We start from the raw sequence: 111484 nt of genomic DNA, 5'->3' as shown, positions 1-111484 counted from the left end.
CTCATCGAACTCCTGAAAGGCTTTGGCGACGGAGGACTGATTGGGAATCGTCACCATGCGCATCCAGCGTCCGAGGATGCGCATCTGGTTGACAGCATTGAAGCTCTGTGAACCGCCGGACACCTGCATAACTGCTAGCGTGCGGCCTTGAGTCGGCCGCACCGCGCCGACGGAGAGCGGGATCCAGTCGATCTGCGCCTTCATCACCCCGCTCATCGCGCCGTGCCGCTCCGGGCTGGTCCAAACCTGGCCTTCCGACCAGAGCGAGAGCTCGCGCAATTCTTTGACCTTCGGGTGGCTGACCTCGGCGCCGTCCGGCAGCGGCAGACCATGCGGATCGAAAACGCGGGTTTCCGCCCCGAAATGTCTCAGCAGGCGCTCGGCCTCCAGTGTGAGGAACCGGGAGTAGGAGCGTTCACGCAGCGAACCGTAGAGCAAGAGGATACGGGGCGGATGGGTTGAGGGCGTTGCCTGGAGCCGGTCGATCGTCGGCACGTCCAGGCATGCGTCATCGACGTTAGGAAGATCACGCGGCATCAGCGCTTCGCCTCGGCCACGGCCCCGGGCCTTTCTCCGCGCTCGTACCAGCCTTTGGAGCGGTTGACGATCCAGACGACGGAGAGCATCACCGGCACCTCGATCAGCACGCCGACCACGGTGGCTAGCGCCGCGCCCGACTGGAAGCCGAACAGGCTGATGGCGGCGGCAACCGCCAGCTCGAAGAAGTTCGATGCACCTATCAGCGCCGAGGGACCGGCGACACAATGCTGTTCGCCGGTCAGGCGGTTGAGCAGATAGGCCAGACCGGAGTTGAAATAGACCTGGATCAGGATCGGCACGGCGAGCAGCGCGATCACCAGTGGCTGGGCGAGGATCTGTTCGCCCTGGAAGCCGAAGAGCAGGACCAGCGTGGCAAGCAGCGCCACCAACGACAGCGGCTGAAGGCGGTCGAGGAAGCGCTTCAGTGCCGGCTCGCCGCCAGTGGCGAGTATCCGGCGGCGCAGCACCTGCGCCGCGATCACCGGCACGACGATATAGAGCGCGACGGACAGGACCAGCGTGTTCCACGGCACGGTGATGGCCGAAAGACCGAGTAGCAACCCGACGACGGGCGCAAAGGCGAACACCATGATGGTGTCGTTGAGCGCGACCTGCGAGAGCGTGAAATGCGGCTCGCCCTTGGTCAGGTTCGACCAGACGAAGACCATGGCCGTACAAGGCGCAGCAGCGAGGATGATGAGCCCGGCGATATAGGAGTCGATCTGGTCCGCCGGCAGATAGGGCCGGAACAGATAGCCGATGAACAGCCAGCCGAGCGCCGCCATCGAGAAGGGTTTTACGGCCCAGTTGACGAAGAGCGTGACGCCGATGCCGCGCCAGTGTTCCTTGACCTGGCCGAGAGCAGCGAAATCGATCTTGACCAGCATCGGCACGATCATGAGCCAGATCAGCGCCGCGACCGGCAGATTGACCTTGGCGATCTCGGCCGCGCCGATGGCATGGAAGACGCCTGGCATGAGGTGGCCGAGGGTAATGCCCGCGACAATGCACAGGGCGACCCAGAGGGTGAGATAGCGTTCAAAGGTGGACATGGATTTTCCTCAGGCCGCCCCGACGCGGCGGCCGTGTTCGTCGACCACCCGCTCGCCGTCTTCCTTGGCGAAGGCCCCGCGCTGCGGCGGCAGCAGGTCCAGCACTTCCTCGGACGGCCGGCACAGCCTCACCCCTTCCGGGGTGACGACGATCGGACGATTGATGAGGACGGGATGCGCCATCACGGCGTCGAGAAGCTGATCGTCGGTCAGAGCCGCGTTGCCAAGGTCAAGCTCGGCATAAGGCGTGCCCTTCTCGCGCAGCAGCGCGCGAACGGAGATTCCCATGCGCGCGACGAGCTGCTCAAGCATCGTGCGGCTTGGCGGCGTCTTGAGATATTCGATGACATGCGGCTCGACGCCGGCGTTGCGGATCAGACCCAGCGTGTTGCGCGACGTGCCGCAATCGGGGTTGTGATAGATGATGACGTCCATGACCAGCCTCACGCCACGTCAGGGCGCGGCGATGTAGCGCCTTGGCTGCGGCCGATCTCGCGCAGTTTGGTGCCAAGCGCAGCCTTGTCGAGGCTGGCCAACGGCAGAGCCGTAAAGACGGAAATCCGGGTTCGGAGATAGCGGAAGGCGATGACGAACGCCTTTTCCTTTTCGATGTCCGGCCCTTCGACGGCATTGGGGCATAGAAGACCCCGCTGCGCGGTCATCGGCTGGCCCGGCCAGACCGGACAGGCTTCGCCGGCGGCGTTGTCGCAGACGGTGAACACGAAATCCATGACGGGTGCGCCGGGCTGGGCGAACTCCTCCCAGCTTTTCGAGCGGAAGCCATCGGTCGGATACTCGAAGCTTCCGAGCACCTTCAGGGCGAAGGGGTTGACCGCGCCCTTTGGTTGGCTCCCGGCCGAGAAGGCGCGGAAGCGGCCGGCGCCGTCCTTGGTCAGGATGCTCTCGGCGAGGATCGAGCGGGCCGAATTGCCGGTGCAGAGGAACAGAACATTATAGATGCGGTCAGTCATGGGCGGCCTCCTTGGCGGCGAGGATTTGCGGCGGACAGCAGGGGGAAAGTTCGGCGATCAACGGGGCGCAGATTTCCGGACGGCCGCCGCAGCAATCCTTGATGAGGAAGCTGGTGAGCGCATGCACCGCCTCGAGCCTCGCCCGGTAGATGATCGAGCGGCTGTGCCGCTCGGCCTCGATCAAGCCGGCGCGAGTCAGGGTCGCCAGATGCGTTGACATGGTGTTGTGCGGAACGTCCAACTGGCGGGCGATTTCGCCTGCGGCCAATCCATCGGGCTCATGCTCCATGAGAAGACGGAACACGTCGAGGCGCGTCGATTGCGCGAGGGCCGCAAATGCAAGGATGGCGCTATCTGATTCCATATGTCGAGACTAATCGACATGCTGGACCGAGTCCAGAGGCGCGTTGTCGTTGCTGGAAATTGGCAGGTCGTCGCGGGCCGATGCCTAGCCGCGATAGAAAGCGGGAAGCGAGCCAGACCGAGAGTCCAGCTCGCTTCCCCACCAAACCGCCTAGGCGGCCAGGGGCAAGTCTTGTCCGCCCCCGCTCGGGTCTTCCACCGCCTTCTTGAGGAAGTGAGAAAGTGCGGCCTTTCGGGAACTCCGATCTAGCGCGTAGGCGGTCTGCTTGAACTTGACCCCATCGAGCAGCCCCTGAATATAGCCGGAGATCGTATCGGCAGCCATGATCAGGGCCGTATCGAGCGTGTGTATGTACTTGCTCGTGACCGAACCTTTGGAATGCCCGACGAGCGCCGCGATGGTCACCTCGGTGAAGCCCAGATCATTCGCGATGCTGGCGAAGCTATGACGCAGGACGTGCGGCGTAACGTCAGAAAGCGGCGAGTCCTTGAATAGCTGCTCCCAATGGTTGGGGAAGCTGCCGAAGGCATTGTCCTCGCCTTGGCCAGGGAAGACATAGGTGCCCTCCGCGCCCTTGCGGCGCTGCTCCAGATACTCGACCACGAGGAGGCCGATGGGACGGATGGACTCGCCCTCCTTGCTGTCCTCCAGCCGCAGGCAGCTCGCCTCAGTATCGACCTCCGACCACATCAGCGAGATCATCTCCGACCGGCGACAGCCGGTCAGGGCGATCTGGCGAATGATCTCGACGGTCGTCGCGTATTTCTCGCTTTTCGCCGCCTCGCGCAGCATGATGCCGAGAGTGCGATACTCCGCCTCGGAAAGCCTGCGCTTGCGGACATTGTCCTTCGGTTTCTTGATGCCGTGCGCCGGGTTGCGGTCGATGATGCCGGCATCGACTGCGTAGGTGAGGATACCGCCAAGGAGACCTACCGTGCGTGTCGCCGTACCGGCGCCGCCGCGCACGATGGCTTTTCCGCGTAGCTTCTTCGTCTTGACCGACACTCGCGTCTTGCCGGCCATGATGTCCTTGAGCACCTTGTTGATGTCGGCCTTGGTTAAATCCTTCACCCGCCGCGCGCCGATCAACGGCATGATGTGGCGTTCAATGCGACCCGTGTCGGTAACGATGGTGGTGGCCTTCTTGGGGCGACCGCCCTTGCCGAGAATCAGGCCCGCCTTGAGGTCTTTGAGATAGAGCGAGCATAGCTCTTTGACCGTCATGGCTTGGTGATCGAGCTGCCGTTCCTCGGAGGGATTGTCGCCGCGAGCGACGCGTCCAAGCTGGGCCTTCGCTTCCTGTCGCGCGGTTTCCGGCGTCCAGATCCCGTGCAGGCCGATGGTGTAACGACGGGTTCGACCAAGCGCGCGATATTGAATAAGATAGCTGCGCTTGCCCGACGCGAACACGCGGAGGCCGAAGCCGGGAAGCTCGTCGTCCCAGATGAAGTAGTCCTTTTCCCGGGCGTCGGCGGCGTCGACCACTCGTTTCGTTAGCTTTGTCATTAGGCGATCCCCCCGTTATGGAGGGGCTGTTTCCGCGGAAGCACCACGGAAGCAGCCGGGCGAATATCGGAGCGAACTTGCGGATATGGATTTCGTCGGGAAAATCCGAATAGTCCAGCGTTTTCATTGGGTTGTAGTGTCATAGCGTGGCCTAGCGTGCATTTAGGATGGGCTGCCTAAATTGCTCCGAAGGCAAAGGTCACACGTTCGAATCGTGTCGGGCGCGCCAATAAAATCAAGCACTTACGTTCAGTTTGCCAATCTGTCCCACACGGTTGTCCCACACAGCCGTCGGGATCGGTGGGGCGCCGTCGCCCGACGCAGCGTGTTCGGTTGGGCCATTTCGATTTGCCTCGCGGCTTGAGGCTGCACCACAAATGCTGAGATCGCCGCTCAACGCGAAGCACTGTTCCAGTCTCTGGTCGGCGGCACCATGGCCGACTTCATGCGGCGCACTAGCCTGATCCCCTCCAGCGCCTATCCAACGGGCTCGGGCCGGTCGTTCATCGTGTATGGCGCGACGACGTCTATCGTGACCCCCGGCAGCTACGGAACTCCGTCGGTCGGGCGCAGCTTCCAATGCCAGATGCTCGTCGAGACGGAGGCGACGGACGCGAAGGGAACGGCCGATAGCTGGCGCGTGACGCGGATCAACCGAAGCGGGCCATGCTGAATCAACTACGGGCTCCAAGAATTGACCTTCTGCCCCGGTTCAAGGTCGATTTCCGGAGCCGCAAGCGAATCGCGTCGCACAGGAAATACTCCGTAAAATCAATAACTTAAAGCGCAAAGGATTTGGCGGCGCCGAATCGTTGCGTTTTTCGCAACGAAAACAACGAGTTGTGTCCACAGCGGTCAAAAAAAAGATTCGCGCCGCGGCGTAAGCCGGAGGATGAAGAATCCGTATTTGTTCTTAGCAGGTTGCGCTGCGGATCCCGCCGTTTAGCAAGAGCCCTATCGTACTTTTTCTAAACGAAAACACGGAAGTAGGAGGTCAGCTTCCTTGCGAGCAGCTCGCGATCACATGCATTCTGCGCGTGTCAGGACGACGGAGCGGCCGGGCATGGTCCCTTGGAAAGACATGCCCGGCGCTTTTCCCAGCGGGGAACCCTGACTGGCAGGGGCTAGGAGTTGGAGAACGGCCGTCGCGTTCCCCAACTCCTTCCCATCATGACAATCGATCTCGCGGCTGGCAACATTCCATGTTGCGATTTTCGCTACGAATTGCGCGACAAGGCCGATCAGGAGCGTCCGCCTTAGCTGCCTTTTGAATGCTAGCTCGGATCCACACGCTCGGCGTCGATCACGGTGTAACTGGCGCCGTTGATCTTTGTTTTCCGACGCGTGACTTCCTCGATCAGCACATTCGCGAACGAGGCGCCGGCACCGAGCACGACCCATAACGGTACGCCCACGGCCGTACCGAGGGCGGCAATGCCTGCGCTCTTACCGCCGAAAACTGCCGCGCCGACGGCAGCGCCGCCAAGGCCGAGACGTGCGGTCTTGCTGCGATCGTCCCAACCGATTCGCTTTGCCTCTTTCGCCACCATCTTGGCGACGGGCCAAACGACCTTGCTCGGCGCGGTGAGGGAAACCGCCGCTTTTGCCTTCGCCAGCTTGCTCATCGAGGAGGCCCGGATTTCGAGCAGCTTGCCGGCCCATGTCTTGATAGCGTCGAGGTCGGACGGCGTTGCTGCCTCAGCAACAAAGACGGCGACCTGGCGCTGCTTGCTTAGCTCGTCGGACAAAATGTCTACTCCCCGGACTACTATGCTCGAGCCGAACAGCAGCACAGGTTGATGGCGTCCGCCACCCCAGATTGAACTGCTTGCGGAAGGCTCGGGCCGGACCTTTATCGTCAACGGCCCGGCGAGCACGCGCGTCGTTCCTGGCAGCTATGGTGTGCCGATAGTCGCGGCGCCGCGCCAGTGCCGCATGCTGATCAACACGGTCGCGATCGACGGGAAGGGCCTGGCCGATACCTGGCGCGTGACGGGTATCACACGGAACGGGTGTGGCTGAGGCGTTACGGGAATGTGGCGAGATGAGGCGAACCGCCTCTCATCTGTGAGCAAGCTGACGCCGCGACGCCGGGCCTCGATTTGCAGCGGAAAGTCGCCAATGTATCGGCGCCCCGTTTTGTCCTCGGCGGTATCAGGCGCCCTGGGTCATTTGCAGGCGCCGACTTCCTTAACCTCATAGGTGGTCTTGCCCACGCCCTGCGGCAGGTTAGCGCTGAGATAGATGACCAGCGTGCAGCGATCGGTGCGAACACGCCAGCGGAGCGTTCCGTCGTCCTTGCGCGAGCCTGCGCGGGCGATCGACCGAAGCGGCAGTTGCTTCACTACGTCTGCCACCTGGCTGCTCTGCATGATGGCCTCGAGCTGCGCAGCGCTGTCATAGAAGCCGGAGACGGCAGCGGCCGCGGGGTGGGAGAGACAGACGCCGATGATGGTGAGCGGCGCAAGGAACTTCATGATGCTGGCCCTTTCGGAAAGTCCGATGCGCCTCTTACCATTGCCACGGCACTGGACCATCATACGGCATTGCCGTATAAGATCACATGCATAGCGTCCTGCTGACTTCGGTATTTGAGCGACAGGCCAAGGCGGCAGGGCTGGACGATGACGAGATTCAGGAGATCGCCGCCACGATCGCGAGTGATCCCCGCGGCGGCGAGTTGATGGTCGGGACCGGCGGCGCTCGCAAGATGCGCCATGCCGGCCGGGGCGAGGGAAAAAGCGGAGGCTACCGCACGATCCATTATTTCGGAGGTGATGACGTACCGCTCTTCCTGCTGGCGCTGATCGACAAGGGCAAGCGCGCCAATCTCAGCAAGGCGGAGCGGAACGACCTCGCGAAGGTGCTGCCGAGGATCGCGGAAACCTACAGGGCGCAGGCGAAGACAGGAGGCCAGTGACATGACGAAGTTCGGCCAGGAACTGCTTGAGAGTGCCAACGAGGCGCTGGCTATCGCGCAGGGGAAGGCGAAGCCGGCGCGCACGATCACGGTGGAGGCAGTGGACGTGGCCGCCATCCGCAAGCGCCTCGGGCTCTCTCAGGACGCCTTTGCGAAGAAATTCGGTCTCAGCGCCGCGACGCTCCGGGATTGGGAGCAGGGCCGGCGGCAGATGGACCGCACTGCACAGGCCTTTCTCAAGGTGATTGATCGGGCGCCGGAGGCCGTGGAGAAGGCGCTGAAGGCCGCCTGAACCTATTGCGGGCTTTTCCTAGGATAACGCGGCATCAATGATCTCGCCAATCGACCAGCATCTGGGTGAGCGGCTGGAAAGCGTTCAGCGGGATGCAGCCGATGCCGCAGCGCAGGCCGTTCAAACGGTCATGCGCCAACAAAGCGCAAAAGGAATGCTTGCCTCCGGCAACACGGTTCTAGCCGCAGAAGGGTCTGTCGCCACCATCTACCAAGAGGCGATCGACCAGGCTGCGGAATTCGCTATCGAACTGGCCGGAACTGCGTTGCCTGCTCATCAAAGCCTGTTGGCATCTTTCGGCCGCACGTTGGCAACGGCTGTGCTGGAGCGTTGGAAGCTTGGCATAGACCGCCTTGGCATCTCGGATACAAAGCTGATTGACGAGCGCGCCAAGGCTTTCGAAGCACGATTGGAAGATATCCGTATCAAAAGCGTGAAAGATTTCGGCTTCGGAATGGTCAAGGGAGCGAGGAAAGCCAATCTCACCCCGACCTCTTCGACCACGATGCACAACGATGATCCCGTTGGCCAGAAAGGCAGCTATCCTGTGTCGACTGAACAGCCGTTTTCTAAGCGCTTTGGGTTTCGTCCGGACGAACCGCCGATCACCGTTCGCGAGGACTCGCCAGACGAATTGCGCTTCGCGGTGGTTCAGTTTGCGGATGATCTCGGATTGTCCCCCTCGAACGCCCGAATGGAGGTTTGCGGAAAGCTCCTCAAGAAACCAGACGCCAACAATTGGTCCGAATACCCGAATATTTTCGACGAAGTGCGATATCTCGTTGAGGATGCACCTTGGTTTAAGGTGTATGATATTGCGGAAGGTTTTTACGCGCGACTAGCAGCGAGGAACCCTGATGCCGCAAGTTCTTGCAAGAGTCGGGTAAACGATCTGTTTGTCGAGCTTGGCATCGGTTGGCAAATGCGAGGTGGCGTCATCGTCGCACGCGGCTCGGAAGCGTTCAATCACGCGCTAGAAGCTGCTGCCGATCTGGCAAAATCTAGTCGCCGGCCGACTGCTACCTCCGAGATCCATGAGGCATTGCGTGACATTTCCCGGCGTCCCACTGCCGACGTGACTGGCGCGATCCACCATGCGATGAACGCGCTCGAATGTGTCGCTCGTGATGTCACTGGAGATCCCAAAAAGACTATCGGTCAGCTTGCCACCGAACTGAACATCCCCAAACCCATGGACACCGCAATCGAGAAGCTTTGGGGATTTGCGTCTGAACACGGGCGGCATATCCGTGAGGGTCGAACTCCAAGATTTGAAGAAGCCGAGCTCGTCGTGACGATCGCAGCAGGTCTCTGCAGCTACTTGATCCGAGCAAATGGTAAGCTATAGACCGCGATACGGGCTGGGTCGGAATCTGTGAGGGTTCCTAGACCACCAAGCCTTCGGCCCGCTCCTCTATTTTATTGACGGTGTCGCCAGCACCGGCGGAAAGATCGGTTGACCGTCATTGCGAAGGCAACGGCACCGATATGGGGCATCTTCGACGCCTTCGACCTTATTTCAGCTGGCTATCCTTGCTGCCGCGCCGGTTGTAGCCGGAGAGTGCCGCCGACCGGTCATGTCCGGACTGGCAGGCGACGCAGAGCCGTGCGCCGGGCATGGCGCGGCGGCGTGCCTCGGATCTCATCGCCGCATCCCCGGCAATGGCGATTTTCTGGACGGAGAGGACGCCGGCACGATATCCACTTAACGACTTCCCAGTCAGCAGGCTTTCGGCGCCTATGCCGAATGGGGTTGCCCCTGACAGCACTGCGGACATCCCAACCTTGCCGAGACCGCCCAGCACATCGCCGAACAGCTTCATATTCGAGCCCTTGCCGTTCGCGGCCTCGAGTTCGTAGGGCAGCACGGCGGACGAGCCCTTCTTGAACCCGCCGATCTGGCCGATGTAGCCGGCATCACGCGCCGTGCCGCGGCTCAAGGTGCCCATCAGGTCACCGAACGAACGCAAGCCCCCGAGCGCTTCGCCCTGCTGGTCCGTGAACGCCTTCGCCTCACCCTTCGCCTTGTCGGTCGCCTGGACGGTCACGTTGCTGCTTGAGGCCGGCATCGCCACGGGGCCGGTCTTGTCGACGGGCGCCGCGGTCTGCGTCTTGTAGTAGTCGGCCAGTTCCTGCTTCCGCTCGCCCTGCTGCTGCTCGACGTTCTCGTACTGGCCCTGCGCATGGGCATTGCGAACGGCTGCCTCCTGGTCGAGCCTGCGCTGACGGTCGCTCTCGGCGGCCAAGGCGCTATCGCGCGCCTTCTGGACCTGACTCTGCGCGAGCGAATTGGCGCCAGCGGAGAGGCCCATAAGAGCAATCGGGCCGACGATCGGATCGCACATCAGTTTGCCACCGACACGGATTTGTTGTTCCCGAACAAACCGAGGTTGTACCGGCCGATCTGTGGTTGGTTCACACCGGAGCCGGCGTATGCGTTGGCCCTCTCGATCGCGGCCTGTGTTCCGAGCGTACTGGTGAAATCGGCGAAGAGCTGCGTCAGCGGGCTATAGGCCTGCGGCTGCGAGAGCGCCGACGCGCGAGTGATCGCCGAATTGGCGGCGCCCTCGGCGTCGCCCGTCGTATTGAGCATCGTGATCAGGTCCGAGCGCGACTTCTCGACATTGTTCCGCGCGTCCGTCGAATAGGACTGCGCCTGATCGGCGATCTGCTGCTTGGTCAGGTCGTACTTCTTCTGAAGCTCGGCCTCCTTGTCCGCGCGCACGGAGCTGTCCAGGAGACCGGAGCGGGTCAGCGAGTAGGTGAGTTGCTTCTGAGCATCCGCGTACTGGTCGTCGAGCTGCGGGGTAGCGTAATCCAGATAGGACTGACGCTGATTGTTGAAATAGTCGTCGGTGAACTGGCCGTTGAACAGGTCGTCGATGCGCGTCGTGCCGGCCCGGATCTTGTCCTGGCGCTGCTGTTCTTCCCAGCGCGCGACGTTCGCCTGCTTCTGGCTACCACCCTTCTTACCCATGGCGACGGCTCCGGTTGGCGACCTGATCGGCGGTAAGCAGGCCCGTGGCCTGGAGCGACAAGGCGACCAATGCGCCAACCTCTTCTGTGATACGGCGATCCGCGCGACGGGCAAGATCCTCTCGCAGGCAGTGCGATCGCGCGGTGTTGACGGCGATCTGCAACCGGTCGAACGCATCGCACATGACGTCGGGATGGCGGGCGGCTCGCTGCTCGTCCGACTCCGCCAGATGGTTGGCGATCATGAAGGCGCCGTCCATGGCCTCCAGCATCTCGCGCTCTTCGACTGAGCCGTCCAGGGACTCGAATAGCGCCTGGCGACCTGTCTCCAGGTCGTTCAGCAGTCGATCGCGGCCGATCGCGGAAAGTCGCTCGGGCCGCCGCTCGCGCGCCAAGCGCAGCAAAGAAAGCCCGAAATGGCCGATGATGTCCCACGGGTCCCATGGCCGCGACGCGATGCTTCGGAACTGGCCCCCGATGAAGCCGGCGCGGAAGTCGAGTTCTTCCTGCTCCTTGGACGGCGGGTCCCAATCGTCGGGAGGCAATCCATCGTACAAAGATGCATTATAATCGTTATAGTCGTTCATTTCAACCTACTATCCTCTGATTTATTTTTCCTTTCGGGGCGGGGGCCTTGGTTGCGCTCGCGAAATATAGCACGATGGACTTTCCGTAGAAACATATTCCTATCGATTTTTACCAAAACTTCCCGCGGGCCGCATTTTTGTTTCGGCAGTCGGCGGTGATTTTTCGAAATGCGTTCGGAGTGCACCGAGGGGTGGGTCGGCCGGGGCAGGGCTTGGCCCGCTCGCATCGTTTGACCGGGGAGAGGAAACGACGTGGCGTTGCCGCTGGACCTGAAGGCTCGTCGCTTGGTGGTGACGAGCCAGATGATCGCCGATGAGATTGAGGCTCTGCCGCTGCCGGCGGTAGTGAACGATCGGCTGGCGCGGATGCTGCGCGGCCTGACGGAGGCGGCAGGGGATCTCTGTGCCGAGCTCGCGCCACGGACAGAGCCGGCCGCCCGCATGGTGCCGGCGCCTGCCACTGAGATGTGCCGGGTCTACGATCTGCGCACGCGTCGGCGCCTGGCCTAACCCGTTGTTTGTCAACAATCTCAAGTTAGTTGACAAGAAACGTTGAATTAGATCATGATCGAAGCAACTTAGGAGCTTCAGGTATGGCTGATCGCGACGCAATCGCCTATTACCGCACGTCCTCCGCCGCTAACGTCGGCGCTGACAAGGACAGCTTGGAGCGTCAGCGCTCCGCGGTTGAGAGCTACGCGAAGCGAGCCGGCCTGCAAGTCGTCGCCGAGTTCTACGATGCCGCGGTGAGCGGGGCCGATCCGATCGACACGAGAGCCGGGTTTGCTGCGGCGCTGGAGCGCATCGCAGGGAACGGCGTTCGCAAGATCATTGTCGAAACTGCCAGCCGCTTCGCTCGTGATCTGATCGTCCAGGAGGTTGGCTATCGGATGCTGTGCGAACGAGGGATCGAGCTCATCGCCGCAGATAGCCCGGAAGGCTTCGCAGATGACACGCCGACGGCCCGGCTTATCCGCCAGATCCTTGGCGCCGTCAGCGAGTTCGAAAAGGCGGCGCTGGTCGCCAAGCTGCGGGGCGCCCGCGATCGCAAGAGCAGGGAGGTCGGCCGCAGGATTGAAGGCCGTCGCCCCGTGCCCGCTGACGCCGTTGTACTTGCTCGGCGCCTGAACCGGAAGAGCAAGAGCGGGGGCCGCCCTAGCCTCCGTACGATATCCGCGCGTCTCGCGGAAGCTGGCCACCTAGCGCCGAGCGGAGCACCCTACGGCACTGAGAGCGTCAAGCGGATGATTGCCAGATAGCGCGCTTATTCCAGAATATCGTGCTGTACTTTCCGCTTCCTCGGCCGCGGTTGCGGTAGAAAATCCCCCCGATCAAGCGCTTCCTCTTTAGCTCTTATTCTGACGATGTCCTGCCGACATTTGTCGATCTCCTGCGCCAGTTCTTCTGCTGTCATTTCGTGTAACTGCTTCGGAGCATTGTTCTCCTTCGCATCCAAGAGACCCGCGGCCCGCAACAACAGGCCCGCGGCAGTCGCTTTCGCCGGTGCGGGAGCGGTCTTGTTCTCACAAACCTCAATGGCCGCCTTGACCGCTGAGCGAACGCCACGGCCTCGGATGAGCCTGCGGACTTCATCGCGAGCGTCCTCGGTGTCCTCGACGTCGTCTAAAAACACATCATCATCAATCTGGTCGTTCATTTGAGTACCCTTTACCGTTCTCGAGATTGGCCAGGCGTTCCTTCAGCTCGGCCTTCAGGCGATTGAGCTCGGCGAGTTCCGGCGAGATGGGCTGCGTCGGCAAACTGGCCAGATATTCGAAAGTCAGGTGTTGGGGGCGGGGCATCTTCGCCGCACGCCGCTTGGCGGCTGATCCCGGCTGGCGCGCGGCGTGCCAGGCTTTGTAGCGCGCGTACTCGGCAGGGCTCATCGCCGCGATCCTGGCCTCTCGGGCTCGTGCAGCCCGCTCGAGGGCGTGCAGCTTGCGCTGCAACCGCCTGAAGGCCGTCGGCGTGTCCCGCTTCGGAAACTGCGGCTTCAACCAGCCGTCTCCGCGTCCCGATAGCCCGCCATGTCTACAGCATACTTTCTGGCCCTTCATCGCTGGGTTGCCGCACCGCTCGCCCGTCGATTTCGCTGTGGCGTGGCAGCGGAGCGCCGAGCGGCGTTGAATTTGCCACCGGTGCGCATTCCGGCGCGCGTGCTCGCGACCGGCTGGCGTCTGCGCCCAATAGGTCCGACGCCGCTTAGCCATTCCGGGCGCCTTGAGCACTAATGACCATGGGGTATCGGGATAGGATGCGTGGTGTTGGTTGCATTTTCCGAACGTCGGACAGCTTGTCCCGATGCCGCAGGCTCCGTGGGGCCGCGGAGAAGACCATTCGTGTTCGCCTGAATTTGGTTCTCCTGTCGACCGCCTCCAGGTGGGGCGGGGGCTTGTCGGTCCCCGACGCCCCTCCTTTAGGAGGCGCAAGCGCCGCAAGCCAGCAAGCATTGAAATCATTGGGAAATTTCAAGCCTTGTTGCTTACCGGTCGGTGACAAGCGCCGATAAGCAGCCCCGAAAGCTATCAAGCTATTGATTTGTAGAGGTTTTTCGCTTGCCATCGACAAGCTACCGATAAGCACCGACAAGGTCATGATGCCTCCTTGGGCGGGATGACGGTCTTGACCATGATCCAAGGGGACGTATCGGATTGTCCGCGCTGCTCGGCGTGAATTCGGACAGTTTGTCCGGCATCTTTTATCGCTACGCCGTCCAGCAGCGCAGAAATCACCTGCCCCTGAATGGACGAGCGAACCTTGGCCTTAGTCACGCCAGCCTCGCGCATTCGTTCCCTGGCGATATTCCAGATGCTGCCCCAACTGCATTCCTGCCGGTCGCCGATCAGTTCGTTGATGATGCGGGCAATTGGTTCGGCATGGGCTGATGGCGCCTTCGGCCCGTCCTGGACGGTCAGAGTGGCGATGTTGACGAGCTCCAGCACGGGTGCCATGTCGCCCGCCATCTCGAGCGCCGCGCGCGGATCCTGGTCGAACAGAGCTGCCGCGGCCTCTGGCCGTACGCCGGAGCCGTTGCCGACGGGCACGGACACGCGCCGATAAACCAATGGCGTGGACAGCTTCTCGCCGTGGTTCAGTTTTCCATGATCGATCCTGATGAGGCGGGCATTCGGCCCGTCGAGGTTCCAATCCTTTTCGTCATCGCGCCGCCGGTCTGGCCGGACGTTCGTTGCGGTGAAGGAGCTGCGCACCTTGCCGGCCGCCGCGCTAGATCCACTGCCGGCCATCATGTCGCCGGCGTTCTCCCGTGTCGTCTTGTTCGGGTGGTGAACGACAACGATGCTGGTCTTCGTTTCGGACGCCAGCCGCGCCAGCGCTTGGAATAGTGCCTCGGCGTCTTCGGTCGAATTCTCGACGCCGCCCGTCAGAGATCTCTGCGGGTCCAGCGCAACCATCACGACGCCGTGCTTCCGAATGACCGCCTCAAGGCGAGCGAAACCGGGCGCCCTCTTCAGATCACTCCGGCCATCGGGCCGGCACATCAGGGTAAGGTGCTCGTTGTCGACGCCGCTCCACAGGATGATATCGTGCTTCATGTCGGCATCGGTCACGCCGAAGTGCCGCTGTGCCGCCGCGAGACGACGTTCCATTTCGGCGAGACGGTCCTCGGCGTTGTATATGAGGACGGGGCCGGGGCGGTGTAGTCGCACGGGGCTGATCGGCTGCCCGGTCGCGTTCTTCCCGCGGAGGATGTCTTCACGGCCGGTCGCGACCACGAGGGCAAAGAGAAGCATGAGGCTCGACTTGCCGATGCCCGGCTCACCGATGCACTGCGTGGCGTCTCCAAACGGCAGAAGAGGATCGAGAAGCCATTCCCTGACCAGGATGCCGGCCGGCGAGATCAGGCCGGTCACGACGCGCAGATCGGCCCTGCAGGCATCCGGCGGAACGGGGGCAAGGTCGGGCCGATGTGTAAGATCCGTGCTCGGCCCTGCGCTTGACGGCCCGCGGCGAACGCGCTCGATCTCTTCCGCTATCAGCGTATCCACCTCCGCCGGCGCCGCGACGAAGCTGTCCTCCCATACGACCTTTAGTTTCTCAAAGCCCTCCGGGTTCGTCGCTCGCATGATCGGGAGCCGGGAGCGGTTGGCCCTGATCTGCGCGGGCTGCCACTGTTCGGGCGGGACGATCGGGACGACGTTGTCCTCATCCTTGAAATAAAGCGCCGCCATATGATTGCCGATCGCCAGGTCGTCCAATCCGAGTGCGCGGGCCAGGTCGCCCATGCTGGCGTCAGCCGTCGGAACCGGGCCGCCGAGCACGCGGCACAGCCACGTGATCGCCTCGGGCCTTGAGGGCCGGAGCACGTTTGGATCCGGCTCGCTCACGACAGCATACAGCTCGCCGTCCCGCTCGCCGTATTCCGGGCAGCCACCGTATTCGATACCGCCATCGGCGGTTACGGTCCCGAACTCCTGGATAAACGACAGGGGCGTGTGCCCGCGCTCGGTGCCGTAATCGTGGATCCCATCGGGGAATATGGCCAGATCTTCTTCAAGCTCTCGCTCGAGATCCTCCGAGGATATCCGCAACCCGCCAGATGGGGGCACGGTTACCTCAGGCGGTAGGAGAGACGGCAGCCACTCGGCGCGACGTCGCATCGCTTCCGCCCATATGATCTCGTTCTGGGTCCGCGGCGCTTGTCGTTTTCCCGGACGCGACCTCCCGGCAGGTTCTGTGATCGAGAAGCCAGCAGCCTCGATCGCCTCGCGAATCTGTTTCCAGGTATTGTCAAAAGCGTCCTGGCTGAGCACCGGGAGGCTGTCAAAAGCGTGACGTGCCAGGTTCGTATGCTGCGGATCGCCCGACTTGTGCCAGCCCGCAATAACCACTTGCTGCCCGTGCGCCAGGAACTCGATCTTGTAGCCGTCACCGAATGAAAGCCAACGTTTGAAGAACTCGGCGCCGGCGCGCAGGAAGATCACCGTGCTCGTTGTGCCCGACCGCGTGCGGGTCGCGAGCGTGTCGGGGCGACGACCCACCTCGGCGCCGACGAGCTCACGGATCTTGGCGACCAAAGTGCGAGCTCGCTCCGCCGCAAACGAATGATCCGTGGTGGGGATCTTGATATCGATGTCGATAGCGACGACCTCGCCGAGGGCGAGGCAGAGGCCGGCATCCGGCCACAGGCGCCAGGTCCTGATATCCGCGTCCGTTACCTGGCGAGGATGTGTCCAGCCGCGCAAACCATACCAGCGCGAACCGGCGTATTTCGAGGGCAACTTGCCGTCGCTAACGATCTCAATGTGCTTTCCGCGTTTCTCTACAGAAACACGGTCGCCAGCTTTAGCGAGAGGGCGCAGGAAATCTCTGTATCCGGCCGCAACTAGGCCGTCGATGTTTTGAGCAAGCGGAGACAATTCATCCGGCTTGCTTCCCGCGGCATCAGCGCGTATATTGAGCGGGTTCATTTCTAAGCCTTTCGCGCCCGTCTTCGTTACCGCGAAGGCGGGCGTTTCTTTTTGGCTGCAAGAAGGGTTCGGATGCGGCGCGGGGTCAGACGCGCCAGGCATCCGCTGCGGCCTTCCTCCTGGCTTCGGTAGCCGCAGCTGTCTTGCGGGTGTTCGGCTGGTAGGGCTGAGCCGAAGCCAAGAAGGCGACCAATGTCTCCGTGCGGATGAACGTTCGGCCCGCAAGCTTTACAAGCTCGAGCGCGCCCGATTTTGCCGAATTGTAGGCAGTTGCGGACGAGAGACCCGTAATTACAGAAAAATCGGGGATGGAGGTAAGAGGGCGCGTTTCCCAGGCGAGCGGGACGCGCGAAATCGACTTGGCCATGGGGTGTGCTCGCTGTGCAGACTGCGAAAGGCAGCCGATGCCCGCTAGTCGAAGGCCATTAGCAGGAGGCTGGCGCTAGCACACCGACGAGGCGCCCTGAACCGCCCGTCATCGCGAACACTCGCGAAAATTGAACTGGTCGTCAAGGGTTGTTCTTACGAAGTTTTCGTAATACGCGTCAGATGACGTAATACAATAGACATACACTTCGCTTCAGAGCGTAAGAATGCCTTTCCTCGCAAGATCTTCCGTCGCATCGACGATGTAAGCCGAATAGTGCTTCTCGATCATTGGGATCGAGGTGTCGTGGAGAGCGGCCACGAGCCGAACCGGCAAGCCCGCCGTCAGCCCTCGCACAATCGACGAGTGACGCAAGCTGTACATGGTCGTTCCGGCAGGGAGCCCGGCGCTCTTGGCGACGTCCGACCATAGCGCCTGTGCCTCCGATGCCGCGGTCCAGGGCACCAGGCGGTCGCGGATCCACTCCAGCCGCTTCCCGCGCCGAAATGCCCATCGTCGGAACAGCGGCGCGCTCGCCGGTCTGCCGTCGATCGCCTTCGCCAGCTTGGCGACGACGTCCGGGGCCAGTGGATAGGCGACAGGAGCGCGAGCCTTGCCTGCCCTACCCTTGCGCGACGACGGGATCACGAGCCGGGCCTGTGCGACCTGCAGGTCGCCGACCCTGACCGCGGCAAGCTGACTGAAGCGGGCGCCCGTCGTCGCCGCAGCCGCGACAAGCTGGCCGAACTGCGGATCGAGTTCTTCAGCAGCCGCGACGGCAGCGCGGACCTGAGCATCTGTCAGCAGCATCATGGTCGCGCCGCTATCCGCCTGGAGGCACCGCGTGCCGATCCTGATCTCCTGCATGAGATGGGCGGGCAGTTCACGCCGGCGTCGCTCCGCTGCGGCATTTAGGGCGGCGCGCAGATCAGCCATGAGTCGGTTAACCGACGATGCGGCCAAGCCCTTACTCTCCGGGGCGTCCGTCTTCATTGGCACCCGATCGCGCCACGCCTCGATCGTCGAGGCACGGAGCTTCGACAAGCGCGTGGCGGCGAACGCCTTGTCGGCCAGGACATGGCCTGTCAGGCGGCTCGTCGCGTTCTCGGCTGACGATGCCGATTTCCGCTTCCGAGCTACGATGTAATCGCGAACGGCCGTCTCCACCGTAGCGGGCTGACGCGCTGCTTTCGACACCCCCGCCTCGAGCGCGGCGAATTGCTGGCGGCTCCATTCCAAGGCGGCTTCGGCCGCCGTCCGGTAGCTCAGCGCTCCTTCCACCTGGCCCCCGTCGTCAACGATGCCAAGACGGTTCTCGGAGCGATTGCCCTCCACCACGATCTTGGCAATCCAGGTTCCTGATTTGGCGGAGCGGCGGTAGCCGAGCGACACCCCGCCTCGCCCGCCGCTCACCGCGGTCCAGTATGGGTTCTTGCGCGGCTTCAACTTGGCTCGTTTCGCTGCCGTCGAGATATCAGCCTGCACGTCCTTGTCCCACACAGCGTCCCACACAGACGCTCAAAATAGGGATGACGTGCATGTTGGCAAGTTCTTATTTTCATACACTTATACACGTTACCAACGTCACAGGAAGTCGCTATGGACGCCCTCCGAAGGCAAAGGTCACACGTTCGAATCGTGTCGGGCGCGCCAAATTTCAACCATTCCAGAATAAAAATGGGCACCAGAGGTCAGCTAAACGACCACTTTGCTGCCATAGATGTCCGTGTTGCTACGCTCGGAAGCGGCCTTTAACGTTATCGCATAGGCATCGCTCAGGTTAGGCCAAAGCTTAACGCCTGTACCACATGCGCCGCACTAGCCCGTCGCCCAGCACGAACTGGTGGTAGAGGGCGGCCCCGGCATGGAACACGAGCAAGACGACCAGCAGCGAGGCGCCGATCCCGTGCGGAACGCGCGGCGGATAGTCGTGGAAGTCCGGGAGGACGCCGGAGCCACCGAAGATGGTCGGCCCGGCGCCGCTCAGCACCATCATGCCGATGCCGCTCGCCACCATCCCGAGGATTACGATGTAAAAGGCGACATGCACGAAGCGCGCGAAACGCTCTTGCCACGGCGGCGGTCCTTCCACGGGCATCGGCTTGCGGTCGAAGCGCCACCACCACACAATCCGGAAAAGGGTCAGCAACAGCACAGTGATCGCCACGGGAATGTGGACACGAAGGAACCCGGCCTGGCTTGATGAGTCCGTCGCCTGGTCGGCTTGGAAGCCGGAACCAAGCGCAACCACGATCAGAATGGCGGTGAGCCAGTGGCTGGTCACCGCCACTGAGCCATAGCGGTCCGGCCTACTCTTCAGCATCCTCTTCTCCTCGGAATTTCGTCCTCAACGCCATCATGACGCCGTGCGCCGTCTTGATCTCCCGTTCAGAAAGACCCTCAACCAACGCCTCAGCCTTGGGGTAATAGGTTGATACGGCAGCCTCGTAGGCCTCCTCGCCCTTCTCCGTCAGGACGACCAGCTTGGCGCGCCGATGATGAGGGTTCGGTTCGAACCGGATCAGCCCTTCCCTGTGCAGGTCGTTGACGATGCGCTGGACATTCTGGCGGTTCGCACCGAGGTCCCGGGCAAGCCAGGCCACGGGCTGCGGCCTCTCCGCGAAAACTATCGCGCCGAGCACCTGCCAGCGGGCGCTCGTCAGGCCAAAGGGAGCGACGAGCCTGTCGCCCCAGGCAAGCGTCAGGTTGTTCACCCGGAACAGTGCCAGGATGAGGTCGGTCAGGGCGTCTGCCGCCGGGCTTCGGTTCGTTGCTTTCATTTGTCTCCGGTGTAGCTATTTGACATCATCATGTCAATTACCATATATCCCAAACATTGTCATCATGATGTCAATCGAGGCACATAGGCCATGACCAAGATCATCCATCCCATCGCAGGCAGCGTCGCGTTGCTGACGATCGCCAGCTTCTGGCTTTCGACGGTTCTTTCCGAACTGTTCGCTTCCGAGGCGACCGTGATAGCGGTCAAGATCGCCATTCCCTGGGGTTTCCTCATCCTGGTCCCGGCGCTGGCCGCCGCGGGAGGCTCGGGGTTCGCGCTGGCGAAGGGTCGGCGCGCCGGTTTGGTCGGGGCCAAGGCCAAGCGGATGCCGTTCATCGCGGCGAACGGCATCCTGGTACTCATTCCGGCCGCGCTGTTCCTTGCGTATAAGGCGAACCACGGTGAGTTCGATGCGACATTCCACGGAGTGCAGGGCCTTGAACTGGTCGCAGGCGCGGTAAACATCACGCTGCTGGGCCTCAACATGCGCGACGGTCTTAAGATGAGGAAACGCAGACTCCTGCGCGCCTCCCAGCAGCAAGCAGCGTAAAGGGTTTGAGAGTCGTGCTGAAGAAGGCCTCGTCGATCAAATATTGGCCACCGGGCGAAAAGAAATAGACCGGGGCAATCCCCGCGCTCGCATCGACCTGGTCTACCTAAAACCGCTCTTCGATTCCTCTCGCCGACCATCGCCGATTTTCGTCGGCGAAGGGGGTTGGCAGCGATGGGGTACTTCAGAATTCAAAGCGCCTACAATGACATAGCTGTGCCCAGTTTTATCCTGAACGGTGCGCCACTCGTCCTGCGCGATTGGAAGTTTCCGGGCCACGCGAACAGCATTTTCGTGAAAACACGCGATCCAGTTGGCTATGTTTCGCTAGATCATCGCGCATCCTGTCGGACGCGGTAACGATGATCTATCTCATTGTTGGGGTATCGGATTTTTCCGAAAAGTGGATTCCAATTTTCGCATCCGATTGCTCTAGCGTCTGTCTGGCGTTCTTTCTTCGTGATCATTGCGAAACTCGAAATCTTATAAAATAAATTCGCTGCGCTCGGACGCAGCTTGCAGTCTCAAGGTTTTGATGCCACCGTGCTCGCGATCACCGGCGAGCTCTTCCGATCCAAGCCTGCCTCCACTACGTACCTAGAGCATTTTCGAGCGAAGTGGGCACCGGTTCGCGTGAAGAAAATGCGACAAAACAAGGAGCTGGAGCATTTCCGCGATTCGGAGAAACGCGGAAATGCTCCAGGTTCTGAAGTAAGATGCCCTGGACGGATGCATATCGTATTTGGCCAGTTTGAATCGTTCGGTTCAGTGTAAGCGTATGGATACTCAAGGAAATACAAATCGATCGACGGTATGGTTCAGGGCATCGGTCGCCCTGATTCCAGTGATTGCTGCATCGCTCCTGGGCCAGTGGGCGACGTATCCCAATCTGGCATCATGGTACGCAGGGCTGGTCAAGCCGTCGTTCAACCCGCCGAACTGGATTTTCGCTCCTGCCTGGACGACCCTCTATGGATTGATGGCGTATGCGATCTGGCGGGTCATGAAGGTTGCCGACAGGCCCGCAGAGCGCCGTGTCGCTCTGACGCTTTTCTTCCTGCAACTGGCGCTGAATGCGCTGTGGTCGTGGCTGTTCTTCTGGCTGAACAATCCGCTCGCCGGATTGCTGAACATCGTGCCGCAGTTGTTGCTCATTCTGGCAACGATAGACCGGTTCCGCAGGCTCGATTCCCTTGCCGCTGCGTGCTTGGTGCCTCTCGCGGCGTGGGTCGCATTTGCATCGTTGCTGAACTTTGAGATCTGGCGCCTGAACGGCTAGAGCAATTCCGCAATTCTCCGAATCGCGGGATGGTTCTAGGTCTTTGTTTTATCGCATTTTCGTCACGCGGACCGGTGTCCACTTCGCTCGAAAATGCTCTAGCGGCAGCAAACAATGGCCACGGAAGTACTGCGTTCCGATTTAGAACGTCCTGTCATCGTCTGGTTGCGTGACGATCTCCGATTATCCGACAACCCCGCGCTGACCGCTGCCGCGAACTGTGGCCGCAGGATTATCTGCGCCTTCGTGCATGACGAGGAATCCGAGGGGGTGCGTCCGCTCGGTGGTGCGGCGCGATGGTGGCTCCATGGCGCCTTGCGGGAAATGGACGATGCTCTGCGCGGCCTTGGCGGTCGTCTTTGCGTCCACCGAGGGGTCGCGTCGGTGGTCATCCCGCAGCTTGCGGCTGACAGCGAGGCGGCGGCGGTCTACTGGAACCGCCGCTATGGAGCGGCCGAGCGCCACGTCGACGAGGCCGTGAAAACCACCCTCAAAGCACAGCGGATCGAAGCGAGAAGCTTCAATGGCCACCTGCTTTACGAGCCTTGGTCGATCAAGACCGGGTCCGGCACCCCGTTCCGTGTTTTCTCCGCATTCTGGCGCGCCGCACATGGGGTCGGCGAGCCCGGCCAGCCGCTTGGCGTTCCCGCGCGGCTAAACCTGTTCCATGGTCCGTGCGGGCAGGCATCGACAACAGGCGTCGAACTTGCCGATCTGGCACTCGAGCCGACATCTCCGGATTGGGCCGGCGGGCTGCGTTCGAACTGGCGGCGCGGGGAAGCCGGCGCCCAGGCCCGGCTCGAATTTTTTTTGAACGAGCATTTGCACGAGTATGCCGATCTCAGGGATTTTCCCGACCGTTCGGCGACATCAAGGCTCTCGCCCTATCTGCGCTTTGGCAACATCTCGCCCCGGCAGCTGTGGCACGCCGCAGAGGCCGCTGCTAACGCGACGACCAGTTTGAGAGTTCATCAAAACCTCGAAAAATTCCGATCCGAATTAGGATGGCGTGAGTTTTCCTACCACCTTCTTTATCACAATCCGGAGATCGCGACCCAAAACCTGCAATCTAAATTCGATCAGATGCCGTGGCGATCAGATGCCGATGCGCTTCGAGCGTGGCAGCAAGGTAAAACCGGGTATCCGATTATCGATGCCGGCATGCGCGAACTTTGGACCACCGGTTGGATGCACAATCGTGTGCGCATGGTGGTCGCCTCGTTCCTGGTCAAGCATTTGCTGATCGACTGGCGACAGGGCGAGGCCTGGTTCTGGGACACGCTCGTGGACGCCGATCCGGCCAACAATGCGGCGAGCTGGCAATGGGTCGCCGGTTCCGGTGCGGACGCCGCTCCTTACTTCCGCGTTTTCAACCCGGTTCTGCAAGGTGAGAAATTCGATCCCGACGGCCGTTATGTCAAACGTTGGCTGCCGGAACTTGACGGTGTTTCTTCATCCGTCGTCCATAGGCCGTGGCAGCTTGGCAACAATGTCGAAGCTTACGCTGAAAGAATCGTCGAACACGGCCTGGCCCGCCAACGCGCTCTCGACGCCTTCAAGGGACTGGGCTGATTACGGCCGATAACCGGCTCCACCCGCGTGACAACATGGTTATTGGCCGCATGGTTGAAGCTGATGCTCGTCCAAGGCGAAGCGGCAGAATCCGATATCAGCGGTATTCGCTCATGTCTGAGAGAAAGGCGACGGCCGCTTCGCAGAGATCAAATGCCGGTGCCAGACAGCTAATGGCTCGGATCGGCGGCCAGCGCGATCGATTCCGCGACGCGCGCCACGTCGCCCTCCTTGAGGATGCTCGCCGCAAGCCGGATCGCATTGGTCGGGCAGGTCGAGAATTTCGCGCCGGCATGCACGGCGATGCCGCGCGCGGCGAGCGTCACCAGCGCGTAGGATTCCGATTTGACCGGGATGAAGACGCTCAACCCATGGCCGGGATCGATGTCGACGCCGCAGCGGGCGAGCTCCTCCGCCAGCCTGCGGCGCCGCACGGCGTAGACATGGCGTGCCCGTGCCACGATCCCGGCCGTCCCGGCGTCGTTCAGCAGCCACGCCGTGGCGGATTGGAGGATCCGGCTGGTCCATCCGGCGCTGAAGCTGCGGTAGGACTGCACCTGCTCGACGATCGTCGCCGAGGCCGACAGGACCGCGAGCCGCAGGTCCGGACCATGCGACTTGGAATAGGACAGGACATGGACGACACGGTCGGGGAAGCGGCGGCCGAGCGAAATCCGCGGCGCGTCGTCGAGATCGCCGACGCCGTCGTCCTCGATGATCAGGGCGTCGGAGCCGGCGAGAAGGTCGCCGAGTTCGGAAAGCCGCTCCGGCGACAGGCGCGCGCCGGTCACGCAATGCACCCGCGGCTCGAAGATGAAGGCCACCGGACGCTGCTCCAGCGCCTTGGCCAGCGAGGCCGGCAGCGGCCCGTCCCGGTCGCAGGCGACAGGGATGATCGGCACGTCCAGGTCTTCCAGAATGTCGAGCAGGCGCAACCCCGTCGGATCCTCGATGGCGATCGGCGCGCCGGGCTGCACCAGCGCGTGCAGCAGGGTGTAGATCGCGTTGTAGCCGCCATTGGTGGCCAGGAAGGCGCCGGCATCGTAAGGCCAGGACGGGCGCACCGCCGCCTCCAGCTCGGGCAGGATGCGCACCCGTTCATAGCTGTTCAGCCGCTCGGCCTGCGCGCCATGCGCCAGCGCCGCGCCAAGCGGCGGCAACAGGTCGATGTCGGGCTCGGCCGTCGCCAGCTTCAGCACGTCCGGCCCGTAATTGCCGACGCTCAGATGCCGCTCCGGGCGCGCGGCGAAGCGATCGGCCATCACCCAGGCGCCGTTGCGCCCCCTGCCGCCGATGATCTTGTGGCGCCTGAGCTCGCTCCAGGCCAGCGAGACAGTGGCGGGGCTGACGCCGAGCGCATAGGCGAGTTCGCGAACGGGCGGCAGCTTGGAGCCGACCGGCAGCGCGCCGCTGCGGATCAGCGCGCCGGTTTCCCGCGCGATGCCCCGCGTCGTGCGATTGCCCAGCCGCTCGGCGAACCACCCGGCATCGAAAGCATCGGACATGCAGGCCTCCGGAAATTAAATGTCCGATAACGTAATAACATTTGAATGCCAAGACATAAACATTTATGTGCCGCATACTCCACCGCAACAGGGGGTGTTGTCGATGCGTACGCAGATCAGGATTGCCACTCGCGATTGGGATTATCTGACGCCGCTCATTTTGGGCGACGTGAAATCGGACGAATTCGACGTGAAGGTGGACCGGGTCGGGACTCTGATCTCCGACCTCGGTTCGGATCCCAACTATGAAGCGGCGGAGGTTTCCTTCAGCCGCTACGCCTCGGCGATGGCCGGGGGCGAAACGCGGATCGTCGGCCTGCCCTGCTTCATCATGCGGGGGTTTCGCCATCGCTGTATCATCGTGCGCGACGACAGCCCGTTGCAGACCCTGGCCGATCTCGCCGGCAAGCGCATCGGCGTCACCGGCTGGCGCGATTCCGGCAACACCTGGACCCGCGCGCCGGTGCGCCGGGCAGGGGTGGGCGTCGATGACGCCTACTGGTTCGCCGGCCGCCTGACGGCCCAGCACCCGATCACCGATAGGCTCGACGGCTTCGGCCGGCCCGGCCGCATCGAGGCCTGCCCGGGCGAGCGGCCGATGATGGAGCTTCTGGCCGACGGCGGGCTGGACGCGGTGTTCACGCCGTTCATGCCTGACGGCTATTTCGGCAAGGGCGGCGGCTTCCGCCAGCTCCTGCGCGACTTCCGCGCCGCCGAGCGCGATTATTTCAACGAGGTCGGCTATGTGCCCGGCATGCATCTCGTCGCGATCAAGACCCCCGTCGCCGAGCGGCATCCGAACCTCGCCGGCGAACTGACCCGGCTCGTTGGCGAAAGCCAGCGCGTCTGGACGGAAAAGCGCCGCAAATATGCCGAGACCTCGCCCTGGATCATCGAGGAATTGCTGCACGCCGCGCGCGATCTGCCGCCGGACTGGAACGACAACGGTCTCGAGGTCAATCGCCGGATGATCGGCGACTTCGCGTCCGAGCTGCACGAGCAGGGCATTCTCGCCAAGGCCTTGTCGGTCGAGGCGCTGTTTCCGCACGAAGCCCGGACCGGGGCGAGCGCGGCCTGAAGCCTGACTCCTGAGGATCAAACCAGAAAAAGCACAACGGGAAGGAATTTGAGCCATGAAGAAGAGAACGTTCATCCTCGCCTCCATCGCCGCCCTCCTGGCGCATGGCGCCATGGCGCAGGACATCCGCAAGCAGGAGCTCAACAACGATCTCCGCGCCCGGCTGCCGCAGGAGATCCGCGACGCCGGCAAGATGGTCGCCGTCAACAACGGCTCGTTTCCTCCCTATGAGATCGTGACCGGCACCAAGCTCGAAGGCGCGACCAAGGACTTCTCCGACGCCATCGGGCAGATTCTCGGCGTCGAGATCGGGCATGCCTCCGTCGCCGGCCTGCCGGCGCTGCTCAGCGGGATCAATTCCGGCCGCTATCAGTTCGCCATGGGGCCGGTCGGCGACTATCCGGACCGCCAGAAGTCGAACGACTTCGTCGACTGGGTACGCGAATATGTCGTCTTCGCCGTCGAGAAAGGCAACCCGCAGGGCATCACCTCGCTCGACACCGCCTGCGGCAAGCGCATCGCCGTGATGTCCGGCGGCTCGGCCGAGAAGGTCATCAAGGAGCACTCCGAGAAATGCGCCGCCGCCGGCAAGCCCGCCGTCGAGGTGCAGTCCTTCACCGACCAGCCGAGCTCGATCCTCGCGGTGAGGTCGAAGCGCTCGGATGCCTTCTTCTCCTCCCAGGCGCCGCTGACCTATTTCGTGCAGCAGGCCAACGGCCAGCTCGAGCTCTCCGGCGTCGGCCAGTCGAACGGCTTCAAGGACATCTACCAGGGCGCGGTGGTGCAGAAGGGCTCGCCTCTCGCCGGCGTGCTGCTCGATGCCTTCAAGATCCTGATCGGCAACGGCACCTATGCCGCGATCATGAAGAAGTGGGGCCTGGAGAACAACATGACCGACAAGCCCGGCATCAACCAGGGCATCTGAGGGAAAGGCGCCATGACGGAGCTGACAGCGGGTGCCGCGGCGGCGTTGCCGCGGCTGCCTGACGACGCTTTGCGCGACGTCAAGCACGCGCACCGGCCCTTTCCCCTGGGCCGGGTCGCGCTCTGGACCGCGACGCTCGCCATTGCGGCGGGGTTCGCCTACATCGTCGCGGTCAATCCGAATTTCGGGTGGCCGGTCGTCGCGCAGTATTTCTTCGATCCCACCGTCATGCAGGGCCTGACGGTCACGCTCGGCCTGACGGTGGTGGCGATGGTGATCGGCGTCGCGCTGGGGTTGATCCTCGCCGTCGCGCGCATGTCGAAGGACAAGCTCGCCTCCTCGCTCGCCGGCCTGTTCGTCTGGTTCTTCCGCGGCACGCCGCTCCTGGTCCAGCTCATCATCTGGTACAATCTCTCGACGCTGTTCCCGCGCATCTCGCTCGGCTTCGTGAGCTGGAAGACCAACGACCTGATCACCCCGCTGACGGCGGCCATCATCGGCCTTGCGCTGAACGAGGCGGCCTATATGGCGGAGATCATCCGCGGCGGCCTGCTTTCGGTCGACAAGGGCCAGGCCGAAACGGCGGAGGCGTTCGGCATGACCCGCGCCCGCGCCTTGCGGCGCATCATCATCCCGCAGGCGATGCGCTCGATCGTGCCCCCGACCGGCAACCAGCTCATCAGCATGATCAAGGCGACCTCGCTGGTCAGCGTCATCGCCATGGCCGACCTGCTCTACTCGGTGCAGTCGATCTACAACCGCACCTTCGAGGTGATCCCGCTGCTGATGGTCGCGGTGGCCTGGTATCTGCTGATCACGTCGATCCTCAATGTCGGCCAGAGCGCCATCGAGCGCTACTACAACCGCGGCGAACGCGGAACGCAGGCCGCCGCACAAAAGAAGGCAGCGGCACTCCCGAAGGAGGCCGGCAATGAAAACGCCTGACGCGAAGGCCCTCGTCCGCGCCCGCAACGTCCACAAGGCGTTCGGGCCGCAGGAAGTCCTCAAGGGCATCGACCTCGACGTGTCGCCCGGCGAGGTGGTGGTGATCCTGGGGCCTTCCGGCTCCGGCAAGTCGACCTTCCTGCGCTGCATCAATCATCTGGAGGCGATCGACCAGGGGTCGATCGAGGTGGATGGCGAGCAGATCGGCTACCGCCTCCACAATGGCCGGCTGGACAAATTGTCCAACGGCCAGGTCGCCGCGCAGCGGCGCAACATCGGCATGGTGTTCCAGCAGTTCAACCTCTACCCGCACATGACGGCGCTGGAGAACGTGATCGAGGCGCCGGTCGGCGTCCATGGGCAGCGCCGCGACGAAGCGATCAGCTATGCGCGCGAGCTTTTGACCCGCGTCGGGCTGGCGGAGAAGATGGATTCCTATCCGCGGCAGCTCTCCGGCGGCCAGCAGCAGCGCGTGGCGATCGCCCGCGCGCTGGCGATCAAGCCGAAGCTGATGCTGTTCGACGAGCCGACCTCGGCGCTCGATCCCGAGCTGGTGGGTGAGGTGCTGACGACCATGCGCGATCTCGCCAAGCAGGGCCTGACCATGATCGTGGTCACCCACGAGATCGGCTTCGCCCGCGAGGCGGCCGACCGCGTGGTGTTCATGGACGGCGGCTACGTCGTCGAATCGGGGACGCCGGAGGAGGTGATCGGCGCCCCGAAGCATCCGCGCACCCGCAGCTTCCTCGCCCGCTTCATCTGACCTAAGGAAGGCGATCGCCATGCCCGCAGCCTCGAACCAGTTCGCCAGCCTCGCCGATTTCGCCGACAAGGCCGGGGACCTCGCCGCCACGCGCCATCACCTGCACGCGCACCCCGAACTGTCCTTCGAGGAGCACGAGACGGCGCGATACGTGGCCGAGCGGCTGGAGAGCTTCGGCTATGAGGTCGCCCGCAATGTCGGCGGGCTCGGCGTCGTCGGGCGGCTCAGCCAGGGCGAGGGGGGACGCAGCATCGCCATCCGCGCCGACATGGACGCGCTGCCGATCGCCGAGGCGACGGGCCTGCCCTACGCCAGCACGGCGCCGGGCAAGATGCATGCCTGCGGCCATGACGGGCACACCACGATGCTGCTCGGGGCGGCCGAATATCTCGCCCGGACCCGGCGCTTCACCGGCACGGTCAACCTCGTCTTCCAGCCGGCCGAGGAGGCCGGAAAGGTGAGCGGGGCGCAGGCGATGATCGCCGACGGCCTGTTCGAGCGCTTCCCCTGCGACGCCATCTTCGGGCTGCACAACCATCCGGGCGCGCCGGCCGGTTCGTTCCTGATGCGTGCAGGCCCGCTGATGGCGGCGGCCGACACCGTGACGATCACCGTGACCGGCCGCGGCGGCCATGCCTCGCGCCCGCATCTGACGATCGATCCGATCGTGACGGCGGCGAACCTGGTGATGACCCTGCAGACCGTGGTCTCGCGCAATGTCAGCCCGCTGGAAACGGCGGTGGTGACCGTCGGCACGATCCACGGCGGCACGGCGACCAACGTGATCCCTGAAAGCGCGGAGCTGACGCTCAGCGTCCGCTCCTTCTCGCGCGAGGTGCGCGAAACGCTGGAGCGCCGCATCCGCGCCATTGCCGCCTCGGTCGCCGAGGCGCATGGGGCGCGCGTCGAAGTCGACTACGAGAAGGGCTATCCGGTCGTCATCAACGCCGAGCCGGAAACCGCCTTCGCGACCGAGGTCGTGACGGAACTGGTCGGCGCGGAGAATGTCGCGGTCTGCCCGCTGATTCCCGGCAGCGAGGATTTCTCCTATTTCCTCGAGCACAAGCCCGGCTGCTTCCTGCGGCTCGGCAATGGCGAGGACTCGGCGATCCTCCACAGCTCGAAATATGATTTCAACGACAAGAGCCTGACCGCCGGCGCGGCGATGTGGGCGCGGCTCGCCGAGCGGTTTCTCGCCGCCTGATCGCGATCAGAGCGGCTCCCGGGCTTTCCGAAAGGCGTCCGGCGTCATGCCCTCCGCCGTACGGAACACGCGGATGAGATGAGGCAGGTCGCAGAAGCCGGTATCGGCCGCGATCCGGGTGGCCGATCGCGTCGTCGTCTTCAGCAGGTGCTTGGCCTGTTCGACCCGGACCAGGTGGTCGACTTCGCGCGGCGTCATGCCCAGAGCCTCGCGGACATGCCGCTCCAGCTTGCGCCGGCTCACCCCGAGCTGCGCCGCGAGCCGCGCGATCGACAGCGGGGTGTCGATCGATTGCTGCATCAGGAGGAGCGCCTTGCGCACCAGGGGATCATGCGCCACCAGCGCCAGCGGCATGCCCGGCTGCGGTTCCTCGGCCGCCATCGCCTCGTCGATGATCATGATGTGCAGGCTCTTGGCGGCCCGCGCCCGGCCGAGATGGCGTTCGACGATGAAGGCGGCCAGATGCGCCGAGGAGACCCCGCCCGAGCAGGTCAGCCGGTCGCGGTCGACCACGAAGATCTGATCCGAGACCGCCTCGAGCCCGTCGAAGCGCTCGAGAAAATCGGCGTGGTGGAACCAGCTCACGCAGGCGCGATAGCCCTGCATCAGGCCGGCCCGGTGCAGGATGAAGGTGCCGGTGCAGACACCGACGAGCGGCACGCCCGCCGCCGCCGCGCGCCGGAGGAAGCCGACCGTGTCGGGATGCAGCTTCTCGATCTCGTCGACCAGCCCGCCGACGACGACGAGATAGTCGAAGCGGGCCGGATCGCCGAGCCGCTCCTCCGGCTGGACGGTGATGCCGCAGCTCGAGGCGATCGCCTCCATCGTCGGCGAGAGCACGCGCCAGCCGCAGAGGATCGGCCGCGAGCGGTCGCCCTCGTCGGCCGAGAGGCGCAGCACATCGACGAAGTTCGCGAAGGCGCAGAGTGTGAACCGCCGCGCCAGGATGAAACCGACCTTGAGCGTCGCCATTTCGCCTCCATGGCGTAAACATACAGCATGGATGACGGATTCATACAGCCATAATCCGCGCGGTTGCGGCATGGATTTCAGTGACGAATTCCAGGAGGCCGCATGACGCATTTTTCTTTCGCGCAGGTCCTCAAGGGCGCGCTGACCGGGCAGAAGAACTGGACGCCGCAATGGCCGGAGGCTGAGCCCAGGGCGGCTTACGACGTCGTGATCGTCGGTGCCGGCGGGCATGGCCTCGGCACGGCCTATTACCTCGCCAAGGAGCACGGCGTCACCAATGTCGCGGTGATCGACAAGGGCTGGCTCGGCGGCGGCAATACCGGCCGCAACACCACGATCATCCGCTCGAACTATCTCTATGACGAGAGCGCGCGCCTCTACGACCACGCGCTCGACCTCTGGGAGGATCTCTCCCAGGACCTGAACTACAACGTGATGTATTCGAAGCGCGGCGTGATGATGCTGGCGCACAACGTCCACGACATCCAGTCCTTCCAGCGCCATGTCCATTCGAACCGCCTGAACGGCGTCGACAATGCCTGGCTGACGGCTGAAGAGGCGAAGCGCTTCTGCCCGCCGCTCGATATCTCGCCATCGGCCCGCTATCCTGTCGTGGGCGCAGCCCTCCAGCGCCGCGCCGGCACCGCCCGGCACGACGCCGTCGCCTGGGGCTATGCCCGCGGCGCGGCGGCGAGGGGCGTCGACATCATCCAGAACTGCCCGGTGACGGCGATCCGCCGCGGGCCGGACGGGCGCGTCAGCGGCGTCGAGACGGGCAAGGGCTTCATCGCCGCCAAGAAGGTCGCGGTCGTCGCCGCCGGCAACACCTCGGTCGTGATGGACACCGCCGGCGTACGCCTGCCGCTCGAATCCTATCCGCTGCAGGCGCTGGTCTCCGAGCCGGTGAAGCCGGTCTTCCCCTGCGTCGTGATGTCGAACTCGGTGCATGCCTATATCAGCCAGTCCGACAAGGGCGAGCTCGTCATCGGCGCCGGCACCGACCAGTATGTCAGCTATTCCCAGCGCGGCGGCCTGCCGCTGATCGAGCATACGCTGGCGGCGATCTGCGAGATCTTCCCGCTCTTCCGGCGCATGCGCATGCTGCGCAAATGGGGCGGCATCGTCGACGTGACGCCGGACCGCTCGCCGATCATCGGGAAGACCCCGGTGCCGGGCCTCTATGTCAATTGCGGCTGGGGCACCGGCGGCTTCAAGGCGACGCCGGGCTCAGGCCATGTGCTCGCGCACACCGTCGCGCGCGACGAGCCGCATCCGATCAACGCGCCCTTCACGCTCGAACGCTTCACCACCGGCCGGCTGATCGACGAGGCGGCCGCGGCCGCCGTCGCGCACTGAGGACCCGCCATGCTGCTGATCCGCTGCCCCTATTGCGAGCGGGACCTGCCCGAGCTCGAATTCGCCTATGCCGGCGAGGCGCATATCGCCCGGCCGCAGGACCCCTCAGCGCTGACCGACGAGGAGTGGCGCGACTTCCTCTTCATCCGCTCGAACCCGCGCGGCGTCCATTTCGAGCGCTGGCGCCATATCCATGGCTGCGCCCGCTTCTTCAACGCGGCGCGCGAGACCGTCTCCGACCGGTTCCTGCGCACCTACAAGGCCGGCGAATCCCGGCCCGACCTCTCCGGCCCGGCGGGAGGCGCCGCATGACCAGCCATCGTCTCGCGAACCGCGGCCGCGTCGATCACGGAAAGCCGGTCCGCTTCAGCTTCGACGGCAGGAGCTATCAGGGGCTCGCCGGCGACACGCTGGCCTCGGCGCTGCTGGCCAACGGCGTCCATCTGATGGGCCGCTCCTTCAAGTACCACCGCCCGCGCGGCGTGGTCTCCGCCGGCTCCGACGAGCCGAACGCGCTGATGGGCACGAGCCGCGGCCCCGGCCGCTTCGAGCCGAACACCCGCGCGACGCTGCAGGAGCTGCGCGAGGGGCTCGTGGCGGTGAGCCAGAACCGCTGGCCTTCGCTCTCCTTCGACCTCGGCGCGATCAACGACCGACTGGGTTCGCTGTTCTCGGCCGGCTTCTACTACAAGACCTTCATGTGGCCGCGCTCCTTCTGGGACCGCGTCTATGAGCCGATCATCCGCAACGCGGCCGGCCTCGGCGTCTCCCCGTCCGAGCCCGATGCCGACCGCTATGCCAGCCGCTTCGCCCATGTCGACGTGCTCGTCGTCGGCGCCGGCCCCGCGGGCCTTGCCGCGGCGCTCGCCGCCGGCCGCTCCGGCGCCTGCGTCATGCTGGTCGACGAGACGGCCGAGCCCGGCGGCAGCCTGCTCTGCGAGCCCTCGGTCGCGATCGACGGCAAGCCGGCCTGGGACTGGCTGGCCGTGACGCTCGCGGAGCTTTCCGCGCTCCCGAACGTCACGATCATGCCCCGTACGACGGCGATCGGCTATTACCACCAGAACCTCCTCGGCCTCGCCCAGCGCCTGACCGACCACCTCGCCGCGCCGCCCGAGGGTGCGCCGCGCGAACGGCTCTGGCGCGTCAGGGCCCGCGAGGTCGTGCTGGCGCAGGGCGCGCTGGAAAAGCCGCTCGTCTTCGACGGCAACGACCGTCCCGGCGTGATGCTGGCCGGCGCCGCCCAGACCTTCCTCAATCGCTACGGCGTCAAGGTGGGGAACCGCCCCGCCATCGTCACAGCCCATGACTCGGCCTGGTATGCGGCCTTCGATCTGGCGGAGGCGGGCACCAGGCCCGCCGCCATCGTCGACATCCGCGCCGAGATCGACCCGGCGCTTGCGGCGCGCGCCCGCGCGCTCGGCATCGAGGTTCTCTCGGGCCATACCGCGACCGGAACCGAGGGCCGGCTGCGGGTCAAGGCGCTGCGCGTCAACCGGATCGAGAACGGCAAAGCGGGCGCGGCCCGCAGCATCGCCTGCGACGCCGTGCTGATGTGCGGCGGCTGGACGCCGAGCCTGCACCTTTTCTCCCACACCAGGGGCAGCCTCGTCTGGGACGACGCGCTCAAGGCATACCTCCCCGGCGAGAAGACCGAAGCCGTCCATATCGCGGGCGCCGGCCGCGGGCTCTGGGGCATCGCCGCCGCTCTCGCCGATGGCGCTATCGCCGGCGCCGAGGCCGCCCGCGCCGCCGGGTGCGACGCGGTGGCGCAGGACCATGCCGTCGCCGCCGACCGCACCGGCTCCGGCGTCACGGTCGAGGAGCTCCCGAGCGACCGCGATCCGGGCCGCGCCAAGGCCTTCATCGATTTCCAGAACGACGTCACCGCCAAGGATATCCGGCTCGCGGTGCGCGAGGGCATGCGCTCGATCGAGCACGTCAAGCGCTACACCACCAACGGCATGGCGACCGACCAGGGCAAGATGTCGAACATCAACGGCCTGATGATCGCCGCCGATGCGCTGGGCCAAGCGCCGCCGGAAGTCGGCCTCACCACCTTCCGCCCGCCCTATACGCCGACGAGCTTCGGCACCGTGGCCGGCTACCGGCAGGGCGCGACCTTCGAGGTCACGCGCAAGGCGCCGATGGATGGCTGGGCGCAGGCTCGAGGCGCGGTCTTCGAGCCTGTCGCCCTGTGGCGCCGCGCCCGCTACTTCCCGCAAGCCGGCGAGGACATGCACGCGGCCGTCAATCGCGAATGCCGCGCGGTGCGCAGCGCCGTCGGCATCTTCGACGCCTCGACGCTCGGCAAGATCGAGGTCGTCGGCCCCGATGCCGTCACCTTCATGGAGCGGATGTACACCAATCCCTGGGCGAAGCTCGCCGTCGGGCGCTGCCGCTACGGGCTGCTGCTCGGCGAGGACGGCTTCATCCGCGACGACGGCGTCATCGGCCGGCTGGCGCCGGATCGTTTCCACGTCACCACGACCACCGGCGGCGCGGCGCGCGTGCTGAACATGATGGAGGACTATCTCCAGACCGAATGGCCGGACCTCAAGGTCTGGCTCACCTCGACCACCGAGCAATGGGCCGTCATCGCCGTGCAGGGGCCTCATGCGCGCAAGCTGATCGCGCCCTTCGTCGAGGGGCTCGACATCTCGGAAGCCGCCTTCCCGCATATGGCGGTCGCCGCCTGCACCGTCGCCGGCCTCCCGGCCCGGCTGTTCCGCGTCTCCTTCACCGGCGATCTCGGCTTCGAGATCAATGTCCCCGCCCGTCACGGCCCGGCGCTCTGGGACAAGCTCATGGCGGCGGGAAAGCCCTATGGCATCACGCCCTACGGCACCGAGACGATGCATGTGCTGCGCGCCGAGAAGGGCTACATCATCGTCGGCCAGGACACCGACGGCACGCTGACCCCGGACGATGCCGGCCTGAGCTGGGCGATCGGCAAGGCGAAGCCCGATTTCGTCGGCAAGCGCTCGCTGTCGCGGCCCGACATGCTGGCGAAGGGCCGCAAGCAGCTCGTCGGGCTCCTGACCGACGACCCGAAGACCGTGCTGGAGGAGGGCGCCCAGATCGTCGCCGATCCGAACGAGCCGAAGCCGATGACCATGCTCGGCCACGTCACCTCCTCCTATTGGAGCGAGGCGCTCGGCCGCTCGATCGCCATGGCGGTCATCGCCGACGGCCGCGCCCGGGACGGCGGGACGCTGTACGTTCCCATGCCGGACCGGACGATTTCCGCCCGCGTCGTCAGGAGCACCGTCTTCTTCGATCCCGAAGGCAGCCGTCTCAGCGCCGGGGAGAAAGCATCATGACCGCTCCCGTGACGATCACCGCCCTGCCGGCGGGCGCGCGCTTCTCGCTGCGCACCGGCGATCCCGCCACCGTCGGCGCCGGGCTCGGCCTCGAGCTGCCGGCGAGGGTCGGCCAGCGTGCCGTCGCCGGCGCCCGCGCGGCGCTGTGCCTCGGGCCGGACGAATGGCTGGTCGAGGCGCCCGAGGGGGAGGGCGCCGCCATCGCCGATGCCTTCGCCGGGCTGGTTGAGCGGCTGACGTTCAGCGCCGTCGAGGTCTCCGACCGCGAGGTCGGCTTCGCCCTCGCGGGCCCCGCCGTGCTCGACCTCATCGCCACCGGCTGCCCGCGCGATCCCGCGAAGCTTCCGGTCGGTTCCGGCTGCCGCACCATCTTCGACAGCGTGCAGGTCGTGCTGACCCGCGAGGCGCAGGACTGCTTCCATCTGACGGTCTGGCGCTCCTTCGCGCCCCATCTTCGCGCCCTTCTCGACATCGCCGCCCGCGAGCTCGCCGCCGGTCTTTGAAACACGAGGACACCACCATGCAAGCGAGTGCCGCCTCCGGCCTCTCCGACGCAGCCGTCGCCGCCGCCATCGGCCGCGAGCTCGGCCGCCAGCAGAACCAGATCGAGCTGATCGCCTCGGAGAACATCGTTTCCCGCGACGTGCTGATCGCCCAGGGCTCGGTCCTGACCAACAAATATGCCGAGGGCTACCCCGGAAAGCGCTATTACGGCGGCTGCGAGTTCGTCGACGAGGTCGAGACCATCGCCATCGACAGGGCCAGGCAGCTCTTCGGCGCGGCCTTCGCCAATGTCCAGCCGCATTCCGGCGCCCAGGCCAACCAGGCCGTGTTCCTCGCCCTGCTGCAGCCGGGCGACCGGATCATGGGCATGTCGCTCGCCCATGGCGGCCACCTGACCCATGGCTCGCCGGTCACCATGTCCGGCAAATGGTTCGACGTCGTCGACTATCAGGTGCGCCAGTCCGATCAGCTGATCGACATGGAGACGGTGCGCGCCCGCGCGCTCGAGACCCGGCCGAAGCTGATCGTCGCCGGCGCCTCGGCCTATCCGCGCCAGATCGATTTCGCCGGGTTCCGCGCCATCGCCGACGAGGTCGGCGCCTATCTGATGGTCGACATGGCCCATTATGCCGGGCTCATCGCGGCGGGCCTCTATCCCAACCCGGTGCCGCATGCGCATGTCACCACCTCGACCACGCACAAGACCTTGCGCGGGCCGCGCGGCGGGCTGATCCTGACCAACGACGAGGCGCTGGCCAAGAAGCTCAACTCCGCGGTCTTTCCGGGCAATCAGGGCGGTCCGCTGATGCATGTCATCGCCGCCAAGGCTGTTGCCTTCGGCGAGGCGCTGCAGCCGTCGTTCCGCGACTACGCCTATCGCGTCATCGCCAATGCGCGGACGCTGGCCGCCACCTTGAAGTCAGGCGGGCTCGACATCGTCTCCGGCGGCACCGACTCCCACATGATCCTGGTCGACCTGCGCCCGAAGGGGGTGAAGGGGCGCGATGCCGAACGGGCGCTGGAGCGGGCCGGCCTCACCTGCAACAAGAACGCCATTCCCTTCGACCCGGAAAAGCCGTTCGTCACCTCCGGTGTCCGGCTCGGCACCTCCGCCGGCACCACGCGCGGCTTCGGAGAGGCCGAGTTCAGGCGCATCGGCGAGCTGACCCTCACGGTGGTGGACGCGCTCGCCGCCGCCGGGCCGGAAGGAGACGCGGCTGTCGAGGCCAAGGTTCTGGCCGAGGTCAATCGACTTTGCGCCGCCCATCCGATCTACATCGACTGAGGGGGCGACCGAAGGCCACCTTCGTCGTGCCGGGGAAGCGGCTGCCGCCGCCTCCGCTCTTGCGTCCTTGGAGGGGCCGATGTTCCTGAGCGTCTTCGACATCTTCAAGATCGGCGTCGGTCCCTCGAGCTCGCATACGATGGGGCCGATGCTCGCCGCCGCACGCTTCCTCGAGGCGCTGCGCGCCGCCCGGCAGCGGGAGCCCGGCTCGGCTCCCCCGGTCCGGATCGCGGCCTCGCTGCATGGCAGCCTCGCCTTCACCGGCAAGGGCCACGCCACCGACCGCGCCGTCGTCCTCGGCCTCCTCGGCTACCGCCCGGAGACGCTCGATCCCGAGGAAGCCGGGCGCCGCGAGGCCGCCCTCAGGGAAACCAGGCTGATCGAGGTGCCCGGTCTCGGCCCGCTCGCCTTCGATCCCGACGAGGACGTCGTCTTCGACTATGGCCCCCCGCTGCCCGGCCACGCCAACGGCATGGTTCTGCGCAGCTTCGATGCCGCCGGAAACCTGCATCTGTCCGAGACCTATTATTCGATCGGCGGCGGCTTCGTCCTGACCGAGCGCGAGCTTTCGCATGCGAGCCTGAAGGGGAGCGATGCCGAGGTCAGCCGGCCCTATCCCTTCGCCAACGCCGCCGAAATGCTGGCCATGGGCGAAGCGTCCGGCCTCGGCATCGCCGCGATGAAGCGGGAAAACGAGACGGCGGGCGGCGATAGCGCGCTCGATACCCGTCTCGACCATCTGTGGTCGGTGATGGATGCCTGCATCGAGCGCGGCCTCTCGACCGACGGCACGCTGCCCGGCGGCCTCAAGGTTCGCCGCCGGGCCCGCGCCATCCATCAGGCGCTGCTGGCCGAGCGCGGCGGCAACACCATCCAGCCGCATGCCGTCAACGACTGGCTTTCGGTCTACGCGATGGCGGTGAACGAGGAGAACGCGGCCGGCGGGCGCGTCGTCACCGCGCCGACCAACGGCGCCGCCGGCGTCGTGCCCGCCGTGATCCGCTACTACCGCGACCATTGCGTCGGCGCCTCGCGGCAGGGCATCCGCGATTTCCTGCTGACCTCGGCCGCCGTCGGGGGGATCATCAAGAGCAACGCCTCGATCTCCGGGGCGGAGGTCGGCTGCCAGGGCGAGGTCGGCTCCGCCGCCGCCATGGCGGCGGCCGGCTTGTGCGCCGCGCTCGGGGGTTCGAACGCCCAGATCGAGAACGCCGCCGAGATCGCGCTCGAACATCATCTCGGCATGACCTGCGACCCGGCGCGCGGCCTCGTCCAGGTGCCGTGCATCGAGCGCAACGGACTGGGAGCGATCAAGGCCGTCGCCGCCGCCTCGCTGGCGCTGCGCGGCGACGGCGTCCATATCGTGCCGCTCGACGCCTGCATCGAGACCATGCGCCAGACCGGCATCGACATGAGCGTGAAATACAAGGAGACCTCGACCGGCGGCCTCGCGGTCAATCTCCCCGAGTGCTGAGCCTGGCGGATGGCGCCTTCATCCCCGCGTGCGCCCTTCGGGCCACGCCGCCCCGGCATCGGAGGCGGCCCCGTTGTCCCCGTGGTTGGCAAGCAAGGAAAATGCCAAAAGCGATTTGGCTGATTAATGCGAACATAAGATCAATAAATTTCGGAAATCCATCCTCATTGATATTCTTCCCGGCAGGCACCTCCGGAGGAATAAATGAACATTCCCGTTACCGACGATATGCTTCACGTGATGAAGTGGCATAATGGGGAAAAGGAATTTTCTCCATTCTCCGCGGGCGAGATGAAGCGCCGCCAGGACGATGTCAGGAAGTGGATGGCGGCCAATAGCGTCGATGCCGCTCTGTTCACGTCCTATCACTGCATCAATTATTATTCCGGCTGGCTGTACTGCTATTTCGGCCGCAAGTTCGGCATGGTCATCGATCACGACAAGGCGACCACCATCTCGCCGGGGATCGACGGCGGCCAGCCCTGGCGCCGCAGCTTCGGCGACAACATCACCTACAGCGACTGGCGCCGCGACAATTTCTATCGGGCCGTCCGCGAGCTGACCAAGGGCGCCAAGCGCATCGGCATCGAGTTCGATCACGTCTCGATCGACTTCCGTCGCGAGCTCGAGAGCGCCGTGCCGAGCGTCGAGTTCGTCGATGTCGGCCAGCCCTCGATGTGGATGCGCACCATCAAGTCGGCCGAGGAGCAGGTTCTGATCCGCGAGGGTGCCCGCGTCTGCGACGTCGGCGGCGCGGCTTGCGTCGCGGCCGTCAAGGCCGGCGTGCCGGAGCACGAGGTCGCCATCGCGACGACCAATGCGATGATCCGCGAGATCGCGAAGTCGTTCCCCTTCGTCGAGCTGATGGACACCTGGACCTGGTTCCAGTCCGGCATCAACACCGATGGCGCGCACAACCCGGTGACCAATCGGATCGTGAAGCCGGGCGACATCCTCTCGCTCAATACCTTCCCGATGATCTTCGGCTACTACACGGCGCTCGAGCGGACGCTGTTCTGCGATCATGTCGACGACGTCAGCCTCGACATCTGGGAGAAGAACGTGGCGGTCCATCGCCGTGGGCTCGAGCTGATCAAGCCCGGGGCGCGCTGCAACGAGATCGCCGCGGAGCTGAACGACATGTATCGGCAGTGGGATCTGCTCAAGTACCGCTCCTTCGGCTACGGTCATTCCTTCGGCGTCCTGTGCCATTATTACGGCCGCGAGGCCGGCGTGGAGCTGCGCGAGGATGTCAATACCGAGCTGAAGCCCGGCATGGTGGTTTCGATGGAGCCGATGGTCATGCTTCCGGAGGGTGTTCCGGGCGCTGGCGGCTATCGCGAGCACGACATCCTCATCGTCAAGGAAGACGGCGCGGAGGACATCACCGGCTTCCCGTTCGGACCCGAGCACAACATCATCCGCAACTGAGACGGGCCGTTCCGGCATCGATCGCGTGTCGGGGGAAGCGTGGAGCTTCTCCCGGCACGGTGCGTTCCCGCCACGGCAACGCTTCGCTCGGTCGAGAACAGATGCGTTGCCCGTCACGATGACGGCTTCGGCGGGCATGGGTTTTGCCTGCATCGCCCTTCTCATGATCCGGAGCGGGGCGATCGGATCTTTGGCCTCCACCCGACCCTACGCAGCGTGCCGCCTGGAGCGAGCATCACAAGCAGGAGCATTGCGATGAACAGACCCTCATTACGCTCCCTTTTCGGCAGCGACGACATCGTCCTCGCCCCTGGAGGCGGCGGTCCGCTCGATCTGCTCATGGTCGAGAGGGCCGGCTACAAGGCCGCCTATCTGAGTGGGTACTCGGTCGCCGCGCAGCGCTACGGGCTGCCCGATATCGGCCTCATCGCCTTCAGGGAAATGAGCGAGGTGGTGAATGCGGTGTGCCGCGTCACCTCGCTGCCCATCATCGTCGACTGCGATACCGGCTATGGCGGCGTCCTCAACGTGCGCCAGACGGTTCGGGAATTCGAGGATGCCGGTGCGGCGGCCGTCATGATCGAGGACCAGAGCTGGCCGAAACGCTGCGGCCACATGCAGAACAAGACGATCGAGCCGATCGAGATCGCGGTCGCCAAGATCGAGGCGGCGGTGAAGGCGCGCCGCAACGACGATCTGGTGATCATGGCCCGCACCGATGCCTGCGACGTGCTCGGCTTCGAGGAGGCCCTGCGCCGCTGCAAGGCGTTCAAGGCCGTCGGCGCCGACATGGTGTGCATGCACAGTCCGCGCTCGATCGAGGATCTGAAGATCCTCGCCGCGGAGATCGAAGGCCCGCATGTGGTTTCGATCGGCGAAGGCGAGTTCACCGACGCCATCGACGTGAGCGAGCTCTTCAGGATCGGGTTTCAGTTCGCCTCCTTGCCGAGCGGCATCCTGCGGACCGCGGCCTTCGCGGTGACAGCGATGCTCGAACGCGTCCGCGAACGCCGGCACGCACGCGATATCGCCGGCTCGGCGATCGATCTTGGCACGCTCAACGAGCTCGTCGGCCTCGCCGCCCTGAGCGATTTCGAGGACAGCATAGGCCAGCGCCCCGGCCGGGCCTCCTGAGGGTGCCGGCAGGCACCTTTCCGGCGGAAAAGCAGGGCGGATTCATGCCCGGCGGTTGTCTTCACACCGCCGGGAAAGCGCCTGTCCACCGCCCTGCCGCGGATGCCGCGGCAGGGCGCCGGCGGTGCGGGGCTTCCCTGACGTCGGCCATGCGGGAGGCAAGCAATACCCCGCAGATTTGATAAGCGGTTATTATATTCGTATTTCATGAATTAATTTCCTATATGGTACGTATCATGGAATCCTGAATTCAGGTGGAGGAAAGACGTAAAAGCTGCCCACCTTTTTTGATACCAGCGAGGGGAAACAACATGTCGCTGCGCGTCATCCGCACGCTCGCCAGGAGCGTTGTAGTCGCAGGAATTATTGCGTCAGCATGTATCGCTTCACCGTCTCGCAGCCAGACTGCGGTCGAAGAAGTCAAATTCGGATTACTCCCGGGACTGGGACTTTACCTGCCCGTGTGGGTAGCGGACGATAAGGGGTTCTTTACCGAGGAGAAGGTCAAGCCGACCTTCATCAACGTTGGCGGCGGTGGTGCGCAAACCATGGCCGCTCTTCTGGGTGGCAGCTTCGACATGACGGATCTGTCAATCCCGGCGCTGGCCGCGGCCAACGAAAAGGGCCAGGACCTGCGCGTGATCGCGGGCAATCATACCGCTCTGTCCTATGCGTTGCAGGTTCGCAGCGACATGCCGGAGCCGGTCGCTTCCGACGGCTATCCCGCCATCATGCACAAGCTGCGCGGCAAGCGCGTGGCGGCGAGCACGATCGGGTCGAATTCCTACATCGTCATGAAGCACCTGCTCGAAGGCGCGGGCATGACCTTCAACGACATCGCCCTGACGCAGGTTCAGTCCGGCAGCTCGGCTTCCGTGATGATGGCCGCCAACCAGCTCGACGTCGTGCTCCAGAGCGAGCCCTACATCTCGATGCTCTCCGACCAGCTCAAGAAGGGGCGTACCGTCCTGGATCTGCGGACGCCGGAAGGTGTCAAGGCCGCCGGGCTCCAGGGCCTGATCTATGACATCTGGCTCGCCAAGGCTTCCGTCGCCAAGGAGGACCGTGTCATCCGCGCGACCAGGGCTCTCGACAAGGCGATCAAGTATATCCAGGATCCGGGCACCAACATCCAATACCTCGTTGATCTGACCCGGAAGAATCTCAAGATCGATGCGACGGATGAAATTCTGCAGAAGCAGATCAAGAGCATGATCCCGGCCTTCAGGACCGTCATTACCCGCAACGATGTGGAGCGTTCCTTCGCGGTTCTGGGAATCAAGCCGATGCCCTATGAATCGGTCGTCACCGGTTTGGCCATGGAAAAGTAGGCCCGGGCTGTCCCGGGTTCCGGCTCCGTGGGGTGCCGGAACCCGCAGCCGACCGAAATTCTCAGCATGGAACCCAAAATGAACGTGAAACCTGCTGCGGAATCCGCCGTCCAGCTCAACTCCGTCAGCCATTCATTTCCGTCCCATGACGCCTCGCTTGCTCCCGTGCCCACCGTCAAGAATGTCACCTTGGACATCGCGAAAGGTGAGTTCATCGCCATCATCGGCCCCAGCGGCTGCGGGAAGTCGACGCTGCTGAACATGGTCGCCGGCATCATCAAGCCGGACCATGGCACGGTCCTGGTCAACGGGCGCCCGGTGGACGGTATCAATCCGGGGCGGGGCGTCGGCTACATGTTCGCCAACGACTCGCTGTTTCCCTGGCGCACGACCTGGGAAAACGTCGCGCTCGGCCCGGAATTGCGCGGCGACCCGGACAGGAAGGAAAAGGCGTTCGAGCTCCTGCGCCTCGTCGGCCTGACCGGAGCGGAATACAAGTACCGGACGCAGCTCTCCCACGGCATGCGCCAGCGCGCCTCGCTGGCGCGGACGCTCGCGCAGGACCCCGAAATTCTCCTTCTGGACGAGCCTTTCGGCGCGCTCGACGCGCAGACCAAGGTGCTGGTCGAGGAAGAATTCATGCGTATCCGGGACGCCCGGGGCATGACCGTTCTCTTCGTCACGCATGACCTGACCGAGGCGATCACGCTCGCCGACAGGGTCGTCGTGATGTCGGCGCGCCCGACCTACATCAAGTCCCTGGTCACCGTGCCGATCGCGCGCCCGCGTTCGCTGATCGAAACCAGGTTCAACAAGACCGCCCAGGAGTTGTACCTGAACCTGTGGGAGGAACTTCGCCCCGAGGTGACGGCGCAGGAACTGGAGAAGGCGTCATGACACAGGCATCGGTTGCGGTAGCGCCCGCCTCCAGGGGATTTCAACTGCCCGTCGGCCTCGTCAGGGTCCTGTTGACCGCCGCGGGGTTGCTCCTGTGGGAGTTCGTCGCGACGTTCGGCATCGTCGAGGAATTCTGGATCAGCAAGCCGAGCAAGATCTTTCCGGAGATCGTCCGCTATCTCTCCTCCCGCGAGGGCTGGTTTGCGGTCGCTCTCACCTTTTACGAAGCGGCCGTCGGATTTGCGCTCGCCATGGTGCTGGGCGTGCTCTCGGGCTTCCTGATCACCAGATCTCCTTACATCAAATCCGTCCTGAACCCGTTCGTCGGGGTCATGAACGCCGTTCCCCGCCTCGCCCTCATCCCGCTCTTCATCGTCTGGTTCGGCATCGGCTCGCTGTCGAAGATCATGATGGTGTTCATGATCTGCTATTTCGTCGTCCTGGTGAATACGATCAGCGCCATCGAGAGCGTCGACCGGGAGCTCGTCCTGGTCGCGCGGCTGCTCGGCGCCACCAAGCGCGACATCCAGCGCAAGGTCATCATCCCGAGCTCGATCCCCTGGCTGTTCGCGGCGACGCGGATCTGCGTCGGAAACGCCGTCGGCGGCGCGGTGGTCGCCGAGATGGTGGCGGGCAATGGCGGCCTCGGCTTCATGGTGAGCGCGGCGGCGGCGTTGCTCAACCTGCGCGACGTGTTCGTCGCGGTGATCATCGTGATGGCGATCGCCTATTGCTGCGACGTCCTGCTTCTGAAGCTCGAACGCAGGCTGCTGCGCTGGCGCCCTGCCGCGCTCTGACGCGGCCGGCCCGGCCGCGATCTGCCGAGACACCTCGTTTCCATTGGGAGTTGATATGATGTGGTCGGAAAACAAGGTTCTCAAGAAGATCGCGGCGGGGCAGGTGCCCTACGGCTTCGAAATCATGCTGGGCAGTCCGCGTATCGTCGAGATGGTGGGCTGGGCCGGGTTCGACTACATCCAGCTCGATCAGGAGCACACCCCGTTCGGGCTGGAGACGATCGAGGACATGGTCCGCGCCGCGGACGCGACGGGGCTGACCAGCCTCGTGCGGGTCGCGCAGAACAATCCGAAGGACATCAGCCGCGCGCTCGAGACGGGCGCCCACGGCGTCATCGTCCCGCAGGTGACCGACGCGGCCGATGTGCAGAAGGCGCTGGACTCCGTCTATTACGCGCCGCGGGGCCAGCGCGGCATGTGCCCGGTCACGCGCGGCGCCCGCTATGACGACGCCGTCTGGGAGGAATACCTCGCCTGGGTGCAGAAGGAAGTGATGTTCATTCCGCTGATCGAGAATGCCTCGGCGCTCGAGAGCATCGACGAGATCTGCGCGCTTCCGGGCGTTTCCGTCATCGGTTTCGGCGCCGGCGATCTCGGCCAGAGCCTGGGTGTCGGAGCCCAGGGGCTGGCGGCGCCGATCGTGCGGGAAGCCTTCGCCAAGGTGCGCGAGACGGCGCGGCGGCACAACGTCGTGCTCAAGGGCATGCCGGTGATCGGCGACGATCCCGCCAAGGCGGTGCGCAACCTGCTCGACATGGGCGTCGGCATGGTGATGTACGATGCGGACGCCCTCCTGTTCTCGCGGGAATGCCGCAACATCATGAACGGCATCCGCAGCCTCTCCGGCGGCTGACGAAGGATCGGGCCTGCAGATTCACGCGTGACGCCTGGGCGGTCGACGGGCCGCCCCCTCAACGCGCGCGCGTTCAACCGGACGTCACGGGGGTGCCCGCGGCAGCCGCTTTCGCACACCCCGTGAACTTGAGGACGAGGATCACGATGAGCAACGCACGCAAGATGCGCGACGTGTTCGCCAAGGAAAAGATAGTTGTCATCCCCGGCGCCTACGATGCCCTTTCGGCCCTTCTCGTGCAGAAGACCGGCTTTCCGGCCGCCTATCTCGGCGGTTTCTCGATCTCCGCGAGCATGGCCGGATATCCCGACTGGGGCTTCACCACCATGACCGAGATGCTGTCGGTCGCGGTTAACGCGATCAACGTCCTCGACGTCCCGGTCCTCTGCGACATCGACCAGGGTTTCGGCGCCCTCACCAACTTCGCGCGGACGATCCACGCCTATGAGAACGCCGGCGTCGCAGCCGTGCATTTCGAGGACCAGCCCTTCCCGAAGAAGTGCTCGCAGCAGGCCAACCGGGCGGTGATCCCGCTCGCCGATGCCGTCGCCAAGGTCAAGGTGGCGGTGGAGACGCGCTCGAACCCGGATTTCATGCTGATCGCCCGCACGGATTCCAAGGGCATCGAAGGTCTCGACGGGCTGAAGCGCCGGATGGGCGCCTATCTCGACGCCGGGGCGGATTACTGCATCTTCTGCGAGCAGCAGACCGAGGAGGAGCTGCGCGCCGTGGGTGAGGCGTTCCCCGGCCGGGTGATCGCCTTCGTCGGCGATGTCCCCGAGAACCCGGCCTGCTGCCTGCCCGTCTCGGCCTATCAGGAGATGGGCTACAAGGGCCTGGTCTATTGCGCGCTCGGCCTGTCGGCCGCCTATCGCGGCATGCAGAACAGCTTCGAGCATCTGCTGCGGCAGCGCCACGTCTCGTCCGGCGACCTCACCAGGAACAACACCTCGCTCGGTGAGATCCAGTCCCTCGCCAAGATCAAGCAATGGCAGGAGTTGAGAGATCGCTTCGACATGCTGTGATCGCTCAGATTGCCTTTTTCAGGTTATCCTAGGAGAAATACGATGAAGCTTGTCGAAAAGATTCGTGCCAAGAAAAAGATGATCGGGCTCGAGCTGTATTCCGGCTCGCCGCATAACGTCGAGATTCTCGGTGAGGTCGGGTTCGATTTCACGATGCTCGATACCGAGCATACGGAATACGATACCGGCCATATCGCGCACCTGATCCGGGCGGCCGATTCCTTCGGCGTGGCGCCGGTGGTGCGCGTCGAGCAGCTCAACGAGGTCCTCATCATGAAGACCCTGGACAGGGGTGCTCAGGGCGTCATCGTGCCCCGCATCACCACGGCCGAGCAGGCGCGCCGGGCGGCCTCCGCCGCGGCGTTCCCGCCGGTCGGCATGCGCGGCATGTGTCCGGACGTCCGGGCCACCCGTTACCGCAACGAGGTCTGGGAGGAGTACGCCAGGAACCCCTTCGATCACGTCGCGGTGATTCCGCTGATCGAGGACATCCGCGCCGTGGAGAACATCGACGCCATCATGGCTGTCGACGGCATCGATTCCATCCTGTTCGGACCCGGCGACTTCGCGGTCTCGATCGGGGCGGCGCAGGAGGGCTTCACCGACGAGATCATGGGCAGGACGCGCGAAGCGCTGCAGCGGGTCTGCAAGGCCGCGGCGAAGCACGACGTCTATGTCTTCGCGATCCCGCTCGAGCTGCGCGACCCGACCAGGATCATGAACGAGCTGTTCGACGACGGGGTCTCCGGCGTGCTGTTCGGAACGGACACGATGCATTTCCAGCTCGCGGCCGACCGCATCCGCGGCGCCTTCGGCGGCGTCGTCTCCTCCCGGGGCTGACCCGGCCACGCTCTTACGCGATTGAGACGCAAAAGCATCGCTGGCCTTTAGGCCGGCGGGTTCCCCAGCCGCCGGAGGCCGCAGATGCAGACGCAGGACGACACACTGGCGACCAGACTGGCGCGCTGGTCGACGGGCACCCGCTACGAGGACCTTCCGCCGGCCGTGCTGCACCAGACCCGGCGCGCGGTGCTGGATTACCTCGGTTGCACCCTGCGCGGCGCGGATACGCCGCTCGCCGCCGCCGTCCGCAGCTATCTCGACACGGCGGATCGCGGCGGCGAGGCGGCCGTGATCGGCACGGACCGGTCGCTGTCCCCGGCCGGCGCGGCTTTCGCCAATGCGACCGCGGCGTCCGTGCTCGAGCTCGACGACGGCCACGGACAGGCCACCATCCATCCGGGCGCCACTTGCATTTCGGCCGTTCTCGCCGCCGCCGGGGCCCACGGCGCCTCGGATGCGGACATCGTCGTGGCGATCACGCTGGCCTATGAGCTGTCGTCGCGCTTGGGTATCGCGCTCTGCCCGGCCGCGGGCGAGCGCGGCTTCCATTGCTCGCCCGCCATCGGCGTGCTCGGCGCCGCCTTCGGCGCCAGCCGGACCTTCGGCAGCGATGTCCGCACGACGGCGCACGCGCTCGGCCTCGCCGGCTCCAACGCCGGCGGCCTGTTCGACTATCATGGCGGCTGGCTGGACGCCTGGAGCATCAACGCCGGCCGGGCGACGCGGGAGGGCCTGCTCTGCGCGTCGCTCGCCGGGCACGGCGTCGCCGGGCCGCTCGATATCTTCGAGGGGCCGAAGGGGTTCGGCCTCGCCTTCGCCGGGCCCGGATTCGATGCGGCCGGCATCGGGCGGGGGCTCGGGCGGGACTGGCTGCTGCTCGGCACCGCGGTGAAGATCCATCCGTGCTGCCGGCGGCTGCATTCCGTCATCGATGCGCTGCTGTCGCTCGAGGACGGGTCCGCCGTCGATCCCTTCGCCATCGACCGGATCGTGGTGGAGACCACGGCCGAATCGGCGCGTCTGGACCGCCGGCGCTTCGAAAACGCGGCGATCGCGAAGATGAGCATTCCCTACGGCGCCGCCGCCACGCTGGTCTATGGCAGCCCGACCCTCGATCACTTCGAGGACGAGGCGCGCCGCGATCCGCGAATCCGGCATCTGGTGGAACGGGTCGAGGTCAGGACCTCCGACGATCCGACGATCTCCGATCCGCTGGGCTTCGCGGCGCGCGTCGCGGTGACGGCGGGCGGAGCGACCCGCGACGCCACCGTCATCACCCCCATCGGCGATCCCGCCCGGCCCGTCGACGACGCGATGCTGATCGACAAGTTCCGGACCCTGGCCGATCCGGTCATCGGCAGCGAGGCGGCGCGCGAGATCGTGGCCGCGACCTTCGCGCTGGGCGAGGCCGGCGACAACGGAAAGCTCGTGCGGCTCCTGGGCGGCAAGGCGCGCTGAGATCGCCCGCCGGGCGCGATCCTCCTCGACCATGGCAGGGCGTTGCCTTGCCGGTGGCGGGCTCGATGCATGTTGTTGAGGCATATGCCTCAACAACAACCATTAGCTCAGCTTATACTCGTATTTTTAGAGTAAATTAGCAAACTCAACTCCATTCGACCATAGTCGAGACAGGAATATATTAGCCGCTCTACGGACTGGAGGTGTTTGGTGGCCGACGCAACCGTCCTCGTCGACTCGCCGGGTGGAATCGGCAACCGAGCGGAACCCGGTGCCGGGCATCCGGAGCTGCGTGTCTTGCGGCGGCGCCATCCCTGGCGGCAGTTCTCGGCGGTCGTGGCGCTTGCGGTGCTGGCCGGCATGGTCTGGTCGCTCGCCAATAATCCCAATGTCGGGATCGATCTCGTCCGCGAATACCTCACGGCCCCGGCGATCCTGAGAGGTATTGGCGTCACCCTCTACCTGACCGTCGTCGCCATGGTCCTGGGCGTTTCGGGGGGCGTGCTGATGGCCGTGATGCGGCTGTCCGACAATGCCGTCCTCTCCGGCATCGCGAAGTTCTATATCTGGATCTTCCGCGGTACGCCGATGCTCGTGCAGCTGATCTTCTGGGCCTATGCCGGCGCGATCTATCCGACGATCAGCATCGGCGTGCCGTTCACCGACATCGTGTTCTGGTCGTCGCAGACCGCCGACCTGATCGATCCGATGATGGCGGCGCTGCTGGCGCTCACCTTCAACCAGGTTGCCTACGCTTCCGAGATCATTCGCGGCGGCATCCTCTCCGTCGACCACGGGCAGACCGAGGCGGCCTATTCGCTCGGCATGGGGCCGGCGCGCACCATGCGGCGGATCGTCCTGCCACAGGCCATGCGCACGATCATCCCGCCCATGGGCAACGACGTCATCAGCATGCTCAAGACCACGTCGCTGGTCTCGGTCATCGGCGGGCAGGACCTGATGACGACGGTGCAGTTCATCTATTCGGAGAACTTCCAGGTCATTCCGCTGCTGATCGTCGCGAGCCTCTGGTATCTCTTCTTCACCACGCTGCTCGCCATTCCGCAGAGCTGGCTGGAAAAGCGCTACGGCCGGGGCGTCGCCTCGCAGGTCAGGAGGGGCGTCTAGAGCCTCTCCGCACCGCCACGGGCGTCCTTAAGCCCTCCGATCGATCGCACTCCTCACGCGGCTCGGCACCGCTCGCTCGAAAAGGCTCCAGGCCATGTCCACCCGCAGCATCGATTCAGCGAATGCCGCCGCGCCGGCGGCGGCAACCGAGCGGCCCATGGTCGAGGCCATCGGCGTGCGCAAGAGCTTCGGCGCCCTCAAGGTCCTCGACGGCATCGACCTCGAAGTGCCGCGCGGCGAGGTCCTGGCCCTGCTGGGGCCGAGCGGCTCGGGCAAGAGCACCTTCCTGCGCTGCATCAACCATCTCGAGCGCATCGATCGCGGCATGATCATCGTCGACGGCGAGCTCGTCGGCTACACCCGCACCGGCGACGTGCTGCGCGAGGTGCATCCGCGCATGATCAGCCGCATGCGCCGCCAGGTCGGCATGGTCTTCCAATCGTTCAACCTGTTCGGCCACATGACGGCGCTGCAGAACATCATCGAGGCGCCGGTGGGCGTCCTCGGCCAGCCGCGCACGGAGGCCCGGCAGCGGGCGCTCGCGCTGCTCGAGCGGGTCGGGCTGGGGGACAAGGCCAACGCCTATCCCTCCGAGCTCTCCGGCGGGCAGCGCCAGCGCGTCGCCATCGCGCGCGCCCTGGCGATGGACCCCAAGCTCCTGCTCTTCGACGAGCCGACCAGTGCGCTCGACCCGGAGCTCGTCGGCGACGTGCTGCGCGTCATGCGCGAGCTCGCGGAGGAGGGCATGACGATGATCGTCGTCACCCATGAGATCGGCTTCGCGCGCGAGGTCTGCGACCGGGTGGCGTTCATGCATTCGGGCGGCATCGTCGAGATCGGCCCGCCCGGCGAGATCCTGGCGTCGCCGCGCGACGAGCGGACCCGCGCCTTCCTGTCGAGCGTGCTCTGACGCCTCGATCGATCACGCTTCCTTCGAGCGGTCCGCTAGCCGCGATCGCTCGAAGTGCTCCGGCCGCCCCCCGGGTCTGATGCAGGCGGCCCGTTCGAATTCCGCGATGCCCGGTCGCGGCAGCTCAAGACCAAACCGGAAGAGGGGATAACAGATGATCACAGAGCGTTTGACGAAGATCGCCACCGTGCTCGCCATCGTGCTGGGCACGGCAGGCTACGCCAATGCCCAGAGCGTCACCGTTGCCGGCGTCGAAATCACGAAGGATGCCGCGCTCGCCGCGCTCCTGCCGGAGAAATACCGGGAGAAGGGCCTGCGCGCGGAGTTCAACCCGCCGCAGCCGCCCTTCTCGATGATCGACGATGCCGGCAAGCCCTACGGGTTGCTCATCGATTTCGGCAACGCGATCGCGGCGCGGCTGGGAACCACGCTCACCCTGGGCCGGGTGACGCATGATTCCATCATTCCGGCCCTGCAGGCCGGAAACTACGATTTCATGCTGGGAACCGATGCCGACACCGAAGCCCGCCAGAAGATGGTCAACCTGGTCAACTACATGGGCTACGGCGTCTCCCTCGTGGTGAAGGAGGGCAATCCGCAGAACCTCAAGACCGGCAAGGACCTCTGCGGCAAGCGGCTCGCTGTGCTGAAGGGCTGGTCGCCGCCGAACTATTTCGACAGCCTCAGCGTCGACTGCAAGGCGCGTGGCCTGCCAGCCGTCAACATCACCACCCTGCCCAACACGCCCGACACCATCCTGGCCGTGCGCAGCGGCGCGTCGGACGCCACCTTCGTGTCGACGCCGACGGCTCTGGGCGCGACGAAGGCGATCGAGGGCGGCAAGGTGATGGTCGTTTCGCCGAAGGAGGCGCCGCTCGGCTGGAACACGCAGCTGCACGGCCTGCTGGTGCTCAAGCAGAACGAGGAATTGACGAAGGCGCTGAGCGCGACGGTCAATTCCCTGCTGGTCGACGGCACGCTGAAGAAGCTGTTCCAGCAATACGGCCTCGCCGAGAACATGCTGCTCGACAAGGTGATCGTGAATCAGGCGCTGCCGGATACCGGCCTCAACTGATCCGCGCGATAAACGCGGCTTCGACGCCCGCCGCCCGCAGGGGCGACGGGTTGCCGGAGCCGCCGGATTCCGGCTTCGGGAGCATGGGAGGTCTTGGTGGAAACGACGCTATCGGAGCAGCTGGCCCGCTGGGTCGCGACGCTGCGCTACGAGGACCTGCCGCCGGCGGTGGTGCACCATGTGCGCCGCTGCCTCATCGATTACCTGGCGACGACGATCGCGGGGGCCGGTTCGCGCATCGCGCGGACGCTCCAGACCTATCTGCTCTCGGCGGAAGGTGGTGGCGAAGCTTCGCTTCCGGGGACGCGGCTGAAGCTCTCCGCCGCCAATGCGGCTTTCGCCAACGGCACCGCCGCCTCCGTGCTCGAGCTCGACGACGGCCATGCGCTGGCCGCCATCCACCTCGGGGCGACGGCGCTTCCCGCCATCCTGGCCACGGCCCAGCTGCGCGGCGCCACCGCCCGTGACGTCATCGTCGCGACCGCCGCCGCCTATGAGACGGGGGCGCGGCTCGCCATCGCGGCCCGCAAATCGGGCGAGCGCGGCTTCAACGCGACGCCGCTCGTCGGCGTGTTCGCGGCCGTGGCGGGCACCGCCAGGATCCTCGGCAGCAAGCCGCGCGCCATCGCCCATGCGCTCGGCCTCGCCGGCTCCGATACCGGCGGGTTGTTCGATTATCACGGCGGCTGGCTGGACAGCTGGTGCATCAATGTCGGCAAGACCGCGCGCACCGGCCTGGTCTGCGCGCATCTCGCCGATGCCGGCATCGCCGGCCCGCTCGACATTTTCCACGGTCCGCGCGGCTTTGCCGTGGCCTTCACCGATGGCGTGCTCGACGCCGGCCCGGTGATCGACGGCCTCGGGCGGCAATGGCTGATGCTGCAGACTTATGTGAAGCCCTACCCCTGCTGCCGCAGGATGCATGCGGTGATCGACGCCGTGCTGGCGCTGCAGCCGCAATGGCCCGCCCATCTGGACGCGATCGACCGCATCCTGGTGGAGACCTCGGCGGAATCGGCCCGCCTCGACGGCAGGACGTTCGAGAGCGTCTCGGCCGCCCAGATGAGCATTCCCTACGGCGTCGCCGCCGCGCTGCTGTTCGGGCCGCCCCGGCTCGAGCATTTCGAGGAGGGCGCGCGTGGGGATCCGCGGCTCCTGCGCCTCGTCGAGCGGGTCGATCTGCGCGCGGCGGAAGACCCGGCTGTCACCGCGCACCGCTCGGCGGCGCGCGTCAGCCTCGCGATCGCAGGCGAGATCGCGAGCGCGATCGTGAAGGAACCGCTGGGAAACCCGGCCAATCCGGTCGACGACCAGGGGCTGGAGGCCAAGTTCCACGGGCTGGTCGAGCCCGTGATCGGCCGGCAGGGGGCCGCGCGGCTCGCCCGCTCCGTATGGACGCTCGGCGACGAGCCCGGCGCTGCGGGCGAAGAGGCGGGGCTGGCGTTCCTGCGCGACCTCGCTCCGGTGGTGCCCTGACGGCGGCCGCTTCGTCAGAACTCGGTCCTGAGCGCCTTGACGATGCCCTTGACGCAGACATCCAGCAGGATCTCGCCCTTTTCGGCGGAAGCCTCCTTCGGTGAGGAGAGCGTGCCGCTGCAAGGGGTCCATTCCGGCTTGGGCGGATAGACGTCATAGGGCGGGAAGCTCGCCGGAGGGTGGTCGACAGCCCTTCCGACATCCACCAGATGCGGGTAGAGCGCGAGCATCAGCGATGTCTCGAGCACGCCGCCATGCTCCAGGTCCCAGCCGGTGAAGCCGTCGGGATAGAGCTTCGCGATCGTCTGCTTGTCGACGAAATCCCAATAGGACAGCACGACGACCTTCATGTCGTCGATGCCGCCCCAGCGCAATTCGCGCAGCGCGAGATCGATACCCTCGACGATGAACCATGAATTCTCGAAATGGCCGTTCACCAGGCAGATCTTGCGGACACCGTGACGCGAGAATTCCTTGATGACGTCGCGCAGCGCGGCGACCAGCGTGGCGCCGTCGAGGCTGGTCGTGCCGGGCAGGTGATTGCCGCCTCCCGACTTCTGATGCGATTTGTAGCCATAGGTGAATGGCGGGGCGACCAGGGCGCCGACCTCGCCCGCCACACGCCGGGCGAACTCCACCGGAAGCAGCACGTCGACATGCATCGGCATATGGTGGCCGTGCTGCTCCATCGATCCGATCGGGATCAATATCGGCACGGAACCGTCCCGGACCTTGGCGTCGTAGTCCGGCCAGGGCAACTCGGCGGCGAAAACGGTATCGTTTGCCATGAAGATCTCCATTTCGGGAGATCGATGATTGCCGTCCGCGCCGGGATATGGGAAATTTATATTTATCATCCCGATATGAGGAACGCATATCGTGCGGAGCATCACCAATTTTCAGACGGACCTCCTGAGGACCTTCGTCTCGGTGGTCGATCTCGGCGCCTTCACCAAGGCGGGCGACGCCCTGGGGCGCACACAGCCGGCGATCTCGCTGCAGGTCCGCCGCCTGGAGGAGCTGGTCGGCGCTCCGATCATCAACCATTCCGGCCGCAAGCTGCAATTGACCCGCGAGGGCGAGATGCTGCTGAGCTATGCGCGTGAGATCCTGCGTCTCAACGACGAGGCGGCCTCCTATTTCAACCGCACCAAGATTGCCGGCACCGTGCGCGTCGGCCTGCCGAACGACTACGCCGTCGCCACCCTGCAAGGGATCATCTTCGAGTACACGCGCCGGAATCCGCAGATATCCCTGGAGCTGGAATGCGGCTGGAGCACCGACATCCTCGAGCGGCTCGGCGCCAACGAGCTCGACGTCGCCGTCGCGATGGTGACCAACGAGCGCGCGCCCTATCTGTCACGCTCCTGGATCGAGCGGCCGATCTGGGCGGCGGCGAAGGATGTGAAGATCGATCATACGCACAGCATCCCGCTCGCCGCGCATCCTGAGGGCTGCGCCTATCGGGCGCGGATGATCCAGGCGCTCGACAGCGTCAACATGCGCTGGCGTGTCGCCTATACCGGCTCGGGCGTCAGCGGGCTTCAGAACGCGGTGGTCAACGGCTTCGGCGTCAGCGCGCTGACGCGCTACACGATTCTGCCGGGCATGAAGGTGCTGGACGACACGGACGGCTTCCCGCCGCTGGCGGAGATTCGCGTCGGTCTCTTCTACAAGCACCCGCGCCTGTCGGATGCCGGCATCCATCTGGTGAACCATGTGATCGCCCGCCTGGACGACGCGGGCATCTCGATCTATCCGGTGACGCGCCAGAACGAGCTGGAGCGCCAGTAGCCGGGTCCTGTCGCGCTCAGGCGAAATGGTCCGGATGCGCCGCGTGATCGACGACGATCGTCTTGATCTGCGCGAATTCGTCCAGGGCTTCGATGCCGTTCTCGCGCCCCATGCCCGATTGCTTGTAGCCTCCGAAGGGCAGCATGACGTTCATGGCGCGATAGGTGTTGACCCACACCGAGCCCGCCTGCAGGGCGCAGGCGAGCCGATGGATCCGCGCCGCGTCCCGCGTCCAGAAGCCCGCCGCCAGCCCGTATTCCGTGCCGTTGGCGAGGGTCACCGCCTCGGCTTCGGTCCGGAACGGCTGCACGGTGACGACCGGCCCGAACACCTCCTCGCGGCAGATGCGCATCGGAGCGGCGACGCCGGTCAGGATGGTCGGCGCAAACCAGAAGCCGTCCGCGTATTCGGCCGGCATGTCGGGGAGCGTGCCCTTAAACGCGACGGTCGCGCCCTCCGCGATCGCCTCTTCCAGAAAGGCCGTGACACGTGTCTTCTGCCGCTTCGAGGCCAGCGGGCCGAGATGGCTCGTGGCAAGCGAGGGCGGCCCGATCCGGATGTTTTTCGCGGCCGCGATGAACTGGGCGAGGAAGGTCTCGAAAATCTCCTCCTGCACCAGGAGCCGCGAGCCGGCGACGCAGACCTGGCCGGTCGCGCTGAAGGCGCCTTGCGTCGCCGCGCGCACCGCCGAACCCAGATCCGCATCGGCGAAGACGATGTGCGCCGACTTGCCCCCGGCCTCGCAGACGAAGCGCTTCATCGACGCCGCCGCCTTTTCGCCGAGCCGGCGCGCCACCGCGGAGCTTCCGGTGAAGCTCACCATGGCGACGTCGGGATGCGTCGCGACGCGCTCGCCGACGCTGCCGTCGCCCAGGACCACATTGACGATGCCCGGCGGAAACCCGGCCTCGAGCGCGAGCCTGGCCAGCATCAGGCTCGATGCCGGCGACTCCACCGGTGGTTTCAGGATGACGCTGTTGCCCATGGCGAGCGCCGGCGCGATCTTCCAGGATCCGAGCGACAGGGCGCCGTTGAACGGCGTGATCGCCACGACGACACCGAGCGGCTCGCGGACGATGCGGGCCTCGGTGAAAGGCGAGGGCGAGCGGCTGATGTCGTCCCGGATCTCGACGGCGCTGGCGTAGAAATCGTACCAGCGCGCGGTCGCCGTCATCTCCCGCCGGGTCACCGCATGCGTCTTGCCGTTGGCCAGGCTCTCGAATTCCGCCAGCGGCTCGGCATTCGCCCGGATCAGCTCGGCGAGGCGGCGCAGCAGGGCCGCACGGTCGAACGGGGTCAGTTGCCGCCAGTCGTTCCGGAGGAACGCCGCCGATGCGGCCGCCACCGCGGCATCGACGTGATCGGCGCTGCCGAAGGCGCGCGCCCAGGTCCGGCCGGTCGCGGGGTCGACGAGATCGGTGGCATCGCCTGTCGGCGGCAGCGGCCTGCCGTCGACGAAACCGGTGAAGTCCTCATGCTGGGTGGTCATCACACATGCGTCCGTAGATTGTAATGCGGGTCCATGGCCTGCGCGCGCGTCAGCGGAGCGCGGCCGAGAAAGCGGCGCGACGACATGTGGTCGGCCGGCTGGTTGACGGATTCGACGATGACGGCCTCGTCCCTGGCGTCGAGACAGAAGACCGAGAAGGATCGCGCTTCCGGATCGCCGCGCAGGCAATGGTCGCGGATCTCGCCGCCGATCCCGGCGATCTGCAGCTTGACCCCGGCCTGATCGCTCCAGAACCAGGGCAGCGCCTCATAGGGTGCCGGCTCGCCGAGAAGCCGACGCGCCACGCAGCGGGCCTGATCGAGGGCGTTCTGGACCGATTCGATCCGCGTCGGGCGCCCAGTGAAGCGGCTGGGATGGAGGGCGCAATCGCCGATCGCCGAGATGCGGGGGTCGGCCGTGCGCAGCATCGCATCGACCGCGATGCCGTTGTCCGTCTTCAGGCCGGCCCCGGCCGCGATCTCGTCATTCGCGACGACACCGACGCCGAGGACGACGAGGTCCGCCGGCAGCATGCCGCCGCCGCCGAGGCTGACGCCGGTGACCCCGCCTGGCGTGCCGTGGATCGCCGTGACGCCCGTTCCGGTCATGATGTCGATGCCGCTTGCCCGGTGCCTGGCAAGGAAGAAATCGGACATGATCGGGGAGACCGCCCGCGCCATGATGCGATCACCGGCCTCGACCACGGTGACGCGCTTGCCCATGGCCCTGGCGGACGACGCGAATTCGAGGCCGATGAACCCCGCCCCGACGATGACGATGTCGCTCGCGCCGGCCAGCCTAGGCCGCAACCGCGCGGCATCGGCATGCGTGTGCAAGGTCATGACGCCGTTGTTCCCGGCGCCGGGGACGGCAAGCCGTCGCGGGCGCGCGCCCGTCGCCAGCACCAGATGGTCGTAGCGCAGGGTCGTCCCGTCGCTGAGCGTCACGGTCGTGGCCGCGCGGTCCAGGGTCGCGACCGCCCGCCCTGTCGCCAGCTCGATCTGCTTATCGATATAGAAACTGGCCGGGCGCAGGCGCACGCAGTCGCCGCCCTTCATGAACTCCTTGGAGAGCGGCGGCCGCTGGTAAGGCAGTTCGTCCTGGGCGTCGACGAGCGTGAGCGGCCCCTGGAAGCCGCCTTCCCGGAGCGAGGCGGCAAGCTGCACTCCGCTGTGGCCGGCGCCGATGACAACAATCCGTTCGGGGTTCATCGCCGGGATCGTGCCGGATGGCTATTTGGGGGTGACGCGCAGCGGCAGGCTGTCCAGCCGGCGCGCGCCATTGCTCTTGCGGTAAACCGCAGGGCCGTCCAGCTCCAGGCGTGCCACGCGCGCCGTGACCGCGCCGATCACGGCCTCGGCCTCCGCCCTGGCGATCATCTGCCCGATGCAGACATGGACACCGGCGCCGAGCGCCATATGCCCGACATTCCGGCGCGTGATGTCGTATTCCTCCGGCTGCTCCCACCGCAACGGATCGCGGTTGGCCGAGGCCAGCGAGCACATCACCTTCATCGCGGCGGCGAGCCGGTATCCGGCCAGATCCTGCTCACGGGTCGTGGTGCGGAAGATGAACTGCGCCGGCGATTCCAGGCGGATCGCCTCCTCGAAGGCCGCGCGCGTCAATGACGGGTCCTGCTTGAGGAGATCCCATTGCCGCGGATGGGTGGCGAGCTTGTGCAGCGTGCTCGACACGCCGCTGATCACCGTGTCGGTGCCGCCGCGCAGGAATGTGCGCAGGATGCCCGGCAGCCACTCCATGTCCAGTTCGCCGGCATCCGCGAGCTCCCAGATCCGCGCGCCGAACCCGGTCGGCAGCATGTTCTGGCGCTCGAATTTCGAATCGAACCACGGCAGCAGGGGTTCGACCGCCTCGGTCGCGCGGCGCGTCAGCTCGTTGTTGGGGCCAAAACCGTTCGCCGTCAGATCGCCGATGACGAGCAGGTTCTGGCGCCCCTCGTCGTCGAGGCCGAGCGCGTCAGGAAAGACCTTGAGCACGAAGGGCTCGACCAGGTCCTTGACGCCGTCGAACCGGCCGCGGCTGACGAGCTCGTCGGCGATCTCGCCCGCCTCCTTGTCGAAGCCGGCGCGCCAGGAGCGGACGACGATCGGGGAGAGCACCTTCATCAGGGCCGAGCGCACCCGCGTGTGATCGGGCGGGTCGACCTCGACGATGGCGCTGGGGATGCGCCAGGAATCGCCCTTCTTGATGTTGCCGAGCCCCGTGCCCGACGCGGAAGAGAAGTTCTTCCAGTCGCTCATGGCCTGCTGCACCTCGGCGTAGCGGCCGACGGCGTAGATATCGTATCGTGGGATATAGACGACCGGTCCAGCCGCGCGCAGCCGGGCCTGGTAGTCATAGAGGTTGCTGAGCACCTCGTCGCTGAAAGGGTCCACGTCGAAGACGGGGGGCGATACGGCGGCGTCCATTGTGAGGGGCATGAACTTCCTGGCCTTGTTGGGGGCTGCGTTCAGACTTGCTGGTCGGGCACCGTCACGGTGAGCGTATCCAGCTCGTCGCTGAGCCGGATCTGGCAGCTGAGCCGGCTGGTCGGCCGGCGCTCGCTGACGGTGAAATTCAGCATCTCGTCCTCCAGGGCTTCCGGCGGCGGGAGCTTGTGCAGGTCTTCCTCGGTGACATAGACGTGGCAGGTGGCGCAGGCGGCCGAGCCTCCGCACTCGGCGAGAATGCCGGACACGCCGTTATCCAGCGCGACCTGCATCAGCGACGACCCCGGCCGGCCCTCGATCTCGCGCCTGCTGCCGTCGGGGAGGTGGAAACGAATGGTGGGCATGCTCCGGCATCTCTTCTCGGTTTCGGGACGTGCGCGGCGACGCGCCGGTAAACAGCGCGCCCGCGCGGTCCGTTGAGGGCGCTAGACGAGGGTGCTGACGCGGCTCTGTCGGATGTTGGACAAAGGTATGCGCCCGGCTCCGATGGGTCTCGCGGTCTTGTCGATCACGACGTCGAGCACATAGGGCGCCGGGTGCGCCAGCATCTCGGCGATCGCCCCGGCGAGCTCGTCCGGCGAGGTGACGCGCTTGCCCTCGACGCCGTAGGAGCGGGCGAGCATGGCGAAGTCCTGATCGTAGGGGCCGCTGTTGTTGTGGTACTCGAAGCGCGTGCCGAGCACGCGGCCATCGAAGATGCCGTTCTGCGCGCCAAGGCAGCCGCCGAGCGCCGAGTCGTTGATGACCACGAACTTGGCCGGGATGTTGTACTCGGCGGCCGTCCCCAGAACCCAGTTGACCTGGGTCATGCAGCCATCGCCCGTGACCGCGACGACGTCGCGGTCAGGCTCGGCGAGCTTCACGCCCAGCGCCGCCGCCGGCGCATAGCCCATGGCGGCGCTGCCGCGATCGGCGATATAGGTCCCCGGCTCGTACACGTCCCATAGCGTGTTGAAGTAATTGCCGTTGTTGCCGGCGTCGGGGATCATGACGGCGTTGCGCCCGAGCGCGGCACGCAGTTCGGCGACCAGCCGTTCCGGGCGAATCGGGCCGGTATTGTCGCTCAGATGCGGCTTCATGCGATCGCGGTCGGCCTGCCGGCGCTCCCGCGTGGTGCGCTCGCGCGGACCGTCCTTGAGGCCGTCACGGAGGCCCCGCTTGCGCGCCAGTTCGATCCATTGCCCGAGCGTGGCGTTGATGTCGGCCTGCAGGCCGATCTCGACCGGGTAGTAGCGGCCGATCTCGACGGGATCGATATCGATCTGGATGAGCTTGGCCGGCGGGAAGCTGTAAGGCAGCCCGACTTCCCAGCCGCAGGTCGAATGCTCGCCGAAACGATGGCCCAGCGCGATCACCAGATCGGCTTCCTGAACCGCCTTCATCGCGCCGGGGACACCCATGGCGCCGACCGGGCCCGCCGCCAGCGCATGGTCGTCGGGCAGGGCCCCCTTGCCGGTATAGGAGGTGACGACCGGAATCGACATCAGCTCCGCCAGCGCGCGCAGGTTCGCGCCGGCTTTCGCCGCGATCGTGCCGCCGCCGGCGAGAAGAACGGGCGCCTTCGCCTTGGCGATCAGATCGAACGCGGCGGCGGCCTGCTCCGGCGAAGCCGACGGCAGGCCGCTGGGGCGATGCCGTGCCCCGCTGCGCGTCGTCTCGGGGCTCGATTGCTCGAAGACATCCATCGGCACGTCGATATGGACGGGGCCCGGCCTGCCCGTCGTCGCCGCCGCGAAGGCCTGCGTCATCACCTCGGGCATCTTGCCCGCATTCGTCACCTGCCAGAGCCGCTTGACGACCGGCTCGAGGATGCGGTGGCCTTCGGCAAAGGTCTTGCCCTGTATTTCCTGCATGCCGTTGCGGCCGAAGAACTCGCTGTTGACGTTGCCGCTGATGCCGATGATCGCGGAGCCGCAGCCATAGGCCGTCATGACGCCGATCACCGTATTCGCCAGCGCGGGGCCGGCACCGACATGGAACACGCCCGGCTGGCCGGTCATGCGGTACCAGGCTTCGGCCATCCACGGAGCCATGGCCTCGTGGCGGACGAGGATCGGCTTGATCTCGTTTTGCCGGTCATAGAGCGCATCGAGAAACGGGAATGAGTGGTTGGTGGGAGGGCAGATGAAAATATATTTAACCCCCTCGGCAACAAGATGATCTATGATTGCGTGCGCTGCGGTCTTGGACATTTCAATTCCCTGAACGTTTTGAGTGAATTTGAATTCTTTCGGCAGGCCATCCGCTGTCCTGATCCGGACCGCGGCGGGCTCCCGCTGGGCCATCCGTCACGCGGCGCGTATCACCGTGCTCCATTCCCGACAGGGTGAGGCGGGATGGCCGCGCGGCTGCCGGTCTCCAGAGCGTGGGCGATGTCGGCGGCCGCGGTGCGGGCGAGCATGGATATCTCGGCGAGCTTCGCCATGAGCCGGTCCTTCGGCCCCCCGACCGTGATGCCCGCGATCGCGCGGTTGCCCGCGCCCATCACGGCGACACCGACCGACCACGCGCCGATCACCATCTCCTCCTTGTTCCAGGCGACGCCCTGTTCGCGAACCCGCTCCAGCTCGGCGCGAAGCTGGTTTTCCGTGGTCAGCGTGTAGGGCGTGTAGCTCTTGAAGGGGGCCCGCTCGAGGAAGACGTCGAGCCGGTCCGGCGTCAGCGCCGCCAGCAGCGCCTTGCCGATCGCGGTGCAGTGGGCGGGCCGCTTGTGGCCGATCTCCGCATCGTAGCGGATGATGTTCGGCGAAAGCACCTTCTCCACCTGGAGGATGTCGCATTCCGGCGTGAGGAAGCCGAGAAAGGCGGTCTCTCCCGTTTGCGCGACGAGATTCACCATCACCTCGCGTGCGATTTCCCGGATCTTGCGGTCCTTCGGGGCGCAGATCGCCACATCGAAGAACTGGGGTCCCAGCACGAACATGCTGGGCGAGGGTTCGTCGATATAGTTGCGGGCCTGGAGCGTCTTGAGGAGGTTCCAGGCGCTGCTCTTCGGAATATGCAAGGCGCGCGCGAGATCGCTGAGCCCGACGCCGCCGGCGCGGTTGGCCAGCAACTCGAAAATATCCAGGACCCGCACGGCCGACTTGACGCTCATTTGTTCACCCTTATGAACAGCATCCCATATACGGCATAATAACGTGGGCTGTCAATCGAAGCCCGCCTTCGCTGCGGGGAGCGTATTATGGCTGCGGCGTGATTCGGTCCCGGTTGCGAAGGACGGGGCGTCAGATGCAAGTTGGAAAATTGGACCAATAATTACAAGATTATAGCGATATGGTTCTACGCCACGCCCGCGCGCCGAGCCGGACCGTCTCGGATTTCCGGTTCGCTTGACAGTGGGAATTCAATGTGAATATCTTGATCGTCGTTTATGGATGTGAACGGAACTGTGTGAACGCGGGAGGGATAGAGGATGGTTGACGGAAAGAAGCCGGCAGCAGGCTCCATGATGAACAGAAGGCAGGCTCTTGCGCTGGGCGGATCTGCGGTGGTGGCTCCCGCGCTGATCGGCGGGCGGGCGTTCGCGCAGGCCGCGGCCGTCGAAATCGGCACGTTCGCCGGCGGTAACTTCGATATCGTGCGCGACGTGGCGGTGCCGGCCTTCAAGAAGGAAAACCCCGGCGCGACGATCAATGTCGTGATGCGGACGGCGGCGGACCATTATCCGAAGCTGCTGGTGACGCGTGACAAGCCGCGTGAAGCCGGCGGCATGTGGAACGACACCTTCTCGGCTCTCGGCAGCAAGGCGGGATTGTTCGCGCCCTTCGATCCCGCCCTCGTTCCCGAGCAGAAGCGGCTCAACCAGGATCTTCAGCCCAAGAACGGGCTCGGCATCGCGGTCGCGGTTCAGCCCTACGGCATCGCCTACAATCCGAAATACGTCGAGAAGCCGAAATCCTGGTTCGACCTGTTCAACCCGAAATATGCCGGCCGCGTCGGCATGCATTACAACTTCTGGGACCAGTACGTCGCCTTGGCCTATGCGCTCGGCAAGGACGAGAGGTCGATCGATGCAGCGATCGACGAATGGGCCAAGCATAAGGCCAATATCGGCTCCTGGACGACCAATTTCACGACATTGCAGGAGCAGATCGACAAGGGCGATATCTGGCTGGGCCCGAACTGGGGTGGCTTCACCACCGCCGCGCAGCGCGCGGGGGCGAGCATCGCCTTCGCCTGGCCCGAAGAGGGCGCCACGCAGCAGACCATCATCGCCCATGTGAACGCCAACGTCGATCCGGCCGTCAACAAGGTCGCCCAGAGCTTCCTCAACACCTGGCTGACGACGGATTTCCAGGAGGCGTATCTCAATCGCATGAGCCTGTCGCCTTCCAACCCGAACGCGGTGATCTCGCCGGAGATGGCGGCGCTCGAAGGCGTGGTCACGCCGGAAAGGCTGCGCACCAGGCGCCTGATCCAGTACGATTATGCCCTCGTCGGCAACAATCTGGCCGACATCCGCAAGCGCATCGAGGAGCGTTTGCGCTAGCGCATCGGACCGGAAAGTGGAATCCACTTTTCGGAGCCATCCGTAGCTGAAACAAGGAGATGGATCGCCGCTTCGCGTCCGGCAGGGCGCGCGGCGATCCAGCCAAAGCAATCCGGCGCCCCCACCTGGCATCGTTTGTCGCCCCTCCCGCGCGTTGCGACGCCATCGCGCGGGCGAGGGGCGCCGCGCGGGCGAGGGGCGCGCCTCCGAGTTTGGAGGATGCGGCGCCGCCATGAATCCGGCCGATCGACATGCGAAGGTAAAATGAGCGTATCAGCCCTCAGAATTTCCGATATACACAAGAACTTCGGCGGCACGCGCGTCATCGACAACGTTTCCTTGGATATCGGAGAAGGCGAGTTCATCGTCCTTCTGGGGCCGAGCGGCAGCGGCAAGACGACATTGCTGCGTATCGTGGCCGGCTTCGAGAAGGCCACCAGCGGGGATGTCCGGATTCGCGGGCGCTCCGTCGGCGCGGTTCCGCCGAACCTGCGCGGCATCGGCATGGTCTTCCAGCATTTCGCCTTGTTCCCGCATCTCAGCGTCTTCCGGAACGTGGCCTTCGGGCTGGAGATGCGCCGCATGGCCGGCGACGTCATCCGGCGCAAGGTGATGGATGCGCTGGGCGTGGTGAAGCTCGCCGACCTCGCCAGGCGCATGCCGAACGAACTGTCGGGTGGCCAGAAGCAGCGCGTCGCCATCGCCAGGGCCCTGGTGACGGAACCGGCCCTGCTGCTGCTCGACGAGCCGCTCGGCAGTCTCGATACGCATTTGCGCGTCGAGATGCAGGCCGAGCTGCGCCGGCTGCAGAAGGAGTTCAACATCACCACCATCATGGTGACGCACGACCAGGAAGAGGCGATGGTCCTCGGCGACAGGATCGCGATCCTCAAGGATGGCCGGCTGCGCCAGGTGGGGGCTCCCTCGGAGGTCTACGACCGCCCGCAATCGGCTTTCGTGGCCCGCTTCATGGGAGCCGCCAACGTCTTCGACGTCGCCGATATCGCCGAGGAGGGCGATGCCTTGCGGATCACCTCGCGCGAGGGGGTCGTGATGTCGGTCGCCCGCAATGCCGTGCAAGGCCCCCTGTCGGCGATCCAGTCGGTGATCCTGCGGCCGGAGGTCATCGAGATCGGCCCCGGCGACGGCGGCCGGGGCGCCAATCGTCACCAGGGAACCCTGGCGAGCCTCGTCCATGTCGGGCCGGTTTCACGCCTGACCGTCAGGCTGGATGGAGGCACCGAGATCGCCGTCACCACCTCCGGGGGCAGCGATGTCGGCGGCCTGAAGCCCGGCGACAGGGTGACGGTCGGTTGGCAGGCGTCCTCCGCTCTGCCGGTAGCTGGCTGAGGGCCGTCATGAGCGCTTCCTCACATGACCGGTCGTCGGAGAGCCTGGCGGAGCGCGTGATGCGTTCCGACGCCTTGCCGCTCGCCATTCCCGGAATATTCATTACGGTCTTCTTTATAGTACCGCTGATTTATCTCATTGCCATTTCATTCACGGCCGGCTTCCCTCTGGAGGGGGTGGCTAGCCTTGAAACGTATATTAAGATATTCTCAAGGTATTTTTACTTTGGATACATGGCAAACACCATGTATTTTGCCGTGATAGTGACTATTCTCTGCCTTTTATTCGGATATCCGATCGCGTATTTCATGGTCCGCTACGCGGAGCGCTCCTACAACATCATCCTGCTGGCGGTTGTCGCGCCGCTGCTGGTCGGTGTCGTCGTGCGGACGGTGGGATGGGTCATCCTGCTTGGCGCCGAGGGCCTCGTGAACGACGTGCTCTGGGGCGCGGGGCTGATTGAGCAGCCGCTCCGGCTGCTCTACACGCCCGGTGCGGCAGTGGTCGGCATGGTCCATGTGCTGTTGCCCTTCATGATCCTCTCGATCGCCAGCGTCCTAAGCCGTCTGGACTACACGCTGGAGGAGGCGGCGCAATCGCTCGGCGCCGGGGCCGCGCGAACCTTCTGGCGCGTCACGCTGCCGCTGTCGCTGCCCGGCGTCATGGTAGGCTGCGTCATCACCTTCTGCCTGACGATCGGGGCCTATGTCACGCCGGTCCTGCTTGGCGGCGGAAAGGCCAAGCTGCTGTCGCCGATGATCTATGACGAGCTCACCAGCGCCATCGACTGGTCCCTCGGCAGTGCCTTGTCGATCGTCCTCTTGATCGCTGCATTGGCTGCGCTGGCCCTCGTCCCGGCCGTGGCATGGCTTACAAGGAGGGGATGAGGCGATGCCCGGCCGGTGGTTCCAGCGGATTCTCGCTGCCTATGTCTGCATTGCCGTGGCGTTCCTGCTGCTGCCGGAGCTGATCGTCGTCGGCGTTTCGTTCAATCCGACGTCGCGCATGGTGATGTCGTGGACGGAAATGTCGCTGCGCTGGTATGCTGCGCTGGTCGAAGACAGGTCGCTGCTCAACGCATTCGGCTATTCGCTGGGCCTGGCGATCTTCGTCACCCTCTGCTCGACCCTGCTCGGCGGGCTGGTGGCCTATTGGGTCGCCCGCCATGGCGGCCGGTTCGCGGCGATCGTCACCGCGACTTTCGTGGCGCCGCTGGTCATCCCGGCGACCGCGCTCGGCGTCGCCCTCTTCATGTTCCTCAACCGGCTCGGCTTCACCGACTCGGTGCTCGGTCTCGTCGCCGGCCATATCCTCGTGACGCTGCCCTATACGTTCCGGACCCTGCTCGCCGCGATCGCGGGTGTCGACAGGGCGCTCGAGGAGGCGGCGCTGTCGCTGGGCGCCACCCGCACGATGATGGTGCGTCGCGTCATCCTGCCGCTCATCCGGCCCGGCTTCCTCGCCGCGGCGCTGTTTTCGATGATCGTCTCGATCGAGGAGTTCACGATCTCGCTGTTCGTGGGCGGGCGCAACGCCGGCACGATCCCGCTCGAGATCTACAACGCCACGGAATACGGGCTGACGCCGATCGTGGCGGCGGTCTCGACGCTTCTCATCGCGGTGAGTTCGATCGCGATCATCGTTCTCGACAAGTCGATTGGCCTCAATGCGGCCTATTCGGTCCGCCGTTGAAATTCACTGAGACCTGAGCAGGAGAGAGCTTCCGATGTCTGAAGGAAAACTGGCCGGAAAGGTCGCGATCGTCACCGGCGGCGCGTCCGGCATCGGCGAGGCGACGGCGCGTCTTTTCGCGTGCGAGGGCGCGAAGGTGGTGATCGCGGGCATCCCGCAGGATGCAGGCGAGCGTGTCGCCCGGTCGATCTGTGATGCCGGCGGCGTCGCGATCGCCATCGAGACGGACGTCAGCAACGACAAGGCCGTCGGCGCGATGGTGTCCCGCACCGTCGAGCATTTCGGCGGGCTCGACATCATTTTCAACAATGCCGGCGTCGCGCACGACACCGAGATCACCGAAACCACCGACGATGTCTGGAACCTCGTCGTGGACGTGACGCTGAAAGGCGTCTTCCTCGGCTGCCGTCATGCCGTCGCCGCCATGCGCGAGCGGGGCACCGCCGGCGTGATCGTGAACTCGGGCTCGACCGCGGCCCTGGTCGGCTTCACCAAGCGCTCCGCCTATTGTGCCGCGAAAGGCGGCGTCGTCTCGATGACGCGGGCGCTCGCGATCGAACTCGCCCCGTACGGCATCCGCGTCAACGCCATCGTGCCCGGCGCCACCGAAACCGCGATGGTGCGCGATCTCTATGACCTGCAGTCCGATCCGGTCGCGGCAAAGAAGGCGCATCAGCAGCGGCAGCCGTTCGGCCGGCTTTCCTCCGTCGACGACATCGCCCGCTCCGTCCTGTTCCTGGCGAGCGACGATGCATCGACCATGACCGGCACCGCCCTCGTCGTCGACAGCGGATACATCGCGGGCTGAGGAAGCCCGCCGCGCGCCACGCCAGCAAGCAGCGACCGACAAGGGATATAGAGACCATGAGCGAACCGGTTTCCGAAGCGATCCGTGAGCATGGGGAGCCCTGGTCATGGTCCGAAGAGGTCTGGCGCGGCATGATCGAGCGCGTGCGCGGCGGCCGTAATCTGCTGCCGGCACGCTGGCCGAACAATGCGCGCTGCGCGGTTGCGCTGTCCTTCGACGCCGACCACGAGACCATCCCTCTGCGTGACGGCGACGAAAGCCCGATGCGCCTCAGCCAGGGGCAATATGGCAACCGCCGTGGCGTGCCGCGCATCCGCTCGGTTCTCGGGCGGCACTCGGTGCCGGCCACTTTCTTCTACCCGGCCGTCGCGGCGACGGTTCACCCCGACGAGGTTCGCGCCGTCGCGCAGGATGGCCATGAGATCGGCATCCATTCCTGGATCCATGAGCGCAATAACGGCCTTCCTCCCGGCATCGAGCGCGATCTGACGTTCCGGGCCGCCGACAGGCTCGCCCAGATCTGCGGCCGCTACCCGGTCGGGATGCGGACGGCGAGCTGGGATTTCTCGCTCGATACGCTCGCCATCATCCGCGAGATGGGGCTGCTCTATGACAGCAGCCTGATGGCTGACGACGACCCTTACGAACTCCTGGACAAGGGAGAGCCGACCGGCATCGTCGAGCTGCCGCCCGAATGGATCCGCGACGACGCCATCTACTTCAACTTCCTGCGGTTCTCCGCGCTGCGGCCCTACACCGCGCCCTCGGCCGTGCTGGACATCTTCAAGGCGGAATTCGATGGCGCCTGGGCGGAGCGGGGCCTTTTCCTGCTGACGATGCACCCCCATGTCATCGGCCATCGATCGCGCATCCCGATCCTCGAGGATCTGATCCTCCACATCAAGGCGAAGGGCGATATCTGGTTCGCGACGCATGAGCAGGTCGCGCGGTGGTGCAAGGAGAACGCCACGGCCCCATGACGGGAAGCTGAAGCTCCCGGCTGATGCCACCCGGGGTTCAGCTTTCGCTTTTCCCGCCCTTGAGACCCAGGAAGAACGTCAGGACGCCGATGATGATCGCGATGGCGATCGCCAGCCGGAGCGGGTCGAGTTCGCCGGCGCGTTCGACGATCTCCTGCAGGAAGAGGACGGCGAGAACGGCGACGACGACGCTGACGAGTTGCCCCTTCAGATCGTCCAGGTCGTGGATCGTCAGCCATTTCGGCATCGGCAGCGTCTCGTCGACGAACAGCGAATAAAGGCCGATGCTGGTGATGTAGCCGACGATGGCGATCAGGAACACGTCGATAGCTTCGATCAGCCCTGCCGCGAGCGCCTTCGATGCCTTTGCCGAGCTTTGCCCGTGGGTGATCGCCTCGGCCAGGGTCGCGAAGATGACCACGGCCTCATAGGCGAGCAGCGCCAGCGAAGCAGCGAAGATGCAGACGACGGCGATGAGGACGACATAGCGGGAAGAGGCTAGCAATCGGCGCAGCATGCCTGCAGCTTTCACAGCGATGCCGATTCGGCACCGGCACCGACAATGGCCGATCGGAAGCCGGAATGAAATGATGCCGGCCGCCATCCCCGTGAGGTCATGCTCGCGCTTCCGGCGATCCGCTACAGCGAAATCGGCTTGAGCATGTTATCGCCGTCGCGCAGGCGCTGCGCCGACTCGCGCGAATACTGCAGGAAGTTCTCGCCGGCGAGGCCGAGCGGTGCGCGCGTGGCGTGGGCCAGAACCAATGTGCGCTTCAGGCTGACGCCCGGGATCTCCCGGGCGACCAGCAGCCGGCTGCGGACATCGGCCTCGACGGCGGCGCGGGGAAGGATCGTGTAGCCGATCTTGCGCAGCATCAGGTCCCGGATCATCTGCAGGGCATCGACCTCGAGCCGGATCTTCAGGGTGATGTCATGGGCCGCCGCCATCTCGTCGACGATCAGGCGGATGCCGTGCGGCCGGCTCGGCAGGATCAGCGGGATCCGCGCCAGATCGGCCGGCTCGGTGAGATGGTCCCAGATCCTGTCGTCGTCGGGCGGAGCCACGAAGACGAGCGACTCGTGGAACAGGACCTCCTTTTCCAGCCGGGGGTTGGGGCGCGTGTCGTAGAGGATCGCGATGTCGAGGCGCCCCTCGTGCAGCCATTCCTCGAGGAAGCCGTTGAAGCCCGGCGTGACGGTCAGATGCACGCGCGGGAAGTCCGTGACGAAACGCTCGATGACGGCTGGCGCGAAGGCGAAGCCGACGGAAGGCGGCATCCCGATCGCGAGATTGCCCGCGATCAGATGGCCGCCTTCGCGGGTCGCCCTTTTCGCCTCGTCGAGCTGCGCGAGGATATGACGGGTGTGTTCGGCCAGGATGTTGCCGGCTTCGGTCGGGGCGACGCCGCGCGAATGGCGCTGGAACAGCTTGACCTCGAGCTCCGCCTCCAGCTTCGAAATCTGATGGCTCAATGCCGGCTGGGCGATCCGCAGGTGGTCGGAGGCCCGGTGAAAGCTCTTCAATTCCAGGATGCTGAGGAAATATCTGAGTTGCCGGACTTCCATGATGAGCTCTCGAACATCCCGCTTTGGCGACCTGACGATCCGGAAGGCGAAGGCCGCGACCCGCAGCATAGAGCGCATCGCGGCAGCCGTCGCCTCCGGCGCGCGATTCCGCCGGTCCGCCCTTCAGATAAAATAGGTTCGCTCGGCCGCCCTGGCCCGGTCCTGCCCGACGATGCGGTCCCGCTCCGCAAAGGGGAGCATGGGCTCGAACCCTTCGGTCGAGCCGGCCGCGGCGAGATGGGCGAGGAGGGCGCGCATGGCGTGGATCGCGGCGAGCTGCATGTCGGCTGGATGGGTGAGCAGCTTGTAGCCCAGCGCCGCGAGCTCGGCTGCGCTCGGCAGATCGCCGAGGCCCTTGTTCAGGCTGATCAGCATCGGATGCCTGACCTGCCGCGCGACATCCTCGATCTCGGCGCGGCTGCGCAGATGCTCGACATAGACAAGATCGGCCCCTGCCTCGGCATAGGCCCGGGCCCGCTCGATCGCGCCCGTGAGGCCGAGGCAGTCGCTCGCATCGGTGCGCGCGATGATCAGCAGGCCGGGATCGCGGCGCGCGGCCAGGGCCGCCGCGATGCGCCGGCGCATGGCCTCGATGCCGAGCAGGTTATCGCGATCCGGACCGGCAAGGCGCGGCGACTGGCTGTCCTGCAGATGCAGCGCGCAGGCTCCGGCCCGTTCCAGGGCGCGAACCGTGCGGCCGATATTGAGGATGCCGCCGAAGCCGGAATCGGCGTCGACGATCACGGGCAGGCCGCTCGCCTCGGCGATATCGGTCACCCGCGAACAGAGGCCCTCGAGCGAGGTCAGGCCGAGATCGGGCAGGCCGCGGCTGCGATTGATCGCGCCGCCCGTCGCGTAGACGGCCTGAAAGCCGGCCTCCGCGACGAGCCGGGCCATCAGCCCGTCGGCAACGCCGGGCGCGACGATGATCCCCGGTTCCGCCAGCAGGCTTCGCAGGCTGCGGCGTCCTTCAGGCGTTGCGCGGCTCCCGCTCGAATTCGTCACAGATGACCTCCGCTATGATCGCCGCCGCGCGCCGGCAGGCAGCCTCGTCGACGTCGAGATGGGTCACGAGGCGCAGCTGCCGTCCGCCGAAATGCGAGACCAACACCCCCCTCTCGGCCAGCCTTGCGACCATCGCCGGCAGGCGTGCGGGGTTGCCGGCATAGTCCAGCATGACGATGTTCGTCTGCACGCGCGCGAGCTCAAGCCGGATACCCGCAGAGCCGGACAGGCTTTCAGCGATCAGCCGGGCGGTTTCATGGTCCTGCGCCAGCCGCGCGACGTGATGGTCGAGCGCGTAAAGCCCCGCCGCCGCCAGGATTCCGGCCTGGCGCCAGCCGCCGCCGAACATCCTGCGCAGGCGCCGCGCCTGGCTGATCTCGTGCCGGCTGCCCGCGAGCAGCGAGCCGATGGGACAGCCCAGCCCCTTCGACAGGCTGACCGAGACGAGATCGAAAGGCCCGGCGAGCTCCGAAAGCGCAAGCCCTGTCGCGACATGGGTGTTGAACAGCCGCGCCCCGTCGAGCACGGCGCGGATGCCGAGCTGCGCCCCGACACGGCAGGCCGCGACGACATCGTCCTGCGGGAGGATCGTGCCGCCGGCGCGGTTATGGGTGTTCTCGATCCAGAGCGCCGTCGTCGGCGGATAGACCGCATGGCCGAGCGGCTTGAAGGCGGCGCGAATGTCGTCCTCGCAGAATTCCCCGCGATCCCCGATCTCGACGATCCGCACGCCGGAATGAGCCGCCGCGCCGCCCAGCTCGTGCCAGACGACATGGGCCCCGCGCTGGGCGATGGCCTCGTCGCCCGGACGGGTGAGGACCCTGAGCGCGATCTGGTTGGCCATCGTTCCCGAGGGCAGGAAGATCGCGGTTTCCTTGCCGAGCAGCGCGGCCATGCGCTGCTGCAAGGCATCGACCGTCGGGTCGTCGCCATACTGGTCGTCGCCGACCGGCGCCTGCGCCATCGCGGCGCGCATCGCGGGAGAGGGCCGCGAGACGGTGTCCGATCTCAGGTCGATGTGGTCGTCTCTCATGGCAGGCTGGTTCCGGCGCGACGAGATCGTCGCGCGTGCTCTGGCTCAGTCGTGGTAGCGCAGCGGCAGCTCGGCTGTGATCGAGGCCATCGCCTCGGGCTTCGGACCGCCGGAGGCGATCGCATCGAACATCGCGGTCTCCTTGGCGGTGATCGCGGCAAGGTTCGCGCAGACCTGGTCGAGATGGCGCCGCGGCACGCAGACGACGCCGTCGCGGTCGCCCACCAGCACGTCGCCGGCCTCGATCACCACGCCGCCGAGGCTGACCGGGAAGCCGATCTCGCCGGGGCCGGTCTTGTAGCAGGAATTGGCGGTGGCGCCGGCCGCGAAGACCGGGATGCCGACCCGGGCGATCCCGGCCGTGTCGCGCACCAGGCCGTCGGTGACGATCGCCACCGCGCCCTGGTTGCGGGCCATGCCGACGATTTTCTCGCCGATGACCGCCGCCTGCTCGAAGGCGCCCGTCGCGATGGTGAGCACATCGCCCGGACGCAGGATCTGCAGCGCCGCATGCACGGCCAGATTGTCCCAGGGCTGGCAGCGCACCGTCAGCGCCCGGCCGACGAAGCCGCTATCCGCCCCCACCGGCTTGATCTTGTGGGCGAGCGAGCCGCGCCGGCCCTGGGCATCGACGACGAAGCCGGTCGAGGCGTTTCGCAGCACGGCAAGCTGCTCGTCGGGGCAGCGCTCGAAATGGCGACGGACGTCGACGACTTGCATGGGCCCGGTTCCTTCGTGCAGCGATGCTTCGGCCGCGTGGCTTCAGGCGGCCGCCTCGCGCGGGGAGACTTTGCTGCGGCGCTCGCGTGTTGCCGCCTCGTCCAGCTCGAGCGTGCCGGGCCTGACGACGACACCGTATTCCCGCTCGCAATAGGCGGCCGTCAGCTTGCCCTGCCGGATGTCCTCGATGACCTCCCCGGCATCGCGCTCGCATGGCGAGCCGTAACCGCCTCCGCCACCCGTGACGTGGCGATAGACGTCACCGGCGTGGATTTGCCGGGTGATCTTCGAGGGCATGACCTCCTCGCTGCCTGTGTCCGGGTTGAGGACGTTGAGCGACATCGTGCCGTCCTTGCCGCCGTCCAGCCCCCAGGGCATGAACTTGCGCCGGTCGGAGCGGACCTGCAGGATCGCCTCGCCGCGCAGGAGCTTGACGTCGCGCACGATCGACAGGCCGCCGCGGGATTTTCCGGCCCCGCCCGTATCGGGCACGAAACCGTAGCGCTCGAAGCGCAGCGGATAGGACGCCTCGATGATCTCCATCGGGATGTTGGTGCAGTTCGACGGAATCATCGGCATGGCGTCGCCGTCGCCGCGATACTGCGAGCCGCCCCAGGCCCCGAAGATCATGTCGCAGTGGACGAACGGGCCTTGTTGCGGATCGTAGCCGCCGATCGTGACGAAGGTGTTCCCGCCTTCGGCCGCGGCCATCATCTTGTGCGGAACGGCCTGGGCCAGCGCGCCCATCACCACATCCGCCTGCCGGAAACCGGTCAGGCCACGCGCGGCGCAGGCGCCGGGATGCCTGACGTTGAGGATGGTGCCCTCGGGCGCGATCACCTTGATCGGCCGGAAGAAGCCGCCATTGTTCGGCAGATCGGCCTCGAAGACGCAGCGCAGCGCCAGATAGGTATTGGCCTTGGTGAAGGGCAGGGTGGCGTTGAGCGCGCCCTTCACCTGCGGCGCCGAGCCGGTGTAATCGGCGATGACCTCGCCATCCTTGATGGTCAGGGCGACCTTGAGCAGGATCGGCTCGTCGCCGATCCCGTCGTCGTCGATCCAGTCCTCGAAATGATAGGTACCCTCCGGCAGGGCCCTGATCTCGGCGCGGGTCAGCCGCTCGGTGTAGTCGATGTAGTCCGCGAGCAGCTGCGGCAGGCGGTCCGCGCCATAGCGCTCCACCAGCTTCAGGAACTCGCGCTCGCCGTAATGGCAGGCCGCGATCGTGGCGCGCAGGTCGCCCAGCACCATGTCGGGGACGCGGACATTGGCCGCCAGGATGTCGAGCACGGCCTGGTTCGGCTTGCCCTTCTCGTAGAGCTTCAGGACCGGGAAGCGGATGCCTTCCTGATAGATTTCGGTCGAATCGCTGGCATTGCTCCCGGGCACCCGGCCGCCGACATCGGTATGGTGGGCGATCGAGCAGGCGAAGCAGACCAGCTTGCCGGCCTTGTCGAACACCGGCTTGAACACGAAGATGTCCTGCAGGTGCATCGCCCCGTTATAGGGGTCGTTCTGGATGACGATGTCGCCGGGATGGAAATCCTCGCCGAAATGCGCGAGCACGGCCTTCAGCGCGTCGGGAATGCTGCCGAGATGGGCCGGGATGGTCAGGCCCTGGGCCAGCATCTCGCCGCTCGCGTCGCAAAGCGCCGTCGAGAAATCGGCGCCGTCCTTGATGATCGTCGAATGGCCCGTGCGCAGGATCGTCAGCGCCATCTCGTCGGCGATGGAGGTCAGCGCGTTCTTGAGGATTTCGATCTGGATCGCGTTGAAGCTCTGGGCCATGGTCAGGCTCCCCCGGTCTTGCGGTTGAGGATGATGTTGCCCCATGCGTCGACCTGGCCCTCGAAATCCGGCGGCACGACGGTCGTGGCGTCGTAGCCCTCGATGACGAAGGGGCCGCGGCGCGGCTCTCGCTGCAGCGCGTCCCGCGAGACGATCGGCGTTTCCATCCAGCCGAAATCGGGGCCGAAATAGGCCTGGCGCGACGGCTGGCTGACCGCCGAGGCGGCATCGGCCCTGGCCGCCGCCTGGAACCAGTCCCGGGCATCGGTCGCGTCGGCCTTGATCACGACGCGCATCGCCTCGATGTCGATCGCCTCGCCCGGCGCCTCGAAGCCGTAGGTCTTCTGGTACTCGCTCTTGAAGCTGCGGCGGATGCGCTCGATGTCGGCCGGGCCGGCGAGGTCGCCGTCGACCTCGATCGTCAGGCTGTAGACCTGGCCGCGATAGCGCAGGTCGAGGCTGCGCGCGATCGTGAACGCGGCGATCGGATGCTCCGGGTCGCTGGCGCTGTCGCGCGCCTGGTCCTCCAGGGCCTTGAAGCGCCGGTCGAGCTCGTCCGCCGGCAGGCTCGCCAGTGCCTGGCGCACGCTCTGGCTGTAGTGCCGCTCGATATCGGCGAGCAGCAGGCCGAAGGCGCTGAACAGGCCGGGGCAGGGCGGGATGATGACCTGGTCGATATCCATCTCGCGCGCGACATGGGCGGCATGGACCGGCCCGCTGCCTCCGAAGGCGCAGAGGCTGAACTCGCTCGGGTCCCGGCCGCGCTCGACCGTGACCGAGCGCAGGGCGCGGATCATGTTCGCGTTGGCGATGGTGTGGATGCCGAAGGCCGTCTCGTCGACGCCCTGGCCGATCCGGCTGGAGACGCGCTCGCCGATCGCCTCGCGGGCGAGACCGGCGTCGATCGTCAGCGAGCCGCCGGCGATGCCGACCGGGCTGATATAGCCGAGCGTGACGTTCGCGTCGGTGACGGTGGGCTGGGCATTGCCCTTCTGGTAGCAGACCGGACCCGGCACCGCGCCGGCGCTGGAGGGCCCGACCTGGATGCCGCCGACCTTGTCGATGCTGACCAGCGAGCCGCCGCCTGCCCCCACCTCGGCGATGTCGATCGACGGCGCCCGCACGACATAGCCGCCGCCGCGGTTGAGCCGCGAGCCGGCCGAGACGCCGCCGCCCACCTCGTATTCGGTGGCCTGCTGGATCGCCGCGTTCTCGATCAGGGAGGCCTTGGCGGTCGTGCCGCCCATGTCGAAGCAGATCATGTTGGCGTAGCCGCAGTTCTGCGCGATCTCGCGGCAGGCGATCACCCCGGCCGCCGGGCCGGATTCGATGATGCGCACGGGGCTTTCGCCCGCCGCCCGGCTGGTCATCAGGCCGCCATTGGACTGCATGATCAGCAAGGGCGCGCCGACGCCGCTCGCGTTCAGCGTCCCCCGCAGGCTCTCGAGATAGCTCTTGACGCGCGGCTGCACGTAGGAATTGACGACGGTCGTGCTGGTGCGCTCGTATTCCTGGATCTCGGGCAGGATCTCCGTCGAGACCGAGATCGGAATCTGCGGAAACAGCTCGCGCAGGAGGAGCGCGGCCTCTCGTTCATGGGCCGGGTTGGCGTAGGAGTTCAGGAAGGCGATCGAGATCGCCTCGACGCCCGCCTCGACGAGCTGGCGCCCGACCGCGGCGAGTTCCGCGGTGTCGAGCGGCACGAGGACCGAGCCGTCGGCCGCGATCCGCTCCGTGACCTCGAGGCGGTGGTCGCGGCGCGCCAGCACCGGAGGCTTCTGCCAGTCGAGGCGATAGAGCTGCGGCATTCTCAGGCGCCGCAGCTCCAGGATGTCCCGGAACCCCTTCGTCGCGATCAGTCCGCAGACGGCCCCGGTCTGCTCGAGGATGGTGTTGGTGGCGACCGTCGTGCCATGGACGATCTGAGAGACCGCGGCGGGCTCGTAGGCGCCATCGGCCAGGGCTCCGTCCAGGGCGTTCACGATGCCCTGAGCGTAGTTCCCGGTCGTCGAAGGCACCTTCTTGCGGATGACGCCGCCATCCTCGTCGATCAGGACGAGATCGGTGAACGTGCCGCCGATATCCGCTCCGACGCGGGTCTTCTTCAGGATCTGATGCATGGTCTGTCTCGAACCCCTCGCGGCCGGCCGGATCAGGCCTGATCGACGGCAGCGGTGACGATGACCTCGAAGAGCATCCCCTCAAGTCCGAAGAAGGGCACCATGAGAACGGCTCTGGCGGGAGGATCCTTCGGGAAATATTTGAGGAAAGCCGCGTTCAGCGCGGGGAAATGCTCGCGGCTTTCGAGGAAGCACTCGACCCGCAGGACATTCTCCATGCTGGAGCCCGCGGCCTCCAGGATGGCCTTGACGTTCTGCATGGTCTGCTCGACCTGGAATTCGATCGTATCGCCGATGACCTTCGCGGTCTTCGGGTCCCGGCTCGATACGCCGGCCATGTAGACGATGCCGTTGCAGACGGTCGCCTGCGAAAGTTGAGCGATAGGTTTTGGCGCGCGATCGGTGGCAATAACCTTCCGCATAAGGACCTCCAAGGAGTTTTCACGGGAATTTGGCCATTCGAGCCAACACCATTGGAGCGGGGAGGGCAAATCCAATGGGTGGATCATTGCGATCACGAAACACGATCGCCCGATCGACCCGCCGAAGCGGGCCGGCACTTGCGGAATGTTATCGGCGCAATAGCGATCGATGATCGCTCGGATCGGAAATCCATATTTCCTAGCAGCGGGCATCAAACCTAGACTGCCGCGTCAGCAAAAGAACGGGCGGGAATCGGAAGACTTCTAATACAAAAAATGCATCGCTTTGGACGATCCGACGCACGCACGAACCGCGAAACGAGCGGCACTCCGCCGTCCGTTCGATAACGAGGGGAACTCACCATGTCGGCTATCTTAAGGATCAGCGCAGCCATTACGAAGTTTTCACGCGCGGCAACGGCATTCCTGGTCTTTGCTCTTCTCACGACGGCGGCCGGTGTCGCTTCGGCGCAGACGATCGCGGAGCTTCAGGCCCGCAAGAAGATCGTCATCGGCGTGCTGGTCGATTTCCCGCCATTCGGGATCATGAACACCGAAGGCAAGCCCGACGGCCTGGATATCGAGCTCGCCAAGCTGATGGCCAAGAACCTCGGTGTCGAAGCCGAGATCATGCCCGTCGTCAACGCCAACCGGATTCCCTTCCTGCAGTCGAAGCGCATCGACGTTCTGGTCGCGAGCCTCGGCGTCACCTCCGAGCGGGCGCGCCAGGTCATGTTCACGATTCCCTATGCCGCCGTCGATGTCGTCATCGCCGCCCCCAAGAAGGTCCAGCTCTCGAAGATCGAGGATCTGATGAATGTCAGCGTCGCCGTGGCGCGCGGCAGCTCGCAGGAGGGCTATGTCTCGTCCATCGCCCCGAAGGGCGCCAAGATCCAGCGCTTCGATGGCGACGGGCCGGCGACCCAGGCCATGCTGACCGGCCAGGTCGACGCGCTGGCGCAGAACACGCTGATGCTCAAGTCGATCAAGGACGTTAATCCGGGCCTCGATATCGAGAACAAGATCGTGCTGCGGCGCCAGGGCAACTCGATCGCCGTGCGGCTCGACGCCTTCGAGCTGCATCAGTGGATCAACACGTTTCTCTACCAGATCAGGATGACCGGGGAGCTCGACGCGCTTCACAAGAAGTGGCTCGGCGAGACGCTCGGCGAACTCGGCGCCTTCTGATCGTCCGACGGGGGCCGGCTCGGTGGACCGGCCCCCGCTTTCGGGCGACGATGCGTGACGCCGGGCCGTCTTGGCCCGGCATCGGACGGAAGATGGGTCGAGATGTTCTCGTTGGATATCTGGAACTACTGGGAGGAGCTGGCCTGGGGCGTCTACAGCACGTTGATGCTATCGCTTGCGGCGATGCTGCTCGGACTTGTGGTCGCCATCCTGTGCGCCCTCATCAGGACGGCAGGCCACGGCTTGCTCAACCGGATCGTCTCGATCTATGTCGAGGTCATCCGCAACACGCCGTTCCTGGTCCAGATCTTCCTGGTCTATTTCGGTCTGCCCACGCTCGGCATCCGCTTCAGCCCGACCGGCGCCGCGCTGCTGGCTCTCGTTCTCAATGTCGGGGCCTATTGCACCGAGATCGTGCGGGCGGGAATCGAGAGCATTCACAAGGGCCAGATCGAGGCCGGAAAATCGCTGGGCCTCTCCAATCTGAAGATCTTCTTCCTGATCATCATTCCGCCCGCGATCCAGAACATCTACCCGGCGCTGACGGGCCAGTTCATTCTCTCGATGCTGAGCACCAGCGTCCTCTCGGCGATCTCGGCCGAGGAGCTCACCAGCATCGCCGGGGACATCCAGTCCCGGAATTTCCGCACGACCGAGGTCTATATCACCGTCCTCATCCTGTATTACCTGATCACGCTGGTCTGCATGGGGCTGTTTGCGCTTGTCGCCCGCTGGGCCTTCCCGAGCCGCTACGCGAAGGGGATGCGCTGACATGATCCGGGCATTCACCGGCTGGGACGTCGTCTACATCGTTCTTGCGACGCAGTGGACGATCGTGCTTTCGCTGATCGCTTTCGCGGGTGGCGGGACGGTCGGGGCGATCGTCGCCTTCGCGCGCACGTCGCGCAGCACGGCCGCCCGCTGGATCGCCGCGTTCTACATCAGCTTCTTCCAGGGCACGCCGCTATTGCTGCAGCTCTTCGTGGCGTTCTTCATCCCGAGCTCCGTCGGCATCCAGATCGCCCCTCTCGCTGCGGCGGCGATCGGCCTGTCGCTGAACGCCGGCGCGTTTCTCGGAGAGATATGGCGCGGCGCGATCGAGGCCGTGCCGAAGGGGCAGTGGGAAGCCGCGTCCGCTCTCGGGTTGCGGCGCGGCCGTGCGCTGCGCCTGGTCATCGTCCCCCAGGCTCTGCGCATGGCGATCCCGCCGACGGTCGGCTTTCTGGTTCAGCTGATCAAGGCCACCTCGCTTGCCGCGATCATCGGCTTTACCGAGCTGACGCGCTCCGGCCAGATCCTGATCAACTCGACGTTCAGGCCGTTTCTGATCTTCTCCATCATCGCGGTGATTTACTTCCTGCTGTGCTGGCCTCTGTCCCGGGCGGCGGCCTGGCTCGAGCAGAGGAACGAGCGCGGCACCGACAGGCTGCAACGCCTGGAGCGTTCCGCGCATCTGGCCGCCTGAACGCGGGCGCACGGCCTTTTGTTTCGGTATCGGATCTTCGCAGAACCGGGATTCCACTTTTCCGCCCGATGCTCTAAAGAGCGCCGGCTGCCCGTATCGATGCGGGCGGCCGGCGAACGAAATCCGAAGGGCCACGAGCGGAGCCGGCGATGTCCGATTTTCAGCGGCGCGGGCCGGAAGAAACCGTCAACAAGTCCAGCGAACGGCAGTTCGGGCTGGTCATGGCCGGCTTCTTCGCCCTGCTTGCGTTCCTCGCGCTCTGGCGCGGCCATGGCGGGCTCGCGCTCGGCTGGAGCGGCGCGGCCCTGGCCTTCGCCGGCATGGCGCTCCTGGTGCCGGCGCTGCTGAAGCCGCTGAACGCTCTCTGGTTCCGCTTCGGCCTCGTGCTGCACAAGGTCATGACCCCGCTGATCATGGGCGCCATGTTCTTCCTCGTCTTCACGTCGATCGGGCTGATGATGCGCCTCTTCGGCAAGCGTCCGATCGCGCCGGGCTTCGACCGGGCCGCGCAGAGCTACTGGATCGCGCGCGATCCCGCCGGGCCCGGCCCGATGACCAAGCAGTATTGAGAGCAGGAGCCGAGCCCCGTGTCCTTCCTCCGCGAGATCACCGAGTTCCTGCTCGCCCGCAAGAAATACTGGCTCATCCCGATCGTGGTGATGATGGTGGTGATGGGCGGGCTCGTCGTGCTCACCAAGGGCTCGGCCGTCGCGCCCTTCATCTACACGCTGTTCTGACGGGCACGATGCGCATCCTCGGCATCTCGGCCTATTATCACGACTCCGCGGCGGCGCTGGTCGTCGACGGCGTGCCGGTCGCGGCCGCGCAGGAGGAGCGCTTCACCCGCATCAAGCACGATGCCGGCTTCCCCGTGCAGGCGATCGGCTCCTGCCTGGCGCAAGCGGGCGTGAGGCTGTCGCAACTCGACGCGGTGGTGTTCTACGAGAAGCCCTTCGTCAAGTTCGAGCGGCTGCTCGAGACCTATCTGTCGGTCGCGCCGCGCGGCTTCCGGCAGTTCCTCACGGCGATGCCGCTCTGGCTGCGCGAGAAGCTGTTCCAGAAGAGCCTGCTGAGCGACGAGCTGAAGGCACTCGATGCCGATTTCGATCCGGCGAAGCTCCTGTTCAGCGAGCACCATCTCAGCCATGCCGCCAGCGCCTTCTACCCGTCGCCCTTCGAGCGGGCGCTGGTGCTGACGCTCGACGGCGTCGGCGAATGGCCGACGAGCTCGGTCGCGCTCGGCAACGGCGCCGCGCTCGACATCGTCAAGGAGCTGCACTTCCCGCATTCGCTCGGGCTGATCTACTCGGCCTTCACCCACTACACCGGCTTCAAGGTCAATTCCGGCGAGTACAAGCTGATGGGGCTCGCCCCCTATGGCCGGCCGGTGCATGCGCAGACCATCCTCGACCATCTCGTCGACCTGAAGCCGGACGGCAGCTTCCGGCTCGACCAGCGCTATTTCGACTATATGGCCGGGTTCACCATGACCAATGCCCGTTTCGAGGCGCTGTTCGGCGAGAAGGCGCGGGCGGGCGAGGCGCAGCTGACGCCGTTCCACATGGACATCGCCGCCTCGATCCAGGCCGTCACCGAGGAGATCGTGCTCAGGATGACGCGCGCGCTCGCGGCCGAGACCGGGGAGCGCAATCTTTGCCTCGCCGGCGGCGTCGCGCTGAACTGCGTCGCCAACGGCAAGATCCTGCGCGATGGCCGCTTCGACGAAATCTGGGTGCAGCCGGCCTCTGGCGATGCCGGCGGGGCGCTGGGGGCGGCGCTCGCCGCCTGCCATCGTGAATTTGCGCAGCCCCGGACCGTCGCCGCGGGGCTCGACGGCATGGCGGGCGCCTATCTCGGGCCGGCCTTCGCAGCAGACGAGATCGCCACGCGCCTCAGCGCCGCCGGCGCCGTCTTCGAGGAGCACGACGAGGCCGGCATGCTGGCGCAGACGGTCGAGGGGCTCGTCGCCGGCAAGGCGGTCGGCTGGTTCCAGGGCCGGATGGAGTTCGGCCCGCGCGCGCTCGGCGGCCGCTCGATCCTCGGCGATCCGCGCAGCCCGAGCATGCAGAAGACCCTCAATCTCAGGGTGAAGTTCCGCGAATCCTTCCGCCCCTTCGCACCCGCAGTGCTGGCGGAGGATGTCGGCGACTGGTTCGAGCACGAGGGCGTTTCGCCCTATATGCTGATGGTCGCCGAGGTCAGGCGCGAGCGCCGGCGCGCCATGACGGCGCAGGAGGAGGCGCTGTTCGGCATCGACAAGCTCAACGTCGCCCGTTCCGAGATCCCCGCCGTGACCCATGTCGACTATTCGGCGCGGCTCCAGACCGTGCATGCCGAGACCAATCCGCGCTTCCATGCGCTCATCAGCGGCTTCAAGGCGGCGACGGGTTGCCCTGTCCTGGTCAACACCAGCTTCAACGTCCGTGGCGAGCCGATCGTCTGCACGCCGGAGGACGCCTTCCGCTGCTTCATGGGCTCGGATATCGAGATGCTGGTGGTCGGCACCTGCGTCCTGCGCAAGGAGCGGCAGGATCCGGCGCTGGCGCTCGACTACACGTCGCGCTTCGAGCTGGATTGACGGCGATGACCGCTCGTCCCCGCTCGCGCCTGCGCGGCCTCCTCGTCAATCTCTCGGTGATGGCGGCAAGCGTCGTCCTCTTCCTCGCCTTCTGCGAATTCGTGGTCTTCCGCTTCGTGCTGCCGGGCTCGGACGTGCCGCGCAACGCCTTCGTCAACGAGCTGGTGCGCTATGCGCCGGGCCAGAGCGGGCACTGGCGGGTGCGCGACGACATCGATGCGCCGTTCTCGATCAATGGCGAGGGCTGGAATTCGCCGCTGCCGGCCTATCCGCGCGAGCGCAGGCCCGGCGTGCGCCGCATCGCCTTCGTCGGCGACAGCTTCGTCGAGGCGCTGCAGGTCCCCTTCGACCGCAGCTTCGCCGAAATCGCCGCCGGGGTGCTGGGCTCGGCCGGCCCGGTCGAAACCTACCGCTACGGCATCGCCGGCGCGCCGATGAGCCAATATGTCCAGATGGTCGAGCGGGAGGTCGTCGCGGCGCGGCCGGACACGATCGTGGTCATGCTGGTCCACAACGACTTCGACGAGAGCTTCGTCTTCAAGCCGGGCCGCTATACGTCGAGCTTCCGCAAGCTCGTCGTCGAGAACGGCAAGGTCACCGGCGAGCTGCCGCCGACGCCCTGGCATCCGGGGGCGGTCGAGTTCCTGCGGCGGACGGCGACGGCCGGCTTCTTCCTCTATCGCTGGCAGGTGCGCCCGCAGGCGCTCGTCGAGGCGATCCTGGCTCCCGCCCGCGCCGCGGAGGGCGGCTATGCGGCCAATGTCGAGATCGGCGCGGTGCTCGCCCGCGAGGCCGATATCCGGGCGGCGACCGACCATGTCGTCGCCCGCCTCAAGGCGCTGGCGCAATCGGCCGGGGCCGACCTGCAACTGGTGATGGACGGCGACCGCGAGGCGATCGAGGCCGGCCGCGACGGCAGCCCGGCGCTCAGGCTGAACGCCATCGCCGCCGAAGCCGCCGCCAGGCACGGCGTGCCCTTCCTCGACCTGCACCCGGTCTTCGCGGCTGAATGGGCCGCGCAGCACAAGCCCTTCGCCTTCGCCTCGGACGCCCACTGGAACGCCTATGGCCATGCGGTCGCCGGCCGGGCGGTCGCGGCGGCGCTGGCGGCGCGGCCCTGAGGCGCGGTCAGCACCGGGACGATGAGCATCAGCACGACGGCCTGCGACGAGGCGTAGCCGCGTTGCCCGAAACCGAAGGCGTTCGGGAGCCAGCCACGCCTGAAGCGTCGTAGCGGTACCTTCAGCCGCGCATCGCCATCGGCAGCCAGGTCGCCAGCTCCGGCATGAAGAACAGGATGAAGCAGAGCAGGCTCAGCATCAGCGCATAGGGCAGGGATGCCCAGGCGATCGTCGCGAGGTCGACGTTCTTCGCCACCGACTGGACCGCGAAGAGATTGAGGCCGATCGGCGGCGAAAGCTGCGCCAGCTCGGCCTGGATCACCAGGATGACGCCGAACCAGATATCGTCGAAGCCCATCGCCCTGAGCGTGGGATAGAGCACCGGCACGGTCAGCAGCATCATCGAGATTCCGTCCAGCATCGCGCCGAGCGCGAGGTAGAGGAAGAAGATCACGACGAAGAAGACGAAGGGCGACAACCCGCTGCCGGCCAGATACTCGGAGACGCCGTGGCCGATGCCGGCCTGGACGATGGCGAAGCCGAGGATCTGGCCGTTGATCACGATGACCGACATGACGCAGGTCACGGCGATCGTGTTGACCATCGCCGTCCACAGATCCTTGCGCGTCAGCTCGCGATAGGCGAGCCCGAGCAGCAGGGCGAGCAGGCAGCCGAAGCCGGCGGCTTCCGTCGGCGTCACGATGCCCCAGTACATCCCGCAGATGATCGCCAGCATCAGCGCCGTCACCGGCGCGACCTGCAGCACGGCGTTGCCGACCTCGGCCCAGGAATAGCTCGGCTGCCGGGCCGGCACGAGGCTGGGGTTGAGCAGCACGCGCAAGAAGACGTAGAGCATGAACATCACGACGGCGATCAGGCCCGGGATGATCGTTGCGACGAAGAGATCGATCGGCGACTGCTGCACCACCGTGGCGTAGACCAGAAGGAAGATGCTCGGCGGGATCAGGTTGCCGAGCGCGCCGCCGCCCGTCAGGGTTCCGAGCGTGATCTTGTCGCTATAGCCGCGCTGGCGCATCTCCGGCAGGGCGACCGTGCCGATGGTCAGCGCGGTCGCGGTCGAGGAGCCGCTGATCGCCGAGAACAGAGCGCAGGCCATGATGTTGGACTGGGCGAGGCCGCCCGGAATGCGGTTCAACAGCACGGCGAGGCCGCGATAGAAGCGCTTGGCCGCGCCGCTGCGCAGGATGATCTCGCCCATCAGGACGAAAAGCGGGATCGCCACCAGGGTGAAGGAATTGGCGGTGTTCCAGACCACGTCGGCGAGGCTCGGCCAGAGCTGCGTGCCGCTGAGCAGCGTCACGCCGACGATGCCGACGAAGCCCATGGCCGCGGCGATCGGCACGCCGATGACCATCAGCACCGTCAGCAGCGCCGTGTAGACGAGGAGCGAGATCTGCCAGCTCATCCGATTTCTCCGACGCCATAGGTCTCTTCGTCGTCTTCCGCCCGGCGCGGCTTGAGCCCGAGGCATCGCCGAACGAGCTCCTCGAGATAGGCGAGCGCGAGCAGCCCGTAGCCGAGCGGCATGGCAAGCTGCGGATAGATCAGCGGCGTCGCGGAGGGCTGCGCCGAACGCGCCCCGAAGCTGTAGGACAGCCAGACCATGTTGACGGTGCTGATCAGGCAGATGACGCAGACCGCCAGGCCGATCAGGGCGCCGAAGACGCCGACCCGGTTCGCCGCGCGCGGCGGCAGCCGGCTGATGACCGCCGTCATGGTCAGGTAGCGGTCCGAGCGCAGCAGGTGCACCCCTCCCAGCAGCGCGATCCAGGCATAGAGGTAGCCGCCATATTCATCGGCGATCAGCGTCGAGTAGCCGAAGAAATAGCGGCCGAAGACCTCGACGTTGATCAGCACGACCAGCGCGATCAGGAACATGACCGAGGCGAACATGGCGACGCTCTCGGCCGCGAAGAGCCAGCGGCCGATCCGGTCGGTCCAGGGGTGATCGTCAGGCTTCGCCATGGCCGGCCTCCGCTGCTGCCGGGTGATCGGGGGGAATCGCGACGGGCATGGCGAGCAGCAGGGAGCTGCGCGACTTGCCATGGGTGTCGAGCGCCAGGCTGTCGTTGACGCCGCCCTGCAGCGCGCTCTCCAGGACGAAGTTGAAGGCGTGCAGCCGCGGCAGGTCGTAGCGCGTGACCTTGCCCGTCACGAGCCTGCCGAAATGCCGCGCCACCGCCTCGGCCGTCGCCTGCCGGGCGAGCAGCGCGTAATCCTCGCGCCGATAGGGGATCAGCGAGAGCGTCTGCGAGTCGCCCTTGTCGCCGGCACGGCTGTGCGCGAGCCGGAAGAGCGGGATTCGGACCGGGGCACTCATGCGACGAAGCTCCAGATCGGCCGCACCTGCGCGCGCGGCAGGAAGGCGGTGTAGGTCCGGATCGTCGGACGCGTCGCGAAGCGCACGCCGCCGCCGCCGGCCGGCCCGTTGACGTAGAGCGACTCGACCTCGGTGACGATCGCCTCCGCCTGGCGGGTGGTGGCGACCCGGGCGGCGACCCGCAGCCTGAGGTCCTCGTAGCGGCCCTCGCCGGGCAGGGACCACAGGCTGTCGATGCCGATCGCATCGAAGCGGATCGGCGCGTTGCCGAGCCCGGGCAGGCGGGCGATACGCCTGCGCACCGTCTCCGCCGCCAGACGCAGCCGCGCCTCGGCGTTGATGCCGCCATAGGAGATCTCCGCCTCCACCAGGACGCCGCTGTCCACCCCGATCAGGGTCTTGAGCGTGTCCGGCGGCTGGCGGCCCCGCGCCCCGGTCAGCCGCACGACGTCCTGGCCGATCTCCTCGATCTCGACCTCGCTCAGATCGAGCACGACGTCCGGCGTCAGATAGGCCGAGGGGTCGTGGACCTCGTAGAGCAGCTGCTCGGTGATGGTGTGCCGGTCGACGCGCCCGCCCGAGCCTTCCGGCTTGGACAGGGTGATCGTGCCGGACGCATCGACCTCGGCGATCGGAAAGCCCAGCCGATCCAGGTCGGGGACATCCTTCAGCCCGGGCTCGGCGAAATAGCCGCCGGTCGCCTGTCCGCCGCATTCGAGCAGGTGGCCGGTCATGACGCCGGCCGCGAGACGGTCGAGATCCTCCGCCGCCCAGCCGTGATGCGCCAGCAAGGGGCCGAGCGCCAGCGCCGAGTCGGTGACGCGCCCGGTCAGGATCACGTCGGCGCCGGCCGCATAGGCGGCGGCGATCGCATCGGCGCCGAGATAGGCGTTGCTGGCCAGCGCCGGCATGCCGAGGGCGGAGAGCGGCGCGCCGGTCTCGGTCAGGACGGGGTCGCGCGAGCGGACGAGGCCGGCGACATCGTCGCCGGTCACGGCCGCGACCTTGAGGTTAAGCCCCGCCGCCGTCACGATCTCCAGGGCCATCCGGGCCGCGCCGAGGGGATCGGCGCCGCCGCCGTTGCTGACGAGCCTGACGCCGTGACGGGCGCAGGCCGGCAGCAGGATCTCCAGCCGGTCGCGCAGCCGCGGCCAGTAGCCGGGCCCTCCGGCGTTCTTCGCGACGTGCAGCAGCGCCAGCGTGCGCTCGGCCAGGGTCTCCAGGATGAGCACGTCGATGCCGCCGCGCTCGACCAGCTCGAGCGCGGCGTCCAGCCGGTCGTTGAAGAAGGCCGAGCCGCCGCCGAGGCGCAGCGTGGCTGATCGCGTCTTGCCCATATCCGTTCCAGCTATCCGTCGCCGCGGGCGGGAGCGCCGCTCAGCGATGCGAGAACATCGTCAGGCCGGCTTCGGGGGCCGGCGCGGCGAGGATCGTCGCGCTCTCCGATTCGGTGATGTAGAGCGTGCGCCGGTCCGGCCCGCCGAAGGCGAGGTTGGTGGTGTGGTAGCCGTTCGGCGCATCGATCCGCAGGCGCGGCTCGCCGCGCGGCGTGAACAGCCAGACGGCGCCCAGCCCGACATGCGCCACCGCCAGCCCGCCCTTCTCGTCGATGGCGAGGCCGTCCGGCCCGCTGCCGCCCGACATCTGGATGAAGATCCCGACCTTGGCGGCGCCGCCGTCGCGCAGCATCGGCACGCGCAGCACGGCGTTCTGCCGGGTCGCGGCGACGAAGACGATCTCCTCGGAGGGGTCGAGCACCACGCCGTTGGGGCTGGCGATCGTGTCGACCAGGCAGTCGAGCCGGCCATCGGCGCGCAGCCGGAACAGGCGCCCGGTCGGGTCCTGCAGCCCGGTCAGGCCCTGGTCGGTGAAGTACATGTCGCCGTTGCTGGCGAAGACGAGATCGTTCGGCGCCTTGAGATGCTCGAGCCGGTAGCGCTCCAGGAAGGGCTCGACCTTGCGGGTATCGGGATCGATCACGACGATGCCGCGCTTGAAGTCGGTGACGAAGAACCGGCCGTCGCGATGGACCTTCAGGCCGTTCGGCCAGCCGTCATATTCGACGAACAGGCTGAAGTTCCCCTTCGGATCGACCCGGAAGATCCGGCCGAAGGGAATGTCGACGCAGTAGAGATTGCCGTCGCGGTCGAAGGAAGGCCCTTCGAGCACCGAATGCGTCGGCACATGGCCCGGATGCTCGTCGATGAACTGCGAGCGGCGGCCCTTCATGCGCAGGGAGTCGGGAAGGGTCGCGAAGATCGTCGCAGTGGCGGCGGGAGGAGGTGCGAACATCGGCTATCCGGAGTCAGGCGGCCAAGGCGGGCTTCATCTCACGCAGGCGGCGCTCGCCTTGGTCAGCAGGTTCTGGCCGATCGCGCCGGTCTCCTGGGCCCAGCTGTCCCAGAGCGGGCGCGTGATGCTGCGGGCCTTGGCGATGTCCTCCGCCGTCGGCTGGACCAGCGTCTCGCCCTTCTCGACCAGGCGCTTGCGCGCCTCGATCTCGCCGGCCTCGATCACGCTGCGGTACTTGGCGCGCCACTCCTCGGCCTTGTCGAGCACGATCTTGCGGATGTCGTCCGGCAGCTTCTCCAGCGAGGCGGCGTTCACCGCCAGGATCTGGTGCGTCATCTGGAAATCGAGCATGTAGCCGGTCTTGGCGACGTCGAAGAAGCGCCAGTCATAGGCGGGGATCGAGGCGGTGATGGCGCCGTCCGCGATGCGGCGCTCGAGGGCGGTCGTCACCTCGGCGGCGGTGATCGTCACGCCGGTCGCGCCGAACAGCTTCAGCATGTCGGAATGCATGCGCGACCAGATCCGGATCTTGCGGCCCTTCAGCCCCTCGATCCTCTCGATCGGCTGGTTGAGCCAGATCTGCTGCGGCGGCATCGTCCACTGGATCAGCGCATGGATGCCGAACTTGTCCTTCAGCGAGGTGGCGAAGATCGGCCCGGTCGTCTCCAGCGCCTTGAAGAACGAGTCGAAGGTCGTGCAGAGGAACGGCAGGTCGAAGACGTTGTGCCCCGGCAGCTCGCCGACGTTCAGCCCGACCGCGAGGTCGCCGATCTGCACCTGGTTGGTCGCCACCAGCCTCAGCACGTCCGAGAACTTGTAGGGCAGCTCGCCGCCGGCATAGACCGTGACCTTGAGCCTCCCGCCCGTCGCCTTGGTCAGGTCCTCCGCGAAGGAGCGGTGCATGTTGGTCGGAAGGTCGTTCACGCCGAAATAGGTGAAGAACTTCCACTCGTGCTCGGCGGCTGTCGCCTGCTGCGCCCCCGTGAGGAGCCCGATGGCCGCGAGTGCCGCGAAAAGGCGCGTGCGCACTGTCATTTCCTGCCCCATCCGTTCTGGCCGGTCTCGGATGCCGGCGCTTGCTTTGTTGGATGCAGCTTATATACAAATGATATGTTATCAAGTGTCTTCTATAGACGGCGTCTGGCGCCGAACGGCGCGGCGACTGGATGATGGAGGCCATGAAAGACGTAACTTCATTCTCGGCGAGGTCGCCGTCCCCGGGCCGTCCCCGCGCCAAGGCCGATGATCTGAGCCTCGCCGAAGAAGCTTATGCCCTGCTCACCGACGAGATCGTCGGTCTCGCGATCCCGCCCGGATCGTTGGTCTCGGAATGGATGCTGAGCGAGAAGCTCGGCATCGGCCGCACGCCGATCCGCGAGGCGCTGAAGCTCTTGGCGCGCGACTACCTCGTCACCCTGCTGCCGAAGCGCGGCGTGCTCGTCAGCAGCATTGATGCGCACCAGATGATGCATGTCCTCGAGACGCGGCGCTGCCTGGAGCCGACCCGCTACGCGCGCGCCGCACGGCGCGGCACGGCGGCCGACCGCGCCGAGATCGAGCGCCTCGCCGGCCTGCTCGACCACGCGGCGGCGGCCGTCGATTTCCGCGAGCAGGTCCGGATCGACATCCTGTTCGACAATCTCGTCGACCGCTGCGCCGCCAACCCGTTCCTGACCGATACGCTGAAGCCGCTGCACGGCATCGTCCGGCGCTTCTGGAACCAGCATGCCGGCACCGCCGGCTATGACGGCATCATCGGCCGCCATACCGCGCTGGTCCGCGCCGTCGCCTCGGGCGATCCCGACCGGGCGACCGCGGCTTGCGCCGCGATGCTCGACTACAACGAGGTGCTGCTGCGCGCCATGCTCGACTGAGCGAGGACGACGGCAGCAGGAAGATGAGGGAGGTACGCAGTTGAACGAGGCAGGATGCGCATCCGTCGATGCGATCGAACGGCAGATCGCGATCATTCTCGTCGCCTGGGGCATGCCGCGGGATCTGGCCGCCGATGCGGCGAGGGTGATGAGCGCGACCGATCTCTCGGGTATCGACTCCCATGGCCTGCAGGTCATGCCGATGTACGACCAGATGCGGAAGGAAGGGAAGCTGCGTCTCGCCGCCGTGCCGGGCGTCGTCACCGACCGGGCGAGCATGGCGGTGATCGATGCGGGCGGGAGCCTCGGCCACCCCGCCGGGGTCAAGGCCATGCGGCTGGCGATGGAGAAGGCGCGCGGAGCGGGCATCGCCGCCGTCTGCGTGGTCAACTCGCATCACTACGGCGCGGCCGGCTATTACGCGCAGATGGCCGCGGAGGAGGGGCTGATCGGACTGTCGACGACCTCGACGCGCTTCGTCAGCATGGTGCCGACCTTCGGCGGCGCGCCGGTGCTCAGCACCAATCCGCTCGCCTTCGCGGCGCCGGCCGGGCGCAACCCGCCGGTGGTGCTCGACATGGCGACGAGCGTCGTGGCCATCCAGAAGATCAAGGTTTATGCGCGCCGCGGCAAGCCGCTTCCCGAGGGCTGGGTGGTCGACGGCCATGGCCGGCCGGTCACCGATGCCGAGGAGGCGCTGCGCTACATCCTCGAGCGGCCCGAAGGCGGCGTCCTGCCGCTGGGCGGCACCCGGGAGATGGGCGGGCACAAGGGCTATGGGCTGGCGCTGATGGTTCACATCCTGGCGAGCACCCTGGTCGGCGGCTCGTTCTCCCCCGTCCGCAACCGGACGCAGGCGCCGTCCGATCCGGAGAACATCGGGCATTTCTTCATGGCGATCGATCCCGCGGTCTTCCGCCCGCTGGCGGATTTCGGCCGCGACATGGATGAGGTCATCGACACGCTGCACGCGACGCAGCCGGCCGAGCCGGGCCAGCCGGTGCTCGTGCCCGGCGATCCGGAGCGCGAGGCGCGGGCGCAGCGGCGCCTGACCGGCATTCCGGTCGACGCTTCGCTGCGCGCCGAGATCCGCGCGATCGCGGCGGCTGCGGGCGTCGACTATGTGCTCGACACGGTCGGAGGCACGGCCTGACGGGCGACTTCCAGGCAGAGGGCAGCAAGCTCTGCAAGGATGGCCCGGACTTATTTCAGCCGACGGCCTCTCAGGCATCGGAGAGCCGTCGGCGAAGCGCGGGCCGGCGGCGATCCCGTCAGTGGCCCCTCCGAGGAATTGACTACAATAGCATCAATTCCGGCCTCCCAACTCACTTCGATTAAAAAGCAGGCATTTCCCGGGTCGTCATGGTCCGCCTCCTGCTGTGTTTGAGCCTTCGATGGCTCATCCCGCACGCTGAAATCACCATTTTCACCGCCTGAACGGGCCTCCAGGAGGGTTGGCACATCGCTTGCCAAGCCCGGTGCATGGGCTCGTGGCCCGTCGGCGTCTGAGGGCGCCGCTCGCAACATTCCTTCGGGAGATGGCCGTGAACAGCAATCGTCGCGAATTCCTCGGCACCGCTCTGGCCGGTGCGGCTTTCCTCGGGTCCTCCCGTCTGCCGGCGGTGGCGCAGCAGGAGACCATCAAGGTCGGCATCCTTCATTCGCTCTCGGGGACCATGGCGATCTCCGAGACGACGCTGAAGGACGTCATGCTCATGCTCATCGAGCAGCAGAACAGGAAGGGCGGCCTGCTCGGCCGCAAGCTCGAGGCCGTCGTCGTCGATCCCGCCTCGAACTGGCCGCTCTTCGCCGAGAAGGCGCGCGAGCTGATCACCAGGGACAAGGTCGCCGCCACCTTCGGCTGCTGGACCTCGGTGTCGCGCAAATCGGTGCTGCCGGTCTTCAAGGAGCTCAACAACATCCTGTTCTACCCCGTCCAGTACGAGGGCGAGGAGAGCGAGCGCAACGTCTTCTATACCGGCGCCGCGCCGAACCAGCAGGCGATCCCCGCCGTCGACTATCTCGCCAAGGAGGAGAAGGTCGAGCGCTGGGTGCTGGCCGGCACCGACTACGTCTATCCGCGCACGACCAACAAGATCCTCGAGGCCTATCTCAAGTCCAGGGGCGTGAAGGCTGAGGACATCATGATCAACTACACGCCTTTCGGCCATTCCGACTGGCAGACCATCGTCTCCGACATCAAGAAGTTCGGCTCCGCCGGCAAGAAGACGGCCGTGGTCTCGACGATCAACGGCGACGCCAACGTGCCGTTCTACAAGGAGCTCGGCAACCAGGGCATCAAGGCGACCGACATTCCGGTCGTCGCCTTCTCGGTCGGCGAGGAGGAGCTCGCCGGCATCGACACCAAGCCGCTCATCGGCCACCTCGCCGCCTGGAACTACTTCCAGTCGATCAAGACGCCGGAGAACGAGGCTTTCATCAAGCAGTGGCAGGCCTTCACCAGGAGCCCGGAGCGCGTCACCAACGATCCGATGGAAGCGCACTACATCGGCTTCGCCATGTGGGTGAAGGCGGTGGAGAAGGCGAAGTCGACCGATCCCGACAAGGTCATCGACGCGCTGCCCGGCATCGAGGCGCCGAACCTGACCGGCGGCATCTCCAAGATGCTGCCGAACCACCACATCACCAAGCCGGTCTTCATCGGCGAGATCGAGGACGACGGCCAGTTCGACGTGGTCTGGAAGACCGAGGGCCTCGTGCCGGGCGATGCCTGGTCGAAGGAGCTCGACGGCTCGAAGGACCTCGTCGGCGACTGGGTCGAGAAGAAATGCGGCAACTTCAACGTCAAGACCGGCAAGTGCGGCGGCGGCGCGTGATGGGGAGGGGCGGCACGGGGGGAAATCCCGGCCGCCCTTCGGTCTCGCCTCGTCCGGCGCCTCCTTTTTCCGCGTCATGCTTCACGATGAAAAGCGAGCCGATGTCTTTCCTTCACCGCCTGCTGCATCTCGGAGTGATCCTCGTCGCGCTGGTCGCGGCCTCCGCCGCTTCCTACGCGCAGACGGCCGACGACGCTTTCGCGCGGCTGGCGGCGGACAGCTATTCCGACACGGCCCGCGCGATCGAGATCCTGGTTTCCGCCGCCCACCCCAGGGCTGCGCCGATCGTCGCGGCGCTCGGCGACGGGCGTCTGCTCGCAGGAGCAGGCGGCGTGGTTGAGAAGACGGCGGACGGCGGGCTCGTCGATGCCCGCAGCGGTGAGGCGCTGGCCGCCTTGCCGGAAGGGCTGAAGCCCGTCCGGCTCAACAACGCCCTCCGCCGCGCGGTGCAGGCCGCGCTCGGCGGCCTTGGCCTGCTCGCTTCCGATCCGGCGAGACGCACCGCCGCGGCGCAGGCCGTGTTCAGGTCGCGCGACGCCGGCCTGCTGCCCATTGTCGAGGCCGCGATCGGCAAGGAAACCGATCAGCGTGCCCTCGCGGCGCTGCGGCAGGCGCAGGCCGCGATCCTGATCGCCAAGCCCGACGCCCAGCCGCTCGATCGGCTGGCCGCCATCGAAGTGCTGCACGAGCGCGGAGACCAGGACGCGCTGGCGACGCTGCGGGCCTTGCCCGGCGATGCCTCCCCGGCTCTGAAGGAAGCGCAAGCCAAGGCGATCGCCGCCGTCGAGAGCCGGCTGGAGCTCTGGGCCGTCGCGCAGAACCTCTGGTACGGGCTCTCGCTCGGCTCGGTCTTGCTGCTCGCCGCCATCGGGCTCGCCATCACCTTCGGCGTCATGGGCGTCATCAACATGGCCCATGGCGAGATGGTGATGCTCGGCGCCTATACCACCTTCGTCGTGCAGGGATTGATCCGCAGCCTTGCGCCCTGGCTGTTCGACTGGTCGCTCGCCATCGCCCTGCCGGCCGCCTTCGCCGTCGCCGGGGCGGTCGGCATCGCGATCGAGCGCGGCGTCATCCGCTTCCTCTACGGCCGCCCGCTCGAGACGCTGCTCGCGACCTGGGGTATCAGCCTGATCCTGCAGCAGGCGGTGCGCACCGCCTTCGGCCCGACCAATCGCGAGGTCGGCGCGCCCGGCTTCATGTCGGGCGCCTTCGAGCTCGGCGGCCTGGCGATCACCTATAACCGGCTCTGGATCATCGTCTTCGCGGCGCTGGTCTTCGCGGCGCTGCTCGCCATCCTGAAGCTGACGCCGATGGGCTTGCAGATGCGGGCGGTCACGCAGAATCGCCGCATGGCCTCGGCGATGGGCATCCGCACCGGCCGCATCGACGCGCTGACCTTCGGCCTGGGCTCGGGCGTGGCGGGGCTCGCCGGCGTCGCGCTCTCGCAGATCGACAATGTCAGCCCCAATCTCGGCCAGGGCTACCTCATCGACTCGTTCATGGTCGTGGTCTTCGGCGGCGTCGGCAATCTCTGGGGCACGCTGGTCGGCGCCATAACGCTGGGCATCGCCAACAAGCTGCTCGAACCCTATGCCGGCGCGGTGCTCGGCAAGATCGCGCTGCTCGTCTTCATCATCCTGTTCATCCAGAAGCGCCCGCGCGGCTTGTTCGCGCTCAAGGGCCGGGCGGTGGAAGCATGATCGCCCGCTTCCTCCTGCAGGACATGGACCGGCGCGGCGGCATCTTCCTCGCCATCCTGCTGGCGCTCGCCGTGCTGGTGCCGCTGGCGAACCTGCTCGTGCCGGCGAGTTCGCCCTTCCATGTCCCGACCTCGACCCTGTCGCTCTGGGGGAAGTATCTCTGCTATGCGCTGCTGGCCGTCTCGCTCGATCTGGTCTGGGGCTATTGCGGCATACTGAGCCTCGGCCACGGCGCCTTCTTCGCGCTAGGCGGCTACGCGATGGGCATGTACCTGATGCGCCGGATCGGCGCGCGCGGCGTCTACGGCAATCCCGTCCTGCCCGATTTCATGGTCTTCCTGAACTGGCAGGAACTGCCCTGGTACTGGTGGGGCTTTTCCTCCTTCCCCTTCGCCATGCTGATGGTGCTGGCCGTGCCGGGGCTGCTCGCCTTCGTCTTCGGCTGGTTCGCCTTCCGCTCACGCGTCACCGGCGTCTATCTCTCGATCATCACCCAGGCGCTGACCTATGCGCTGCTGCTCGCCTTCTTCCGCAACGACATGGGTTTCGGCGGCAATAACGGCCTGACCGACTTCAAGGACATCCTCGGCTTCGCCATCCAGGCGCAGACGACGCGCGCCGCCCTGTTCTCGATGACCTGCATGATGCTGGCGGCCGGCTTCCTGATCGCGCGCGGCATCGTCGCCTCGAAGCTCGGCAAGGTCGTCGTCGCGATCCGCGACGCGGAATCGCGCACGCGCTTTCTCGGCTACCGGGTCGACCGCTTCAAGCTCTTCGTCTTCACCGTCTCGGCCTGCATGGCCGGCGTCGCCGGGGCGCTCTACGTGCCGCAGGTCGGCATCATCAACCCGAGCGAATTCGCACCCGCGAACTCGATCGAGACCGTGATCTGGGTCGCGGTCGGCGGGCGCGGCACGCTGGTCGGCGCGGCGCTCGGCGCCGTCGTGGTCAACTGGGCCAAGACGCTGTTCACCTCCGGCTTCATGGCGCCGTACTGGCTCTTCGCGCTGGGCGGGCTCTTCGTCTTGGTCACGCTCTTCCTGCCCAGGGGCATTCTGGGCACGGCCGAGGCTTTGTGGGCACGCCGCCGCAGGCCCGACCCGGCCCCGGCCGCAGAGCCGGCCCCGGCGGAGTGACGGTGATGAACGCGTCCGTGCCCGGCCAGCTCACCTCCTCGCTGCTCTATCTCGACGGTGTCGGCGTCTCCTTCGACGGCTTCAAGGCGATCCGCGGCCTGTCGCTCACGATCGCGCCCGGCGAGATGCGCGCCATCATCGGCCCCAACGGCGCCGGCAAGACCACGATGATGGACATCATCACCGGCAAGACCAAGCCCGATACCGGCACGGTGATGTTCGCCGGCTCCGTCGACCTGACGAGGCTCGACGAGGCGGCGATCGCCAATCTCGGCATCGGCCGCAAGTTCCAGAAGCCGACCGTCTTCGACAGCCACTCGATCGAGGACAACATCCTGCTGGCGCTGAAGGCGAAGCGCACGGTCGGCCGGACGCTGTTCTGGAGGACGGAAGGCGCCCAGCAGCAGCGCATCGACGAGATTCTCGGCATCATCCGCCTCGCCGACCGGCGCGACCGGCTCGCGGGCTTTCTCTCGCATGGCCAGAAGCAGTGGCTGGAGATCGGCATGCTGCTGGCGCAGGACCCAAAACTCCTGCTCGTCGACGAGCCCGCCGCCGGCATGACCGATGGCGAGACGGCGCAGACGGCCGCGCTGCTCAAGGAGATTGCGCGGGACCATTCCGTCATCGTGGTCGAGCACGACATGGGTTTCATCCGCGAGCTCGGCGTGAAGGTCACGGTGCTGCATGAGGGTTCGGTGCTGGCGGAAGGCCCGCTCGACCATGTCAGCGCCAATGAGCGCGTCGTCGAAGTCTATCTGGGGCGGTGAGCATGATCGGGAAAAGTGGGAACGGGTTTTCCGATCAGATCATGCGATGGAAAGAAACCTCATGCTGAGCGTCGACGCCATCGACCTGCATTATGGCGCCGCCAAAGCGCTGCGCCATGTCTCGCTGCACGCCGAGACCGGCAAGGTCACCTGCGTGATGGGCCGCAACGGCGTCGGCAAGACCTCGCTGATGCGCGCCATCGTCGGCCATCAGCCGATCTCGTCCGGCCATATCCGCTTCGGCGGCGAGGACATTTCCGGCCTGCGCAGCGAGGATCGCGCGCGCGCCGGCATCGCCTATGTGCCGCAGGGGCGGGAGATCTTCCCGCTGCTGACGGTGAAGGAAAATCTGGAGACCGGCTTCGCGCCGCTGAAGCGCAAGGAGCGCTTCGTCCCGGATGAGCTCTTCGACCTCTTCCCCGTGCTGAAGGCCATGCTGGGCCGGCGTGGCGGAGACCTCTCGGGTGGCCAGCAGCAGCAGCTCGCGATCGCGCGGGCGCTGGTCACCCGACCCAGGCTGCTGGTGCTGGACGAGCCGACCGAGGGCATCCAGCCCTCGATCATCAAGGATATCGGCCGCGCCATCGACTATCTGCGCAGCAAGGGCGGCATGGCGATCGTGCTGGTCGAGCAGTATTTCGATTTCGCCCGCGCGCTCGCCGATACGATGTTCGTGATGGACCGTGGCGAGGTCGTGCTGTCGGGGCCGGTGGCCGCGCTCGACGAGGCGCAGGTCCAGCGCCTGATCCAGGTCTAGGATGCCGGCGCTCGACCATCTTAGCCGTGCCGCCCCGATGCGGATGCAGCGCGCGCAAGGGCAGGCGAGCGTGAGCTTCCGCTCGCGCGACGGCCTGACCTGCCTCGATCGGCTGTTCCAGGAGGGCTGCGCGAAGCTGCGCTTCCCGCGCCCGCTCGGCGGCGACGATCCCCAGGCCATCCTCATCAATACGTCAGGCGGGCTGACCGGGGGAGATCGCTTCGGCGTCGATGTCAGTCTCACCGAGGGAGCCGCCGCCTGCATCACCACGCAGGCTTGCGAGCGCATCTATCGCTCCACCGGCGCGGATGCCGTGGTGAGCAACCGCCTGCGGCTCTCGGCCGGGGCGCGGCTCGCCTGGCTGCCGCAGGAGACGATCCTGTTCGATGGCGGGCGCCTGTCCCGCTCTCTCGACGTCGACCTCGCGGGCGATGCCGAACTCGTCGCCGTCGAGGCCGTGCTCTTCGGCCGGCAGGCGATGGGCGAGACGCTGCGCAGCGGTCATCTGCACGATCGCTGGCGCATCCGGCGCGATGGCCGCCTGGTCTTCGCCGACGATCTGCGCGTCGAGGGCGATATCGCTGCCCGGCTCGCGCCGCAGCCCGCCATGGCCGGCGGCCGCGCGATGGCGACCGTGCTGTTCGTTGGCGCTGCGCCCGAGCGCTTTCTGGACCGGGCCCGCTGCCTGATCGGGCCAAATGGCGGCGCCAGCACCTGGAACGGCAAGCTTCTGGCGCGGCTGGTCGAGGAGACCGGGCTCGCGCTCAGACGGCGGCTGGAGCCGCTCCTGACCCTTTTGACGGGCGGCCGGCCGCTGCCCAGGCTCTGGCAACTCTAGGGACTCGACGGCATGAACCTGACACCGCGCGAGAAGGACAAGCTCTTGATCGCCATGGCGGCCATGGTCGCCCGGCGCCGGCTCGAGCGCGGCGTGAAGCTCAACCATCCCGAGGCCATCGCCCTGATCAGCGATTTCGTCGTCGAGGGCGCGCGCGACGGCCGCAGCGTCGCCGATCTGATGGCGGCCGGCGCTCATGTCGTCGGCCGTGCCGAGGTGATGGAAGGCGTCGCCGAAATGATCCACGATGTGCAGGTCGAGGCGACTTTCCCCGATGGGACCAAGCTCGTCACCGTCCACCAGCCGATCCGCTGAACTATCCGAAACAGAGGCCACCATGAAGAGACTGTCGATCGCCCTGATCCTGAGCGCCGCCGCCGCAAGCCCGGCCTTCGCTCATGTCAATCCCGCCGAGCATGGCTCATTCGCCGCCGGCTTCTCGCATCCTCTCCTCGGGGCGGACCATGTCCTGGCGATGCTCGGCGTCGGCCTTTGGGCCTTTCTCGTCGGCGGGCGTGCGGTCTGGGCGATTCCCTCCGCCTTCGTCGGCACGATGATGCTCGGTTTCGGCGCGGCGCTCGCCGGCATCGGCCTGCCCTTCGTCGAGCCGACGATCGCGGCCTCGGTCGTGGTCATCGGCCTGCTGGCACTGGTCGCAGCCCAGGTGCCGGTGGTTGTCGGCATCGTCGTGGTCGGCTTCTTCGCGCTGTTCCACGGCTATGCCCATGGCGGCGAGATGGGCGAGGCGACGAGCCTGTCCTTCATGAGCGGCTTCGCGCTCGCGACCGCGCTGCTGCATGCGGTCGGCATCGGCATCGGCCTTGCCGGGAATGCGCTTTCGCGGCGCGGCCGGATCGCGGCGCGCATCGCCGGCGGCCTGACGGCGCTCGGCGGGCTCTGGCTGGTCGCTGGAGCCTGAGCGCATGATCCCCGGAGAGGTCTTTCCCGCCGCAGGCGACATCGTCCTCAACGAGGGGGCGGAGCCGATCTCCGCGCTCGTCGCCAATACCGGCGACCGGCCGATCCAGGTCGGCTCGCACTACCATTTCTTCGAGACCAACGCGGCGCTCGATTTCGAGCGCGCCGCCGCTCGCGGCATGCGGCTCGATATCGCCGCCGGCACCGCCATGCGCTTCGAGCCCGGCCAGCAGCGCGAGGTCCGCCTCGTGCCGCTCGGCGGCGGCCGCGCCGTCTACGGCTTCCAGCGGAAGGTGATGGGGCAACTCTGATGCCGGCCAAGCTCTCTCACGCGGCCTATGCGCAGATGTATGGGCCCACGGTCGGCGACCGGGTCCGCCTCGCCGATACAGACCTCATCATCGAGGTCGAGCAGGATTTCACCGTCTATGGCGAGGAGGTGAAGTTCGGCGGCGGCAAGGTCATCCGCGACGGCATGGGCCAGAGCCAGGCGAGCCGCGCCGAGGGCGCGGTCGACACCGTCGTCACCAATGCCCTGATCGTCGATCACTGGGGCATCGTGAAGGCCGATATCGGGCTGAAGGACGGGCTGATCGCCGCGATCGGCAAGGCCGGCAACCCGGATACGCAGGCCGGCGTCACCATCGTCATCGGCCCCGGCACGGAGGTCATCGCGGGCGAGGGCAGGATCGTCACCGCCGGCGGCATCGACGCCCATATCCATTTCATCTGCCCGCAGCAGATCGAGGAGGCGCTGATGTCCGGCGTCACCACCATGCTCGGCGGCGGCACCGGCCCCGCCCACGGCACGCTGGCGACGACCTGCACGCCCGGCCCCTGGCATCTGGCCCGGATGATCCAGTCCTTCGACGCCTTCCCGATCAATCTCGGCCTTTCCGGCAAGGGCAATGCCTCGAAGCCGGCCGCGCTCGTCGAGATGATCGAGGGCGGCGCCTGCGCGCTCAAGCTGCACGAGGACTGGGGCACGACGCCGGCGGCGATCGACAACTGCCTCGCCGTCGCCGACGACCACGACGTCCAGGTGATGATCCACACCGACACGCTGAACGAGAGCGGCTTCGTCGAGGACACGGTCGCGGCCTTCAAGGGCCGCACCATCCACGCCTTCCATACGGAAGGCGCCGGCGGCGGCCATGCGCCGGACATCATCAAGGTCTGCGGGCTCGCGAACGTCATCCCGTCCTCGACCAACCCGACGCGCCCCTATACGCGAAACACCATCGCCGAGCATCTCGACATGCTGATGGTCTGCCACCACCTCTCGCCTTCGATCCCGGAGGACATCGCCTTCGCCGAGAGCCGCATCCGCAAGGAGACCATCGCGGCCGAGGATATCCTGCACGATATCGGCGCCTTCTCGATCATCTCCTCCGACAGCCAGGCGATGGGCCGCGTCGGCGAGGTGGCGATCCGCACCTGGCAGACCGCGCACAAGATGAAGCTCCAGCGCGGGCGCCTGCCCGAAGAGGCCGGCGACAACGACAATCTGCGCGTGCGCCGCTACATCGCGAAATACACGATCAACCCGGCCATCGCGCAGGGGCTGTCCAGGCATGTCGGGTCCATCGAGATCGGCAAGCGCGCCGATCTCGTCCTGTGGAACCCGGCCTTCTTCGGGGTGAAGCCGGAGATGGTGTTGGTCGGCGGCATGATCGCGGCAGCCCCCATGGGCGATCCCAACGCCTCGATCCCGACGCCGCAGCCGATGCATTACCGCCCGATGTTCGCAGCTTACGGCCGGGCGCCGGCGATGTCCTCCGTCACCTTCGTCAGCCGGGCCGCGATGGTGAACGGGCTGAAGGACAGGCTCGGCGTCGCCAAGGGTTTGCTCCCGGTCGAGAACACGCGCGGCGGCATCTCCAAGGCGTCGATGATCCTCAACGACGCCACGCCGCGGATGGAGGTCGATCCCGAGACCTATGAGGTGCGCGCCGATGGCGAGCTTCTCACTTGCGAACCCGCGACCGTGCTGCCGATGGCGCAGCGCTATTTCCTGTTCTGAGGCTCAAGCCATGCTCCGCGCCATCTCCCACAGCCATGGCGGCGGCGACCGGCCCGCCGGTACGATCCGCCTCGACCATGCCGCCCGCCATCTGCGCCGCAAGCTCCTGACCACCGACCAGGGCGAGGAGATCATGGTCGACCTGCCGGAGCCCGTGCTCCTCGCCGATGGCGACCGGCTGGTGCTTGAGGACGGCCGCGGCGTCGCGATCGTGGCGGCGGAGGAGGAGCTTTACGAGGTGCTTGCGGGCGTCTGCCCCTTGCGCCATCTCGCCTGGCATCTCGGCAACCGCCATCTGCCCGCGCAGATCGACGAAGGCCGCATCCTGATCCGGCGCGACCACGTCATCCGCGCCATGCTGGAAGGGCTCGGCGCCTCCGTCCGCGAGGTCGTCGCCTGTTTCCAGCCGGTGCATGGCGCCTACCACCATCACCACCATGACTGAGACCGTCGCGCTCGTCCGGCTGATGACATGGCTGTCCCCGGCCTTTCCGGTCGGGGCCTTCGCCTATAGCCATGGGCTGGAGCGGGCGATCCATGACGGGCTGATTCCGGATCGCGCCAGCCTGATCGCATGGCTCGAGGCGCTGCTGGAGCGCGGCTCCGTCTGGAACGACGCGGTCCTGCTGGCCGAAGCCTGGCGCAAGGCCGGTGCCGGTGAAGGTGTCGACGATGTGGCGGAACTGGCCGCGGCGATGTCGGGTTCGCGTGAGCGCTACATGGAGACGACACTGCAAGGAGGCGCTTTCGTCGATGCGATGGCCTCCTGGAGCGGCGAGCCGCCGGATGGCGAGGCGGGGCCCGCGCCCTATCCGGTGGCTGTCGGGGCCGCCGCCGCCCGACACGGCGTCGGACTGGAGGATGCGCTCAGCGCCTATCTCCATGGCTTCGCCTCGAATCTCGTTCAGGTCTGCGTTCGCCTCGTTCCACTCGGCCAGCGCGACGGGGTGGCGGCGCTCGCCGCGCTGGAGCCGGTCGTCCTGCGTAGCGCGAGACGTGCGGCGACCTCGACGCCGGACGATCTCGGCGCCTGCTCCATCCGCGCCGATATCCTGTCGATGCAACACGAAACGCAGTATTCAAGGGTCTTTCGCTCGTGAACTCCCCCAATGGTCCGCTCCGGGTCGGCATCGGCGGCCCGGTCGGCGTCGGCAAGACGACGCTCACCGAGAAGCTCTGCAAGGCGATGCGCGGGCGCTACTCGCTCGCCGTCGTCACCAACGACATCTTCACCCGGGAGGACGAGCTGATCCTCAACCGGCTGCAGGCGCTGCCGGAAGAGCGCATCATCGGCGTCGAGACCGGAGGCTGCCCGCATACCGCGATCCGCGAGGACGCCTCGATCAACCTCGCCGCCATCGCCGAGATGCGCCGCCGCTTCCCCGATCTCGACCTGGTCTTCATCGAATCCGGCGGCGACAATCTCGCCGCGACCTTCTCGCCCGATCTCGCCGATCTCACGCTCTACGTCATCGACGTCGCCGGCGGCGAGAAGATCCCGCGCAAGGGCGGGCCGGGCATCACCCGCTCGGACCTGCTGGTCATCAACAAGATCGACCTCGCGCCCCATGTCGGGGCCGATCTCGACGTGATGCGCGCGGATACGGAAAGGCAGCGGGGAGACCGTCCCTTCGTCTTCAGCGATCTGAACCGGCTCGTCGGCCTGGAGGAGATCGTCGCGTTCATCGAGGGGAATGGCGGCCTTGGCGGTGGCGATTCAGCCCCGGCGCTCCTGCACGCTGGATGAAGACGCCGCCGTGCTTGTCAGCCACTGAGCTTAATCTCAAACGGACTCCGAGGCGGCCGAGGCGCCTTGTCGTCAGCGAAGGACGCCCGGGGGCAGCGGCGGCTCCGCGTTGAGCAGCGTGATCGTCACCCGGCGGTTCGGCGGGACGTAGGGATTGTCGGGGAAGAGCGGCTCGGTGTCGGCGCGTCCCACCACGGAAGCGAAGCGGTCGTTGGGGAGCCCGGCACCCGACAGGATCTCGCGCACGGCGAGCGCGCGCCCGGCGGTGAGGTTCCAGGAATCGACAGCCTGCACCGAGCCCGGGCGCGCGGCGGCCGTGTGGCCGGCGACAGACAGTTGGTTGGGCAACCGGCGCAGGGTGGGCGCGAGCGCCTCCAGCACGAGACGCGTGTGCTCGTAGGGCTGGACCGAGCCCTCGGGGAACATCGAGCGGCCGTATTCGTCCACGAGGGAAACGTTCAACCCCTCCTTGGTCGGCTCGATCACGATGTTGCGCGACAGCTCGGCGATTTCGGGCATGTTCTGGAGCGCCTGCCGGAGGCTGGCTACGGCGCTGTAGTTGGCCTGCACGCTGCCGGCGGCCCGGCTCGCGGCCTCGCGCTCGCTGGCGCCGCCCGAGTTGGTCGGGCGCGCCTTGTCGTCCTGCCCGGTCGTGCCCTTCGCCGCGTCGCGGGGCGGCGACGACTTGTTGCCAGACTTGTCCAGCGCACTGCCCATCAGGATGCCGCCGGCGCCACTGTTCGTCGGACTCAGGGACGCCGGCGCGAAGTATTCCGCCAAGCCGATCTTCTGCTCCTGCGTCGTCATGCTGATCAGCCACATCAGCAGAAAGAACGCCATCATCGCGGTCACGAAGTCCGCATAGGCGATTTTCCAGGCACCGCCGTGGTGCGCATGGGCGGCCTTCTTGACCTTCTTGACGATAATCGGCTGGGTGGGCTTGCTCATCGGGTCCCTGCTGGGGATTGGGTCAGATCTAGGCGGGCAGATCGGCGGTCGCCGCTTCCACTTCGCTGAAGGTCGGGCGGACGTCGCTCATCAGAGCCTTGCGGGCAAATTCCACCGCCATCACCGGCGGCTGGCCGCTGATATGGGCGAGCAGCCCAGCCTTGAGCGAAAGGTAGTATTTCGATTCCGCCTCGTAGATGCCTTTGAGCGACTGCGCCATGGGTCCGAAGAAGCCGTAGGCGACGAAGACGCCGAAGAAGGTGCCGACGAGCGCGCCGCCGATCAGATGTCCCAGCACCTCCGGCGGCTCGCTGATCGCCCCCATCGTCTTGATCACGCCGAGCACGGCGGCAACGATGCCGAGCGCCGGTGTGCCGTCCGCGAGCGACTGCATGGCCGCAACGACACGCTCCTGCTCCTGGTGGTGCGTCTCCAGTTCCTCGTCCATGAGAGCGTCTATCTCGTGGACGTTGTTGGCGCCCATCGTCAACATGCGCATATAGTCGCAGACGAACTCGACCGCATGGTGGTTCGCCGCAAAAGTCGGGAAGGCGTTGAACAGCGTCGACTCGCTCGGGTTTTCAATATGCTGCTCGACCGCGAGCATGCCCTTCTGCTTCACAAATTTGTACAATGAATACTGCATCCCCAGCAGTTCGACATAGCATTCCTGCTTGTACTTGGGGCCCTTCACGAGCGTGCCGAGCATGGCGGGCACGGCTTTGAGCACCGGCGCGGGGTTGCCGATGACGAAGGCACCGATCGCTGCACCGAGGATGATAACAAACTCGAACGGCTGCCAAAGGACCTCGAGGTGGCCACCCATCGCCGCGTAGCTGCCGAAGACGCAGACGAAGACGATGATTGTCCCGACGATCAGCCGCATGGTTTGCCACCCTCGCGCCGCAGCAGGTACAGGCCCGCGCGAAGCCACTAACGAGTCCGACGAAATGACTGATCAAGGTTAATAGCGAGTTTATGGCCAGCGGCCCGCGGGTTTGTAAGCGTCGTCCTCCGGCCACGGCTTTGAGGCTTGGGGCTCGGATTTGTCTACGAAGCCGGGGACCGTCCGAGGATAGGTCGGCTTCGTCCAACGCACCGGGGGCGGTCCAAAGCCTTACCCGATCCCGGCGATCGATGGGCCGCTTTTCTTCCACCGTCGATGGTTGGCGCTACCTTTGCCTGATGGCGAGCGCGGCGATGACGACCCAGACGGCGAGGCGTAGCGGCATGGCACCCATGGTACGAGCTTCGTAGGCGCCACCATGCCAGGCGTGCCAGAGGAAGGCGGCGAACACCGCGGCGGTCGCTACCGCTATCGCGACCGACAGCATCCGCGCCCATCTCACCATGCGCCACAGCCCGATGCCCGCCAGCACATAGGCAAAGCCAGCAACGAGGTTAAATTTCAGGACGAAGGGCACGACAGCGCCCATCTCCACTCCACCGAACAACGCACGGCCGCCCGAGACAACCGTCAGGATACCGAAGATCACTGCAACAACGGCCGCAATCGTGATCGGGAGCGGTCTATCGGTCATGGCCCCTGCTGGTCTTCGGTCATGCCGTACCGGACATTCCATTTTCGGCGGCGAACCCGATGATGGCGGTTTCATGGTTTGCTGTCGCCGGATTTTTTGTAATAGCTCGCGCTCGCCGGGTCGGGTGTCGTCGGCCCGGGTCGCTCCCGGACCAGTTGTCGGCCGTCACGCTGTCTGTCTAACGGCGCGCGCCGGTCAGGCGCCGGCCGGAGCGGCAACCGCGCTCGGGAGCGGCGCCGCCCTGGCGTTGCTGCGCGCCTCCAGGGAGCTCAGGAACCGCCGCACGAAGAACAGCGTCACCAGAAGCAGGCCCGGATAGCCGACCCCGCCCATCACATAGGGGAGCATCGCGTTGCCTTCCTGCACGGTGTGCAGGTTGAAGGACAGCAGGCCGAGCGTGATGATGGCGCCGAACACCCACATGCCGAGCAGCCAGATGCCGGTCTCCCAGCCGCTCAGCCGGCGGCCCCAGCCGGAGGCTGCCGAAGCCGGTGCGTCATCGGCGGCCGCCGAGGGCGCACGCAGGCCGAGCGTTGCCAGGTCGTAGACGATCAGGCAGACGCCGGCGGCGAAGACGAGGCCGAACAGCGGCACCAGCACCTTGGAGAACAGCATGGCCGGGCCGATGTCGCCGCCGAACCAGTCGAGTCCGAGCGTGCGGTAGACATAGACCTGGACCGTGCCGCCGATGGCGAAGGCGAAGCCGAGCCCCAGCATGCCGGTGAAGACCAGCCAGAAGGCGAGCTTGCCCGGCCGCTGGTCGAAATTCGTGACCCCGCGCATGATCGGCACGGCGTAATAGGCCGCCGCCAGGCCGAGCATCCCGAAGGTGCCGAACAGGGCCAGATGCGCGTGGCTCGCCGTCACCCATGTCCCGTGCGACCAGACATTGGTGAGCGCGAAGGTCATGGTGAAGCCGAGGATGCCGGCGCCGACCTGCTCCAGCACGACCGAGCCCAGCAGGAAGGCGAAGGCCGGCATGTTGGGGATCGGCTTGGCGTCCTGATGCGCGTCGAGATAGATGTGCCAGAAGCAGAAGATCAGCGGCAGCGGTTCCAGCGCGCTGAACAGCGAGCCCCAGAACTGCCAGAACTCCGGCGTGCCGATCCAGAAATAATGGTGCGCATTGCCGATCAGCCCCGACAACCAGACCAGCGAGATGCCCCAGAACACGGCATAGCCGACCGTCTTCACGTCGGCCCTGAACAGGAGCACCAGCAGGAAGCCGACCAGCGCGATGTGGATCACCTCCCACACGCCCTCGACCCAGTAATGGACGACGTACCAGCGGAAATATTCCTGGAGGTCGAGCCGCTCGATGAAGAACAGGCCGAATATCCACACCAGCGTCAGCGCCACGACGCCGAGCCCGAGCCCCCAATGAATCTCGTTCCATTGCGACGGCGGCGGGAAAGTGCGCAGCACCACGTAGCAGAGGATGGCGAAGCCGACGAGGATGACGATGTCGGCGATGCGGCCGGCCTCGAGATATTCCAGCCCTTCCTGGAGCATGGGCTGGCCCATCCACCAGCCGGCGACGCCCCGCTGCGCCAGCATCTGGGTGGCGAGGTTCCAGGCCACCACCGCCAGCAGCGCGTAGAACAGGAACTTGATCAGCCATGGCGCGGCGAGTTCCCGCTTCGACAGAAGCGGCCCGACGAACAGGATCGTGCCGATGAAGCCGCACAGCACCCAGAAGATCGCCAGGTTGAGATGCTGGGTGCGGACGACGTTGAAGTTCAGCGTTCCGGCAAGCAGCGTCGGGTCGAGATGCTGGGCGGACAGCAGCAGGCCGAGCGCGGTCTGGAAGAAGAACAGCACCAGCATGACCATGAAGAAGCGCAGGGAAAGGCGCTGGGTCTGGTATTCGATCCTGAACATGGCTCACTTCCCCTCGAGGCTGCGGATATAGGCGACCACGTCGGCGATCTGATCCTTGTCGAGGATCTCGGCGAAGGACGGCATCACGCCGGCCTCGTAGCCCGCGACGACCCGGGCGTCGGGGGTCAGGATCTTCTCCGTCAGATAGGCGTCGTCGGCGACCACGCTCGATCCGTCGGCGAGCTTGACCGTGGAGCCGTAGAGGCCGCCCCAGCCCGGACCGACCAGACGCTCCCTGTCCTTGGCGTGGCAGGCCGTGCAGCCGTTCTCCTCGGCGAGCGCGGCGCCGTGCGCGGCCGCGGAGAGCGGGGCTGCGGCGGCCCGGCCGGTTCCTTCGGCCGGCACGAGCGCGGCTTGCCTCGCCGCGGCCGGCATCGGCGTCGCCGCGGGGAACGTCAGCCCGTCGACCTTGGGCACGGGCGGCCAGCCCTCGGTGTTCATCGCGGAGGTGTATTTCAGGAACGCCACCAGCTTGCGCGCCTCGTCACGACCGAAGGGCAGGTTCGGCATCTGCGTGACCTTGCCGCCGCGCCGGTCGATGCGCTCGGCCGCGGCCGGGTATTTCTCCAGATAGGCTTCGATCGTCTCGACGCCGGCTTCGCCGGCGACAGCCTTGTTCTGCAATTGCAGCTTGACCGCCCCGCTCTTCGGCCAGGCGCCCGCCGAGGGCAGGAACGCTTCGAGCCAGGCCGGGCCGACAGCGGCATAGAGCTTGGTCAGGTCCGGGCCGAGATAGGCGCCGTTGCCGACGATGGTGTGGCAGCCCATGCAGTTATAGGCCTGGAAGATGCGCTTGCCCTCGACCGCGTCGAAGCCGGCATAGGTCACCTTCGCGGGGACGACCTGCCCGCGGGAATCGACGAAGGAAGCGACCGACAGCGCAACGAAGATGAGGCCCATCAGGCCGAGGACCGCAAGCGCGCGGCGCCGCTTCAGCCCCTCCTCGCACGGTTCGCCCGGCTTGCAGCTCATGGCGCGTCCTCCGTGCCGGCTGCTTCGCCGCAGCCGCAGCCGCAGGACGGCTGCTTCTTCCGCTCCAGCGCATCATGCTCGAACAGCGTGGCGAGGCTGCCGAAGAACACATAAAAGACGTAGACGGCGAGGATGAATCCCACGACGAAATAGGCGGTCCACATCGACCGCGATTCCGCCCAATACTCGAAATCGCGCCAGTAGGGCCAGGACAGCGCGAGGCTTGCGCCGCTGGCCACGAGCGCTACACCTAGCCGGATGACGTTTTGCGCAGACATGCCCCCTCCATCGACACGAACCACCGCCGGCTCGACGCCGTCCAGACGTCGCGTCGCGCCGGTCACTCTCTTCGCGTCCCCTCCGCGGCGCCGGTTGGGCGGGCGCCGATCGAATGGGTATCTCAGATGCTAATTAGTAGGATTTTAAATTAGCATTGTAAATACCAATTAGGACGTCAGATGCGACTTGCCACCTTCACGGATTATGGCCTGCGGGTGCTGATGCGGCTTGCCGGCACGCCGGACGAGCCCTCGACCACCGCCCGTATCGCCGAGGAGTTCCAGATCCCGTATAACCACCTCACCAAGGTGGTGCAGGATCTCGCCCGCGGCGGCTTCGTCACGACCCAGCGCGGCGGCGGCGGCGGCATCCGGCTGGCGCGCCCCGCCGACACGATCACGCTGGGCGAGGTCGTTCGCCGCCTGGAAGGCCGCTACGCCATGGTGGAATGCTTCAGGGCCGATGGCGGCGCCTGCCTGCTCGATCCGCTCTGCCGGTTGAAGCCGCAACTGGCCGCCGCGCGCGAGGCTTTCATCGCCGAGCTGGACAAGACCAGCGTCGCCGATTGCGCCTATGCCGGGCCGGCACCGGGTGCGCCGTCATGCGCGCCCGCCCATGCCGGGGGGCGGGATCGCTGATCCGCTCGCGCTTGCGGAGCGTTCGCGCGCGGCTTCACCCCCCGCTCTTGCGGCCGGGCGTCCGGTAGGTTCCCGGAACGGTGCGGAACGCGACGTTGATCCGGTTCCATCCGTTGATGGCGATGATCGCCATGGTGAGCTCGACCAGCTCCGGTTCGCTGAACTGCGCCCGTGCCGCCGCGAAGACCTCGTCCGAGACGCCGGTCTCCGCCAGCCGGGTCACGGCCTCCGTCCAGGCGAGAGCGGCCTGCTCGCGCTCGGTGTAGAACGGGCATTCGCGCCAGGCGGCGAGAAGATAAAGCCGTTGCTCGGTCTCTCCGTTGGCGCGGGCGTCCTTGGTGTGCATGTCCATGCACCAGGCGCAGCCGTTCAACTGCGAGGCCCGGTATTTGACCAGTTCGAGCAGGCTGTGCTCCAGCTCGCAGGCATTGACATGGGCTTGAAGCCCCAGCAATGCCCGCATCGCTTCGGGCGCAGACTTGTGCGGGTCGATACGTCCGGTCATGACGGTCATCCTTTCAACCAAAATCGTTTCCGGGCCACGGGATGGGCGAAGCTGCGGCGAGCGGCTTGCCTGGCGCGATTGCGCGGATAAGCTGACCATCATCGTCTCATGCAAGAAGGACAAGGTCATGGCTGAAGCTTGGCTTGCCTCACTCAGGACGGCGACCCCGCAGGAAGGGTTCGAGCTCGCCACCAAACTTGCGCGCGTGGGCGTCAAGATGACCCAGCCTTCGGCGGAGATCCGTGACAAGCTGCGTGCTGCCTACGATCAGGACAGTGCGCAACTGATCGCCTCCTCGCAAGTGATCGCCATCCATTTCCAGACGGTGGCGGCCGCCAATAATTACTGGCGCGACTGATCTGCGCCGCTCCGGTCCTCGTCAAACCGGCTGCGGCGCCGATGTGAGCTTCGTCAAGATAAAGGCAGGATCTGGCGGCGAATTCCGGTCAAACGCACCGGGCCCTCATCAGTGACATGGATGGTCTCGCTGAAGGCCAGACCTTTGGCCGACGTGTACATATGAAAGACCATCCCGGCTTCCAGTTTCCATTGCTCGCGCGGTTTGAAGACGCGCGTAAAATCACTTGATCGAATAGCTGTAGATCCATAGAATCCTAGAGTATACCCTGTAATATTGCTGTAACTATCTCGTAATTTATTCTTGAGTACGCCTTGCCGAAGCACGGCGTCGACATCGTGTGCCGTCGCGCCAACCCTCATTGCGGAGAACTGCTGATCCTGCAGGTGGACGAGGATCTCGGCATTCTCCCTCTGCTCCGCCGATATCGATCCGATCGCGACCGGGCGCATCAAGCGGGCGCTGTAGCCCCGGACCCGCGGCGTGAGCTCCAGATGCAGGATGTCTCCCGGCGCCAATGGCGTGCTGCTCATCCCGGCATGAAGGAACCCCCAGCCCTTGCCTGCCGTGATCGGACCGGTGTGTGGCTGGCTCGCCCCGAGCTCCAGAAACCGTCGCGCGGCATAGGCCGCCACGTCTCTGGTGCTGAGCCCCGCGCGGGCTCGCTCGGCTATCTCCAGGGCGACCCTGTCCGCAATGGCAGCGGCAGCCTTCAGCAGCGCGATTTCGCGGGGGCTCTTGATGAGCCGATTTTCCCACAGCAGCGGACCAAGGTCATGAAGCTCGGCCGGAGCGAGCGCTGCCTGGAGCCGATGGAACGTGGCCACAGTCAAGGCATGGCTGCCGAAATCCAGTCCGATTCGGCGCGAACCCGTCTCCAGCCGCCTCACCACCTCGGCGATCCGGTCCACGGGATCTTCATCGTCCTGATAGCCGATCGCGTCGACAACCCATGATGCGGCGTGAAACGGGTCCAGGTCCAGGGCGCGGAGAACCATGACGGGATCCCCATGCGCCGGGACGATGCAGGCCCTGTAGTAACTTACAGTCCTCTCGTAATTGGTGATATAAGACAGGATTTCCTGATCATCGATAATGGCTGCAGCCAGGTTCCTTTGGCGAAGCTGAGATTGAAGCCGGGACAGCCTGTCGTGGAATTCATGCAGCGGAACCGGCTCGATTTCAACCGCATGATGTCCATCTGAAGATGATGAAGGCAGTTTACTGTCCATGATCCCACCAGAGTTGGAAACTGGACCTAAAGCGTAGATCGTTTTCCGGAGCGCTCAAGCCGAAATTTCCAAGCCACGGCCCCGCTGCGGCGATCTGGATGATGCGGCGATGATTTGCTTCAGTGTCGTCACGAAGGCGCGAGCGAATGGTGACGCCGTGTCGGGCTGATAGGCGATCGTCAGTTCGACCATCGCCGGAATCTCCGGGATGGGCCGGCAAGCGATCGCCGGCGGCGCGATATGCTGGACCCAGCTCGGAACGATCGCGATCCCCACATGCGCCGCGACCAGGCACAGCATCACCGCAGTCGTATCGGAATCGGCGACGAAGCGCGGCTCGAATCCGGCGCGGCGGCAATAGGGAGCGACAAATTGCGGGAAGATGTCGCCGGCCGCCGACTGATAGTGAATGAAGGGCTCGTCGGCCAATTCGGCCAGCGTGATGACCGGCTTTCGCAGGGCCGGATGATCCGCGGGCGCAGCCAGGGCGAAGTCCTCTCGCACGGCGGTTTCGAAATGCAGCTCGGTATCCGAGCCGGAGGGTCGCAGGATGCCGATGTCGATGCGCCCCTCCTTGAGGGCCTGGATCTGCTCCGGCGATCCCAAGTGAGATAAAACTACCTCGATATCCGGGTTCTGTGCGCGAAATAAGCGTATCGCTTCAGGAAAACCCAAATAGAGAGCCGATTGTATCAGGCCGATCGACAGGCGCCCCCGCGCCCCCGAGGCCGCGAGCCTAGCCATCTTGACGGCTTCATCCATCTGGCTGAGCGCGAGACGGGTGCGGTCCAGGAACTGCTGTCCGGCCTCCGTCAGATTTACCTGCCGGGTCGTCCGTTCGACGAGCCGGGCCCCGACCGTTTCCTCCAGCCTTCGGATGAGGACGCTGAACGCCGGCTGGGTGGTGCCCAGTCGCCTTGCCGCCTTGGTGAAGTGCAATTCCTCCGCCAGGGC

At 65.9% G+C, this 111484-nt stretch carries 114 protein-coding genes and 1 tRNA gene (2 of these 115 cut by a window edge); 65 read left to right on the top strand and 50 right to left on the bottom strand.

Going from position 1 to position 111484, the window contains the following annotated elements:
- The 6 genes from arsH to M9917_RS02605 all read right to left on the bottom strand — a co-directional run.
- A protein-coding gene (gene arsH / locus M9917_RS02630; protein WP_297250749.1) for an arsenical resistance protein ArsH crosses the window boundary here: on the bottom strand, window positions 1-537 show its 5' portion. 177 nt of this gene lie to the left of the window's left edge; 537 of the gene's 714 nt are visible here — the first part of the coding sequence; its start codon is at window positions 535-537; the stop codon falls past the left edge of the window.
- Window positions 537-1592 carry an ACR3 family arsenite efflux transporter gene (arsB, locus tag M9917_RS02625; RefSeq protein ID WP_297250748.1) on the bottom strand — a complete coding sequence of 352 codons (1056 nt, stop codon included), beginning with the start codon at window positions 1590-1592 and terminating at the stop codon, window positions 537-539. Before arsB ends, arsH begins: the two co-directional genes overlap by 1 nt.
- Before the next feature lie 9 nt (window positions 1593-1601).
- Window positions 1602-2027: an arsenate reductase (glutaredoxin) gene (arsC, locus tag M9917_RS02620; protein ID WP_297250747.1), complete on the bottom strand. Its 426-nt coding sequence runs from the start codon at window positions 2025-2027 to the stop codon at window positions 1602-1604.
- Window positions 2028-2035: 8 nt separating this feature from the next.
- The gene (locus M9917_RS02615) at window positions 2036-2563 is read right to left on the bottom strand and encodes an arsenate reductase ArsC (protein WP_297250746.1); all 528 of its coding nucleotides are present in this window, start codon (window positions 2561-2563) and stop codon (window positions 2036-2038) included.
- The gene (locus M9917_RS02610; protein ID WP_297250745.1) at window positions 2556-2927 is read right to left on the bottom strand and encodes an ArsR/SmtB family transcription factor; all 372 of its coding nucleotides are present in this window, start codon (window positions 2925-2927) and stop codon (window positions 2556-2558) included. Before M9917_RS02610 ends, M9917_RS02615 begins: the two co-directional genes overlap by 8 nt.
- Before the next feature lie 150 nt (window positions 2928-3077).
- Window positions 3078-4433 carry a tyrosine-type recombinase/integrase gene (locus tag M9917_RS02605; protein ID WP_297250744.1) on the bottom strand — a complete coding sequence of 452 codons (1356 nt, stop codon included), beginning with the start codon at window positions 4431-4433 and terminating at the stop codon, window positions 3078-3080.
- A 144-nt stretch (window positions 4434-4577) separates the two neighbouring features.
- Between M9917_RS02605 and M9917_RS02600 the strand changes: the two genes are divergently transcribed.
- Window positions 4578-4662, top strand: a tRNA-OTHER gene (locus M9917_RS02600).
- A gap of 204 nt (window positions 4663-4866) precedes the next feature.
- The gene (locus M9917_RS02595; RefSeq protein WP_297250743.1) at window positions 4867-5106 is read left to right on the top strand and encodes a hypothetical protein; all 240 of its coding nucleotides are present in this window, start codon (window positions 4867-4869) and stop codon (window positions 5104-5106) included.
- 601 nt (window positions 5107-5707) lie between these two features.
- On the opposite strand, the gene M9917_RS02590 is transcribed toward M9917_RS02595, so the two are convergent.
- Window positions 5708-6181: a hypothetical protein gene (locus M9917_RS02590; protein ID WP_297250742.1), complete on the bottom strand. Its 474-nt coding sequence runs from the start codon at window positions 6179-6181 to the stop codon at window positions 5708-5710.
- A gap of 420 nt (window positions 6182-6601) precedes the next feature.
- Window positions 6602-6910, bottom strand: coding sequence for a hypothetical protein (locus M9917_RS02585; RefSeq protein WP_297250741.1), 309 nt, complete (start codon window positions 6908-6910; stop codon window positions 6602-6604).
- Between the two features lie 86 nt (window positions 6911-6996).
- Here M9917_RS02585 and M9917_RS02580 point away from each other — a divergent pair, with 86 nt between their 5' ends.
- Genes M9917_RS02580 through M9917_RS02570 form a run of 3 tightly spaced genes read left to right on the top strand, consistent with a single transcriptional unit; the run spans window position 6997 to window position 8993 of the window.
- Window positions 6997-7353, top strand: coding sequence for a type II toxin-antitoxin system RelE/ParE family toxin (locus M9917_RS02580; protein WP_297250740.1), 357 nt, complete (start codon window positions 6997-6999; stop codon window positions 7351-7353).
- Window position 7354: 1 nt separating this feature from the next.
- The gene (locus M9917_RS02575; RefSeq protein ID WP_297250739.1) at window positions 7355-7645 is read left to right on the top strand and encodes a helix-turn-helix domain-containing protein; all 291 of its coding nucleotides are present in this window, start codon (window positions 7355-7357) and stop codon (window positions 7643-7645) included.
- Between the two features lie 37 nt (window positions 7646-7682).
- The gene (locus M9917_RS02570) at window positions 7683-8993 is read left to right on the top strand and encodes an AbiJ-NTD4 domain-containing protein (protein WP_297250738.1); all 1311 of its coding nucleotides are present in this window, start codon (window positions 7683-7685) and stop codon (window positions 8991-8993) included.
- Between the two features lie 166 nt (window positions 8994-9159).
- Here M9917_RS02570 and M9917_RS02565 read toward each other — a convergent pair whose 3' ends face one another.
- The 3 genes from M9917_RS02565 to M9917_RS02555 are packed head-to-tail and all read right to left on the bottom strand — an operon-like array spanning window position 9160 to window position 11208.
- Entirely contained in the window at window positions 9160-9990 is an 831-nt protein-coding gene (locus M9917_RS02565) for a TraR/DksA C4-type zinc finger protein (RefSeq protein ID WP_297250737.1), read from the bottom strand.
- Window positions 9990-10622, bottom strand: a complete 633-nt coding sequence (locus tag M9917_RS02560; protein ID WP_297250736.1) for a hypothetical protein — start codon at window positions 10620-10622, stop codon at window positions 9990-9992. The genes M9917_RS02565 and M9917_RS02560 overlap by 1 nt, the downstream gene beginning before the upstream one ends.
- On the bottom strand, window positions 10615-11208 hold the full coding sequence (locus M9917_RS02555; protein WP_297250735.1) for a hypothetical protein: 594 nt from the start codon (window positions 11206-11208) through the stop codon (window positions 10615-10617). The genes M9917_RS02560 and M9917_RS02555 overlap by 8 nt, the downstream gene beginning before the upstream one ends.
- A gap of 252 nt (window positions 11209-11460) precedes the next feature.
- On the opposite strand from M9917_RS02555, the gene M9917_RS02550 reads away from it, so the two are divergent.
- Window positions 11461-11718, top strand: a complete 258-nt coding sequence (locus M9917_RS02550) for a hypothetical protein (RefSeq protein ID WP_297250734.1) — start codon at window positions 11461-11463, stop codon at window positions 11716-11718.
- Window positions 11719-11801: 83 nt separating this feature from the next.
- On the top strand, window positions 11802-12467 hold the full coding sequence (locus M9917_RS02545; RefSeq protein WP_297250733.1) for a recombinase family protein: 666 nt from the start codon (window positions 11802-11804) through the stop codon (window positions 12465-12467).
- A 5-nt stretch (window positions 12468-12472) separates the two neighbouring features.
- Here the strand turns inward: M9917_RS02545 and M9917_RS02540 are convergent, their stop codons facing one another.
- The 7 genes from M9917_RS02540 to M9917_RS02510 all read right to left on the bottom strand — a co-directional run bounded on the left by M9917_RS02540 (window position 12473) and on the right by M9917_RS02510 (window position 19784).
- The gene (locus tag M9917_RS02540) at window positions 12473-12865 is read right to left on the bottom strand and encodes a hypothetical protein (RefSeq protein ID WP_297250732.1); all 393 of its coding nucleotides are present in this window, start codon (window positions 12863-12865) and stop codon (window positions 12473-12475) included.
- A complete protein-coding gene (locus M9917_RS02535) occupies window positions 12849-13205 on the bottom strand; it encodes a hypothetical protein (RefSeq protein ID WP_297250731.1) in 357 nt (118 codons plus the stop codon). The genes M9917_RS02540 and M9917_RS02535 overlap by 17 nt, the downstream gene beginning before the upstream one ends.
- 594 nt (window positions 13206-13799) lie before the next feature.
- Window positions 13800-16739, bottom strand: a complete 2940-nt coding sequence (locus M9917_RS02530; protein WP_297250730.1) for an AAA family ATPase — start codon at window positions 16737-16739, stop codon at window positions 13800-13802.
- Entirely contained in the window at window positions 16723-17004 is a 282-nt protein-coding gene (locus M9917_RS02525; protein ID WP_297250729.1) for a hypothetical protein, read from the bottom strand. Before M9917_RS02525 ends, M9917_RS02530 begins: the two co-directional genes overlap by 17 nt.
- A gap of 213 nt (window positions 17005-17217) precedes the next feature.
- Window positions 17218-18489 carry a tyrosine-type recombinase/integrase gene (locus M9917_RS02520; RefSeq protein ID WP_297250728.1) on the bottom strand — a complete coding sequence of 424 codons (1272 nt, stop codon included), beginning with the start codon at window positions 18487-18489 and terminating at the stop codon, window positions 17218-17220.
- Window positions 18490-18796: 307 nt separating this feature from the next.
- Window positions 18797-19327, bottom strand: a complete 531-nt coding sequence (locus M9917_RS02515; RefSeq protein ID WP_297250727.1) for a cytochrome b — start codon at window positions 19325-19327, stop codon at window positions 18797-18799.
- Window positions 19314-19784 (bottom strand): MarR family winged helix-turn-helix transcriptional regulator, encoded by a 471-nt coding sequence (locus M9917_RS02510; RefSeq protein ID WP_297250726.1) that lies wholly within the window; start codon window positions 19782-19784, stop codon window positions 19314-19316. Before M9917_RS02510 ends, M9917_RS02515 begins: the two co-directional genes overlap by 14 nt.
- 90 nt (window positions 19785-19874) lie before the next feature.
- Here M9917_RS02510 and M9917_RS02505 point away from each other — a divergent pair, with 90 nt between their 5' ends.
- The 3 genes from M9917_RS02505 to M9917_RS02495 all read left to right on the top strand — a co-directional run bounded on the left by M9917_RS02505 (window position 19875) and on the right by M9917_RS02495 (window position 23187).
- A complete protein-coding gene (locus M9917_RS02505) occupies window positions 19875-20336 on the top strand; it encodes a hypothetical protein (protein ID WP_297250725.1) in 462 nt (153 codons plus the stop codon).
- 742 nt (window positions 20337-21078) lie between these two features.
- Window positions 21079-21615 (top strand): TspO/MBR family protein, encoded by a 537-nt coding sequence (locus tag M9917_RS02500; protein WP_297250724.1) that lies wholly within the window; start codon window positions 21079-21081, stop codon window positions 21613-21615.
- Window positions 21616-21729: 114 nt separating this feature from the next.
- Window positions 21730-23187: a cryptochrome/photolyase family protein gene (locus M9917_RS02495; protein ID WP_297250723.1), complete on the top strand. Its 1458-nt coding sequence runs from the start codon at window positions 21730-21732 to the stop codon at window positions 23185-23187.
- A 170-nt stretch (window positions 23188-23357) separates the two neighbouring features.
- On the opposite strand, the gene M9917_RS02490 is transcribed toward M9917_RS02495, so the two are convergent.
- Window positions 23358-24692, bottom strand: a complete 1335-nt coding sequence (locus M9917_RS02490) for an aminotransferase-like domain-containing protein (RefSeq protein ID WP_297250722.1) — start codon at window positions 24690-24692, stop codon at window positions 23358-23360.
- Window positions 24693-24795: 103 nt separating this feature from the next.
- Here M9917_RS02490 and M9917_RS02485 point away from each other — a divergent pair, with 103 nt between their 5' ends.
- The 5 genes from M9917_RS02485 (at window position 24796) to M9917_RS02465 (ending at window position 29607) form a co-directional block, all read left to right on the top strand.
- Window positions 24796-25770: a substrate-binding domain-containing protein gene (locus tag M9917_RS02485; protein ID WP_297250721.1), complete on the top strand. Its 975-nt coding sequence runs from the start codon at window positions 24796-24798 to the stop codon at window positions 25768-25770.
- Window positions 25771-25882: 112 nt separating this feature from the next.
- Window positions 25883-26695, top strand: coding sequence for an ABC transporter substrate-binding protein (locus M9917_RS02480; protein WP_465246362.1), 813 nt, complete (start codon window positions 25883-25885; stop codon window positions 26693-26695).
- Between the two features lie 12 nt (window positions 26696-26707).
- Complete coding sequence (locus tag M9917_RS02475; RefSeq protein WP_297250719.1) at window positions 26708-27640, top strand: amino acid ABC transporter permease; 933 nt, start codon at window positions 26708-26710, stop codon at window positions 27638-27640.
- Complete coding sequence (locus M9917_RS02470) at window positions 27627-28403, top strand: amino acid ABC transporter ATP-binding protein (RefSeq protein WP_297250718.1); 777 nt, start codon at window positions 27627-27629, stop codon at window positions 28401-28403. The genes M9917_RS02475 and M9917_RS02470 overlap by 14 nt, the downstream gene beginning before the upstream one ends.
- A gap of 19 nt (window positions 28404-28422) precedes the next feature.
- A complete protein-coding gene (locus M9917_RS02465; RefSeq protein ID WP_297250717.1) occupies window positions 28423-29607 on the top strand; it encodes a M20 aminoacylase family protein in 1185 nt (394 codons plus the stop codon).
- Window positions 29608-29613: 6 nt separating this feature from the next.
- Here the strand turns inward: M9917_RS02465 and M9917_RS02460 are convergent, their stop codons facing one another.
- The gene (locus M9917_RS02460) at window positions 29614-30579 is read right to left on the bottom strand and encodes a GlxA family transcriptional regulator (RefSeq protein ID WP_297250716.1); all 966 of its coding nucleotides are present in this window, start codon (window positions 30577-30579) and stop codon (window positions 29614-29616) included.
- 102 nt (window positions 30580-30681) lie between these two features.
- Between M9917_RS02460 and M9917_RS02455 the strand changes: the two genes are divergently transcribed.
- The 19 genes from M9917_RS02455 to M9917_RS02365 all read left to right on the top strand — a co-directional run bounded on the left by M9917_RS02455 (window position 30682) and on the right by M9917_RS02365 (window position 52879).
- Complete coding sequence (locus M9917_RS02455) at window positions 30682-31935, top strand: sarcosine oxidase subunit beta family protein (RefSeq protein WP_297250715.1); 1254 nt, start codon at window positions 30682-30684, stop codon at window positions 31933-31935.
- A 9-nt stretch (window positions 31936-31944) separates the two neighbouring features.
- Window positions 31945-32247 (top strand): sarcosine oxidase subunit delta, encoded by a 303-nt coding sequence (locus tag M9917_RS02450; protein WP_297250714.1) that lies wholly within the window; start codon window positions 31945-31947, stop codon window positions 32245-32247.
- The gene (locus M9917_RS02445; protein WP_297250713.1) at window positions 32244-35258 is read left to right on the top strand and encodes a sarcosine oxidase subunit alpha; all 3015 of its coding nucleotides are present in this window, start codon (window positions 32244-32246) and stop codon (window positions 35256-35258) included. The genes M9917_RS02450 and M9917_RS02445 overlap by 4 nt, the downstream gene beginning before the upstream one ends.
- Complete coding sequence (locus M9917_RS02440; protein ID WP_297250712.1) at window positions 35255-35761, top strand: sarcosine oxidase subunit gamma; 507 nt, start codon at window positions 35255-35257, stop codon at window positions 35759-35761. The genes M9917_RS02445 and M9917_RS02440 overlap by 4 nt, the downstream gene beginning before the upstream one ends.
- Window positions 35762-35778: 17 nt before the next feature.
- Window positions 35779-37047: a serine hydroxymethyltransferase gene (gene glyA, locus M9917_RS02435; protein WP_297250711.1), complete on the top strand. Its 1269-nt coding sequence runs from the start codon at window positions 35779-35781 to the stop codon at window positions 37045-37047.
- Between the two features lie 79 nt (window positions 37048-37126).
- The gene (locus tag M9917_RS02430; RefSeq protein WP_297250710.1) at window positions 37127-38521 is read left to right on the top strand and encodes an L-serine ammonia-lyase; all 1395 of its coding nucleotides are present in this window, start codon (window positions 37127-37129) and stop codon (window positions 38519-38521) included.
- 204 nt (window positions 38522-38725) lie between these two features.
- The gene (locus M9917_RS02425) at window positions 38726-39952 is read left to right on the top strand and encodes a M24 family metallopeptidase (protein ID WP_297250709.1); all 1227 of its coding nucleotides are present in this window, start codon (window positions 38726-38728) and stop codon (window positions 39950-39952) included.
- A gap of 255 nt (window positions 39953-40207) precedes the next feature.
- Window positions 40208-41086, top strand: coding sequence for an isocitrate lyase/PEP mutase family protein (locus tag M9917_RS02420; protein ID WP_297250708.1), 879 nt, complete (start codon window positions 40208-40210; stop codon window positions 41084-41086).
- A gap of 311 nt (window positions 41087-41397) precedes the next feature.
- Window positions 41398-42417, top strand: coding sequence for an ABC transporter substrate-binding protein (locus tag M9917_RS02415; RefSeq protein WP_297250707.1), 1020 nt, complete (start codon window positions 41398-41400; stop codon window positions 42415-42417).
- A gap of 66 nt (window positions 42418-42483) precedes the next feature.
- Complete coding sequence (locus M9917_RS02410) at window positions 42484-43314, top strand: ABC transporter ATP-binding protein (RefSeq protein ID WP_465246314.1); 831 nt, start codon at window positions 42484-42486, stop codon at window positions 43312-43314.
- Window positions 43311-44111, top strand: a complete 801-nt coding sequence (locus M9917_RS02405) for an ABC transporter permease (RefSeq protein WP_297250705.1) — start codon at window positions 43311-43313, stop codon at window positions 44109-44111. The genes M9917_RS02410 and M9917_RS02405 overlap by 4 nt, the downstream gene beginning before the upstream one ends.
- Before the next feature lie 55 nt (window positions 44112-44166).
- A complete protein-coding gene (locus M9917_RS02400; RefSeq protein WP_297250704.1) occupies window positions 44167-44964 on the top strand; it encodes an HpcH/HpaI aldolase family protein in 798 nt (265 codons plus the stop codon).
- Between the two features lie 146 nt (window positions 44965-45110).
- Window positions 45111-45989, top strand: coding sequence for an isocitrate lyase/PEP mutase family protein (locus M9917_RS02395; protein ID WP_297250703.1), 879 nt, complete (start codon window positions 45111-45113; stop codon window positions 45987-45989).
- 42 nt (window positions 45990-46031) lie between these two features.
- Window positions 46032-46829 carry an HpcH/HpaI aldolase family protein gene (locus M9917_RS02390; protein ID WP_297250702.1) on the top strand — a complete coding sequence of 266 codons (798 nt, stop codon included), beginning with the start codon at window positions 46032-46034 and terminating at the stop codon, window positions 46827-46829.
- Window positions 46830-46913: 84 nt separating this feature from the next.
- Window positions 46914-48290 carry an MmgE/PrpD family protein gene (locus M9917_RS02385; RefSeq protein ID WP_297250701.1) on the top strand — a complete coding sequence of 459 codons (1377 nt, stop codon included), beginning with the start codon at window positions 46914-46916 and terminating at the stop codon, window positions 48288-48290.
- A gap of 210 nt (window positions 48291-48500) precedes the next feature.
- Complete coding sequence (locus tag M9917_RS02380; RefSeq protein ID WP_297250700.1) at window positions 48501-49418, top strand: amino acid ABC transporter permease; 918 nt, start codon at window positions 48501-48503, stop codon at window positions 49416-49418.
- A gap of 94 nt (window positions 49419-49512) precedes the next feature.
- Complete coding sequence (locus M9917_RS02375) at window positions 49513-50328, top strand: amino acid ABC transporter ATP-binding protein (RefSeq protein WP_297250699.1); 816 nt, start codon at window positions 49513-49515, stop codon at window positions 50326-50328.
- Between the two features lie 154 nt (window positions 50329-50482).
- Entirely contained in the window at window positions 50483-51403 is a 921-nt protein-coding gene (locus M9917_RS02370) for a transporter substrate-binding domain-containing protein (RefSeq protein WP_297250698.1), read from the top strand.
- A gap of 96 nt (window positions 51404-51499) precedes the next feature.
- Window positions 51500-52879: an MmgE/PrpD family protein gene (locus M9917_RS02365; protein ID WP_297250697.1), complete on the top strand. Its 1380-nt coding sequence runs from the start codon at window positions 51500-51502 to the stop codon at window positions 52877-52879.
- A 14-nt stretch (window positions 52880-52893) separates the two neighbouring features.
- Here the strand turns inward: M9917_RS02365 and M9917_RS02360 are convergent, their stop codons facing one another.
- Window positions 52894-53667, bottom strand: coding sequence for a creatininase (locus M9917_RS02360; RefSeq protein WP_297250696.1), 774 nt, complete (start codon window positions 53665-53667; stop codon window positions 52894-52896).
- Window positions 53668-53758: 91 nt separating this feature from the next.
- On the opposite strand from M9917_RS02360, the gene M9917_RS02355 reads away from it, so the two are divergent.
- Window positions 53759-54673 (top strand): LysR substrate-binding domain-containing protein, encoded by a 915-nt coding sequence (locus M9917_RS02355; protein ID WP_297250695.1) that lies wholly within the window; start codon window positions 53759-53761, stop codon window positions 54671-54673.
- A 16-nt stretch (window positions 54674-54689) separates the two neighbouring features.
- On the opposite strand, the gene M9917_RS02350 is transcribed toward M9917_RS02355, so the two are convergent.
- From M9917_RS02350 to M9917_RS02325, 6 genes are all read right to left on the bottom strand, one after another.
- A complete protein-coding gene (locus M9917_RS02350; protein WP_297250694.1) occupies window positions 54690-56162 on the bottom strand; it encodes an aldehyde dehydrogenase family protein in 1473 nt (490 codons plus the stop codon).
- On the bottom strand, window positions 56162-57373 hold the full coding sequence (locus tag M9917_RS02345; RefSeq protein ID WP_297250693.1) for an NAD(P)/FAD-dependent oxidoreductase: 1212 nt from the start codon (window positions 57371-57373) through the stop codon (window positions 56162-56164). Before M9917_RS02345 ends, M9917_RS02350 begins: the two co-directional genes overlap by 1 nt.
- 21 nt (window positions 57374-57394) lie before the next feature.
- The gene (locus M9917_RS02340) at window positions 57395-58603 is read right to left on the bottom strand and encodes a cytochrome P450 (RefSeq protein ID WP_297250692.1); all 1209 of its coding nucleotides are present in this window, start codon (window positions 58601-58603) and stop codon (window positions 57395-57397) included.
- A 29-nt stretch (window positions 58604-58632) separates the two neighbouring features.
- On the bottom strand, window positions 58633-58956 hold the full coding sequence (locus tag M9917_RS02335) for a 2Fe-2S iron-sulfur cluster-binding protein (RefSeq protein ID WP_297250691.1): 324 nt from the start codon (window positions 58954-58956) through the stop codon (window positions 58633-58635).
- 81 nt (window positions 58957-59037) lie between these two features.
- Window positions 59038-60804 (bottom strand): thiamine pyrophosphate-binding protein, encoded by a 1767-nt coding sequence (locus M9917_RS02330; protein WP_297250690.1) that lies wholly within the window; start codon window positions 60802-60804, stop codon window positions 59038-59040.
- Window positions 60805-60914: 110 nt separating this feature from the next.
- Entirely contained in the window at window positions 60915-61709 is a 795-nt protein-coding gene (locus tag M9917_RS02325; RefSeq protein WP_297250689.1) for an IclR family transcriptional regulator, read from the bottom strand.
- Between the two features lie 354 nt (window positions 61710-62063).
- Between M9917_RS02325 and M9917_RS02320 the strand changes: the two genes are divergently transcribed.
- From M9917_RS02320 to M9917_RS02295, 6 genes are all read left to right on the top strand, one after another.
- Window positions 62064-63104, top strand: a complete 1041-nt coding sequence (locus tag M9917_RS02320) for an ABC transporter substrate-binding protein (protein WP_297250688.1) — start codon at window positions 62064-62066, stop codon at window positions 63102-63104.
- Window positions 63105-63368: 264 nt separating this feature from the next.
- Complete coding sequence (locus M9917_RS02315) at window positions 63369-64454, top strand: ABC transporter ATP-binding protein (protein WP_297250687.1); 1086 nt, start codon at window positions 63369-63371, stop codon at window positions 64452-64454.
- A 59-nt stretch (window positions 64455-64513) separates the two neighbouring features.
- Window positions 64514-65341 (top strand): ABC transporter permease, encoded by an 828-nt coding sequence (locus tag M9917_RS02310; RefSeq protein WP_297250686.1) that lies wholly within the window; start codon window positions 64514-64516, stop codon window positions 65339-65341.
- A gap of 4 nt (window positions 65342-65345) precedes the next feature.
- Entirely contained in the window at window positions 65346-66146 is an 801-nt protein-coding gene (locus M9917_RS02305; RefSeq protein WP_297250685.1) for an ABC transporter permease, read from the top strand.
- A gap of 34 nt (window positions 66147-66180) precedes the next feature.
- The gene (locus tag M9917_RS02300) at window positions 66181-66954 is read left to right on the top strand and encodes an SDR family NAD(P)-dependent oxidoreductase (protein ID WP_297250684.1); all 774 of its coding nucleotides are present in this window, start codon (window positions 66181-66183) and stop codon (window positions 66952-66954) included.
- A gap of 56 nt (window positions 66955-67010) precedes the next feature.
- Window positions 67011-67934 (top strand): polysaccharide deacetylase family protein, encoded by a 924-nt coding sequence (locus tag M9917_RS02295; RefSeq protein WP_297250683.1) that lies wholly within the window; start codon window positions 67011-67013, stop codon window positions 67932-67934.
- Between the two features lie 37 nt (window positions 67935-67971).
- Here the strand turns inward: M9917_RS02295 and M9917_RS02290 are convergent, their stop codons facing one another.
- The 8 genes from M9917_RS02290 to M9917_RS02255 form a co-directional block, all read right to left on the bottom strand.
- The gene (locus tag M9917_RS02290) at window positions 67972-68451 is read right to left on the bottom strand and encodes a YqhA family protein (RefSeq protein ID WP_297250682.1); all 480 of its coding nucleotides are present in this window, start codon (window positions 68449-68451) and stop codon (window positions 67972-67974) included.
- Between the two features lie 122 nt (window positions 68452-68573).
- On the bottom strand, window positions 68574-69500 hold the full coding sequence (locus M9917_RS02285) for a LysR family transcriptional regulator (RefSeq protein WP_297250681.1): 927 nt from the start codon (window positions 69498-69500) through the stop codon (window positions 68574-68576).
- A gap of 123 nt (window positions 69501-69623) precedes the next feature.
- Window positions 69624-70505 carry an isocitrate lyase/PEP mutase family protein gene (locus M9917_RS02280; protein WP_297250680.1) on the bottom strand — a complete coding sequence of 294 codons (882 nt, stop codon included), beginning with the start codon at window positions 70503-70505 and terminating at the stop codon, window positions 69624-69626.
- Entirely contained in the window at window positions 70471-71538 is a 1068-nt protein-coding gene (locus tag M9917_RS02275; RefSeq protein WP_297250679.1) for a threonine aldolase family protein, read from the bottom strand. The genes M9917_RS02280 and M9917_RS02275 overlap by 35 nt, the downstream gene beginning before the upstream one ends.
- Window positions 71539-71583: 45 nt before the next feature.
- Window positions 71584-72258: an RraA family protein gene (locus M9917_RS02270; RefSeq protein ID WP_297250678.1), complete on the bottom strand. Its 675-nt coding sequence runs from the start codon at window positions 72256-72258 to the stop codon at window positions 71584-71586.
- Window positions 72259-72300: 42 nt separating this feature from the next.
- Complete coding sequence (locus M9917_RS02265) at window positions 72301-74046, bottom strand: hydantoinase B/oxoprolinase family protein (protein WP_297250677.1); 1746 nt, start codon at window positions 74044-74046, stop codon at window positions 72301-72303.
- Window positions 74047-74048: 2 nt separating this feature from the next.
- The gene (locus M9917_RS02260) at window positions 74049-76166 is read right to left on the bottom strand and encodes a hydantoinase/oxoprolinase family protein (RefSeq protein ID WP_297250676.1); all 2118 of its coding nucleotides are present in this window, start codon (window positions 76164-76166) and stop codon (window positions 74049-74051) included.
- 32 nt (window positions 76167-76198) lie between these two features.
- Window positions 76199-76801 (bottom strand): RidA family protein, encoded by a 603-nt coding sequence (locus tag M9917_RS02255; RefSeq protein ID WP_297250675.1) that lies wholly within the window; start codon window positions 76799-76801, stop codon window positions 76199-76201.
- Window positions 76802-76951: 150 nt separating this feature from the next.
- On the opposite strand from M9917_RS02255, the gene M9917_RS02250 reads away from it, so the two are divergent.
- The 7 genes from M9917_RS02250 (at window position 76952) to M9917_RS02220 (ending at window position 82940) form a co-directional block, all read left to right on the top strand.
- The gene (locus M9917_RS02250; protein WP_297250674.1) at window positions 76952-77776 is read left to right on the top strand and encodes a transporter substrate-binding domain-containing protein; all 825 of its coding nucleotides are present in this window, start codon (window positions 76952-76954) and stop codon (window positions 77774-77776) included.
- Window positions 77777-77878: 102 nt separating this feature from the next.
- Window positions 77879-78547 (top strand): amino acid ABC transporter permease, encoded by a 669-nt coding sequence (locus M9917_RS02245; RefSeq protein ID WP_297250673.1) that lies wholly within the window; start codon window positions 77879-77881, stop codon window positions 78545-78547.
- A 1-nt stretch (window position 78548) separates the two neighbouring features.
- Window positions 78549-79241: an amino acid ABC transporter permease gene (locus tag M9917_RS02240; protein ID WP_297254671.1), complete on the top strand. Its 693-nt coding sequence runs from the start codon at window positions 78549-78551 to the stop codon at window positions 79239-79241.
- Window positions 79242-79390: 149 nt separating this feature from the next.
- Window positions 79391-79810, top strand: coding sequence for an SxtJ family membrane protein (locus M9917_RS02235; RefSeq protein WP_297250672.1), 420 nt, complete (start codon window positions 79391-79393; stop codon window positions 79808-79810).
- A gap of 18 nt (window positions 79811-79828) precedes the next feature.
- Window positions 79829-79978, top strand: coding sequence for a DUF5989 family protein (locus tag M9917_RS02230; RefSeq protein WP_176168560.1), 150 nt, complete (start codon window positions 79829-79831; stop codon window positions 79976-79978).
- A gap of 8 nt (window positions 79979-79986) precedes the next feature.
- Complete coding sequence (locus M9917_RS02225) at window positions 79987-81819, top strand: carbamoyltransferase family protein (protein WP_297250671.1); 1833 nt, start codon at window positions 79987-79989, stop codon at window positions 81817-81819.
- Window positions 81820-81824: 5 nt separating this feature from the next.
- Window positions 81825-82940 carry an SGNH/GDSL hydrolase family protein gene (locus tag M9917_RS02220; protein WP_297250670.1) on the top strand — a complete coding sequence of 372 codons (1116 nt, stop codon included), beginning with the start codon at window positions 81825-81827 and terminating at the stop codon, window positions 82938-82940.
- Window positions 82941-83061: 121 nt separating this feature from the next.
- Here the strand turns inward: M9917_RS02220 and M9917_RS02215 are convergent, their stop codons facing one another.
- The 6 genes from M9917_RS02215 to M9917_RS02190 are packed head-to-tail and all read right to left on the bottom strand — an operon-like array spanning window position 83062 to window position 88602.
- A complete protein-coding gene (locus tag M9917_RS02215; RefSeq protein ID WP_297250669.1) occupies window positions 83062-84366 on the bottom strand; it encodes a TRAP transporter large permease in 1305 nt (434 codons plus the stop codon).
- On the bottom strand, window positions 84363-84926 hold the full coding sequence (locus M9917_RS02210; protein ID WP_297250668.1) for a TRAP transporter small permease: 564 nt from the start codon (window positions 84924-84926) through the stop codon (window positions 84363-84365). Before M9917_RS02210 ends, M9917_RS02215 begins: the two co-directional genes overlap by 4 nt.
- Entirely contained in the window at window positions 84913-85281 is a 369-nt protein-coding gene (locus M9917_RS02205) for an AtuA-related protein (protein WP_297250667.1), read from the bottom strand. The genes M9917_RS02210 and M9917_RS02205 overlap by 14 nt, the downstream gene beginning before the upstream one ends.
- Window positions 85278-86618, bottom strand: a complete 1341-nt coding sequence (locus M9917_RS02200) for an acyclic terpene utilization AtuA family protein (protein WP_297250666.1) — start codon at window positions 86616-86618, stop codon at window positions 85278-85280. Before M9917_RS02200 ends, M9917_RS02205 begins: the two co-directional genes overlap by 4 nt.
- A 40-nt stretch (window positions 86619-86658) precedes the next feature.
- Window positions 86659-87573: an SMP-30/gluconolactonase/LRE family protein gene (locus tag M9917_RS02195; RefSeq protein ID WP_297250665.1), complete on the bottom strand. Its 915-nt coding sequence runs from the start codon at window positions 87571-87573 to the stop codon at window positions 86659-86661.
- 33 nt (window positions 87574-87606) lie between these two features.
- A complete protein-coding gene (locus M9917_RS02190) occupies window positions 87607-88602 on the bottom strand; it encodes a TRAP transporter substrate-binding protein (protein ID WP_297250664.1) in 996 nt (331 codons plus the stop codon).
- A gap of 149 nt (window positions 88603-88751) precedes the next feature.
- On the opposite strand from M9917_RS02190, the gene M9917_RS02185 reads away from it, so the two are divergent.
- From M9917_RS02185 to ureG, 15 genes are all read left to right on the top strand, one after another.
- Window positions 88752-89447 carry a GntR family transcriptional regulator gene (locus M9917_RS02185; protein WP_297250663.1) on the top strand — a complete coding sequence of 232 codons (696 nt, stop codon included), beginning with the start codon at window positions 88752-88754 and terminating at the stop codon, window positions 89445-89447.
- A 40-nt stretch (window positions 89448-89487) separates the two neighbouring features.
- A complete protein-coding gene (locus M9917_RS02180) occupies window positions 89488-90600 on the top strand; it encodes an Ldh family oxidoreductase (RefSeq protein ID WP_297250662.1) in 1113 nt (370 codons plus the stop codon).
- 427 nt (window positions 90601-91027) lie between these two features.
- Window positions 91028-92284, top strand: a complete 1257-nt coding sequence (gene urtA, locus M9917_RS02175) for an urea ABC transporter substrate-binding protein (RefSeq protein WP_465246361.1) — start codon at window positions 91028-91030, stop codon at window positions 92282-92284.
- A 101-nt stretch (window positions 92285-92385) separates the two neighbouring features.
- A complete protein-coding gene (gene urtB, locus M9917_RS02170) occupies window positions 92386-93987 on the top strand; it encodes an urea ABC transporter permease subunit UrtB (protein WP_297250660.1) in 1602 nt (533 codons plus the stop codon).
- Window positions 93984-95123, top strand: a complete 1140-nt coding sequence (urtC, locus tag M9917_RS02165) for an urea ABC transporter permease subunit UrtC (protein ID WP_297250659.1) — start codon at window positions 93984-93986, stop codon at window positions 95121-95123. Before urtB ends, urtC begins: the two co-directional genes overlap by 4 nt.
- A 5-nt stretch (window positions 95124-95128) precedes the next feature.
- Window positions 95129-95893: an urea ABC transporter ATP-binding protein UrtD gene (urtD, locus tag M9917_RS02160; protein WP_297250658.1), complete on the top strand. Its 765-nt coding sequence runs from the start codon at window positions 95129-95131 to the stop codon at window positions 95891-95893.
- Between the two features lie 61 nt (window positions 95894-95954).
- On the top strand, window positions 95955-96650 hold the full coding sequence (urtE, locus tag M9917_RS02155; protein WP_297250657.1) for an urea ABC transporter ATP-binding subunit UrtE: 696 nt from the start codon (window positions 95955-95957) through the stop codon (window positions 96648-96650).
- Window position 96651: 1 nt separating this feature from the next.
- Window positions 96652-97488 (top strand): urease accessory protein UreD, encoded by an 837-nt coding sequence (locus tag M9917_RS02150; RefSeq protein ID WP_297250656.1) that lies wholly within the window; start codon window positions 96652-96654, stop codon window positions 97486-97488.
- A gap of 12 nt (window positions 97489-97500) precedes the next feature.
- A complete protein-coding gene (locus M9917_RS02145; protein WP_297250655.1) occupies window positions 97501-97803 on the top strand; it encodes an urease subunit gamma in 303 nt (100 codons plus the stop codon).
- Window positions 97804-97825: 22 nt separating this feature from the next.
- Entirely contained in the window at window positions 97826-98407 is a 582-nt protein-coding gene (locus M9917_RS02140; protein ID WP_297250654.1) for a HupE/UreJ family protein, read from the top strand.
- Between the two features lie 4 nt (window positions 98408-98411).
- On the top strand, window positions 98412-98717 hold the full coding sequence (locus tag M9917_RS02135; protein ID WP_297250653.1) for an urease subunit beta: 306 nt from the start codon (window positions 98412-98414) through the stop codon (window positions 98715-98717).
- Entirely contained in the window at window positions 98717-100429 is a 1713-nt protein-coding gene (gene ureC, locus M9917_RS02130) for an urease subunit alpha (protein ID WP_297250652.1), read from the top strand. Before M9917_RS02135 ends, ureC begins: the two co-directional genes overlap by 1 nt.
- Before the next feature lie 10 nt (window positions 100430-100439).
- Complete coding sequence (locus tag M9917_RS02125; RefSeq protein WP_297250651.1) at window positions 100440-100874, top strand: urease accessory protein UreE; 435 nt, start codon at window positions 100440-100442, stop codon at window positions 100872-100874.
- Entirely contained in the window at window positions 100843-101529 is a 687-nt protein-coding gene (locus M9917_RS02120) for an urease accessory protein UreF (protein WP_465246313.1), read from the top strand. The genes M9917_RS02125 and M9917_RS02120 overlap by 32 nt, the downstream gene beginning before the upstream one ends.
- Window positions 101526-102176 (top strand): urease accessory protein UreG, encoded by a 651-nt coding sequence (gene ureG / locus M9917_RS02115; protein ID WP_297250649.1) that lies wholly within the window; start codon window positions 101526-101528, stop codon window positions 102174-102176. Before M9917_RS02120 ends, ureG begins: the two co-directional genes overlap by 4 nt.
- 72 nt (window positions 102177-102248) lie before the next feature.
- On the opposite strand, the gene M9917_RS02110 is transcribed toward ureG, so the two are convergent.
- The 6 genes from M9917_RS02110 to M9917_RS02085 form a co-directional block, all read right to left on the bottom strand.
- Window positions 102249-103124 (bottom strand): flagellar motor protein MotB, encoded by an 876-nt coding sequence (locus M9917_RS02110; RefSeq protein WP_297250648.1) that lies wholly within the window; start codon window positions 103122-103124, stop codon window positions 102249-102251.
- Window positions 103125-103152: 28 nt separating this feature from the next.
- A complete protein-coding gene (motA, locus tag M9917_RS02105) occupies window positions 103153-104010 on the bottom strand; it encodes a flagellar motor stator protein MotA (RefSeq protein ID WP_297250647.1) in 858 nt (285 codons plus the stop codon).
- A 286-nt stretch (window positions 104011-104296) separates the two neighbouring features.
- Window positions 104297-104665 (bottom strand): hypothetical protein, encoded by a 369-nt coding sequence (locus M9917_RS02100; RefSeq protein ID WP_297250646.1) that lies wholly within the window; start codon window positions 104663-104665, stop codon window positions 104297-104299.
- A gap of 195 nt (window positions 104666-104860) precedes the next feature.
- Window positions 104861-106546, bottom strand: coding sequence for a cbb3-type cytochrome c oxidase subunit I (locus M9917_RS02095; RefSeq protein ID WP_297250645.1), 1686 nt, complete (start codon window positions 106544-106546; stop codon window positions 104861-104863).
- A gap of 3 nt (window positions 106547-106549) precedes the next feature.
- Window positions 106550-107518 carry a c-type cytochrome gene (locus M9917_RS02090; RefSeq protein WP_297250644.1) on the bottom strand — a complete coding sequence of 323 codons (969 nt, stop codon included), beginning with the start codon at window positions 107516-107518 and terminating at the stop codon, window positions 106550-106552.
- Window positions 107515-107862 carry a hypothetical protein gene (locus M9917_RS02085; protein WP_297250643.1) on the bottom strand — a complete coding sequence of 116 codons (348 nt, stop codon included), beginning with the start codon at window positions 107860-107862 and terminating at the stop codon, window positions 107515-107517. The genes M9917_RS02090 and M9917_RS02085 overlap by 4 nt, the downstream gene beginning before the upstream one ends.
- 114 nt (window positions 107863-107976) lie before the next feature.
- On the opposite strand from M9917_RS02085, the gene M9917_RS02080 reads away from it, so the two are divergent.
- Window positions 107977-108435, top strand: coding sequence for an RrF2 family transcriptional regulator (locus M9917_RS02080; protein ID WP_297250642.1), 459 nt, complete (start codon window positions 107977-107979; stop codon window positions 108433-108435).
- Window positions 108436-108469: 34 nt separating this feature from the next.
- On the opposite strand, the gene M9917_RS02075 is transcribed toward M9917_RS02080, so the two are convergent.
- Window positions 108470-108940 (bottom strand): carboxymuconolactone decarboxylase family protein, encoded by a 471-nt coding sequence (locus M9917_RS02075; RefSeq protein WP_297250641.1) that lies wholly within the window; start codon window positions 108938-108940, stop codon window positions 108470-108472.
- 127 nt (window positions 108941-109067) lie between these two features.
- Between M9917_RS02075 and M9917_RS02070 the strand changes: the two genes are divergently transcribed.
- Entirely contained in the window at window positions 109068-109298 is a 231-nt protein-coding gene (locus M9917_RS02070) for a hexameric tyrosine-coordinated heme protein (protein WP_297254670.1), read from the top strand.
- Window positions 109299-109351: 53 nt separating this feature from the next.
- Here the strand turns inward: M9917_RS02070 and M9917_RS02065 are convergent, their stop codons facing one another.
- Both M9917_RS02065 and M9917_RS02060 read right to left on the bottom strand, forming a co-directional pair.
- Complete coding sequence (locus M9917_RS02065) at window positions 109352-110530, bottom strand: M24 family metallopeptidase (protein WP_297250640.1); 1179 nt, start codon at window positions 110528-110530, stop codon at window positions 109352-109354.
- A 54-nt stretch (window positions 110531-110584) separates the two neighbouring features.
- Window positions 110585-111484 carry the 3' portion of a LysR family transcriptional regulator gene (locus M9917_RS02060; protein ID WP_297250639.1) on the bottom strand. It continues 42 nt past the right edge of the window, so 900 of the gene's 942 nt are visible here — the last part of the coding sequence; its start codon lies beyond the right edge, outside the window — the gene reads right to left on this strand; it ends in the stop codon at window positions 110585-110587.

Source organism: Bosea sp. (in: a-proteobacteria) (assembly GCF_023953965.1).
Classification (GTDB): domain Bacteria; phylum Pseudomonadota; class Alphaproteobacteria; order Rhizobiales; family Beijerinckiaceae; genus Allobosea.
Note: the sequence above shows the minus strand (reverse complement) of the source record. Positions and strands in the feature narration are given on the sequence as shown.

What these genes read in the sequence shown, in the direction of transcription:
- arsB (WP_297250748.1), bottom strand. Translation starts at nt 1,592, where the DNA reads ATGTCCACCTTTGAACGCTATCTCACCCTCTGGGTCGCCCTGTGCATT.
- arsC (WP_297250747.1), bottom strand. Translation starts at nt 2,027, where the DNA reads ATGGACGTCATCATCTATCACAACCCCGATTGCGGCACGTCGCGCAAC.
- M9917_RS02615 (WP_297250746.1), bottom strand. Translation starts at nt 2,563, where the DNA reads ATGACTGACCGCATCTATAATGTTCTGTTCCTCTGCACCGGCAATTCG.
- M9917_RS02610 (WP_297250745.1), bottom strand. Translation starts at nt 2,927, where the DNA reads ATGGAATCAGATAGCGCCATCCTTGCATTTGCGGCCCTCGCGCAATCG.
- M9917_RS02605 (WP_297250744.1), bottom strand. Translation starts at nt 4,433, where the DNA reads ATGACAAAGCTAACGAAACGAGTGGTCGACGCCGCCGACGCCCGGGAA.
- M9917_RS02595 (WP_297250743.1), top strand. Translation starts at nt 4,867, where the DNA reads ATGGCCGACTTCATGCGGCGCACTAGCCTGATCCCCTCCAGCGCCTAT.
- M9917_RS02585 (WP_297250741.1), bottom strand. Translation starts at nt 6,910, where the DNA reads ATGAAGTTCCTTGCGCCGCTCACCATCATCGGCGTCTGTCTCTCCCAC.
- M9917_RS02580 (WP_297250740.1), top strand. Translation starts at nt 6,997, where the DNA reads ATGCATAGCGTCCTGCTGACTTCGGTATTTGAGCGACAGGCCAAGGCG.
- M9917_RS02575 (WP_297250739.1), top strand. Translation starts at nt 7,355, where the DNA reads ATGACGAAGTTCGGCCAGGAACTGCTTGAGAGTGCCAACGAGGCGCTG.
- M9917_RS02570 (WP_297250738.1), top strand. Translation starts at nt 7,683, where the DNA reads ATGATCTCGCCAATCGACCAGCATCTGGGTGAGCGGCTGGAAAGCGTT.
- M9917_RS02565 (WP_297250737.1), bottom strand. Translation starts at nt 9,990, where the DNA reads ATGTGCGATCCGATCGTCGGCCCGATTGCTCTTATGGGCCTCTCCGCT.
- M9917_RS02560 (WP_297250736.1), bottom strand. Translation starts at nt 10,622, where the DNA reads ATGGGTAAGAAGGGTGGTAGCCAGAAGCAGGCGAACGTCGCGCGCTGG.
- M9917_RS02555 (WP_297250735.1), bottom strand. Translation starts at nt 11,208, where the DNA reads ATGAACGACTATAACGATTATAATGCATCTTTGTACGATGGATTGCCT.
- M9917_RS02545 (WP_297250733.1), top strand. Translation starts at nt 11,802, where the DNA reads ATGGCTGATCGCGACGCAATCGCCTATTACCGCACGTCCTCCGCCGCT.
- M9917_RS02540 (WP_297250732.1), bottom strand. Translation starts at nt 12,865, where the DNA reads ATGAACGACCAGATTGATGATGATGTGTTTTTAGACGACGTCGAGGAC.
- M9917_RS02530 (WP_297250730.1), bottom strand. Translation starts at nt 16,739, where the DNA reads ATGCCTGGCGCGTCTGACCCCGCGCCGCATCCGAACCCTTCTTGCAGC.
- M9917_RS02525 (WP_297250729.1), bottom strand. Translation starts at nt 17,004, where the DNA reads ATGGCCAAGTCGATTTCGCGCGTCCCGCTCGCCTGGGAAACGCGCCCT.
- M9917_RS02515 (WP_297250727.1), bottom strand. Translation starts at nt 19,327, where the DNA reads ATGCTGAAGAGTAGGCCGGACCGCTATGGCTCAGTGGCGGTGACCAGC.
- M9917_RS02510 (WP_297250726.1), bottom strand. Translation starts at nt 19,784, where the DNA reads ATGAAAGCAACGAACCGAAGCCCGGCGGCAGACGCCCTGACCGACCTC.
- M9917_RS02505 (WP_297250725.1), top strand. Translation starts at nt 19,875, where the DNA reads ATGACCAAGATCATCCATCCCATCGCAGGCAGCGTCGCGTTGCTGACG.
- M9917_RS02495 (WP_297250723.1), top strand. Translation starts at nt 21,730, where the DNA reads ATGGCCACGGAAGTACTGCGTTCCGATTTAGAACGTCCTGTCATCGTC.
- M9917_RS02490 (WP_297250722.1), bottom strand. Translation starts at nt 24,692, where the DNA reads ATGTCCGATGCTTTCGATGCCGGGTGGTTCGCCGAGCGGCTGGGCAAT.
- M9917_RS02485 (WP_297250721.1), top strand. Translation starts at nt 24,796, where the DNA reads ATGCGTACGCAGATCAGGATTGCCACTCGCGATTGGGATTATCTGACG.
- M9917_RS02480 (WP_465246362.1), top strand. Translation starts at nt 25,883, where the DNA reads ATGGCGCAGGACATCCGCAAGCAGGAGCTCAACAACGATCTCCGCGCC.
- M9917_RS02475 (WP_297250719.1), top strand. Translation starts at nt 26,708, where the DNA reads ATGACGGAGCTGACAGCGGGTGCCGCGGCGGCGTTGCCGCGGCTGCCT.
- M9917_RS02470 (WP_297250718.1), top strand. Translation starts at nt 27,627, where the DNA reads ATGAAAACGCCTGACGCGAAGGCCCTCGTCCGCGCCCGCAACGTCCAC.
- M9917_RS02465 (WP_297250717.1), top strand. Translation starts at nt 28,423, where the DNA reads ATGCCCGCAGCCTCGAACCAGTTCGCCAGCCTCGCCGATTTCGCCGAC.
- M9917_RS02460 (WP_297250716.1), bottom strand. Translation starts at nt 30,579, where the DNA reads ATGGCGACGCTCAAGGTCGGTTTCATCCTGGCGCGGCGGTTCACACTC.
- M9917_RS02455 (WP_297250715.1), top strand. Translation starts at nt 30,682, where the DNA reads ATGACGCATTTTTCTTTCGCGCAGGTCCTCAAGGGCGCGCTGACCGGG.
- M9917_RS02450 (WP_297250714.1), top strand. Translation starts at nt 31,945, where the DNA reads ATGCTGCTGATCCGCTGCCCCTATTGCGAGCGGGACCTGCCCGAGCTC.
- M9917_RS02445 (WP_297250713.1), top strand. Translation starts at nt 32,244, where the DNA reads ATGACCAGCCATCGTCTCGCGAACCGCGGCCGCGTCGATCACGGAAAG.
- M9917_RS02440 (WP_297250712.1), top strand. Translation starts at nt 35,255, where the DNA reads ATGACCGCTCCCGTGACGATCACCGCCCTGCCGGCGGGCGCGCGCTTC.
- glyA (WP_297250711.1), top strand. Translation starts at nt 35,779, where the DNA reads ATGCAAGCGAGTGCCGCCTCCGGCCTCTCCGACGCAGCCGTCGCCGCC.
- M9917_RS02430 (WP_297250710.1), top strand. Translation starts at nt 37,127, where the DNA reads ATGTTCCTGAGCGTCTTCGACATCTTCAAGATCGGCGTCGGTCCCTCG.
- M9917_RS02425 (WP_297250709.1), top strand. Translation starts at nt 38,726, where the DNA reads ATGAACATTCCCGTTACCGACGATATGCTTCACGTGATGAAGTGGCAT.
- M9917_RS02420 (WP_297250708.1), top strand. Translation starts at nt 40,208, where the DNA reads ATGAACAGACCCTCATTACGCTCCCTTTTCGGCAGCGACGACATCGTC.
- M9917_RS02415 (WP_297250707.1), top strand. Translation starts at nt 41,398, where the DNA reads ATGTCGCTGCGCGTCATCCGCACGCTCGCCAGGAGCGTTGTAGTCGCA.
- M9917_RS02410 (WP_465246314.1), top strand. Translation starts at nt 42,484, where the DNA reads ATGGAACCCAAAATGAACGTGAAACCTGCTGCGGAATCCGCCGTCCAG.
- M9917_RS02405 (WP_297250705.1), top strand. Translation starts at nt 43,311, where the DNA reads ATGACACAGGCATCGGTTGCGGTAGCGCCCGCCTCCAGGGGATTTCAA.
- M9917_RS02400 (WP_297250704.1), top strand. Translation starts at nt 44,167, where the DNA reads ATGATGTGGTCGGAAAACAAGGTTCTCAAGAAGATCGCGGCGGGGCAG.
- M9917_RS02395 (WP_297250703.1), top strand. Translation starts at nt 45,111, where the DNA reads ATGAGCAACGCACGCAAGATGCGCGACGTGTTCGCCAAGGAAAAGATA.
- M9917_RS02390 (WP_297250702.1), top strand. Translation starts at nt 46,032, where the DNA reads ATGAAGCTTGTCGAAAAGATTCGTGCCAAGAAAAAGATGATCGGGCTC.
- M9917_RS02385 (WP_297250701.1), top strand. Translation starts at nt 46,914, where the DNA reads ATGCAGACGCAGGACGACACACTGGCGACCAGACTGGCGCGCTGGTCG.
- M9917_RS02375 (WP_297250699.1), top strand. Translation starts at nt 49,513, where the DNA reads ATGTCCACCCGCAGCATCGATTCAGCGAATGCCGCCGCGCCGGCGGCG.
- M9917_RS02370 (WP_297250698.1), top strand. Translation starts at nt 50,483, where the DNA reads ATGATCACAGAGCGTTTGACGAAGATCGCCACCGTGCTCGCCATCGTG.
- M9917_RS02360 (WP_297250696.1), bottom strand. Translation starts at nt 53,667, where the DNA reads ATGGCAAACGATACCGTTTTCGCCGCCGAGTTGCCCTGGCCGGACTAC.
- M9917_RS02350 (WP_297250694.1), bottom strand. Translation starts at nt 56,162, where the DNA reads ATGACCACCCAGCATGAGGACTTCACCGGTTTCGTCGACGGCAGGCCG.
- M9917_RS02345 (WP_297250693.1), bottom strand. Translation starts at nt 57,373, where the DNA reads ATGAACCCCGAACGGATTGTTGTCATCGGCGCCGGCCACAGCGGAGTG.
- M9917_RS02340 (WP_297250692.1), bottom strand. Translation starts at nt 58,603, where the DNA reads ATGCCCCTCACAATGGACGCCGCCGTATCGCCCCCCGTCTTCGACGTG.
- M9917_RS02335 (WP_297250691.1), bottom strand. Translation starts at nt 58,956, where the DNA reads ATGCCCACCATTCGTTTCCACCTCCCCGACGGCAGCAGGCGCGAGATC.
- M9917_RS02330 (WP_297250690.1), bottom strand. Translation starts at nt 60,804, where the DNA reads ATGTCCAAGACCGCAGCGCACGCAATCATAGATCATCTTGTTGCCGAG.
- M9917_RS02325 (WP_297250689.1), bottom strand. Translation starts at nt 61,709, where the DNA reads ATGAGCGTCAAGTCGGCCGTGCGGGTCCTGGATATTTTCGAGTTGCTG.
- M9917_RS02320 (WP_297250688.1), top strand. Translation starts at nt 62,064, where the DNA reads ATGAACAGAAGGCAGGCTCTTGCGCTGGGCGGATCTGCGGTGGTGGCT.
- M9917_RS02315 (WP_297250687.1), top strand. Translation starts at nt 63,369, where the DNA reads ATGAGCGTATCAGCCCTCAGAATTTCCGATATACACAAGAACTTCGGC.
- M9917_RS02310 (WP_297250686.1), top strand. Translation starts at nt 64,514, where the DNA reads ATGCGTTCCGACGCCTTGCCGCTCGCCATTCCCGGAATATTCATTACG.
- M9917_RS02305 (WP_297250685.1), top strand. Translation starts at nt 65,346, where the DNA reads ATGCCCGGCCGGTGGTTCCAGCGGATTCTCGCTGCCTATGTCTGCATT.
- M9917_RS02300 (WP_297250684.1), top strand. Translation starts at nt 66,181, where the DNA reads ATGTCTGAAGGAAAACTGGCCGGAAAGGTCGCGATCGTCACCGGCGGC.
- M9917_RS02295 (WP_297250683.1), top strand. Translation starts at nt 67,011, where the DNA reads ATGAGCGAACCGGTTTCCGAAGCGATCCGTGAGCATGGGGAGCCCTGG.
- M9917_RS02290 (WP_297250682.1), bottom strand. Translation starts at nt 68,451, where the DNA reads ATGCTGCGCCGATTGCTAGCCTCTTCCCGCTATGTCGTCCTCATCGCC.
- M9917_RS02285 (WP_297250681.1), bottom strand. Translation starts at nt 69,500, where the DNA reads ATGGAAGTCCGGCAACTCAGATATTTCCTCAGCATCCTGGAATTGAAG.
- M9917_RS02275 (WP_297250679.1), bottom strand. Translation starts at nt 71,538, where the DNA reads ATGAGAGACGACCACATCGACCTGAGATCGGACACCGTCTCGCGGCCC.
- M9917_RS02270 (WP_297250678.1), bottom strand. Translation starts at nt 72,258, where the DNA reads ATGCAAGTCGTCGACGTCCGTCGCCATTTCGAGCGCTGCCCCGACGAG.
- M9917_RS02265 (WP_297250677.1), bottom strand. Translation starts at nt 74,046, where the DNA reads ATGGCCCAGAGCTTCAACGCGATCCAGATCGAAATCCTCAAGAACGCG.
- M9917_RS02260 (WP_297250676.1), bottom strand. Translation starts at nt 76,166, where the DNA reads ATGCATCAGATCCTGAAGAAGACCCGCGTCGGAGCGGATATCGGCGGC.
- M9917_RS02255 (WP_297250675.1), bottom strand. Translation starts at nt 76,801, where the DNA reads ATGCCCGCTGCTAGGAAATATGGATTTCCGATCCGAGCGATCATCGAT.
- M9917_RS02250 (WP_297250674.1), top strand. Translation starts at nt 76,952, where the DNA reads ATGTCGGCTATCTTAAGGATCAGCGCAGCCATTACGAAGTTTTCACGC.
- M9917_RS02245 (WP_297250673.1), top strand. Translation starts at nt 77,879, where the DNA reads ATGTTCTCGTTGGATATCTGGAACTACTGGGAGGAGCTGGCCTGGGGC.
- M9917_RS02240 (WP_297254671.1), top strand. Translation starts at nt 78,549, where the DNA reads ATGATCCGGGCATTCACCGGCTGGGACGTCGTCTACATCGTTCTTGCG.
- M9917_RS02235 (WP_297250672.1), top strand. Translation starts at nt 79,391, where the DNA reads ATGTCCGATTTTCAGCGGCGCGGGCCGGAAGAAACCGTCAACAAGTCC.
- M9917_RS02225 (WP_297250671.1), top strand. Translation starts at nt 79,987, where the DNA reads ATGCGCATCCTCGGCATCTCGGCCTATTATCACGACTCCGCGGCGGCG.
- M9917_RS02220 (WP_297250670.1), top strand. Translation starts at nt 81,825, where the DNA reads ATGACCGCTCGTCCCCGCTCGCGCCTGCGCGGCCTCCTCGTCAATCTC.
- M9917_RS02215 (WP_297250669.1), bottom strand. Translation starts at nt 84,366, where the DNA reads ATGAGCTGGCAGATCTCGCTCCTCGTCTACACGGCGCTGCTGACGGTG.
- M9917_RS02210 (WP_297250668.1), bottom strand. Translation starts at nt 84,926, where the DNA reads ATGGCGAAGCCTGACGATCACCCCTGGACCGACCGGATCGGCCGCTGG.
- M9917_RS02205 (WP_297250667.1), bottom strand. Translation starts at nt 85,281, where the DNA reads ATGAGTGCCCCGGTCCGAATCCCGCTCTTCCGGCTCGCGCACAGCCGT.
- M9917_RS02200 (WP_297250666.1), bottom strand. Translation starts at nt 86,618, where the DNA reads ATGGGCAAGACGCGATCAGCCACGCTGCGCCTCGGCGGCGGCTCGGCC.
- M9917_RS02195 (WP_297250665.1), bottom strand. Translation starts at nt 87,573, where the DNA reads ATGTTCGCACCTCCTCCCGCCGCCACTGCGACGATCTTCGCGACCCTT.
- M9917_RS02185 (WP_297250663.1), top strand. Translation starts at nt 88,752, where the DNA reads ATGAAAGACGTAACTTCATTCTCGGCGAGGTCGCCGTCCCCGGGCCGT.
- urtB (WP_297250660.1), top strand. Translation starts at nt 92,386, where the DNA reads ATGTCTTTCCTTCACCGCCTGCTGCATCTCGGAGTGATCCTCGTCGCG.
- urtC (WP_297250659.1), top strand. Translation starts at nt 93,984, where the DNA reads ATGATCGCCCGCTTCCTCCTGCAGGACATGGACCGGCGCGGCGGCATC.
- urtD (WP_297250658.1), top strand. Translation starts at nt 95,129, where the DNA reads ATGAACGCGTCCGTGCCCGGCCAGCTCACCTCCTCGCTGCTCTATCTC.
- urtE (WP_297250657.1), top strand. Translation starts at nt 95,955, where the DNA reads ATGCTGAGCGTCGACGCCATCGACCTGCATTATGGCGCCGCCAAAGCG.
- M9917_RS02150 (WP_297250656.1), top strand. Translation starts at nt 96,652, where the DNA reads ATGCCGGCGCTCGACCATCTTAGCCGTGCCGCCCCGATGCGGATGCAG.
- M9917_RS02145 (WP_297250655.1), top strand. Translation starts at nt 97,501, where the DNA reads ATGAACCTGACACCGCGCGAGAAGGACAAGCTCTTGATCGCCATGGCG.
- M9917_RS02140 (WP_297250654.1), top strand. Translation starts at nt 97,826, where the DNA reads ATGAAGAGACTGTCGATCGCCCTGATCCTGAGCGCCGCCGCCGCAAGC.
- M9917_RS02135 (WP_297250653.1), top strand. Translation starts at nt 98,412, where the DNA reads ATGATCCCCGGAGAGGTCTTTCCCGCCGCAGGCGACATCGTCCTCAAC.
- ureC (WP_297250652.1), top strand. Translation starts at nt 98,717, where the DNA reads ATGCCGGCCAAGCTCTCTCACGCGGCCTATGCGCAGATGTATGGGCCC.
- M9917_RS02125 (WP_297250651.1), top strand. Translation starts at nt 100,440, where the DNA reads ATGCTCCGCGCCATCTCCCACAGCCATGGCGGCGGCGACCGGCCCGCC.
- M9917_RS02120 (WP_465246313.1), top strand. Translation starts at nt 100,843, where the DNA reads ATGGCGCCTACCACCATCACCACCATGACTGAGACCGTCGCGCTCGTC.
- M9917_RS02110 (WP_297250648.1), bottom strand. Translation starts at nt 103,124, where the DNA reads ATGAGCAAGCCCACCCAGCCGATTATCGTCAAGAAGGTCAAGAAGGCC.
- motA (WP_297250647.1), bottom strand. Translation starts at nt 104,010, where the DNA reads ATGCGGCTGATCGTCGGGACAATCATCGTCTTCGTCTGCGTCTTCGGC.
- M9917_RS02100 (WP_297250646.1), bottom strand. Translation starts at nt 104,665, where the DNA reads ATGACCGATAGACCGCTCCCGATCACGATTGCGGCCGTTGTTGCAGTG.
- M9917_RS02095 (WP_297250645.1), bottom strand. Translation starts at nt 106,546, where the DNA reads ATGTTCAGGATCGAATACCAGACCCAGCGCCTTTCCCTGCGCTTCTTC.
- M9917_RS02090 (WP_297250644.1), bottom strand. Translation starts at nt 107,518, where the DNA reads ATGAGCTGCAAGCCGGGCGAACCGTGCGAGGAGGGGCTGAAGCGGCGC.
- M9917_RS02080 (WP_297250642.1), top strand. Translation starts at nt 107,977, where the DNA reads ATGCGACTTGCCACCTTCACGGATTATGGCCTGCGGGTGCTGATGCGG.
- M9917_RS02075 (WP_297250641.1), bottom strand. Translation starts at nt 108,940, where the DNA reads ATGACCGGACGTATCGACCCGCACAAGTCTGCGCCCGAAGCGATGCGG.
- M9917_RS02070 (WP_297254670.1), top strand. Translation starts at nt 109,068, where the DNA reads ATGGCTGAAGCTTGGCTTGCCTCACTCAGGACGGCGACCCCGCAGGAA.
- M9917_RS02065 (WP_297250640.1), bottom strand. Translation starts at nt 110,530, where the DNA reads ATGGACAGTAAACTGCCTTCATCATCTTCAGATGGACATCATGCGGTT.